Genomic DNA, 115,343 nt, shown 5'->3' with positions numbered 1-115,343 from the left:
ATAGGTTCCTTTATGCAATTAAAAGCAGACGATACGCAACAGCTTGAAGGTCTAGATGTGACTGAGCACGGTGAGCGGGGCTATGCTTATCAGGATATTATTTCCGGTGCGCCTGCCAGTTTTGGCGGTAGTGCTGTCCACACCACTCAAGTTAATCCCGTTCCTGCAATTAAGCATAATTAAAGTCGCAGTAAAGAGGATTTAAACAGTTTAAAACGAAAGAATCCAGAAAAGAAAGTGAGGGGAATAATGGTGGACAAAATTACTAAAATTGAAATCATTACTCGTCCTGAGCGATTAGAGGCACTTAAAGAAGCAATGAACGCCATCCGCATTACTGGTATGACGGTCAGCCAGGTTTATGGGTGCGGCTTGTCCCGCGGACATAAAGAGATATACCGGGGGACAGAAGTATCTATCAATCTGCTTCCTAAAGTGAAAGTTGAAATTGTTGTTTGCGAGGTACCTGTTGAATCAGTCGTTGAGGCAGCGAAGAAAGCTTGCTGGACTGGTGGTATCGGTGATGGTAAGATCTTTGTCACTACTATTGATAACGCTGTCCGTATCCGCACAGGCGAAGAAGGACCGGCAGCTATAATGGATCGTAAGGAAGATTTATCAATTGTTAATGAAACGGTAGCTAAAGTTAAGAAATAAAATGCAAAAAGAGGCTTGAACAACTTATATGTTCAGGCCTCTTTTGTAATTAAAAATCAATGCCGAAGTAGTTTTGAGCGTTAATAAAGCATATGTTTTGCACCATAGATCCCAGCAGTTTCAGGTCATTGGGTGCTTCTCCTGCCTCGACCCATTCGCCAATCAGGTTACATAGAATTCTCCGGAAGTAATCGTGCCGCGTATAAGACAAAAAGCTTCTTGAATCAGTGAGCATGCCCACAAATCTGCTTAACAGGCCGATGTTTGCCAGTACAATCATTTGTCTGGTCATGCCGTCCTTTTGATCGTTATACCACCAGCCCGAGCCAAGTTGTATTTTACCTGGAACAGTTCCATCCTGGAAGCAGCCGCCAATTGTGGCAAGTACCTCATAATCACGAGGATTTAGGCAGTACAGAATGGTCTTAGGCAATTCATCGGAATTATCTAGAGTGTCTAAGAATTTGGAAAGTGACTCAGCGAAAATATAATCAGCAGCAGCGTCAAAACCAGTATCAGGACCAAGGGTGCGCATCATTCTACTGCTATTGTTGCGAATCGTTCCAATGTGCAATTGCATTACCCAGCTTAAGCGAGCATACTGTTTTCCCAGGAAAACCATAATACAGGTCTTGTATTTTCTAATTTCAGAATCGGTAAGCGCAACTCCCTGAAGGGATTTTCTTAAGATAGAGTCTACTTCCTGTTCTGTTGCCGCTTCAAATACGATAGGGTCTAGAGCGTGGTCAGAAATTCTGCAGCCAGCTGCATGGAAAAAATCAATTCTCAGCTGCAGCGCATGTAAAAGCTCAGAAAGGCAAGAAATTTTTTGATTGGTCACGACCTCTAATTTCTTAATCCATTCAGCAAACCCTGCTTTCTCAATATTAAAACTCTTATCAGGCCGGAAAGCAGGCAATACTTTTACCGGAAAGCTGGCATCCTTTGCTAATGCAATATGGTATTCCAGTGAGTCGATAGGATCATCGGTTGTGCATAGTACCTTAACATTAGAGCGCTTGATGAGTCCCTGCGCTGTAAAGGCATCTTCTTGTAATAAAGCGTTTGTTGTTTCCCAGATTTCTTCAGCTGTCTCCGGTGAAAGTAATTTATCAATGCCAAAATAGGTTTTTAGTTCCTGGTGAGTCCAGTGATAGAGCGGGTTTCCAATGCACTGAGGCATTGTTTCCGCCCATTTCATAAACTTTTCTTTAGCAGAAGCAGTGCCGGTAATAAAGTGCTCGGAAACACCATTGGCCCGCATAGCTCGCCATTTATAGTGATCGCCGCCAAGCCAGACTTCTGTGATATTTTCATAGCGTTTATTCTCGGCAATTTCCCGGGGATTTAAATGACAATGAAAATCAAAGATAGGCATGTCTTTAGCAAAGCTATGATACAGCTTTTCTGCAGTACTGTTGGTTAATAAGAAGTTTTCATCCATAAAGTGTTTCATGATAATCCTCCCCCAGCTTAATTAAACTAATAATTTTAGGATAACCGAAATTTATACAAGGGCGTCATAGAAGTTTTATAGGAATTTTTGCAATATTTTTAGCAATTCATAGGCCGCTGCGATAAAATGCTGTACAGCGCTAAAAAGCAGGGATTTATAATAGAAAAGGGAATACATGCAAAAACAGAGGTGATAGCAGTGAAGTTGTGTGATATTCAGCAAGTGGTCAATAATTTTTTGGATGTAAATCCGCTAAATCGCGTTGCCGGTTGGGGAGAAGTACCGATTTACGATTATCCTCTTTTAGGTGTTGCAGCAGCTAAGGATGCGCTGTTTTCCTGTCTTAAAGAAGAAACGGCAGTCGGACCACAGCATTGTTCTCCTGCCGAGTGGCTTCCTGACGCCCAAGGGGTAATTTCTTATTTTTTGCCATTTAGCAAAAAGATTCGTGAAGCCAACCGGAGGCAGGGGATAGCTTCCGACGAGTGGATGATAGGCCGTATACAAGGAGAAGAATTCAATAATGCACTCAGAGATGAACTGGTAAACTACTTTGCTGCTGCAGGTTATAAGGCGATGTCACCGGCAAGAGACAGCCGCTTTACTGTTATTAATCGCCGAAGCTCCTGGTCAGAGCGGCATATTGCATATATTGCAGGGTTAGGTACATTTAGCCTGAGCCGTTCGTTGATTACAAGGTGCGGATCAGCAGGGCGGCTGGGGAGTGTTATCGTTAATTTTGCATTGACGCCAACTAATAGGAACTATACTAAACAGGATGAGTATTGTTCTAATTGTGGTGCCTGTATTTTGCGGTGCCCACCGCTGGCAATTACTGAAGAGGGAAAGGATAATGCAATATGTTCTGCTTATCTTGACCGGGTTTTAGCCCGTTATCGGCCCAAATACGGCTGTGGGAAGTGTCAAACCGGCGTTCCTTGTGAAGATAAGATTCCGCTTGCCCACGGATAAAGAAAGAGCACAGCAGATTTTTTCTGCCGTGCTCTTTTCATAGCTAATCACTTACTATCATTACGAAGAACGCGTTTTAGTATTTTCCCGGTCTGATTTTTCGGCAGAGCATCTACCTGGAGAAAGTCGCGGGGAATTTTATAAGCAGCCAAGTTGTTTTGCAGGTATTCACGAATGGATTTTTTATCCAGTATATGGCCTGCTTCGAGCACTAGGTAGGCTTGTACAGCCTGTCCGCGCAGTTTATCGGGGACACCAATGACGGCGGCATCGATAATTCCAGGATAAGCGTATAAAAGTTCTTCGATCTCCCGGGGATAAATATTTTCGCCATTGGCAATAATCATATCTTTTAAACGGTCAACAATATAAATATAGCCTTCTGTGTCCATATAAGCGAGGTCACCGGTATGAAGCCAGCCATTTTTGAGAGCTCGGGAGGACTCCTCAGGCAGATTGAAGTAGCCTGCCATGACATTTGGTCCACTGACCGCCAACTCTCCTACCGAGCCAGGCGGCAGATCGCTGCCCCTGGCGTCGAGGATACGGACCTCTATGCCCGGCAGTGCTTTGCCAATTGAGCAGTATTTCGGTTTTAGCGGAGGATTAACAGCTACAACAGGGGAAGCTTCCGATAACCCATATCCCTCTAAAATAGCAATTCCATACTTTTCAAAAAATTGTCTGGCCACTTTTTCGGGAAGTGACGCGCCGCCTGATACGAGATATTTCATGCCTGACATGTCTTCGAGTTCACCCATGCGGGATAGAACATTATAAATAGGTGGTACGCCATAAATGACGGTAACATGATAGTCTTTAATAGCTGAAATCGTTTCCTTAGGGGAGAACCCGTCCAATATAGTGATTGATGCACCACACAATAAAGCATTGAGTACGGCACACGTCCAAGCGAAAGCATGGTACATCGGCAAAACGCACAGTACGTTGTCACTTGGCAGAAGTGGCAGGATGCTGCGAAATGCTTCGGCATTGCTAACAAGGTTGTGATGGGTCAGGACTGCTCCTTTGGGAGTACCCGTTGTACCGGAAGTGTAAATGATGACGCAGGGGGAGTTTGGGGAATAGTTATCAGGTAAGGCAGGTGCCTGTTGGCATTTGCTGGAATATAAAGTTGTTTTAATATCTTCAATTATAAGCTGGCTTACCTCCAGCTCCATCTTTGCGGTTGTAATCAGATGCTTCATATTGGCATCCTGAACAATAAAAGCAATCTCTCTGATGGTTAGTTGAAAGTTGAGTGGAACGACAATTGCTCCAAGGCTTACAACAGCCATATAACTATAGACAAACTCTACCGAATTACGGGAGAATAAGCCAATTTTATCACCTGATTGAATGCCGGCATGGTGGAAAAAATTACGGTATTGTATTACTTCATTTTGTAATTGCTTATAGGTAATATTCTCATTGCCATGAAAGGCTATTGATTCGGCTGTACCCTGGTAGAGCAGCTGATGGACGAGCATGAAGCACCTCTTTTCTTTAGGGTGTGTTTTTATTCAACGCAAGAACGTTTATAGACATCACTGATCGCCATTGTATCGTGAAAAACAGGCCTTGTCCATAGTATTCCCTTGTATTTCCTATGGATATCCGAGTATGATAAGAGAATAGAAAAGGCAATAGTTTCCGATAGTTTTTACTTGTTTTCAGAAGGAGGAAAAATGGGACATATCGTCAACAGTGAACGGGAATACCGGTTATTGCAGCAACGTTTGGATTATAATTTGACAGGTGCGCCGGCATCACCGGTTTTTATTTCTATCCTAAAAATGCTTTTTAGCCGCCAGGAGGCACACATTGCCAGGCAAATTCCCTTAAGGCCAACGCGGCTTGCTGATCTCGCCCATAAGCTCGGTATACCGGCAGAAGAACTATATGCACGTATTACTGAAATGGCAGAACGGGGACTGGTCTTTGATCTGGAGCATAATGGTGAATGTTACATTGTACTTGCCCCGGTCGTAATTGGATTTTTTGAATTTGTTTTCATGCGAACTCGCGATGACCTTCCTATGCGGGAATTAGCTCAACTGTTTGAGGAATATATGTTTCAGGATGACCGCTTTGCCCGCAGCGTTTTCACTGCAAATACCCAGCTGGGGCGCTCACTGGTGCGGGAAGAGGCTCTTACGACTGAAGATCACGCAGAAGTGCTCGACTGGGAAAGGGCTTCAGCAATCATTGAATCAGCCTCGACAATTGGGGTGTCTCTATGTGCCTGCAGGCATAAGGCTGAGCATCTTGGTAAAAGCTGCACGGCTCCTCAACGAACCTGTCTTACTTTAAATGGCGGTGCAGAGCTGTTGATTAAAAGAGGGATGGCTGAAGCAATAACCAGCCGGGAGGCAATGGATATTTTACGAGAGTGCAAACAGGCCGGATTAGCTCAAATTGCGGATAATGTACAAAAAAGCGTCGGCTTTATTTGTAATTGCTGTGGCTGCTGCTGTGGGATGATCCAGGCAATGAAACGATTCGATATCCGTAATGCAGTAGTAACTTCAAATTGGTTAGCCACAGTGAACAATTCTGCCTGCGTTGGCTGTGGAGCGTGTGTAAGAGCATGTCCCGTTGGTGCATTTACAGCAGGGAGACCGGTGAGATGTGAGCATGAGGTCTGTTTAGGGTGCGGCGTTTGCTACTCGGCCTGTAGGTTTGGTGCTATACATATGGTGAAACGCGAACAACGCGTGCTTGTTCCAGAAACAACTTTTGATAAGTTTGTAGCAATGGCTATTGAGAGAGGAAAGTTGAGTCACTTTTTATTTGATGATCCATCGCGTTTCAACCACCGCACTTGGGGACGAATTGCTTCAGTGATCGAAAACTCCGCTCCTATGCAAGCGCTGTTAGCCGTTAAGCCCCTGCGCTCAGCCTTTCTTTCAGCAATAGCAAAAAGCGCAAAAAAACATACAGAGGGGTAAGCTATGATACAGTTTCGCTATCAAATTAATGAAGGCATGCCTATCAGGCAGCTTATTTTATTTGGACTACAGTGGTTTTTAGCAACTATTCCGATGGTAATCATTTTAGGAAAAGTAGGGGCCGCTTTTCATTACCCTCAATCGCCGGAGTTACAGCTTATTTATTTACAGAAGATATTTTTCATTACCGGTGTATCGATGTTTGTTCAACTTATTTGGGGGCACCGGCTGCCGATTATTACAGGACCGGCCTCAGTACTACTGATTGGCATTGTTGCTAATGCTCATGCAGTGGAAGAAACTGCAGTCTATAATTCCATTGCCGTTGGCGGGCTGCTGCTGGTATTGTTGGCTGTAACCGGCTTGCTTGCCCGCGTAGGCAGGCTGTTTACTCCAAGAATTATTGGCGTAGTTTTGTTGCTGATTGCTTTTACGTTATTACCGACAGTGGTGAATTTAGTAACGACGGGAAAGGATCAGCTTTTCGCTCAGCTGGTTTTTGCCGGATTGTTGTTCGCAAGTATGCTTACAGGACAACGCTATTTGCCAGAGACTTTGCGTTCCACCATCATTATCTGGGCCTTATTTTTCGGTAGTTTCATTTATCATTTCTGTTTTTTTACACCCGCTTTGCAAACACCTATTACGGTTACCACCGCAGAAGCGTGGCGCTTATTCCCTAAAGCCTTTACATTTGATCCGGTGGTTATGCTGTCCTTTGTCTTTTGTTTCTTAGCATTGTTAATCAATGAATTGGGCTCTATTCAAACAACCGTTAGCTTAGTTTCACAGGCAGATGGGCTCCAGCGCACGACAAGAGGTGTATTGGTAACGGGCTTAGGTAATTTATTTGCCGGACTAATCGGGGTAGTGGGGCCTGTTAGTTATTCGCTTAGTACCGGTGTGATTATAGCTTCAGGCTGCGCTTCGCGTTACCCACTCATACCTGCAGCAGCAGCACTAGCTGCTTTAGGTTTTTTGCCGTTTGTTATACAGGCGTTTTCATTTATACCTTCCGTTGTTGTCGGTACACTGTTATTCTATATGTTGTGTTCCCAAGTAGCTGGAGGCCTTGGAATTTTGGCTCCCGATATGGCTTCCTTTCGCTTTAATACCGGGCTGATTATCGGTGTGCCGGTCATGCTCGGAACGGTAGTCGCCTTTTTGCCTAGCCATGTGGCTGAAGCGATACCAGCTATGGTGAGGCCGCTGCTGATGAATGGATTTGTTGTAGGTGTAGCAGCAGCACTTACTATGGAGCATGTTTTGCTCAGGGAAAAAAGTTAACGTAAAAATATTCTGCGAATTTTGACAAATTTTGTTGACGTACCTAGTTGAGTGGATTAGAATGTGGGTAAGTTATCTTACTATTTTTAGGGAAATGGGTGAAAGTATGCGCGAATTTAGCGGTTCCGAATTAATTGACATGTTTTGTAATGTAGCTCCGTATCTCAATGATATTATTGCCGCTGATGTAGGGGTCACTATTGTCAAAGACGGTAAATATGTCTTGTACATACCTGCTTCCGACTTAGATCTAAAAACAAAAATTGGTGAACCTGTTCTGTCAGGGAGCACGAAACAAGCGCTGGATACGGGCAAGCAAGTAGTACGAGTAATGTCCAAAGATAAGTCGCCTTATGGCATTGCGTATCTTGCCTGTGCCTTACCTTTTAAGGATGGAGACCGCGTGGTGGGATGCGTTACTACTACGCAAAGTGTCACTGCTTTTGAGGATATTAATGAAGTGGCTACTGAACTGGCGGCGGCCTCACAAGAGCTAACTGCCGGCATGCAGGAGCTTGCTGCCCGGGCTACTAACTTGGAGTCCACCAGTAAAGAACTGGATAGTTTAGGGCGGGAGTTACTGCATACAACAAAACAGACGGATGAAGTAGTTGCCTTTATCCGTACGGTTGCCAGCCAGACAAACTTACTCGGACTCAACGCAGCGATAGAAGCTGCCCGTGTGGGAGAAGCGGGCAGAGGCTTTGCGGTAGTTGCTGAAGAAGTGAGAAAACTAGCTGTTTCCAGTGCGAATTCGGTTAAGGAAATTGCCCAGTCACTGAACATAATCCACAAAACCATGTCTGACCTATCTGAGAAGATCGGAAATATTGATCAAAATGTGGGCGGACAGACAAGTGCTATTCAAGAGATGGCCAAAGCCAGTCAAACCTTAGCAGCAATGGCCAGCAAGCTGTCAGAAGGGGCACAGCGTATTTTCCAAATTACAGATTGATACGAAGCTATAATAAAAAGGGACTTACCTTCGGTAAGTCCCTTTTGCTATACAATAAATAAAGCCCGTAATGTCGTCTCCTCCATATGTCCAAACCCGCTATCCGCAGGTGGGTATCCTAGACATGATTTTGCCATCCACTCAAGGTGGCCCGGCAGCCGCATATCATCGAATTCCCTATTTATAAAAGTAGGTTGGACATATTCAAGTTAACGTGCATCTCAGGCAATGTGTCGTGTGACCATAGTTATAATATCATAGATATAAAGTATTTACAAGCGTTCTAAGCAGGGTATAGATACATCCCTTAAACAGTTAATTGCCAGGAGATAGGTTATGCATCCTTATGCGCCATTATACGCCTAAAGGCAGAGAGTAAAATAAATTTTTTTGGAGATATGTACCTAGTATCGGTGTATATTGATCCCTATTAACTACTATAGTAGTATATAGAGAAGAGGGAAGGTGAAATGATTAACGTACTGAAAAAACTGGAAGCTTTGGGCTTTAGTGCCTATGAAGCAAAAGCATATTATGCGCTCTTGCGCAAACATCCGGCTAATGGGTATGAGATCAGTAAATTAGCCCAGATTCCACCGTCCAAAATTTATGAAACTTTAACAAAATTAAAAAACCGTGGTGCTGTTTTAGACAGTCAGAGTGACCCTATTCAGTATTATCCGGTTCAGCCTGAGATTTTATTCAGCCGGCTGCAGCAGGAAACTGAAAAAAATATTCAAGCTGTACTAACGGATCTTGCAGTAATACCACCCACAGACGCTTTTGAACTTACCTGGAATTTGCAGGGAACGGATGGGATTAACGAAAAAATAATAGAAATGATCGGGCAGGCAACAACAGAGGTCTTTGCGTCACTCTGGCCTGAACAGATTGAATACTTGCAGGACAGTCTGAAGGCAGCAATGGAACGCGATGTTTACGTAGTAGTTGCCATTTTTGGTGAAAGCACGGCAGTTGCCAGTGAAGTAATCAACCTGGAAGCTTGCAGTGGAAATATTCACAGGCGGGCCGGAGCAAAACTGTGTACAGTTATTATTGACAACGATCAGGTGGTTGTCGGTGAGTTGGCAGAAGCTAAAGGAAGATCAACAGGTGTATGGACAAGTACGCCTGCCTTGGTACTTGTGGCTAAGGAATATATCAAGCATGATATGATGGTGAATATTTTAGTAAATAATATGGAAGAAAAACAATATGAGGATATTTGCCGCCGCTATGCACTTATCAGACGTATGCAACAGCAGAAATAGGGGGTATGTATAATGAAAATTTCATTTATCGGCAGCGGTAAGGTTGGTGCTGCTGTAGCTTATACAGCTAGCTTAAAAGGCTTGGCACAGGAAATTGTGTTAACCGATGCTTTTAGTGATAAAGCTCGTGGGGAGGCTTTGGATATTCTTCAGGGACAGGCCTTTGCTCCACAGGCGCAAGTCAAATATGGTGATATAAAAGATACTGCTGGTTCGGATATTATTGTTATTACTGCTGGTATTCCCCGCAAAGCGGATGAACCGAGGGTATTGTTGTTATCCCGGAATGCCGGACTCATTGCCAGTTTAGTTAAAGAAGCTGTTTCATATAGCCCAAACTGCATTCTGTTTATGGTTACAAACCCGTTGGATGTTATGACGCAATTAGCCTATCAGGTTTCGGGCCTTCCAGCTAATCGCGTTATTGGTATGGGAACCGTTTTGGACACAGCCCGTTACCGCTCCTATTTGGCCGAGCAATTTGGTATAGACGCAAGAGATATTGATGCGTATGTTGTAGGCGAGCATGGTGAGACGATGGTTCCTCTTGTTTCCCAGATTACGATCAAGGGAATTCCCTTAACTGAGCTGCCGGGATATGAAACTGCGGCGGTAGAACGTGTCTGTGATGAGGTACGTATGGCATCAGGCCAGGTTATAGCGCTTAAAGGCGGTACAGTATTCGCCCCTGCTGCGTCGGCGTGTGCCGTTCTTGAGGCAATTGTGAAGGACAGCAATCAGATATTACCTGTATGCACCTATAACAGTGAATATGGAGTAGCAGTCAGCTTGCCTACACTAGTAGGCAGAAATGGGGCAGGACCTGTACTCAATCTTCCGATGACCGATGGAGAAAGAGCGGCCTTGGAGAAATCCGTTGCCAACATCAAGGCCTTTGTGGCTGAATTGCAGTAGAAGAGGGGCCGGCATAGCCGGTCCCTTTTTTCTATATAAGAAAGTATAAGTTTAAGAGGCGAGAGCGCAGCATCTGATTGAGATAATAAAAGATTTTAATTGTCTTTATTAAAACAATTGATTTTACGTATATAATTGCACATGCTATAGTTTAATTAATACATTCTTACATTGCAATATAAAGGAGAATCAAGTATGGAAACAGCCCGTAAGGTTACGATTACTGAATTTGGCAGCGCAGAAAAAATGAAGCTCGAAACAATTGAACTGCCGGCACCTGCGGCAGGGGAAGTTCAACTGCGTCAGACGGTTATTGGTTTTAATTTTATTGATGTATATCAGCGTAAAGGCGTTTATCCATTGCCGCTGCCAACCGGTCTTGGTCATGAAGCTGCCGGTATAGTCGAAGCAGTGGGGGCTGGTGTTGATCAATTTAAGCCAGGCGACCGTGTTGCGTATATGAATGCCGGTTTAGGAGCCTATGCCGACTACCGCAATGTTCCTGCAGACCGTTTAGTGAGCATTCCTGCCGAAGTATCTGATGAGCAAGCGGCAGCGCTGCTGTTTAAAGGCATAACTGCTCAGTATTTGCTGAAAAAAACGCATGCTGTCAAAGCAGGTGAAATTGTTCTTATCCATGCTGCTGCCGGCGGAGTAGGACAAATCCTCTGTCAGTGGGCGAAAGCGCTGGGGGCTTTTGTCATTGGTACGGCTAGCTCACCTGAGAAATGCGCGATTGCTAAAGCGGCTGGTGCCGATGTTACGATAAACTACTCAGAAGAAAACTGGCCGGCGGCTCTTCTAGAAGCTACTGGTGGTAAAAAAGCCAATGTAGTGTATGATTCAGTCGGCAAAGATACATTTTTAAAATCACTGGACTGCGCTGCGCCATTCGGACTTGTTGTGCTGTATGGAGCGGCATCCGGTCCTGCTCCTGCCATTGAGCCTGAACTGCTTAACAAGAAGGGCTGCCTTTTCCTTACACGGCCGTCCGTATTTCCTCATAATGCAGATCCGGCAGTATTCCGTGAAAATGCTGCCGACCTGTTTGCAGCAATTGCCGGGGGGCTTGTGAAGTCAAGCATCGGTGCAAAATACAAGCTTACTGAAATTGTTGCAGTTCATAAAGCGGCTGAATCAAGAGCAACACAGGGCGCAACCTTAATTATTCCATAATCTTAAAGCAAAGAAGCTCATCGTATTGTATACGGTGAGCTTCTTTACTTTAAGATGGGGAGTCTTTAAAAAGGGGACAGTCCCCTTTTTTTATTCCAGATTTGTGTCAGTGGAACCGTCCCCGTGACACGATATTTTGTTTTCTTATTTGCTTGTGCAGGATAGTCGTCTGTGATCATGGAACAATAGTGGTAATACCGTATAGGAGTCTAAATATGAAAAAAAATACTGTTAAATGGCTGTATGAGCAGCTGCCGGACTTAGTTAACAAAGGTGTTATCAGCTCGGATGCTGCTGACCGCATTCGCGACTATTATGGACCTGAGATACAGGAAGAGAAAAAGAATTATATGACAATCTTCGGTGTCATTGGCATTATACTGGTGGGACTGGGGATTATCCTGATAATGGCTCACAATTGGGAACAGCTGAATCGTTTCAGTCGCATGGGTATTGCGGTTGCAATGTTAATTGCAGCCCAAATTAGCGCAGTTGCCGTGTGGTGTTTCAAAAGGGATAAGCGATCCTGGAAAGAAGGCGCGGCAGTTTTTTGGATGCTGATGGTGGGAGCCTCGATGGCCCTTGTTTCTCAGACTTATCATTTGAGTGATGACACAGGCGCTTTTCTGCTTGCCTGGATGCTGCTGTCACTGCCGATTCTTTATTTGCTGCAATCGACGATCGTTGCTGCAAGTTACCTGATTGGTATTGGCGGATGGGTGGCAAACGGCAGTGTACCAATTATCGGTAAACACTTGATTTGGTTATTGTTCGGTGCAGTTCTTCCGTATTGCCGTCAGCTGCTGTTAGCAGAGCAAAGTGTGAATGCTGCAACGATTGTTACTTGGATTTTCACCTTAAGTTTTTATTTTTCTTTTGCAGATGCCTTTAATCACCAAATAGGTTATTTAGGCTTGCTTTTATTTGCAGCCCTTTTTGCGATAACCTACCTATTGGGCGCTTTAGCACAAGAAAAACGGGCACTTGGCTGGTATAGGGCATTGCTGACGATTGGCGCGGTCGGTACAGTAGGCATTAGTTTTATTCTTACATTTAGAGATGTTTGGTCTGGTTTTGGCGCTGGCGGCCTGCGAACAGGTGAAAGCTGGCTGGTGACCCTGCTGCTCTTGGCAGTTGCTTATCTGGGGTATTTGGTAGCGCGCAGAAAACCGTCTGGCTCAATTGCTTATATTGCCGCTCCGTTTGTGGCGGGAGTCGGGTATGTACTGCAGGTTTCCGATACAGGAGGGCTGATTTCTGCTGTTTTAATGAATTTGTTTTTACTCAGCTTCAGCATATACATGATAAGAAAAGGCGTGCGCAAAGGCGAGCTCAGTACCATGAATATGGGGATGCTGCTGTTAGGGGCGTTGATTATTGCACGGTTCTTAGATATTAACTTCAGTTTTGTCGTCCGTGGAATTGTTTTTCTTGCTTTGGGAATTAGTTTTCTGGCAGTCAACTGGATGGCTGCGAGGCGAAAGGCAGGCGCAAGTGATGCTGACAAATAAGCGGTTTATACTGTTATTTTCAATTGTCGCTATCCTGCAGCTATCAGTACCGTTATATATGGTATGGCATTGGGAAAATGTACTGAATACGGGACGTCCTTTTTATTGGGAGACTGCCCCGGTGGACCCTTATGATATGCTTAAGGGGCGCTATGTTGATCTTGGCTTTAAGGAACAAAAAGGGAAAATCCTGGATGATGCTCGCTTGGAATATGGTCAAAAGGCTTTCGCTTTGGTGACTGAGCAGGATGGGAAGACCGTTATTACCGGGATTAGTACCCGACAGCCTGAAGACGATGCTTTTGTCCGCGTTACAGTTCAGTATATTGAAAATGGCATTGCCCACGTCAGCTTGCCTTTTAAACGGTACTATCTGCCGGAGGAGATAGCCCCCGCTGCCGATAGGGCTTATCAGAAAAGTGCAGGAAAAGACGGCAGGGCTTTAATACGCATTAAAGATGGCTATGGCGTTGTCGAGCAATTGTATATTGGCAATAAGACGATATATGAGTACTTAGAGTCGCAATAAAATACGAAAGAATAGGCAGGCGAGCATGGTTTTTGCATACTTCGCCTGCCTATTCTTTTCAAGGATTTTGTCGATTTGTGTAGAATGTAGCAGTTCAAACCAAGAATACACTACAAAGAGGGGATATTGGATGAATAAAGTTTATGCGATTATCGGACCGCCTGCCTCAGGTAAGACCACACTTGTAAAAGCACTGAACAACTACCGTATTCCTGCGATTATTAGCCATACAACCCGGCTTCCCAAAAAAGAAGAGATCAATGGAGTCGATTACCACTTTGTCGATAAAGAAGTATTCTTAAAGCTGCCGATGATCGAAAAAGTAAACTATTCAGGGCACTTTTATGGACTCAGCAAAGATGAAGTGCTCAGTAAAGTAAAGGAGTCTTCTATTTCTGTAGTAGAGGTTGATTTGCGTGGCTTGGAGCAATTAAAAAAATTGCTGGGCGAAAGGCTTACGGCAATTTTCCTGTTCGCCGATAAAGAAACGATTTTAAACCGTTATGTGCTGCAAGGGGATAATGACCAGGAAATTAATCGCCGCATTGAATATGCTGAGGCGGCAGGTGAATTTGTAAACTGGCAAACAGCTGATTATGTTGTAAAAAATACGGGTCAATTGGACGTAACAGTGCGCCAGGTATTGGCTATTATGGACGTATCCTGGGTTAAGAGTGAATTTTAGTGTGGACAATAGCCGGATATTTATCGATAATTGTCCGCAACGCGGTGATTATGGCCTTCTTGGCGCTGCCTTGATACACCTGATTAATCTTTGCAATAAGATTTTCGGGCTTATCATTCAGGTTTTGACCTACTAAAAGACGGGTAACAAAGCGCTCTGCCAGCCTAGTTGACAGCGTACAATCTGCCTCTAAAATTCGACCGGTTTGTATGTCCACAATCAGAACAAGCGCCATAACTCCATAAAGCTCGCTTGATACTGTACCACTCGGAAGTCTCGCATAACCGGAAAACAAAACAGTTGTTTCATTTGCCATACAATCATCCTTACACAATATTATAGTTAAGGGCACTAACGTTCGTTAGTGCCCTTAAGTTTGTACGCTTACTTACCTTTAAAGAATTGGGTAGTTTTTTCTTCGTCCCAGCCAAGAACTTCTTTGAGAATTTCATGTGTGTGCTGTCCAAGAAGCGGAGCAGGAAAATCAACTGAGCCGGGGGTTGCCGATAATTTAACAGGAACTCCTGGCATTTTGAGCTTGCCTGCCACGGGATGCTCAACTTCGACAATCATATTTCTTGCAGCAATATGCGGGTCATTTACGATGCGGTCAACTGTGTTGATTGGTGCGCAGGGAAGACCGGCTTCTTCGAGTACTTCCAGCCACTCATTGATGGTTTTATTAATGAAGACGGCATTTAATATGGTCATCAGCTCATTAACATTGGCTGTACGCAGGGCATTTGTACTGAAGCGCTCGTCATTAATCAGGTCAGGGCGTTCCAAAATGGTGCAGAGGCGATCCCATAACCGTGCATTACCAGCGCCAACGATGATGTAGCCGTCTTTTGCGGTAAAGGATGAGAATGGGGTAATTGAAGGATGACGATTGCCTAATGGTCCGGGAACATTGCCGGAGGTAACGTAGCGGGCGATAGCATTTTCCAGTACGGCAACCTGGCAGTCCAGCATACCGACATCAATCTTTTGACCTTCGCCGGTACGTTCACGGTGATAAAGTGCAAGCATTACTCCATAAGCTGTAAACATACCAGCCATGACGTCGCCTACGGAAGCGCCTACACGGGTTGGATCACCATTTTCCGGACCAGTGATGCTCATGATGCCGCCCATCGCCTGAACGATGATATCATAGGCCGGTTTATCGCGATAAGGGCCGGTGTGACCGAAGCCCGAGCATGCAGCATAGATGATTTTAGGATTAATAGCTTTTAAGTCTTCATAGCCAAGACCGAATTTTTCCATGGTGCCGGGACGATAGTTTTCAACAACTACGTCAGCTTCCTTAACCATTTCTTTAAACAGGTCGCATTCTTCCTGGCGTTTGAAGTTTAATTCAATCGACCTTTTATTGCGGTTAAGGCTCATAAAGTAAGCACTTTCTTTACCGATAAAAGGACCAAAGGCGCGAGAGTCATCTCCCACTACCGGGGGCTCGATTTTAATGATATCGGCACCATAATCAGCTAACATCATCGTGCAATATGGTCCGGCAAGTACTCTGCTCAAGTCTAAGACGCGAAGTCCTCCAAGTAATTTCATACTTAATCTCTCCTCACATTTTTATTTTAGTAATATAAAAAGGGACAGGTTGAAATTAGTATTCCACTCTGTCCCTCTATCACTCATATATTCTCATGTTTTTTAAGTTATTCATCCTGCGAACCTAGATGCATGATTCCTAAGCCAGCTCTTTCGTGGTTGGTCAAAGGATGCAGTGCCGATTCGCCAAACAAAGCAACAGCTATCCAGGAGGCATCACGCACAATAGCTATTTTAACTGCTAAACTGCAACTGCTGGCAACATTAATTAATATGCCGCGCTTCGCTTCATCAGCAGCGTGTAATAATGCGTGGTAGTTAGTTGGTGATTTCGAAATAATGCCGCTATTTAAGGCAGCACCCAAAACAGCTTTTGTTGTTTTTTCCTGAAAATCACCTACTAGGGATTTTCCGCCAACTTCAGTAACTACAAACTTATAGCCTTGCTCTGCCAACATTTTTTTTGCAGTTGCCTCATCTTCCATTGTCCTGGTCAGCGCCAGAATCATGGCTGCTGTAGCAACACTGCGGATGCTTTGGGACATAAAAGCACAATTTTTTTCACTCATTTTATACCCTCTATCTCTCATAAATAATACTACTCTTTTTAGATAATTTAGTCAAGTCATGTCGAAGGGGATATGTGAAAAGGAGTAGATAGTATAAAAATAATATTTGCAAAAGAAGGAATTTGCTGAACATTCAAGAATAAGACTTATGAAAACGTTACCACAAACGTTTTCATAAGTCCGGTAAACTAAATTGGAGGGTCAATTTTGTCAGATATTAAGGAAGTTGCCAAAAAAGCTAATGTATCGCCAAGCACGGTATCCCGCGTCATTGGTGGAAAAATCCCCGTGGCTGAGGAAACTAAAAATAGAGTTTTGGCAGCGATTGCCGAATTGCGTTACCGCCCAAACGTCATTGCTCAGGGCTTAAAAGGAGTTTCTACTAAAACGATTGGCTTAGTTATACCAAATGTTCGCAGTTTGGTATTTCCTGCTGCAATACGCGGGATTGAGGATGTTGCCAAAAAGAATGGTTATGTAGTCGTTTTATGCAACACCGATGAGGACTTTGAGCAAGAAAAATTTTATATTGAAACCCTCAGGAGCCGCTTGGTTGATGGATTTATTTTTTCGACCGCCCGGCCAGGTGCGCAGAATATTATTGATTTAGAAACGGAAGGCTTTCCTGTTGTGCTGCTGCTGCGGCAGTTGGAGTGCAGAGTGAATGCTGTTGTTTTGGATAATTTCAACAGCTCCTATGAGGCTGTAAAGTATTTGATTTCCCGGGGACTTACGAGAATCGGACTGATCAATGGGCCGCTGGAACTTACATTGTATGAAGAACGGTTCGCCGGCTATAAAAAGGCACTGGAAGAAGCCGGACTGCCCTTACCTGAGCAGGCGATTGTTCACGGTGTAGAAGGCGGTGAAGACGCTTATCTTGCTACAAAGGGGATCTTAGATTCAGGTGCAAGGGTTGATGCATTTTTTGCTACTAATGATCCCAAGGCATTAGGTGCGATGCGGGCTGTGAAAGATTATGGACTGAGAGTACCCGGTGATATATCCATTATGGGATTTGATAATCTTGACTTTGCTCCCTTACTTGATCCACCCCTGACAACGGTAGCACAGCCATTTTATGAAATGGGGGCCAAGGCTTGTGAGCGGTTAATCAGCATGATTGAAGAAAAACGCACCGAAAAGCCAAGGATAGATGTGCTTGCTGCACAGGTAATGGTACGGGGATCGGTAATTTGACAATTCGATCGGAGACCGCGCATTAAAGAAGAATGGGAGGAGTACTTTTGGCTGAACATGTTCGCTTTCACTACAAGACATTAGAGGACTTGAAGCAGGATATAGTGAGATTAGGACTGGATATTCCCTGTTCCGACAACATGGAGGTTTTTAAACGAAGTGTTTCGCTGCCTGGTGCGGTTGTTCCTAACAGCCTGGCAATTCACCCAATGGAAGGCTGCGATGGAACACCGGACGGAACTCCCAGCGAATTAACAAAACGGCGCTATGACCGTTTTGCAAAGGGTGGGGCAGGTCTTTTATGGTTTGAGGCTACGGCGGTAGTAGGTGAAGGCAGGGCCAATCCCCGCCAATTACAAATTAATGAGCATACACAGGCAGAACTTGCCGGCATGCTTAACCAGTCTCTTCAAGCAGCCAGTGAGGCAGGTAATGCCAGACCGTTTACTGTCTTACAGCTAACTCACTCTGGGCGCAACAGCAGGCCGGGAGATGCTCCCATGCCGATCATTGCAACTCGTGCACCTCATCTTGAAGCTAAACTTCCCCCTGTTTTCCATACGATTACGGACGAAGAGTTAGCTGAGCTTGAGGAGCAGTATGTTAAGGCGGCGGTAATTGCTGCTGAGGCCGGTTTTGACGCCGTAGATATTAAATGCTGTCACGGCTACTTGCTGGGAGAATTGCTTGCCGGTCATAATCGGGAAGGCAATTATGGAGGAAGCTTTGAAAACCGTACCCGATTATTAATAAATATTATTGATAAAGTAAAAGTCAAGTTAGGCGATCAGCTTCAGATTGTTGTCCGCCTGGGAGTCTATGACGGCGTACCCAATGGCTGGGGAGTTGACAAGACGGATTATCATAAACCTGACTTTACTGAGCCCATTAAGCTTATTCAGCTGCTAGCTGGAAAAGGGATAAAGCTTTTTAATATTACATTGGGTAACCCTTATTATAATCCTCACGTAAACAGGCCTTATGATACAGGCAGTTATATTCCCCCCTTCCATCCCTTGCAGAATGTGGCAATTCTGCTTCAGGCAGCAAAAGTTATGCAGCAGGCAGTACCTGAAGCAGTCATTATGGGAACAGGATTTAGCTGGCTTAGGCAGTTCGCTCCCTACGTAGCGGCCGGATGTTTAGATCAAGGCTGGATGAAGTTAGTAGGTTTCGGACGGCAGGCATTTGCCTATCCTGATTTTGCTAAGGATTTATTGCGGCAGGGCAGCTTTGATTCACGTAAGATCTGTATATCCTGCAGTAAATGTACAACGATTATGCGCGATGGCGGCTGTACAGGCTGCGTCCCCCGAGATGCCGATACATATGCTCCCCTTTACCGGCAGGGCCGGGAGGGTAAACCGCCCTTTGAAACCGGTCAAGTTGCTGAACATGTTTAACATTAGAAAGGAATGGTTTTCTTGAAGACAACGGCTATGGTGCTGGAGAGCTTTAATGCTCCACTTGTAATGAGAGAATTTGAAATACCTGTGTTAGAAGAATCACAGGTTTTGGTAAAAATTGATGCGGCTGGAGTCTGCGGCTCTGATGTGCATATGTGGAAAGGTGAGGACGAGCGTACGCCGTTACCCATCATCCTTGGTCATGAGGGCGTAGGTACAGTAGTGGAGGTAAAGGGGAGTAAGAAATATGTAACCGGTGAGCAATTGAAGTCAGGAGACCGGATTCTTTGGGATCGGGGCGTAACCTGTAACGCCTGTTATGCCTGCGCCGTTCTTAACGAACCGTGGCTATGTGCAAACCGCAAAGTATATGGAATCAATCGTGCGCTTAATGAAGCACCGCATTTGAACGGATGCTATGCTGAACACATTGTGCTGTCTGCAACTACGAATCTTTTTAAAATAACAGAAGACATTGATCCTGCAGTATTAGTTTCTGCCTCATGTGCGGGCGCTACCGTTGCTCATGCCTTCGATCACCATGCTGTTCCTTTTGGCGGCAGTATTTTGGTGCAGGGGCCGGGGCCGTTAGGAGTATATGGAGTTGTATTTGCCAAACACCTTGGCGCCAGTCAGATTTTTGTAACCGGCGGATCAGAAAATCGTCTGGAGCTCTGTAAAGAGTTCGGAGCAACCGAAATCCTCAACCGCCGTACAACAAGTATCGAAGAAAGGAGGGAGTACATTCTCAGCCGGACCGGAGGACGGGGGGTTGATATGGTGTTGGAAGCTGCCGGCGATCCTGGTGCAGTGCACGAAGGACTAAAGCTGGTGCGTAAGGGCGGAGCATATGTGTCGGTCGGATTTTCCCAACCCCCAGGTGACTGTAAGGTAGATTTTTTTGAAGATGTTGTCAAAAAGAATCTCAAGATACAGGGAGTTTGGGTTAGCAGTACCCGCCACACTCATATGTCGCTTGAACTCATGCAGAAGAATAAGGAACTATTCAAGAAAATGATTACCCATCGCTTTAGTCTGGCTGAAGCAAATGACGCTCTTGCGGTCATGAATAGCCGTGAGGCATTAAAGGCAGTGCTTATTCCCTAGAATTAAGTTAGTCTGTTATCTAAAAACTTACAGGAGGATGGATATGAAGAAAGTTACTATCTTAGCCATAATGGGGTTATTTTTGATTAGCAGTCTGTTTGCCGGATGTGGCTCCTCATCAAGTTCCAGCTCAGGAGCAAAAGAAATCGTTATTGGAAATCTTCAGGACATGAGTGGTCCCACTTCGGTTTTGGGCAATGCAGTTACCCGCGGTGCGGAGCTGGCAGTAGAAAAAATCAATGCCCAAGGTGGTCTTAATGGCAGTAAAGTTAAACTGCTGACGATGGATACTAAAGGTGACGTACAAGAAGCCATTAAAGCTTACAATCGTTTGGTAGACCAGGAGAAGGCAGTTGCTGTTGTTGGACCTCCCATTAGTAATATCGGCATTGGACTTGCCCCTATTGCCGATAACAAAAAAGTAGCACTAGTAGGCAGCTTTGCTGATCCTCGTGCAACCGTTGCCGAAGATGGCAAAGTGCATCCTTCCATGTTTCTCGTTCAGCCCAGTGCTACCCAATATGGGGAAATCATGGCAAGCTTTGCCATTGAAAAACTGGGCTTGAAGAAAATTGCAATTTTCTACGATCAATCCAATGCCTATGCTGTTTCGCTAGTTGCACCTTTTAAAGCCTATGCTAAATCAGTTGGCGCTGAAATCGTAATTGAGCAGGTTTATGGCAAGGGCGACAAAGATTTTAAAACTCAGTTATCCAAAATAAAAGAGTCCGGTGCACAGGTTGTATATGCGCCGAACTATACACAGGACTTGGTTATTACTGCTAAACAACGTAAGCAGATCGGCCTGGACCTGCCATTTGTCGGTGGCCTGGACTTTGCTCCACCTTTTGCTGCGCTGGTAAATGACGCCGATGCTACTAATAACCTGTATTTTGCCAATAACTTCTCCGATACCGAGCCTCAATTGGCAGAAGTTAAAAATGCTTACAGAGCAAAATTCAATGAAGATCCCATCAATAAAGTATACCTGGGTTATGACAAATTACTCGTGATCGCCGAAGCAATCAAAAAAAGCGGCGGAGCTTCACCAGATAAAATTTTGCAAGGCCTGAATCAAATCAGCGGTTTACAAGGAACTACCGGTATCATTACCATTTCGCCGCAGACACATCAACCAGTGGGCTTGTCCATGGTCATGTATAAAATTGAGAATGGTCAGTATGTTGATCTTGGACGGTATATACCTGCTAAGCATATGAAGTAAGTTATTGTCGGCAGGGACACTTGCCAGTGTCCCTGCAATAAGCTAAACGGCAATAAGAAAGGAGAATAGCTCCAAGTGACAATACAACAGCTTATTAACGGAATTTCGCTGGGGTCTGTTTATGCATTGATAGCAGTAGGCTTTGCCTTGATCTTCAATATACTGAAGTTCTCCAACTTTTCTCATGGCGGCCTGATGAGTGTAACCGCGTATATTGGTTATATTGCTGCCATTGTATTAATGAATTATATAGACTCCCTGCCCTTGTTTATGGCAACCCTGGTTGCAGCGGCACTGGGGGGAGGATTGCTTGCGCTGGTTGTGGAGAGAGTGGCTTTCAGGCGTTTGCGTAGCAATAACAGCCCCGTTATCTATTATTTTATCTCTTCTATTACAATGGGGATTTTGCTCGAAAACGTTCTAACCATCTTTGCAAGCAGCAACTTTTATTCGTATCCGTCATTTTTGCCGGCAGCGGTGTTTAACTTTGGCAGTTTTACAATTGCGATACCTGACCTCTTAATGCTGTGCTTCTCGACAAGTTCATTGCTCATCTTGTTATTTGTACTGTACAAAACCAAGATTGGTCTGGCGATCCGCACGATGTCCTTTGATATTAACACGGCCAAGCTCATGGGAATGGACCCGAATGCCGTCGTTGCCGCAACATTTTTTGCATCAGGTGTACTGGGTGGAATCAGCGGTGTATTTTTAGGTATTAACTACACGCTCTATCCTCAATTGGGCCAAATGATTGTGAAGGGATTTATTGCTTCCGTTATCGGCGGATTAGGCAGCATCACCGGGGCATTAATAGGTGCCGTTCTATTAGGTATTGTTGAAATCTTCCTGATCGGTTCCGTGGGAGCCGGCTGGGCACCTGTATTCGTATTTATCATTATGTTAGTGTTCTTGCTACTGCGGCCGCGGGGTATTGCGGGTGTAGTTGTCCAAGAGAAAGCTTAAGGGGGAGCATGCCGTGGAGTATATTTTATCAACACTTACGTTTACGGGCATTAGTTTAATTGGCGTGCTCGGCGTGTATCTCGTTACGGGTCTTACCGGTTTGTTTTCTTTTGGACAGGCCGCTTTTCTTGCAATTGGCGCTTATGTTTCTGCCGTTTTGGTGAAAACGTTTGCTCTTTCTTTACCGTTAGCAGCTGTTGTGGCAATGCTGACAGGACTCTTGGCCGGACTGATGGTGGGGATTCCCACGGTACGTTTACGGCGCGATTATATTTCGCTGGTTACATTCGGATTTGGGGAAGCAATTATTGCGACCCTGAATAACTCGACCAATATCACCGGAGGTGCCACCGGACTTTCCGGGGTGCCACAGTATACAAATTTCTGGGCAGTTTTAATTACGGTTATTATTTGCTTAGCAATAGTAATCAGCTACAAGCATTCTAAGTATGGCAGGCAGTGTCTGGCGCTGCGCAGTGATGAACTGGCAGCTAAAGCAATGGGCATTCATGTAGAGCGTTTGAAATTAATTACCTTTTTAATTGCAAGTGTTATGACGAGTTTTGCCGGTGTGCTGTATGTGTTCTATACTTCTTATGTCGAGCCCGGTGCTTTTGGCTGGGTTGTTTCAGCAGAATGGACAATTATCGTTTTTGTTGGCGGAATTAACAGTCTCACCGGAGCGGTAGCTGCCTCGATTCTCCTGACAGGCTTACCGGAAATGCTGCGGTTTGCTTCAGAATGGCGAATCGTAATTTATTGCGTCATTGTTCTTTTGATTATCAACTTCCGCCCTACAGGGATATTTGGCGAAAATGAATTATCGCTGCGTAGAATCAAACAATTTATGAAAAAAGGAGCCAAAGCAGCATGAGTCAGTTGGAAGTCAAAAACATATCCAAAGCGTTCGGCGGTGTTAAAGCAATAGATGATTTTTCTTTTGCCGTAGGCCAGCATGATATCGTCGGCATTATTGGACCTAACGGAGCTGGCAAGACAACGGCTTTTAACTTATTGACAGGTGTATATCCACTTGATTCAGGCCAGGTTCTTTTAAATGGAACTGATATTTCCCAACTTCCTCAGCATGAAATTGCCAGGGCGGGAATGGCCCGTACATTTCAGAATATCCGGTTGTTCCGCGGACTGAGTGTACTGGAAAATGTCATGACCGCTGCCGATCCCGATGCTAACTATAATTTGCTTGATGTGTTGTTTTACACTGGTCGCAAGCGTCACAGTGAAGAAGCAGCGAGAAAGCAAGCCAGCGAATATTTAAAAATTGTTGGCCTTGCAGGCTTTGAAAATGAACGGCCTGAGAGTTTGCCTTATGGCTTGCAGCGCAAACTGGAGATAGCCAGGGCACTGGCAACCAAGCCCAAGGTCCTGCTGCTCGATGAACCGGCAGCCGGTCTCAATCCCAGTGAAGTCCGCGAGTTTATCGAGCTGGTAAAAAGACTGCATCAGCAATTCAATTTTTCTATTATCATTATTGAGCATCGACTAGAAGTTATCATGGAACTTTCCTCGCAAATCTTTGTCCTTAACTTCGGTAAGCTGCTGGCTAGCGGTACACCGTCGGAAGTGGTGGCAAATAAAGCCGTAACCGAAGCGTACCTCGGAGAGGAGGATGAATCGTGCTTAATATAGCCAATTTGCATGTTTCTTACGGACATATTCAAGCGCTTCATGGTGTTAGTTTATCTGTTCCCAAAGGGAAGATTGTCAGTATTATCGGCTCCAATGGTGCCGGTAAGACTACCATGCTTAATACCATTTGCGGCCTCGTAAAACAGAAGAGTGGTACAATCCAGTTTGAAGGGTCTGAACTGACCCGGACGACACAGCATATTATCAAACAAGGGCTGGTCCACGTTCCTGAAGGCAGAAAGGTTTTTTCCGGTCTGACTGTTGCCGAAAATCTTTTAGCTGGTGGATATATCCTCAAAGATAATCATCAAATTAAGCGTAATATGGAAAAAATGTTTGAACTCTATCCTATTCTCCGGGAGCGGAAAGATCAGCATGCAGGTACGCTCAGTGGTGGTGAACAGCAAATGCTGGCTATTTGCCGGGGTTTAATGTCTGAACCTAAAATGATTTTATTGGATGAGCCATCACTAGGGCTTGCGCCAATCATTGTTAACGGTGTTTTTCAACTGATCAGACAAATTAGTGAGCAAGGCCTGACGGTTATGCTCGTAGAGCAAAACGCCAAGAAAGCATTGGCTCTCAGTGATTATGCCTATGTCCTGGAAAACGGAAAAGTCGTTATGCAAGGGGAAGGCAAAAAACTCTTATGTGATGAAGGTGTAAAAAAAGCCTATCTGGGAGACCGGTAAAAGACGATTAGTTTAAGCGCTGAGACTATATGTTTTGGAGGGCTGACATGGCAGTTTTTCATGTAAATCAAATAAAGGGGACTGAATTCCCTGCCGGGCGGCTGACCAAAGTGATTGCCGGACCAGGCGCTCTTGCCGAACCAGATCATTTCGTAATGGGCCAGGTTACCATATATCCAGGCGGAGAGATCCCCGTCCATCATCATGCGCAGGAAGAAATTTACTATATTGCCAAGGGAACGGGTATTTGCGAACTTGATGGTCAGCAGCATTCAATTGTTCAGGGCAGCTATATTCATATTCCTTCCCAGAGCCATCATTATTTAAAGAATACCGGTGAGGATGAGATGATCATGTTGTTTTGCTATGCCCCCAAGGGGATTGTTGAGCATTGGCAACAGGAACTTAGCCCGGTGGGAGGAAACGAATGAATATAATAAAATATGATATTTTAATAGTCGGTGGCGGCGGTGGGGCCTTGCGGGCAGCTATTGCAGCCAAAGAAGCGAATCCACAGCTGCAGGTTGCGTTGGCAACTAAAGGAATGCTTGGTAAAAGCGGAGTCACTGCCACAGCTTGCTCGGACCGCATGGCTTTTCATGCTGCACTTGCACATACCGAACCTGTAGGATCAGATTCCTGGAAATACCACGCTGATGACATTTATCGCATTGGCGGTAAGGTTTCCGATCACAATCTTGCAGAAGTGCTTGCAAGGGGAGGTAAGGAAGCTTTTGAGTTTCTGGATGAGCTGGGTGTTCCTTTTGCGAGAAAAGGTGGGACAGTTGATCAGTTTGTAACAGATGGATCTGAATATGCTCGGGCTTGTTATACGGGGCCGAAAACAGCAGTACACATTGAAGAGGCACTGATGCGTAAAATCAGTCAAATGGAAATTGCTATTCATCATTTCACGGCAGTTCATCAACTGATTGTGAAGGATGGACGTGTAATCGGTGCGTTGGCAGTACGTACGCAGGAGCATAATCCACAGCAGGCAGTTATCATTTTTGCTGCTCCGGCTGTTATTCTTGCTACCGGCGGCGGTGGCCTCATTTATGAGCATAACGTCTTCCCCGGCGGAATGACCGGCGATGGCTATGCAATGGCCTATGAGGCGGGAGCCGAATTGGTTAATATGGAATTTATACAGCTTGGTATTGCTTCAACGAAAACGCGTTTTAACTGCTCCGGCAGTATGATGCGCGCATTGCCTCGTTTAATTAATGATGCAGGCGAAGAAATTCTTGCGAAATACTTCCCGCAAGGGACAGCTTCCGACGAGATTTTTGATACGTTGTTTAAAAAAGGTGCCAGCTGGCCCGTTAGCTATGAGCACAAAACCCATATTATAGACGTAGCCTTATATAAGGAATGGCAGGCCGGCAGAAAAGTATACCTGGATTACAGCAAAAACCCGGCAGGATTTGTGTTTGATCAGCTAACCGCAGATGTTCAGGAACGCTACCAATCTGAGATCCGCGTAGATTTGGGCATGGAAAGACGCCGCCAGTCGCCGCTGTACCGCTTAATGGAGATCAATCCGGCTTCTATCGAGTGGTTTTTAGAGCGCGGTATTGATATAGCGAAAGGAGAGGCTGTGGAAGTGGCCGCCTGTGCCCAGCATTTTCAAGGCGGTATAAAAATTAACGAACAAGCGCGCAGTACTGTTGCCGGTTTGTGGGCTGTCGGCGAAACGGCAGGGGGCCAGCACGGTGCTAACCGCCCAGGCGGGAATGCGTTGCTCGATTGCCAGGTGTTCGGCAAAATAGCCGGTGAAGATGCAGCAGCTAAGCCAGAAAGCCTGAGCAGTGATGATATGGCTTATATCGATAAAGCCGGTATGCAGTTTGCTAGCGCCATAACCGGACTAACGAAAGGTGATATGGCTGCTACTGCTATGCGTCAAACCTTGCAACGAATTATGAAACAAAGTGCCAGCATTATTCGTACACAAGCAGGGCTGTCTCAGGGAGAAAAAGAACTAACTGAGCTTGGCACACACGTCCCTTTGATTGATGAAAAAGGTCTTGCGTACTGCCTGGAGACTAAGGATATGCTGATAACCGCTGCAATGGTGCTGGCGGCTGCAGCCAAGCGGGATGAAAGCCGTGGACCTCATCTCAGGTTTGCCAGCTTTGAGGATAATACACCAATTGGCAGGCAAGATCCTGAATGGCAGCAATATATTGTTGTCAGGAAAAGTGCGCAGGGGTTAATTCTCGATGTGCGCAAGCCGATTGGATAAGGAGATGTGCATTTATTTGTTTAGCGGAATAGAGCATACGGCTATAGCTGCCCGCGATAGTCAGGCATTAGCCGACTGGTACCTAGGTTTGTTTGGTTTTCGCATTGTTTATAGCAGTGGCACTAACCCACCAGTATATATGTTGAAAGCACCTGATGGAACAATGCTGGAAATACTTCCTGCCGAAGGCGGGCAGGTGAGTGAATATAAGACTAAGCAGGCAGGAATACGCCATTTGGCTTTTACGGTAACTGATTTTGCTGCAGCTTATCACTATTTGGAAAAGCGCGGTATTGTTTTCTTTGAGATCCGGGAGGCGGCAACAATGAAACTGGCTTTTTTCCGTGATCCGGAGGGAAACATTTTGCATTTAATGTGGCGGCCGCAGGTTTTGAATTAATTGTAAAGAAGAGCAGGGCATCTCAGTAAACCTGGGATACCTTGCTCTTTTTAGTCTGTATCAGTAATTAAGTTTTAAGAAGCTGGGAGACAAAGATTTAGGACTCTGTACTTTTGTCTTGACACAAAAGTACCAAAAAGTCAAGACCTGTACAAAAATAGCCTTGGAAACAGACCAACCTTCGGGACGGCAATTTTTGTAAGGGTCGTAAGATACGAAAAACAAGGAACCTGCGTTTCCAGTTATCTCGCCCCTTCGGCCCTTACGTTAAGAAATCCGTTCTGTTTGAGCGTTAGCGGAGTTTAACGGATTTTAGTAAGGTGACTTTTTTCCAAGTCTTTTGGAAGACGGGCCTAGCATTTTTGGTACTTTTGTTGCAATGACAAAAGTACGAACGGGGGCTTTTTCTTCAGAGGAACTTCTCTCCTAGCTTACAGTAAGCCTGTAATGCTGTGAAACAGAATGATCAAAAATACCGTACTTGTTTTAATGATTGTCATTGCAAAAATATCTCCGTACGAGTCGCGATGTGTCATTCCGCAGACGGCAAGCAAGGTAATAACAGCGCCATTATGAGGCAGTGTATCCATACCGCCTGAAGCCATAGAGGCTACTCTGTGAAGAATTTGAGGGGACATGCCAATTGTGTTGGCCCAGGTCAGCCAGTCTTTAGCCAATAGATCAAGTGCAATTGACAACCCACCGGAGGCTGACCCGGTAACCCCCGCTAAAACATTGACAGTAACTGCTTCAGAGACTAGCGGTGATCCACCAATTTTAATTGACATTAAAGCACCTGAGATTGCTTTAAAGCCAGGCAACGAAGCAATAACATTACCGTAACCCACTTCGGAGGCGGTATTCATAATTGCCAGCAACGATCCAATTGCACCGGCATTCAGTGACTTAGCCAATCCGCCTCCAGGCAAACGGCTCCAGCCCAGTAATATGGTTAACAGAATGCCAACGACGAGAGCAATGATCAATGACCAGCTGCTGATTACATTTTTGACGGCAGGTGCCACTAACGGCAGATTCATTGCTTGGAAAGGCTGTAAGGTGGCCGGGTTCCAGGTAAACATATTATTAAGGAAGAAGTTTACTACTAATACGGCAAGAAGTGGTAATGCGCCAACATACCAAGGGGGCAAATCGACTGCCGATTGCTCAGCTTCGGGCTCATTCAAGGTATGTTTTCCATAGCCTTCGCCTGCAGCAGCGGCTGCTTTCCTGCGGTGCTCCATCCAGGTGACTCCCAGAATCAGTATGGTTAGGCCGCCTAATATACCAGAGATTGGTGCGGCATAAATCGTTGTGCCAAAGTAGTTTGTTGGAATAATGTTTTGAATCTGCGGTGTACCCGGGAAAGAATCCATTGTAAAGGTAAAAGCGCCTAAGGCTACAGAGCCGGGAACGAGGCGCTTGGGAATATCAGCTTCTCTAAATAAAGCTGCAGCAAAAGGATATACGGCAAAAACTACGACAAATAAACTGACGCCGCCATAGGTAAGAACGGCTCCGGCTAAGACAACAGACAGAATTGCCCGCTCTTTCCCCAGACTGCTAATAATCGCTCTGGAGATACTTTTTGCCAAACCGGTGTCTTCCATAATCTTGCCAAAAACGGCACCAAGTAAAAAGATCGGAAAATAAGACTTAATATACGTTACGCCCTTTGCCATAAAAAGTTCCGTATAGGCCGGCATCAACGGCAAACCGGAAAGTGAGGCAGCGAGCAACGCAAAAACCGGAGCAAATAAAATAACCGAAAATCCTCTGTAAGCGAAAAACATGAGCAGAAATAGGCTAAGAATAATGCCAATCTCTTGCATACTATTACCCTCCATTCAGTCGTAAACGTTATTTTAGACCTATAGGTCATTCAAATTACTGGTATTATAACCAAATTACGGTATTTTAAATCAAGAAAAAAATTAATTTAAATAATAAAAGACCTGATCCCAAGCAGTGGGCATCAGGTCTTCAAAAAGATTAACTGCTAACTAAGGGGCTGTTCTGATGGGGAAGCCAAAAATTCGACATTGGGATTTCGTTCTTTTGCCCAATTAAGCTGCCATTCATTACTGATCAGTACCAGAGGCCGTTCTTTAATATCTTCGACTAGCATCCCATTGTCAAGGCCTTTAAGGGTTTTAAGATCTAAGCTTTCACCTTCCAGCCAGCGGGCTACGCTGTAAGGCAGATGATGCATAAGCAGGTCGACGCCATATTCCTGTTTAAGGCGATACTCAAGGACATCAAATTGCAGACTGCCAACAGCGCCAACAATAAAGGACTCAATGACATAGGGCTGACGGAAAATTTGTACAGCCCCTTCCTGGGCCAACTGAGTCATGCCTTTGACAAACTGTTTGCGCTTCATGGTGTCTTTGGCTTGTACCCTGGCAAAATGTTCAGGGGGAAATACGGGAAAGTCCTGAAAGCGAAATTGTTTACCTGGCTGGCAAAGTGTGTCACCTACACCAAACGTACCAGGATCAAAAAGCCCGATAATGTCGCCAGGGAATGCTTCGTCTACAATGGTCCTTTCCTGGGCCAAAAACTGCTGCGGCTGGCTGAGTTTAATGATTTTGCCGGATTGGACATGGTGAACAGGCATACCCCGTTCGAATTTACCGGAGCAAATGCGCATAAAGACAATGCGATCGCGATGAGCAGGATTCATATTTGCCTGAATTTTAAAAATTAGGGCTGAAAAATCGCTGCTTGCAGGATTAATAGGACCTTCAGAGGAAAGACGGGGCATTGGAGGCGGAGCAAGCTGCAAAAATTCCTCCAGAAAAGGCTGAACACCAAAATTAGTCATGGCGCTGCCGAAGAACATCGGTGTTAATTCTCCATGGGCAACTTTTTCAAAGTCGAATTCATCTCCGGCCATATCTAATAAGGCAATGTCATCACAGAGCGCCTGGTGAACATCTTCACCCAATAACTGGCGGAAAGCGGGATCATCAACACTGCCCACCTTTGACGCCAGAGCACGCTGACCGTGAGAGCCATCCTTGTCAAAAAGCTCTACTTGTGCCAGCTTGCGGTTATAAACTCCTTTGTAGCTGCCGTCGATACCAACTGGCCAGTTCATCGGGAAGGCGCGGATACCAAGTACTTTTTCCAGCTCTTCCATCAGCTCAAAAGGGTTCTTGCCATACCTGTCAAGCTTATTGACAAAGGTGAAAATCGGTATACCACGTTGTTTACATACGCGGAAGAGCTTTTTTGTCTGCTCTTCGACGCCTTTTGCAACGTCAATGAGCATGACAGCACTATCGGCAGCCATTAATGTACGGTACGTATCTTCGCTGAAGTCCTGATGACCAGGCGTGTCAAGAATATTGACCCTAAAGCCCTGATAGTCAAATTGAAGTACACTGGAAGTAACAGAAATCCCTCTTTGTTTTTCGATTTCCATCCAGTCTGATACAGCATGCTTTTGTGTTTTGCGTGCTTTTACAGAACCGGCAAGGTGAATTGCGCCTCCGTAGAGCAGCAATTTTTCCGTCAAAGTAGTCTTACCGGCGTCAGGATGAGAAATAATTGCAAAGGTACGCCGTTTATTGAGTGCATTCGTGATGTCAGACATGTATTTCCTCCGGTTTATTGTCTATCGTAAGATAAGCAATTTCTTGATTTACCCAAAAATTATACCCTTTTTTTGTGCTTACAGCAAGGCTTTACGCGGTCTGGACAGCTTGTTTGGCAGGATTTTATTTACTAATATCGAATAAGTAAGATTCTGATGTTACATATCGTTCAAAACTAGAGAAAACGTAGTTGGAAAGTCAGAGAAAAATTATCTTTCTGCCAAGATTAAATAGGATTACTTGAGACCGTTTGGAGCCCTCGGGCTTGAGAGCGGTCTTGCTTAACTATGAGGTGCTATTGTGCGTTTATTCATTGCCGAAAAACCCAGTATGGCGGCAGAACTTAGTAAGTGCCTGCCAGGACCGCTAAGCCGAAAAGACGGTTATATCATCACGGGTGGCGGCGTAGTTACCTGGGCTTTCGGGCATATTTTGCGGCAGGCTGAGCCTGCTGAATACGATGAAAAGTATAAAAAATGGCGAATTGAAGATTTGCCCATTATTCCCGCAACATGGAATTTGCTTGTTGTCGACTCATGCCGCAAGCAGTTTGCCATTATAGAGAATTTAATCAATCAGGCAACAGAAATTGTTCATGCCGGTGACCCTGATAGAGAAGGTCAGCTGCTTATTGACGAGGTATTAGACTATCTTCACAATGAGAAGCCTGTTCATCGGATATTGCTTAATGCTCTTGATGAAAAGAGTATCAAAAAAGCAATTAGTACATTACGGGAAAATCAGGATTTTTACAATCTGAAGCAATCAGCCCTTGCCAGAGCGCGGGCTGACTGGCTGATTGGCATGAATCTTTCCCGTGCTTATACGCTGGCTGCACAGCGGGCCGGCCATCGGACAACGCTGCCGGTGGGACGTGTAAAAACACCGACACTGGCTTTGGTAGTGCGCCGGGAACGTGAATTAGCGGCCTTCAAGCCGGAAGAATATTTTACGGTTAAGGCTGATTTTAAACATGACAATGGAACATTTACTGCTTATTGGAAACCGGGGGAGGAGCAGCCGGGACGGGATAGTGAAGGCCGTCTAACAGACGGTACGGTTGCAAAGGCATTGCTGGCCAAAATAAAGAGTGTTTCATCTGGCCAAATCGTTTTGTGCGAAACGGCTGAGAAAAAAGATGCTCAGCGGCTGCCTTTATCGCTTTCTTCTTTGCAGGTGATAGCCGGCAGGAAATTCGGCTATGATCCACAGCTGGTGCTTGATACCGCTCAGACTTTATACGAGCGGAAGCTTACGACCTATCCACGCTCGGACTGTGACTTTCTGCCTGAATCGCAGCATGGTGACGGCGCGATTATCCTGGAAAATCTTAGTGACGGCAGTCATACTGAATTGGCCGGATGGGCGGCAGAGGCTGACCGGACAATAAAAAGCCGGGCCTGGAACGACAAGAAGATTACGGCTCATCATGCTATTATTCCAACGGTAGAAAAATGCAATCTTGCAGCGCTGAATGATGCGCAGAAGAATATCTACTTTCTTATTGCCCAAAGTTATATTGCCCAGTTTTTTCCTGTTCATGTGTATAATCAAACCCGGGTGGAGCTTGAGCACAATGGAGAAGTCTTCACGGCCAGCGGCCGTGTAGTCGTTGAATTAGGCTGGAAAAAAGTGTTTGCAGCTGATACCGATGAAAAAGACGATAAAAAAGAAGAAGACGGTGGCATGCTTCCGGCCATGGTTAAAGGCGACATTACTGAGCTGTTGAGTATTAAGGCAGATAAAAAATCAACAAAACCTCCTGTGCGCTTTACGGCAGCAACGCTTTTGGCAGCAATGAAAGAAATTCACAAATACGTTAAAAATCCTGACCTGAAGAAGCGGCTGAAAGATGTGTCAGGTATTGGTACAGAAGCTACCAGGGCGACAATAATCAAAGAATTGATTGACCGCCGCTTTCTCCAAGAAGAGAAGAAGAAAAAATATCTGATTCCTACCGATTCAGCGTATTTGCTAATTGATGCACTTCCTGATGAAATGACCTATCCTGATTCAACTGCTCTTTGGGAAAACATCCTTCATCGCATGGCTGAGGGCAGTGAGAATCTTGCAGTCTTTCTGGAGCAGCAGGCGAAGTTTACCAGTAACTTGTGCAATATTGCCAAGGAACAAAGTATTCCCTTAAAAGAGGGGCATGTTTGCCCCCGATGTGGTCAGGGAGTTTTACAGCCTCGCAATGGCCGGAATGGACCGTTCTGGGGATGCTCACGTTATCCCGAATGCAAAGGCGCTTACGATGATGATCAAGGTAAGCCCAAAAAACCGGAACATCCTTGTCCGCGCTGCAACCAAGGCAGCCTGCAGCTGCGCAAAGGAAAAAACGGCGACTTCTGGGGGTGTACCCGCTTCCCTGCCTGCCGGGCAAGCTGTGATGATGATCAGGGCAAGCCACGTCTTGTGGTACAAGCGTCTGCCCAGGCAATTACAGCTCCATAAAAAAGGACCGATACTCCCAATGGGAGTATCGGTCCTTTTGCTTTTAACGTTTAGCAGTACGGCGTTTTGCAGGTCCTTGTTTCTTGAATGCTGCTCCGACCGCAGCCTTTTCTTCTTTGGGCTTACGGCGGCTGCGTAAATTACTGCCACCGTGGTTGAGACGTTTCTTTTCATTCGGTTTTCCGGCTGCTGTTTTGGGGCGGGATTCACCTGCAGGAAGCGGCGATTCTTTTGGTGCATTTTTAATAACTTTTTTACCGCTGGCCGTATACTTTTCCAGCGTTGAACGGATACCCTGTTCAATCATTCTGAGATAAGTTCGTTCCTCCGGTACGACAAAGGTAATTGCCATACCTGTTTCCCCGGCCCGGCCTGTGCGTCCGATACGATGGATATAGCTTTCCACATCATGAGGAATATCATAATTGAAGACGTGAGTAATACCCTCAATATCTAGTCCTCTGGCAGCGATGTCGGTGGCAACTAGTACTTGCAGCTTGGCACTGCTGAAGCGGCGCATTACCTGGGTACGTTTCGCTTGTGACAAGTCACCGTGCAGCTCGTCGGCATTAACGCCGCGCTGCACAAGTGCTGCCGTAAGTTCACTGGCGCGTTGTTTAGTGTGACAAAATACAATAGCCAGGTAGGGCTGATATTCTTCAATCATGCGGCAGAGTTTGTCCAATTTACCTAGCTCGGGAGTTTCCACGATCGTTTGTTTGATTTCATCGAGCGTGACATTTTGTGTTTTTATGCGAATATCAGCAGGTTTTTCCATATAACGGGTGGAAAGGGATCGGATTTTAGGCGGCATAGTGGCTGAGAAAAGCATAGTCTGTCTTTTGCTTGATGTTTGGCGGATAATTTCTTCCACTTCATCAAGAAAGCCCATATGCAGCATTTGGTCGGCTTCATCCAGTACCAGCTTAGTTACCCGTGCTACATCCAAAGTCTTGCGGCGCATATGATCAAGAATACGGCCGGGAGTACCGATAACCAGCTGCGGATGGCCCTTCAATTTTTTCAGTTGAGGATCTAAAGCCTGTCCTCCATAAACGGATAAAACCTCAATGCCAATAATAGGCGCCAGTTTTTGCGCCTCAGAAGTAATTTGCGCTGCCAATTCTCTGGTAGGCGTGATAATCAGAGCCTGTGTATACGAACCGGCTGTTTTAATATTCTCTAAAATAGGCAGTAAAAAGGCAAGCGTCTTACCCGTTCCTGTCTGCGCCTGAGCCATTACATCTTTACCGGTCAACAGCACCGGAATTGCTTGTATTTGAATGGGAGTAGGCTCGACAATGCCGGTTTGCTTTAAGTATTCATTTAGTTCGGGCCTAATTCCAAGTGATGAAAAGTTTATTGTCATGAAAGCACCTTTCTTTTCCATTTAATCTACCCGTCATTATACCAGTTTGTGCAGGGAATGAATAGCCTATGCTGAAGTTATCTGTTTTCTAATTAGTATTTGAGCTGAGAAGGGATATTTCAACATATAAAGAAAGAAGAAATACCAGTATTTGTTAGGAGGGTTACATTATGCTGTTTACTCCGTTTACCGTGAGAGATTTGAAGTTGAAAAATCGCATCGTCATGCCGCCCATGTGCATGTATTCGGCCGGTAATGACGGACAGGCAACCGACTGGCATTATGCCCATTATGTAACACGGGCAGTTGGACAGGCAGGACTGATTATTGTAGAGGCAACGGGAATAGAAGAGGCGGGCAGAATATCAGCCAATGATCTGGGATTGTGGAATGACGGACAAATCGATAGTTTAAAACGAATCGTTGCTGCTGTCCAGCAAGCTGGCAGTAAAATTGCAGTTCAACTCAATCATGCCGGTCGTAAATGTGAAGTGCCCGAATTGGAAATTGTGGCACCTTCTGCTATTTCTTTCAGTAAAGACAGCCGTAAGCCTAAAGCGTTATCGGCTGACGAAATACACAGGATTGTGGAGAAATTCCGATTAGCTGCACAGCGGGCAGTAAAAGCCGGATTTGATGCCATCGAAATACATGGTGCCCATGGCTATTTGCTGAATCAATTTTTGTCTCCATTGGCAAATCAACGTATGGATCAATATGGTGGCTCGGCGGAAAACCGTGTAAGAATGCTCGGACAGGTGGTAGAGGCTGTCCGAAGTGTTATGCCTGATGGTATGCCCCTGTTTGTGCGGGTATCGGCTCACGATTATGAGACGGGCGGTAATACTCCGGAATCGGTTTCTGAGATGTTGAATTTAATAAAGAATAAAGGCATTGATGTGATTCATGTCAGCTCTGGAGCGGTAACACCGGCAGTTCCTAGAGTTTATCCGGGCTATCAGATTGGATTTGCAGTTGCAATTAAGGAATTAACCGGACTTCCCGTTATCGGCGGCGGACTAATTACGGAACCCTTGCAGGCCGAGCGCATTATCAAAGCAGACGTTGACATGGTATTCTTAGCACGTGAGTTGCTGCGCAACCCATATTGGCCTTTGCAGGCAGCGAGAGAGCTCGGTGTAAAAACGGACTGGCCGGTACCCTACGAACGGGCAAAGTAGCCATATATCAAAATAAAACCATTGCATAATTAGCTGAAACCTATCAGCCAAGTATTTGCAATGGTTTATCTTATTTTCTTTTCTCCTGAGGCTATTTGTTTTTGCCGAAATCCGTTGTGCCAAACCCTTTAGTTGGAAAGGCGCAATTTTCCGGAGCGATTTCAGTTCTATCAGTTCGAGCGAAACCCATGCCTGCAGTACTGCAATCTACAGCAGGTGTATCGACTTGCGTAACTTCTTCTTCCTCACCGAAATCAGTCGTGCCAAATCCTCTCGCTGGTAATCCACAACTCTCTGGAGCAGTCGGCGTATTTCCTGTACGGGCAAACCCCATACCGGCAGTGCTGCAATCTACCATAGTTTTCTCATCATTCTTGGTCATGTTAATAATCCTCCTTGATTAGTAAATCATTTTTACGGAGCCTGTTGAATGTTAGCATGTGGGATAGCAATCTTCTGAGGTTGAATGTGGAAGGCTCTGCTAGGGTGTCTGCATAGTTTAATATATCCTATTCGCTTAATGTAAAATTATTCTTTTATGGTATTTTGAACTTAAAAAAATTCACTACTTTAAAATGATGATTATTCCCTGAAGAGGGTTGGAAAATAACGGCTGGAAGTCCTTTTATGGATCTCCAGCCGTTTAACTTTTCTATATATTGTCGTGTTATAAGCTGCAGATTTTGTAAATGATCAGAAGCCTATTTCAGCATAGACAGCTAAGATAAGGATCTTTCCAGATCTTCCGCATCCAAATATAAGCCTGCTATTGTTCGTGATGTTTTCTGGGGAACCTCGCTGGTAATAGTATCTTCTACCGCAAAAGTGTCAGTTTGAATAGAGCCGTGAGTAAGTTCGTCCTCTTCAGGCATAACTGTTAACCCCCTAAACAATACTTCTATAAGTAGTGTACCCGCAAAAGTACCAAATAGATACCAGTAGCTATGATAAATAACCGAAAATCAGCAAAGAATATAGCCGGAATGAAATGCAGCGACCGAAATAAGGAGGCATACTAATGACAAAATACAACCCCGTAACAGACGCAATCAGGAAAGAACTGCAAAATATCGTAGGTACAAAATATGTACTAAGCGATGAAGAGCGGATGGAGCCTTATTCTCATGATGAAGTTACCGATCCGAAGTATGTAAAAATGCCGGAAGTGGTTGTTTTTCCGGAAAACGCCAAAGAAATAGCGGAAATTGTTAAACTCGCCAACAGGGAAATTGTTCCTATTATACCGCGTGGTGCCGGGACGGGACTAGCGAGCGGTGCTGTTCCTTTCAAGGGAGGCATTGTCTTGTCGTTGGAACGGATGAATAAGATTTTGGAAATTGACACGGAAACGATGTTCATGGTAGTGGAGCCTGGCGTAACAACCGCTGAAGTACAGAAAGCAGCCAATGAACGAGGATTTCTTTATGCAGGAGATCCGTGCAGCGGTGATAGTTCCTTTATTGGTGGTAATGTTGCTACCAATGCGGGCGGCAATAAAGCTATTCGCTACGGCACGACACGCCAGCAGGTAAACGGTGTGGAGCTTGTCACTCCCGAAGGCGAGATTGTCACCTTTGGCGGCAAGTGCAAAAAAGATGCCACCGGATATAGTTTGTTAAATCTGGTGATTGGCTCGGAAGGTACTTTGGGAGTGATTACAAAGGCTTATCTTAAACTGGTGGCACTGCCAAAGAATGCAATGGATTTGCTAGCCGTTTTCCCCGACTTAAAAACAGCCATTGACATAGTGCCCAAAATAACTGCAGCGGGAATTACTCCTACCACAATCGAGTTTATGGATAATGAGGCCATCAAAACCGTAGAGGTTTTTTTGAGTGAAAAGCTTCCTCATAGTGACAAGGGTTACTATATTATCGTCACTGTTGAGGGAGATAATGAAGAAACTCTTGAAGATCAATGTGGTTTTATTGACGAACTCTGTTCGCAAAACGGTGCGTTGGAAGTATTGGTTGCTGACCCCGTAAAAATATGGAAAGCAAGAAAGTCCTATGCTGAAGCGGACCGGGCGCGCAGTCTTATTTTCTCGATGGAAGATATTGTAGTGCCGGTCAATGAAATACCCAGAGCTATTGAGAAAATCGCAGAGCTGGGGAAGAAGTATGGTAATATTGCAATTCATTGTGCCGGTCATGCCGGTGACGGTAATATTCATGCCAATATCCTCAAAGATGAGTTAAGTGACGACGAGTGGCACAAGAAGCTTCCTGCCCTTCAGGGAGAGATTTATCAGATGGTGTATGCTCTTGGCGGCAAACTTTCAGGAGAACACGGCATTGGTTATAAAAGGGTAAAGTTGCTAGAGGAATATGCTAACCCCACAGAAATCAAGCTGATGCGCAATATAAAGAAGTCATTTGACCCGAATCTGATCATGAATCCCGGTAAGGTGATAGAGGTATAGCGTAGGGGGAAGTTTTTATGAGTATATATACATCGGCTGTTATTGCCTTCCTCCCGTTATTGTGGCTGCTTGCCAGCTTAGGTGTGTTGAAGATGCCTGCGCACAAAGCAACCGTTATGGGGCTGGCAGCTAGCGCGATCATTGCAGTTCTGATCTGGAGCATGCCTGTTAATTTAATGTTTAAAGCTGCTTTAGAAGGAATTGTGATGGCATTATGGCCAATTTTGTGGGTTATACTGGCGGCAATCTTTACCTACAACGTTTCGGTTGAAACAGGGGCAATGGACAAAATGCGCGACCAGATTGCCTCACTGTCTGACGATAGGAGAATTCAAGCCCTGCTTATTGCATGGGGATTTGGAGCTTTTCTTGAGGCTGCCGCCGGATTTGGTACAGCAGTAGCTATTCCGGCGGCGATTCTGATCGGGCTGGGATTTGAGCCATTGGCTGCGGCCGTTCTTTGTCTAATTGCTAATACAGTTCCGGTTGCCTTTGGCGCGGTAGGAATTCCTGTAACAACATTGGCCCAGGTTGCTGATTTGCCTGTTATGGAGCTGACCTATGCGATTGCACTCCAGTTAACGCCCTTCGTTATTGTCATTCCTGCCGGACTGATTCTACTGATGACGCGAAATGTTGCCGGATTAAAAGGCGTCATGGGTGCAGCACTTGTTGCGGGTGTATCGTTTGCTATCCCACAGCTTTTAATTGCGAAATATGTTGGGCCCCAGCTAACCGCAATCGGTGCTTCAATTGTATCAATGGCAGCAACTGCCTTGTGGGCGAAGTACTTTCCACCGGACAAAATCTGGCATTTCCCCTTTGAAGCAGCCAAAGATATAACAGGAAGTAAAGCCGGTGTTCGTGCAGCTGATAATCAAACTTTTTTTGATCAGGCAGCTGCATGGGCTCCCTATCTGCTAATCCTGTTGTTTATCCTGCTAACAAGCCCGCTTGTACCGGCAGTAAATTCAGCATTTTCTCATATAAAGTCGTATATTTTAATCTATAACGGACCAGGCGGTAAGCCGCTGGCGATTGACTGGCTGCTAACGCCAGGCACACTTATTGTAATCGCTGCTATTATTGGAGGATTTATTCAGGGAGCATCAGCAGCAGGCTTGGTGAGAATTTTTTATAAAACGCTCATTAATCTAAAAAAGACTTCCGTTACTATCATATCAATTGTCGCCTTAGCCAAAATTATGTCCTATAGCGGAATGGTTGCTGCCATTGCCGTGGCTTTGGCCAAAGTAACCGGATCAGCTTATCCGATACTCGCTCCGGCACTGGGCGCTCTCGGAACTTTTGTGACAGGCAGTGACACCAGTGCCAATGTACTTTTCGGACCGTTGCAAAAGCAAACAGCATTGCAAATTGGTGTGGACCCCACCTGGATTGCAGCTTCTAATACAACTGGAGCTACTGCAGGGAAAATGATTTCGCCGCAAAGCATTGCTATTGCAACAACGGCGACTGGACAGAGTGGTAAAGAAGGGCAAATACTGGCAATCACGTTTAAGTATTGTCTTGGGTACGTCATTGTTGCCGGGCTGCTTGTCTATTTCTTCGCATAAGTCAAACACTGGATCATCGCAGACAAACTGAGAGTTTTGATCTCTCAGTTTGTTTTATTTTACATTGAAAAGGGTGATTGGTTCAAATTCTTCAGAAGACATACAATCAGTTTTTTTAGTGATATTATGGTTAAGTAAATTTTTTTTAAAAATAAGTAGGATTTTAAATATTTTTGTAGAAAATATCTTGCCGGAGCGTTATAATATGCTATGGAAAAGTCGGTATCGATTGTATGAACTGAACTGGTGAACTAGAAAAACATTAAAATACGACTTATATCCTTTCGGGGAATAAGAGCGGAGGGGAAGAAAAATGGCAAGTAAAGATTCAACACGGCAACTATTTCGTACAAGGCAGCTAACAGTGGTAGGTATGCTGTCATCAGTAAGTATTATTCTTGGTCTTACCGGTTATGGCTTTATTCCCTTGCCAATGGCTAAGGCAACAGTCATGCATATTCCGGTGGTTATTGGTGCTATCTTGGAGGGGCCTGCAGTTGGTGTAATGGTTGGCCTGTTATTCGGGTTATTCAGTATGTTTCAAAATATGGTGGCTCCTAATATCTTGTCCTTTGCCTTCTTAAATCCGCTTGTTTCGGTTTTACCACGAGTATTAATCGGATTAGTGGCTTATTATTGTTATAAAATGATGCCTGTGAAAAATGAAGCGATTAAAATAGGTACCGGGGCAGCTATCGCTTCGCTGGTAAATACGCTAGGTGTTCTTGGTATGATTTATCTTTTGTATGCGGCAGATTTTGCTGCGGCTCGTGGGATCAACCCAGATACTGTTCTTGCGGTGGTTGGGGGAATTGCAATGACTAACGGCATCCCTGAGGCTGTTATTTCAGCGATTATTACGATTCCCGTTATTCTAATGGTGAAGAAAGCTCGTCGCATGAATTAAAATTAGATAGTTTTTAAAAGGTCTGAATCCGGAATGGATTCAGACCTTTTTTTAATAACAACAATTTTTGACAAGGAAAGACGTTTATTTTATAGAATTCTTCTTTTAAAGACAACAATGATCAAATAATGAATAAATTGTAAATATATGACAGAGAACTGTCCCGAAATGTGAGGTAGCTGATGAGGAACGATACTAGGTCATCCAGGTTTCGCTTTCTTCTGCCTTTAGCCGAGCGGCTGCCGCTGCGGTTGGTGTTTTCACTGCCTTTTTTGCTGCAATTTTTTATGGCAATGTTGTTTACTGGGTTGCTGTTGTTTCAAAGCGGGCAGGATTCGGTACAAGCTGTTTTAAAAGAATTACGGCAGGAAGTTCTGGAACGGGTACAGGAGCAAGTAAGCCGGCAAATGCGGGAGCCCCTTAGACTAAATAGCTTGAATGCTGACGCTTGGCATTCGGAAATCTTAAGCTTTACTGACCCTATTGCACGTGATCGTTATTTTGTTAATCATATCCGGGCTTTTCCTGATGCAGCTATGACCTTCATCGGTCTTGCTGACGGATCTTTTTATGGTGCCCGGCGCAAATTGAACGGTGAAATTCAGGTGGTGCATAATAATCATACAACTGGCGGCGCTTCCTGGTATTTTCAAGTTTCCGATGTTGGCGATGCACTTGAAAAGCAAGAGGCTTTCCCCAATTTTGATCCTCGTACGAGACCGTGGTTTGAGGCGGCGAAGCTGGCAGGGAAGCCTGTTTTTAGTGCAGTATACCGGCATTTTGTGTTTTTAGAACCAACAGTTACGGCAACGCATCCTATTTTTGATACAGAGGGTAATTTGGTCGGCGTGTTCGGAGTCGATTATTTGCTATCCTGGCTGGGAAGGGCATTAAGCGATTTGCCGCTTGGTGCATCAGGGCAGGTATTCGTTACGGATAGTGAGGGGCTGCTTGTTGCTTCATCTGTCAGTAAAAGTCCTTTTGAAGAGCGCAATGGACGTATGGAAAGAATCAAGGCGGCTGACAGCAATAATGATATCTTGAGAATGGCCGCAAATACAGTTGCAAGGACAGTACCTGCTATCAGTCAAGCAGGAGCTTATGAGTTTAAGTTTCAGGATCAATCGTATTTTGTGGATGTACGAAATTTTCAGGAAAGCGGCATTAACTGGAATATCTATGTTGTATTGGCAGCTGATGATTTCCTCGGAGGACTGCGGAGTGTAGCTAACCGTACTGCCAGCTTGTCGATGCTATGCATGGTGCTGGTCTTTTTGCTGGCCATATGGACGGCGGGCTGGGTAACAAAACCGATTCAGCGGTTAAATACTGCGGCTCGAGAATTGGCAGAGGGCCGTCTTAAGCTGTTGCCAGATACCGAGAGGCGTGACGAATTAGGGGAGCTTAGCCGTTCTTTTAATACAATGGCTTGCCAGGTAACTGATTTGGTTACGAATTTAGAGGCCCGGGTTGCTGAGCGAACGCAGGATTTGACTGTCAAAACGGAACAAGAGGAGCGCTTACGGAAAACATTTTATGCAGAACTGGCTAAGGCTGGTAAGGTACAGCGAACCATGATACCTCCCGATTTCGCAAATAATTATTTACAGCTGCAGATTCTGTATGAGCCATGTCTATTAGTTAGTGGCGATACCTGCGGATACCGCTGGTTAAAAGATGATGTCCTTTTTGGCTATTTGATTGACGTCAATGGACATGGCGCGGCGACTGCTTTGCAGACTGCGGCCATGAATGTTATGATGCAGGAAACACTTCATTCTTTCAGTTCATTGTCTGAATGTATGGTCGAGTTGAATAATCGGGTTGCCGGTTATTTTGGTGATGATATTATTATTGCGGCTTTTTGTTTTGAAATGGACTTTACTCAGCGTGAGCTTCGCTATGTAGCGGCAGGAATTACGGAGTTTTTTGCAGATACTAGTACCGTTAAGGGAAGGGTTAAGACTCCTGGCCTGTTTTTAGGAGTAAGCAATCTGGCTCAGTTTGAAGTTCAGTCAATACCTTTGACAGAGGGAGACCGGCTTTGCTTTTATAGTGACGGCATTTCTGATGAGTTAGACAGGGGGCTGAAAATAGCGCCGGGAGGTAGTTTCACTCAATTGGTAGACTGTATTCGCATGGTCGCTGCTGAGGGAGTTACCCGCGATGATGTTACAGCGATGTGTATCGAATTAGGGGATGAGCGCGTGTGGAGAGTATAAGCTGCTTAGTAGTAAAAAACTTAAAAAGGGTACGCTGCAACTATTGTTTCAGCGTACCCCTTTTGACGTAGACTGTGAGAAGTCTATTCTGCAGTTTCCCGGCTGGTTTGAATTGCAGCCAGCTTTTCCTCAGTAGATAAGTTAGATGACCAATTATCTTTAAAAATCTGGGAGCTCTTAAACGTGGCACTCCATTCGTAAGAGCCTTCCGGCGAGTAACGGGCAAGGACTACTGCCTGCTTCAAAGTAGTGGGGATAGCTCCATCTTCGTCAGTAATAAGCACATAGCTGCCATCTGTATCAGTTTCCAGAAAAAGCGATGTCAAGCCGTCATCAACTTCAGCTTCTTCAAATCCTAGCAGTTCATAGAAATCTAAAACGGTATCGTTACTCATTCAATCATCTCCTAATTTTTCTATGCATGTTGTTTATTGTACCCTACTTTTGTCCGGTAAACAACAATATGTGTATGTCGTAAATAATAGCGTTTACAGGTAGGATTTTGTGGCAATTCAGCGAAGATAGGTAGGAAAATAGTAAAATTAAGGAAGACTTGCTAATGAAAATCGTAGTAGATGCTGATGCCTGTCCTAAAAATGCATTGCTCCTATGCCAAAAATTAGGCAATATTTATCATGTTCCTGTGTGGACTGTAGCGAGTTTTAATCATTCAATTGTTTCCGATTATCATATTGTTGTCGGCAGTGCATCGCAGGAAGCTGATATTAAAGTTGTAAATGTGACCGAGCCTGGTGATATTGTTATTACTCAGGACTGGGGGCTGGCAGCGATGGTGCTTGGTAAGCAGGCCCGTGCTTTAAGCCCTGCAGGTCGTGAGTTCAGTCCTGATAAAATTGATTTCTTACTGGAAGAGCGGGAAGCCAAGGCGAAGCTCCGCCGCGGCGGCGGCAGAACGAAAGGCCCCAGGAAGAGAACTATGGAAGATGACCGTAGTTTCGAAGTGAGTCTTCAAAGACTGCTTACGATAAATAAAGGAGGAGAAACGATGTCATTAGCATTGCGTGTCTATTTTGATTTTTGCTGCCCCTATTGTTATCTAGCGTGGGGATTCATGAAAAAATTCAAGGAGACAACTGCTATTCAGGATGAATGGATCACCTGGGAAATTCATCCTGAAATTGGACCTGCGGGTGATTACATCCAAAATGTTGTAGCTAATGTTAACCTTGAGGAAAGAAAAATAAATCTGAACAGGCTTGGAGAGCCTGTTCAGATTACACCGGGCGATCATTCGTTTGTACCTAATACGCGGCTGGCACTGGAAGCTGTCCAGTTCGCCACAGAGGCCGGAAAGATGCATGAATGGATTGATGCTGTTTATACGGCAAACTTTGTGGAAGGTAAGAATATTGGTGATCAGGAGGTACTTATCGCAATCGCCGTAAAGATTGGTCTTAATTCAGACGGTCTGTCGCAAGCTCTGAATACTGGGCACTATACCCAGGTGCTGCTGGCTCATGACCGCGAATGCATGGAGAAAAAGCTGGAATGGGTTCCAACAATCTATGCAGGTGAAACAAAGGTTCTGGAAGGTGCCCTTACCTACGCTGTCTTTAGCGACAAACTTCGATCATTAAAAAGGGAAATGTAAGGCGATTTATTCCAGCATACATCCTGATCCACGGATACTTTTAATTCGGCTGCCGGTACTGCCCAGCTTTTGTCTTAACCTGTAGATCAACAAATTAATTTCTTCTGCGCCGACGGAGGGTATTTGCCCTGGCGAATTTTGACGCTCCGGCCAGACGGTACTTTTGATTTCAGAAAGTGAGACTATTTTGCTATGGCGGTTGTGAAGCAGGGATAATAGGCTCCACTCTTTGGGAGATAGTGCAATGGCTTGTGTGCCTAACAGACACTGACGTTTATGAGGATCTAATCTTATAGGCGTAATCGGTGCTGCTGGAAATGCTGCAGTACCAATCTCCAACGTTTCGTCAGCAATACTGTTGAGCATGCATAAACGCAGTATTGCTGCGCCATGGGCCAGAGATATGCAGTCTTGAGGCTTTAATGTAACTGGCAAAGAGGGTTCAAGGGGGGAGTTATTGACTTCAGTTCCATGTTTACTTGCTAAGTCCGTTATTTCCACAGCCGCCTCACTCACCGCTACCGAGCAATGACTGCGGGAAATAAAGGGATTATCAAAACTGATATCCGGCTGGTGAGCATTTGCAGATCTTCCCAAGAGAATAACTGCTTTGTTCAAGGGAATTTTAAAGCCCGTTGGATAGGGAGACCCTTTTTCAAGCAATAAATAACGAACCATAGATACTCCTTCATACATGATAAGTCGCCTGCTGAAGCAGGCGACTTCGCTGTTTATAAAATTGCTAACTCCGTTAGAATTTGTTGACTGATTTCTTTTGCCCGCGCGCCAAAGGCTTCGTCGCTGCCGGTAATATTAGTCGCGAAAAAATAGCGGTGCCCATCTTTTTCTACGCAGCCAACAAACCAGCCTAAAACAAGTTTGCTATCCTCCATCGCTGAGCCGGTTTTACCTGAGAATATGACATTCTTTTCAGTGGAAAGAATAATGAGTTTCCGTACCAGTGCCATGTTATCCTGGGAGAAAGGCAAATCATTCTGGTACAATTTTTTGATGAAAGCAACTTGCTCCTTGGCGGATATTGTCAAAGTGGACTGCAGCCAGAAGCGATCAATTCCTCCGCTCATATCCTGATTGCCGTATTGGAGAGATTGCAGGAAATAGCCCATTCGCTCTGGACCTATTTTACGGGCTACTTCCTGATAATACCAGACGACTGAATTTGCCATAGCCGTTGCAAGCGTGTGGTCCTGGTTCCAGGCGCTTATGGAATACTGCTTTCCGCTCCATTTTAACAGAGTACGCTCATTTTCTTTTTCCAAGATACCAGACTCCAGTCCTATAAGCGAATTAGGTATTTTAAAAGTGGAACAAGGACTAAAGCGTATGGAACTTTGCTCTTCGTTGTAAATCGTGTACTGATCGGCAGCTTCGTCATAAAGAACAAAGGTTCCTTGGTAATTTTGAAAATACTTGCCAAGATCATCACGGATATTCTGAGAAGTAGCTTCTGCGCTTACCAGTGACCCTAACTGGAGAAAAAGTGTTAAAAGAACTAATAAGGCATACCTATACATTCCGGATCAACCCCCTTTACTTATTACTATCATCATACCAGTAAATATAGGACAGTTGAATAGATATACAATTATAGAATCATTACAAAAACATTGGCTTTTTCCTGAAAAGGGGTATAATGATAGCAGGCAAAAATTGCTGCGTAAAGGTACAAGCAGGCAGCGCGACAGGAGAAAAACATGAACTCTTTTTCAAATTTGGAATTAAGTGCACCGCTGACAGCGGCTCTTCATAAGGAGGGACTGACGGTACCGACTGCTATTCAGTCCGAGGTATTGCCTCTGGTGTTGGCAGGACGGGATGTAGTAGCCCAATCAGCAACCGGGACAGGAAAAACACTCGCTTATTTGTTGCCGTTATTCACTAAGATTGATGCAGCAAAGCGGGAGAATCAGGCGATTATTTTAGCACCTACCCACGAACTGGCAATTCAGATTCAGCGTCAAATTGAACTTTTGGCCAAAAATGCAGAGCTGCCGATCACATCGGCGCCGCTGATTGGTAATGCTAATATTACCAGGCAGATTGATAAATTAAAGGAACGGCCTCATATTGTCGTTGGATCCAGCGGCAGAATTTTGGAATTAATTCAAAAAAAGAAAATTACTTCGCAGACTGTGAAAACAATTATTCTCGATGAAGCTGACCGGTTAATGGATGATCATAATCACGAGTCAGTAAAAGCTGTTATTAAAACGACGTTGAAGGATCGGCAAATTCTGCTGTTTTCAGCGACCATTACGCCACAAACCAGGGAACGGGCAGCTGCCTTTCTTGTCGATGCTGCTATTGTTACGGTTAAAGAGCAGGCAACAGCCGTAGCCAGCGCTATTAGCCATTTGTATTTTATCTGTGAGCAGCGGGATAAGGTAGAAATGTTACGTAAGTTAGTCCATAGTACGAAGCTAAAGCAAGCTCTGGTTTTTGTAAATCGCAGTGAAGATCTTGAGCTTACTGCAGCGAAGCTTAATTTTAACGGCTTAAAGGCAGCTGCTTTGCATGGTACCTTCGTACAAGCTGACCGTAAAAAATCTCTTGAGGATTTTCGCAGCGGCAGAGTACAGCTGCTAGTGGCTTCTGACATTGCAGCCCGTGGGTTGGACATTCCCGGCATGGAATATATTTTTAATCTGGACCTTCCCGAAGATCCTCAGGTGTATTTGCACCGTGTAGGTAGAACAGGCAGAGCAGGTAAGACAGGTACCGCTATTTCGATTGTTTCCCAACGGGAAATTGATTTGATCAAGTATTATGAAAAAACATTAAAGATTGCTATTAAAGCCAAACAGATTGCGTACGGTAAAATTACAGACCTGCGTAAAGCATAGGAGCGTTTGCAGAGAAATGAATGTATTATCAATCGAGAATCTGTCAAAAAGCTATGGAGAGCGAGTTTTATTTGCTGATGTCACCTTCGGTATTGATGAGGGGGACAAAATAGGCCTGATTGGTGTAAATGGTACTGGAAAATCAACTTTTCTGAAAGTGATTGCTGGAATCGATCCGGCAGATACCGGCAAAGTTACAAAAGGTAATAGTATGCGAGTCCAGTATTTACCGCAAAATCCCGAATTTGATGAGGCCGCTACTGTACTTGAGCAAGTTTTTAATGGTTATTCGCCGGTTATGAAGGTGCTGCGTGATTACGAACTGGCGCTTGCTGCGGCGCAGAACGACCCGCAAAGTAAAACGGCTGAGCAGCAGTTGATTCGTATGAGCCAACAGATGGACAGTCATGATGCCTGGCAGCTGGAGAGTGACGCCAAAGCTATTCTGATGCAGTTAGGGATTGTTGAATTTAGTGTGCCTGTAGGTACTCTTTCAGGGGGGCAGCGTAAGCGGGTAGCACTGGCCAGCGCATTGATTAATCCTTGTGAGTTGCTGATCTTAGACGAGCCGACTAACCATATTGACAATGATACGGTAGCATGGCTGGAACAGTATTTGGCAAATCGCAAAGGTGCCCTATTGATGATTACGCATGATCGTTATTTCCTCGACAGGGTAACCAATCGGATTATTGAAATTGACAAGGGAAAACTGTATACCTACAGCGGCAACTACAGTAAGTTCCTTGAGGCTAAAGCGGATCGTGAGGAACAGCAGGAAGCGAGTGAGCGCAAACGGCAGAACTTGCTTAGAAATGAATTAGCCTGGATGAGACGTGGTGCCAGAGCACGCAGTACGAAGCAAAAAGCGCGGATTGAAAGGTTCGAACAGCTTAGTTCGCAAAGCAACGACACAAATGATACAAAACTGGAGATATCCGTTGCCTCCAGCCGGCTAGGACGCAAAATCATAGAAATTGAAAATATTAGCCATCATTTTGCAGATAAAAAGGTGATTGCTGATTTTAACTACATTGTCTTAAAAGATGACCGTGTGGGAATTATTGGACTAAACGGCAGCGGGAAGACTACGCTGCTTAATATTATTGCAGGTAATTTATTGCCGGAATGCGGCGTTGTCAATACGGGGCAGACTGTAAAAATTGGCTATTTTTCACAAGAAAGTGCCGATATGGATCACACAATGCGCGTAATTGATTACATTCGCGAAGAAGCTAATAGTATTGCCACAGCTGAAGGAGAATTGATCAGTGCTTCTCAAATGCTGGAGCGTTTTCTGTTTCCTCCTCAGCTGCAATGGATGCCCATTGCTAAATTATCAGGGGGAGAAAAACGTCGGCTGTATCTATTGCGCATTTTAATGAGTGCACCAAATGTATTGCTTCTCGATGAACCTACTAATGATCTGGATATTCAGACTCTGACAATTTTGGAAGATTATTTAGATTATTTTTCAGGGGCAGTTATAACCGTTTCTCATGACCGGTATTTTCTGGATCGGGTTGTTGATAAGCTATTTATTTTTACGGGTAATGGCTGTATAACACAATCAGTCGGCGGATACTCAGATTATCTGGCAACTAAAAAGCAGGAAACCGTGCCGGTTATTTTGGAGAAAAAAACTGTTGTCCATGAGAAGCCGAAAGAGAAAGTGCGCAAGTTTACTTTTAAAGAACAACGGGAATATGAACAAATTGATGAGACAATTGCAGGCGTGGAGCAAGTTTTACAACAGGTAGCTGCAAGTATTAACAGTGCAGGCAGCGACTTTGAACGGCTGGAGCAGCTTGTCAGCCGGCAGCAGGAACTAGAACGCAGCCTGGAAGAATTACTGGAGCGATGGACTTATTTAAATGAGCTTGCCGAAGAAATAAAAAATAACTAGTACCTTCAAGGTACTAGTAGAGAAAATAAAAAATCCCCTGCCGTTTGGCAGGGGATTGTGACATTCTAGTAACGTCTGCTGTTGTTTTGGCTGTAGCAATCTCTGCAATATACAGGACGATCGCCACTTGGACGGAAAGGAACTTGGGTTGATACGCCGCAAGATGCACAGGTTGCATCATGCATTTCGCGTTGTTGGTAGCTGCTGCCACCACGGTTGAAGCCACCGCCGTTTTGTTGTTTACGGGCAGCGCGGCAATCAGGGCAACGGCCTGGCTCGTTAGTGAAACCTTTTTGAGCGAAGAAATCCTGCTCTGAAGCAGTGAAAACGAATTGTGCGCCACAATCGCGGCAAGTAAGAGTTTTGTCTTGGGACATAATATAGCCTCCTCAAATCTATTACCCAAATAGCGAATGGAGAATACTCATCGGGACTTCCCTTACCAACTACCTAATAGTTTGAGAAGGACAATGACAAATTCACTGGTACTATTTTTTCTGGGTAGTTACATTGTACCCTTTTATTTAACAAATGTAAAGCGAATTGCCTTAACAGGATAAAAAAACTTGCAATTATTTTCTAATTATTATGCTAATTCGTCTAGTAAAGAGGCTGTTGGAGCTATTGACAGCAGTATTTGGGGTTGAGATACTTAAGAAAACTACTCCGTTAGTGTAGGAGGCCAATTGTGGAAATACATCAGTTACAGTATGTAGTTGAAGTGGCTAAACAGCGCAACTTTACCAGAGCAGCTGACGAAGTTTGTGTAACCCAGTCAACTTTGTCTCACCAGATTGCCAAACTGGAAGATGAACTGGGCATTAAATTGTTTGACCGTAACTCTCGTATCGTTTTTCCAACTGAGGCGGGAGAAGAATTTATTAATCATGCCAAAGCCGTATTGGCGAATCTCGAAGTTGCCAGGCAAAGTGTTCTAGCATACAGAAAACTTCTTAAGGGAACGCTGCGAATTGGCGTAATTGCATCTTTGGGAAAAATTGACTATGCAAATATGCTCGCTCGATTTCATACGGAACATCCAGGGCTGAATTTCGAAATCGTGCAGGATGGTACGTACAGCTTATTGGAGAAAATACGAGCCCGTGAACTGGATATCGCTTTTGCTGCTGTAGCTGCCCAGGAAAGTGATGAAGATATTTCCTTTCATCATCTTGCCTATGATGATTATGTACTGGCAGTTGGGCCAAGTCATCGGTTGGCTGACAGGGAATATATTGAACTGGCTGAGGCGGCAGAAGAAAGATTTATATTTCATCCGGCCTCTGACCGTATGCATTACACTTGTATGGAAGCTTGTGCAAAAGCCGGCTTTAAACCGCAAATTGTTTGTCAGAGCAATCATTCTCCCACTTGCTTGGCACTCATTAGTGCTGGTATGGGAATTGGCTTTTTTCCGAATGAAAAAATAAGCGGACAAAAGCTTGATATTGCTGTTGTTAAATTAAAGCAGCCAGTTCAAAAGAATATTGTATTGGCTATTGCCAAGCATTATGCGCTTTCACCCGCTGTGGTAACCTTTAATCAGTTTGTGATCGACTGGGTTCAGGCTCTTAAGCTTGAAGCGAAGTGAGAATAACACCATTGAAGCTTTCTGAAATTGCCGAGAGGCGATTTTAGAAAGCTTTTTTGTTAAATACGAAAGACCGGAAAACCAGGAATTATGGATTGCACTTTTGTCCTGACACAAAAGTACGTACCCGGGCTTTTTCCAGGAAAAGATTAAGCTACAGCTCCGGAACTATTGATAAAAGCGATTGCTGGTATGCAGAAGAGGATTTGCGATAAATAGGTTAATGGCATAAAATTCAGACAAAGGGACCATCAGCTTTGCTGGCTGCTTAGACTGGATCAGAGGAACCAATAGATGAGATAATTTGGAGGGGAAAACAAATGGCTGAAACAAAGGTAAGAGTAATTACAGAAGAGCAAAAGGCGGAACTTGCTACTGCAATTGAGAAAGCAAAAGCCGCATTGGCAATTATTGAGACTTACGATCAGAAACGAGTTGATCGTTTATGCCAGGCGGTAGCCTGGGCTGTTGCCAATAAGCAAACTTTTCAGAGACTGGTCGATATGGGTATTGCGGAAAGCGGCCTGGGTGACCCGGTAAGCCGCATGGGTAAAAGGTTAAAGATTCGCGGCGTCCTTAGAGATGCCCTTAGACAAAAGAGCGTAGGTATTATTGAGGAAATACCGGAAAAAGGTATCGTCAAATATGCCAAGCCAGTTGGCATTATAGCCGGTATCGTCCCCACAACCAATCCTGATCTGACGCCGGCAGGCATCGGTGTTTATGCTATAAAGGCCCGCGATGTAGCAATTTTCTCTGCTCATCCACGTGCTAAAAATACTACAATGGAAACGGTACGCATTATGAGGGAGGCCCTGGAAAAAGAAGGAGCTCCTGCTGATATTTTTCAGTGTCTGGCTACTGCCAGCATACCGATGGCTAGTGCTCTCATGTCAGCTGCTGATTTGGTTATTGCTACCGGCGGCAAGGACATGGTCCGATCGGCATACAGCTCCGGCACACCGGCTTATGGAGTGGGAGCCGGAAATGCAACTATGGTGATAGACGAAACAGCTAATATTGAAGAAGCAGCCCGCAATACTATGCTGAGTAAGACATCCGATTATGGTTCCGGCTGTTCTGCAGATGGAAATATTATTTTATCTGATAAAATCTATGATCAATTTATTATTCAACTGGTAAAGGAAGGCGGCTACCTGACCAGTGAGGAAGAAAAAGCGAAATTGCGCAACGTTATGTGGGATGAAGAAGGTCACCGGTTATCCGATACGGTAGCCATCAAACCGCAAAAACTGGCCGAAATTGCCGGATTTAGCATACCTGCAGACCGTAAGTTTATTATTGTGATTGGTGACGGTATTGGTAAACAGCACTTGTTCTCCGGAGAAAAGCTGACAACACTGTTGGCAATTCATAAATATACCGGTGATTTTGACAATGCCTTGAAAGCAGTAAAAGCAATATATGAGGTCGGCGGCAAAGGACATTCTGTAGGCATTTATTCCTTTAATGAGGAGCATATTCATAAACTGGCATTAATGGCTCCAGTTAGCCGTATTATGGTGCGCCAGCCGCAGTCCAAGGCCAATGCAGGATCTTTTACCAATGGTATGCCCATGACTTCCAGTCTTGGCTGCGGTACGTGGGGCGGCAACATTGTCTCTGAAAATGTTCATTTAAAGCATTATCTTAATACTACCTGGGTTTCCAGCCCCATTCCGGAAGATAAACCAAGTGATGCTGAGTTATTCGGCGAGTTTTATGATCCGGCGCTTGAGGCCTAGAGGCAGTGATGAGAATGAATAAAACCTATCCGGACTGGCCGCAGCGAATCAGGATCTGTGAAGTTGGCTTGCGAGATGGTTTGCAGAATGAAAAACGATTATTCAGTGTTGAAGAAAAGCTGCGTTTGCTTAACGCATTGGTGGCTTCAGGGATAAAAGTTATTGAAATTGGTGCCTTTGTTCATCCTAAAGCGGTACCGGCAATGGCAGAGACCGATCAATTATGCCGGCAAATGCGTAAGCTTTCAGGCGTAGAGTACCGTGCTCTGGTTGCAAATCTTAAAGGGGTGGAGCGTGCACATCAGGCTGATATCACTAAAGTTAAATTAACGGTGTCGGCTAGTGAAGCTCATTGCCGCAGCAATTTAAACAAGACACCGACAGAGATTATGGAGGGATTTACCAACTGCGTAGAGTATGCCGGACAGAATAACATGACTGTATCCGGAGCGATATCCACTGCTTTTGGCTGTCCCTTCGAGGGCAGAGTGAAAGTAGAGCAGGTGGAAAAAATAGTCCATAATTTTTTACAGCTAGGGATAACCGAACTTTCACTCTCAGATACTACCGGCATGGCTAATCCCAAACAGGCATATGAACTTGGCAGCCATATGATTAACAACTTTCCATCAGTCCGGTGGGTAATGCATTTTCACAATACCCGCGGCATGGCTTTGGCAAATATCGTTGCTGGTATTCAGGCGGGAATCACAACATTCGACGGTGCTTTTGCGGGACTGGGCGGATGCCCTTTTGCACCGGGAGCTTCCGGAAATGTGGCGACCGAAGATGTCATTCATATGCTGCATGAAATGGGGATTGCTACCGGGATTGATTTGGCAGCAGCTATGTCTACTGCCCGTATGGCACAGGAAATGGTAGGGCATCAAACAGAAAGCTTTGTTCTAAAAGCAGGCAGATGTGAGGATTTAGTGAAATATAACGATAAATAACGTAAGTAGAAGTAGTAAGAGATCTCCGGCAAGGATTGCAGGAGATCTCTTGCTTTAATTCCCAAGGCTATTTGTGTTACTATAGTAGTACATACTTTTAGTGGTAATAATAAGCTCAGTTATTTGATTTTCTGAGGAGGCCCTGCTGTGTTTAAACAAAGCGATACGCCATTACTGACGGCAATGCAGACTTATGTGAAAGACGATGTTATTCCTTTCCATACACCTGGGCATAAGCAAGGGAAAGGCATCCATCCGAGTCTGGGAAGTATTCTGGATAGACAAGCGCTTGCTCTCGATTTAGCACTTATGTCTGAACTGGATGACTTACATGAACCGCATGGCTGCATAAAGGACGCCCAGGACCTTGCAGCTGAACTATATGGAGCAGACCATAGCTTTTTTGTTGTTAATGGAACAACCGGCGGCATATATGCGATGATTCTTGCTATTGCCGGTCCTGGAGATAAAATAATTGTACCTCGCAATGCCCATAGGTCCATCATTGGTGGCATTATTTTGGGTGGAGCAGTACCTGTTTTTATGCAGCCCGAAATTGACATGGATTTGGGATTGGCAATGGGAGTAACACCGGAAACGGTAGAAGAAACAGTACGTCGTCATCCCGATGCTAAAGGTGTATTAATCATAAATCCAACCTATTACGGTGTAGCTACTGATTTGAAAAAAATAGTTGATATTGTTCACCGGAATAATATGTGCGTAATTGTTGATGAGGCACACGGACCTCATTTGAAATTTAATGACTGCCTGCCTATTCAGGCATTGGATGCAGGGGCGGATATAGTGGCTCAAAGCACGCATAAAATAATTGGTGCGATGACCCAATGCTCGATGGTTCATTGCCGGGAAGGCCGTATTAATGTTCCACGCTTGAAGGCGATGCTGCAGCTGGTGCAGTCGACAAGTCCGAATTATATTCTGCTGGCCTCGCTGGATGTGGCCCGGATGCAAATGGCTACAGAAGGTGGTCGATTGGTAGCAAAGTCTATTGAACTAGCCCGGTGGACACGGGACGAGATTAATAAAATTCCCGGACTGTATTCATTTGGCGAAGACAGAATTGGAAATCCCGGTATATATAGCCTTGATCCTACTAAAATCACGGTAACGGTTAAGGGACTGGGAATGAAAGGTTCTGATGCTGAACGCATTCTGCGTTTTCAGTATAAAATACAGGCTGAACTCTCTGATATGTATAACTTGCTTTTTCTTATTACTTTGGGTGATAATGAACAAGATGTACAAAACTTGGTGAAGGCACTTAGCGATATGGCTAGTAATCATATGAAAGATGGCTATATTCCGGAAGTAGAAGACATCTATGCAACACATGGCTATCCGGCGCAGCCCGAACAGGTGATATCGCCGCGCGAGGCCTTGTTTGGCAGGACAAAGCAAGTCGCCTTTGAACAGGCAAGTGGTAAGATTTGTGCCGAGATCGTAACCTTCTATCCTCCTGGCATACCGATTTTGTGTCCCGGAGAGCGGATCTCGGAAGAGAACATTGAATATTGTCGTCGTTTGCAGGCGGCCTCGCTGCACATATCCGGTCCGGAAGATTATACGCTGACTACGATAAAAGTTGTTGAATAAGACCGGAATGGAATAGTGTTTTTTTGACGATTAGGAGTAAGGTGGTACCAATGAATTCAGTTGATTTTAAAGCTGTTGTTGTATGTAATGAACTTAATTTAGGTAATATTGCTCAGCATTTTGGCATCTATCGCAAGTTTCGCTGGGAAGATTCCTTGAGACTTACCGAAAATGAATTAAAAGGTATTATAAAGGAACCGGAAAAGAAAGTTGTTTATATTTTTCATTTTGGCAGTCTTGTTTTTATCAATTGCGAGCATCATGACAGTATGGATATTCTGGAGTATTTGAAGCGGCTTGAGAAGAACGTTACAACGGCTAATCTCCGTGATTACTCAGATGATTATAAGATTGAAATCAATGCACAAGAGAGTCCGGCGCTTAATAATGACTTCATGGTTGTAGCTAAGCTAAACGATCATCATATGGAGATCGTTTCAACAGTATTAGCCAAATCAGTTGCACTGGAAAAAACAGAGAAGGCCATTGATTTACTGCTTGATGAAATAGAGGATGTTGTTTCGTACCTAAATCAGGGTCAATTAACGACTTCCGATTCTCAATTAGCGAAGCTCTCGGCCAGGGTTCTGGGCTTTAAATTAAATACACTCTCGTATATCATGCTGCTTGATAAGCCCGATATAACCTGGGTCAATGAAGATGCCGAGTACATGTTTACGGAACTGAGTTCTATTTTTGAGCTGGAAGACAGATACGGAAAGATTCGCCAGAAATCTGATACCCTTCTAGATATTACGCAAGTGTTTTCAACGCTTGCTCATGCTAAGCGCGGTAATCGTCTGGAGTGGGCTGTTATTATTTTAATTGCTATTGAGATTGTGTTATCGCTATATGAAATGTTTGTAATGAAGTAGAGAAAGGGAGCAGGACAATGGCGGGAGAAGGAAAATTAATCATTATTGAAGCCGGTGACGGCTGTGGAAAAGCAACGCAGACGGCGAGGCTTTATGAACGGCTGACTGCAGAAGGTTATCCTGTAAAGAAGGTAGAGTTCCCTGATTATGCCAGTCCCTCGTCTGCTTTAATTAAAATGTATCTGGGTGGAGAGTTCGGTACACAGCCCGATGCAGTAAATGCCTATGCGGCATCTGCTTTTTTTGCGGTTGACCGCTTTGCGTCCTATAAAACCTCCTGGGGAGAGTGGTATAGGCAGGGCGGAATTATATTGGCAGACCGGTATACTACCTCCAACATGGTTCATCAGGCAGTAAAAATTGCCGATGAAAGTGCGAAGGACAGCTTTTTAGACTGGCTGTGGGATTTGGAATTTGTGAAATTCGGACTACCTGTCCCTAATCAGGTGCTGTTTCTGGATGTGCCGCCTGATTTAAGCAGCAGGCTGCTTGCAGAACGGTCGGTGAAGGCTGGAGACGAACCAGATATCCATGAACGGGATATGGATTATCTTGCGCGCTGTTATCATAGCTATCGTCTGCTTGCTGCGCGTTACGGCTGGCAATCTATTGATTGTGTTGGTTCTGATGGTTTAAAAAGTGTTGACCAAATCCATCAGGCTATTTATCATTCTGTAAAGACGATTTTGTAATCAAAACAAGGGGGCTTCCCCTTGTTTTATTTTTATCTTATCGAGGATTGTGCCTGAGATTCAGTTTCTCTATTTTCTTATTAAGTACTAATGTCCACCGTACGGAAATAAAAATGTAAAACAGGGAGGGAATTGGTGATGGCAGGAGAAGTAAAAAAAGAGGGAAATTCAAATCATGACAAATCTCAGGAGGGACTTATGGAACAGCAGATTCATCAATTAGCGGCTGAGCACCATCAATATGTTATTGGTCTTCGCCGATATTTTCGCATGCATCCTGAATTGGGTGGAGAAGAGTTCGAGACACAGAAGAAAATTGTTGCCGAGCTCAAAGCAATGGGCTTGCAGCCACGTGCTGCTGCCGGTACCGGTGTTATCGTTGAAGTCCAGGGAGCGCGGCCGGGAAAGACCGTTGCTATTAGGGCCGACATAGATGCCTTACCCGTGCAGGATGAGGTTGATCAGCCCTATCGTTCGCAAAAAAATGGGTTATGTCATGCCTGCGGGCATGATGGTCATACAGCCATGCTGCTTGGTTTGGTTAAAATGTTTACAGGATTATCGGCAGGGATCAATGGTAAAGTACGCTTCTTGTTTCAACCCAGCGAGGAAAAATTTCCCGGTGGTGCGGAGGCCATGATTGCTGACGGAGCAATGGAAGGAGTTGCTGCTGTAATTGGTGCTCATTTGTGGCAGCCTCTGAATGTGGGGACAATTGGCATTACTTATGGACCTATGATGGCTTCACCTGATGAATTTAGTATTACTATTCAGGGAAAAGGCGGACATGGTTCGATGCCTCATCAGACGATTGATCCTATAAGCGTAGGCGCTCAAATTGTTGTCGCTTTAAAAGCAATAACCGGTAATGATATTAAAACAAATGAGCTGGCAGTTTTGTCGCTAGGCGTCTTTAAAGCAGGCAGTGTATTTAACATTATTCCCGACACGGCGTTGTTGCAGGGGACGGTACGCAGCTTTTCCCAGGAAGTACGGGAAAAAGTGTTTGCCCGGATCGAGCAAATTTGTAACGGCATTTGTATTGCTCATGGGGCTTCATTTAATTTTGAGGCAGTATATGGTTATCCGCCGGTCATTAATAACCCTCATGTTTCTACACTGGTAGCAGCGGCTGGTAAGGAAATACTCGGCAAAGCTGGGGTTATTGAACTGCAGCCAGCGATGGTAGGCGAAGATTTTTCCTTTTATCAGCAGCAGGCACCGGGTTCGTTTATCTTTGTTGGTATCGGTAATGAGGATAAAGGACTGGTTTATCCTCATCATCATCCGAAGTTTGATATGGATGAAGACGGTTTGAAAATCGGCATGGAAGTTATGGCCCAAACGGTTGTTAAATTATTAAAATAGGGGAGCGGATGACATGTATGCTGTAAGGATACTGCTGACACTTATTCCTTTTATCTGGACAATCGGCTTGCTGCCTTTTGCCAACAGGGTTAAGCCTTTGGTTTTAGGCCTGCCGTTTCTTGCATTTTGGCTGGTGGCCGGTATTATTATTGCATTTTTGTGTATTAAAGCTCTCTATTCGCTTGACTCAAAGAAGAACGAAGAACGTGACGCTTAGACTGGGGCAGTCGAAAGGGGATAATCATAATGTCTAATGAAAGTATGTCGTTAGCAGTTATTTTTATTTTTGTTATAGGCGTTACTATTGTGGGAATCTTGCCGGGAATGAAGCGGAAAATGAATTTGGAAGAATGGGCGGTAGGTGGCCGGAATTTTGGCCGTTGGCTGAATTGGTTTGTTATGGCCGGAGAGATTTATACGGCTTTTGCTTTTTTAGGCGCCAGCGGCTGGGCTTACGCCCGTGGAGGTCCTACTTTTTATATTTTGGGCTATGGTGCATTAGCTTATTTGGTAGGCTATTATATTTTGCCTGTTATGTCTTCTATTGGCCGGAAATATAATCTGATGACCCAGTCCGACCTGGTAGAGCATATGTATGGCAGCCGTACATTAGGAATTTTAACAGCATGTATCGGGGTGGCATTTTTGCTGCCCTATCTGCAACTGCAGTTAACCGGACTGGGGTTGATTATTGAGACTTGTTCGTACGGACAAATTACCCGTATTCCGGCTATGCTGATTGCTTTTACGATGGTGGCGGCTTTTGTATATTTAAGCGGCTTAAAAGGAGTCGCATCTACCGCAGTAATTAAAGATGTGGTTATGATGGTAGCCGTGATTTTCTTTGGACTCTACCTGCCTATTCATTATTTCGGTAGTCTGGGAGGTATGTTTGAGGCGCTGGAAACAGCGAAACCAGGTTTTCTTGCATTACCGGGCGGCACGAAGAATTTGGATGTGAGCTGGGCGATGTCCACACTAGTGGTAACAAGTCTAGGTTTTTATATGTGGCCTCACTTTGCCGCTAACAGCTTTAGTGCAAAAAATCCAGACGTATTGCGTCATAACGCTGTATATCTGCCTTTGTATCAATTTTGTCTTATTTTCCCAATGTTTATTGGTTTTACAGCATTATTAGTACTTGTGCCAGCTTTAAAGACTCCGGATATGGCTTTCATGGCTATAGTACAGCATTTGTTTCCCGGATGGGCACTTGGTCTGGTAGGTGGTGCAGGAGCGCTAGCCTGCATGATCCCGGCCGCAGACCTGCTGCTTTCTACTTCAATGCTATTTTCACGCAATATTTATGGCCGCACGATAGGCCGGAATTCCGCCCCTGAGAGGGTGGGGCGTATTGCCCGTCTTGTAGTACTGGTGTTAACCGCCCTTGCATTGGCACTCGCCATTTTCCTTCCCAATATGTTGGTAAATCTGCTTTTAACCGGATATTCGGGCGTAACACAGTTCTTTCCCATGGTAGCAGTAGGATTGTTCTGGCGGAAGGCCACCCGCTTAGGCGCTTATGCCGGACTTATTGTGGGTGAGTTTTTAGTATTTGCGCTTATATTAGGCAAACTTGATCCACTGCCTTTTGCCGGATTGAACTTAAATGCCGGGTTCGTAGCGCTGGCTGCCAATCTTACTGTTTTTGTTACCGTTAGTCTGGTTACATATAGTACAAATGCAGGAGCGAACAGCAATGTAGTGATAAACAAATAATTGATAAGCCTCACCTGTCCGTTTACGTGAACCCCTTTGGATATGCAGGGCAGTTGAGGCTTTATCAGTGTCATCTATTTGCTTATTTTTTGTAAAGGAATTATAATGAATAGTAATCTGTAATATTATAATGGACTAACATCCAGCAGGAGGTCGGCAGTGAAGATTAATAAGATGGGCACATCGAATCCCCCTCTGCCTGTCGAGCGTGATACCAGCGCCAAGACGGAAAAAAGCGGTGATCCTTTTGCTCTTAATCTGGCAAAATCCCAGGATAGTCAGATTAAGGAACGGCTTACTGAGCTTCTAGATGCCATAACCGAACAGGGGAAAAGACTATCGACTGCACCAACCTTTGTTGAACTGAAGAGTTACCGCGAATTAGTTCGGGAATTTCTCGGTGAGGCAGTAGGCCGCATGTACACTCTGCAAACGAATGCCGGCTGGGATCGCCAAGGGCGAAAGAAAATGTTTTCTACTATCAAGCAAATCGATGATACGCTTGCCGGGTTAACCGAAGATGTACGTATCGGACAGGAGCGGCAACTGAAAATAATGAATAAGCTTGATGCAATACGAGGGATGTTAGTCGATCTATATATGTAGCAAGCCTGGAAACCAATTTGTATTGAGGATACTATGTGGGAGACAATTATTGGTCATGATCCGAATATAAAAATGCTGCAAAAAATGCTGGCAAGTGGACGGTTGCCTCATGCGCTGTTATTTGTTGGTCCAGCGGGAATTGGTAAGTTCCTTGTTGCCAGGGAATTAGCTGCCAGTTTGCTTTGCGGCGGGACAAGTCCTTGCGGCCGTTGTTCGTCATGCCTGGCACTAGCTCAGCAAAATCATGCTAATTTGCTAGTGATCACTCCTGACGGGTCAAGCATTAAGATTGATCAAATACGGTCGATACAGCATGAGGTCGCTATGCGTTCTTCTTCAGGAGGAGCGAGAGTCTGTATTATAGAAGATGCCGGTAAAATGACAAAAGAGGCGGCCAACAGTTTGCTTAAAATGCTGGAAGAGCCACCGGAGAATTTCTATTTTGTCCTAACGGTGACTTCTACTCATTCCGTGCTAAATACCATTTTGTCACGCTGTCTGGTGATGAAGTTTTTGCCTCTGGTTCCCGAACAAATGATAGCAGCACTTAAGCTCAGGGGCTTTTCCCAGGAAACGGCTGCTGTTGCTGCGCGATTAAGCGGCGGGCGCTTAGGGAAAGCACTGGGATTGTTGTCACCAGAAGGACTAAAATTGCGGGATGAGGCACTACGCCTGGCATCAACGATTACCGAACAAACAGGAGTCTGGTTTTTTAGTGCTATTGGTGCATTGGATAAACGGGAAAATGCCGAACTAGGACATTTATTGGGGTTTCTATCCGGTGTTTTTCGTGATTTAACTATTTTGAGGACTACTGGTAATACCGAATTAGTTTTTAACATCGATAAAATAAATCAACTGCAGGAATTGGTGGTAAGCTGGCATGATCAAGCATTGGTTGCAGCTGTAAAGCGTATTTATTCAGCTGAGCGAGCTATTGCTGCCAATGGCAATATGCGCCTGACCTGGGAAGCATTGTTGATTGAATTAGCCGACTTGGTAAAGGAGGGAGGAGAATAGTGATGCATACCGTTGTAGGTATTCGGTTTAAACGTGCTGGCAAAATATATTACTTTGATCCCGGTGAGTTAGAGATTAATAAAAGCGACTTTGCGATTGTTGAAACAGCGCGTGGACTTGAATTCGGCGAAGTTGTTATTGGACCAAGACAAGTTGCAGAAGAAGAGCTGGTTTCCCCTCTAAAACCGGTGCTGCGTAAAGCAACGCAGCAGGACCAGGACAAAGTAAATGATAATAAAGAAAAAGAAAAAGAAGCTTTCCGTGTTTGTGAACAAAAAATTACCCTTCACTCTCTGCCAATGAATTTAGTGGATGTAGAATATACCTTTGATGTAAACAAGATCATTTTTTATTTTACTGCAGAGGGACGTATTGATTTCCGCGACTTAGTGAAAGACCTGGCGGCTGTTTTCCGTACACGTATTGAATTGCGCCAGATCGGGGTTCGTGATGAAGCCAAAATGATGAATGGCATTGGCTGCTGCGGGCGGCCGCTATGTTGTGCGACATTTTTGGGCGACTTTGAGCCCGTGTCTATACGAATGGCAAAAGATCAGCACTTATCCCTTAATCCAACGAAGATTTCCGGTATTTGCGGGCGTTTGATGTGCTGCCTTAAATATGAAAATGATTCATATAGTAATCTGCCTGAACCTGTGAAAAAAATATCGATTGCTCCAGCAATTGGCCGTGAAGTAATAACCATAGAGGGTGAAGGCCGCGTATTAACTGTTAATCATCGTAATAAAACGGCGAAAATTCAGTTGGCTGAAGGCAAGAATATTGATATATCATGGGATGAAGTGGTGGAAAAGTAAGACATGACAGATGTGGTGCTTGAACCAGGTGATCGCCTTGATGATCTCATCATCAACGATTTAAAAATTATCCAGCGAGATGACCAATTCCGGTTTTCTCTTGATGCGATTTTGTTAGCTCATTTTGCGACTGTGCGGACGCATACGGTTGCTGTCGATTTGGGAACAGGCACAGGTGTCATTGCATTGCTGCTTGCTGTGAGGGGCGCCACGCAGGTGACCGGTGTGGAAATTAGCCCGGTTATGGCCGAACTGGCTGCACGAAGCGTGAAAATGAATCAATTGGCTGGCCGTATTTCCATTCAGAATGCTGATTTGCGTAATCTGAGGGGACAATTACCGGCCGGCGTTTTTGATTTAGTTGTGTCGAACCCTCCCTATCGTTCTATGGGAAAAGGCTTTTTAAATCCAAATGATAAAGTTGCTATGGCCCGGCATGAAGTAACTGCGACATTAGATGAGGTAGTGGCTGCTGCCCGTTATCTAATTAAATACCGGGGGCGTTTCGCTATGGTCCACTTGCCGGAACGAATTCCCGAAATCTTAGAAGCTCTGCGTCGTTCTGATATTGAACCCAAACGGCTTAGACTCGTTCATTCATCAATTAATAAAAAGCCTAACATGGTGTTGGTTGAAGGGGTGAGAGGTGCTAAGTCCGGCTTAGAGGTACTACCGCCACTGATTGTTTATGATAGCAAGGGCAATTACTGTCCTGAAATTTTAGCATGGTATCAGGGGGAAACGCCATTATGAATGCCCCACAAGGAATACTCTACTTATGTGCGACACCGATTGGAAATCTGGAAGATATTACGTTCAGGGCTATCCGGGTATTAAAGGAGGCTGATTTAATTGCAGCTGAAGATACCCGTCACACTCGCAAGCTGCTCAATCATTTTGAAATACATACGTCATCCGTTTCTTATCATGAGCATAATAAACTGGAACGGGGACCGGAGCTGGTCAGTCGACTGCTTGAAGGACAAACAATTGCACTAGTCAGTGATGCCGGCATGCCGGGTATTTCCGATCCGGGGACGCATTTGGTGCAGCTGGCAATAGAAGCCGGTGTGGCCGTTGTTCCTATTCCTGGTGCTAATGCTGCATTATCCGCATTGGTAGCGTCAGGATTGGACACAACTAATTTTACTTTTGTCGGTTTTTTACCAAAAACAAAAAAGAAACGCCGTGATTTGTTGGAGCAGTTAGTCAATCAACCGTATACAATGTTATTTTATGAGTCGCCTCATCGTATTAAGGAAACGCTCAAAGAAATGTCGGCTGCTTTTGGTAACCGTCCTGCGGTCGCCGGTCGCGAGCTCACCAAAAAATTTGAGGAATTTATTCGCTCTACGCTTTCCGGTCTCCAAGTTCATTTTTCCACGGTGGAGCCAAGAGGTGAATTTACTCTAGTAATACAAGGGGCAGGGGAACAGCTGAACACACCAGAGTCTTTAATTGAAACTGAAATGCCTTTGGTCGAAGCTGTCCAGCTGCTTGTTGCAAAGGGAATAACAAAAAAAGATGCCCTTCGCAAAGTGGCATCGGAACGTGGTTTATCAAGACGGGATGTGTATCAGGCGGTGCTGGAAGCAGACAAATAAAAAACAGAGGCAATAACCTCTGTTAGCGGCAATCTTAGATTGCTTTACCTACCATTGAAGACAGGCATTCTTTACACACGTTTTTATTCTTAAAGTTAGTTACTCCGTCTGCATTACCGCAGAATACACAAGCTGGCTCATACTTGCGAAGGACGATCCGGTCACTATCAACATAAATTTCAAGAGCATCTTTTTCTTCGATATCTAGAGTGCGACGCAGTTCGATAGGTATTACTACGCGGCCCAGTTCATCAACTTTACGAACGATTCCTGTAGATTTCATAGTTGTAAACCCCTCTCAAATTACAATATTCGACAAAACTTGTCTAACTAAATAGTACCAAATCTTACAAAGGTTGTCAACCTAATTTTTTCCAAATAAGGTGTATTTTTTCAAAATAGTAGACATATTACAGATAAATATACTTGTTTGTGTCGAACACATGTGAAAAATGTCGAAACGAAGAAGATTTTTGGTTTGCCAATATAAGTTACTTACAAGGGGTTAGGAACCCCTTGTCGAAATAAAGGAGGAACTCTTACTATGGATAAAAAAACATTCTATATTACCACCCCGATTTACTATCCCAGTGATCGGTTGCACATCGGTCACGCTTATTGTACGACAGTTGCCGATTCTATTGCCCGGTACAAGCGGCTGGCTGATTATGAAGTCCTCTTTTTGACAGGCTCTGATGAACATGGTCAGAAAATTGAGCGCAAGGCCAAAGAAAACGGGGTAACTCCTATCCAATATGTCGACAAAATTGTTGACGGTTTTAAAAACCTCTGGGAAAAACTGAATATTTCTCATGATGATTTTATCCGTACAACAGAAACACGCCATCGTGAAGTCGTACAAAGTATCTTCCAAAAGATTTTTGATCAAGGTGATATCTATAAAGCTGCTTATGAAGGTTGGTACTGCACTCCTTGTGAGACTTTCTGGCTCGAGGCAAAGCTTGAAAATGGTAATTGTCCTGATTGCGGCCGTCCGGTAGAATTGCTCAAAGAAGAAAGCTATTTCTTTAAGCTGTCTAAATATCAGGACCGCCTGTTGCAATATATTGAACAAAATCCTGACTTTATTCAGCCTACTTCACGTCGCAATGAAATGATTAATTTTATTAAAGGCGGCTTGGAGGATCTTTGTGTATCCAGAACAACCTTTGATTGGGGTATTCCTGTTCCTTTTGATACAAAACATGTTGTGTATGTCTGGTTTGACGCTTTGACTAATTATATTACTGCAGCCGGTTACTTACATGACCGTGATAAATTTGCTAAATTCTGGCCTGCTGATATTCATTTAGTAGGTAAAGAAATTGTCCGTTTCCACTCTATTATCTGGCCAATCATTCTGATGGCGCTTGGCGCAGAATTGCCTAAAATGGTTTATGGTCATGGATGGCTGGTAGTTGAAGGCGATAAAATGTCCAAGTCCAAAGGGAATGTTATTGATCCGGTAGCGCTGATTGACGAATTTGGTGCAGATGCTATCCGGTATTTTCTGTTGAAGGAAATTACGCTGGGCCATGATGGAAATTTCTCCCGCGATGCTTTAATCAACCGCATTAATGCGGACTTAGCGAATGATTTGGGTAATTTGCTTCATCGTACCTTAAGCATGATTGGCCGCTTTAACGGCGGCATAATTCAGGCTGCAGGCGAAAAAGAGGCATTAGATGCCGAATTGGCTCAATTGGCTCATAATACAGCAGCTAATTATGAAAAATATATGGAGAACATGGAAATAAATGCTGCACTAAAAGAAATTTGGGCGCTTGTCAGCCGCAGCAATAAATACATTGACGAAACTGCGCCGTGGGCACTGGCAAAAGATCCGGCGAAACGGGCCCGGCTGGATACTGTCATGTATAATCTGGCAGAAGTACTGCGAATTGTTACCATTCTTGTTTCGCCCTTTATGCCTACTACCGCTCCAAAAATTTGGGCGCAATTAGGTATTGAAACGGCTTTTGCTGATGTACGGCTGCACGATGCCCAAAGCTGGGGCCTGCTGCCTGCAGGGACAAAGGTTGCAAAGCCTGAGCCTATTTTCCCCCGTATTGAAGATAAGCCAGAACCTCAGGAGCAGCCTGCCGTTTCTCCCGCTGTAAAAGCACAGCAAAATCCTGCAGCTAAAGCTGAAGGGAGTACTGAGGAAATTACAATCGATGAGTTTGGTAAAATGGATTTACGGGTTGCTAAAGTACTGACCTGCGAAAAAGTAAAAGGTGCTGACAAACTGCTGCAGTTTACTGTTGATCTGGGAAGTGAGGTCCGTACGGTCGTATCCGGTATTGCGAAACATTATCAGCCTGAAGAGTTAGTTGGCCGCAATGTTGTAATGGTGGCTAATTTAAAACCTGCCAAGATACGCGGTATTGAATCACGTGGCATGTTGTTGTCAGCCTCAAGTGAGGACAAGCTGATTTTAGTTGATGCTCCCGATATGCCAGCTGGCAGCCGGGTAAAATAAACTCGACAAAGCCTGATGGAGGAATGTTCATGCTATTTGACTCACACGCACATATTGACGATAGCCGGTTTGATTCCGACCGGCTTGAGACTATAGAGCGGGCAAGAGAAAATGGTGTCACCGGCATTATCAATATTGGGGCCGATATGGCCTCTTCCGCCCGGTCGATTGCTCTTGCTCAATCTCATAAGGGAATCTATGCGGCAGTAGGGATACATCCCCATGATGCTAAAGCTGCTGTAGATGCCGATTACGACCAAATGGCGCAGTGGGTTGGCAGTGAACCAAAAGTCGTTGCAATTGGCGAAATTGGATTGGATTACTACTACGATTTGTCTCCTCGTGATGTCCAGCAGGATGTTTTTATCCGGCATATTGATTTGGCGCGGCAGCTGGGCAAGCCGATTATTATTCATGATCGTGATGCTCATGGCGATGTGATGAATATTATAAAAAAAGAGGCAAAAGGGATTATTGGGGTTTTTCATTGCTATTCAGGGAGTCTGGAAATGGCTAAAGAAGTGCTTAAGCTTGGCTTCTATGTATCCTTCGCCGGCCCTGTTACTTTTGCGAAATCGACTAAGTTAAAAGAAATCGCCGCAGCTGTACCCTTAGATCGGCTGCTGGTGGAGACTGATTCTCCCTACCTTACACCGCACCCTCACCGTGGGCGCCGTAATGAGCCTGCTCATGTGCGGCTTGTCGCTGAAGAAATAGCCCGCTTGCGGGGGCTTTCGTTTGAAGCTGTTGCCGAAGCGACTACTACTAATGTTAAACAGCTTTTTCATATTTCGTAGATTGCAAAGACTCTCTCCGGTTGTTGCCGGAGAGAGTCTTTATTTCCTTATCAGAACTTATAAATTGTAAGAGGCGTGAAAGCAAAGAGATTGAAGGGCTTGTAGTTCTGTACTTTTGTCTTGATACAAAAGTACCAAAAAATCAAGACCTATACAAAAATAGCCTTGGAAACAGGCCTCCCTTGCTAAAATTCCGAAACTCGCTGCGCTCAAACAGTCGGAATTTCTTTACGCAAGAGAGGCCTGTTTCCACCCTGCGGGACGGCAATTTTTATAAGGGTCGTAAGCTACGAAAACAAGGAACCTTCGTTTCCCGTTCTTCGTTCTTTTTGGCCTTTCTGGAAAAAGACGGTCCGGAGGATGGAAAAAAGTCAGCTTACGTTAAGAAATCCGTTCTGTTTGAGCGAAGTGAGTTTAACGGATTTTAGTAAGGTGACTTTTTTCCAAGTCTTTTGGAAGACTGGGCCTAGACTTTTTGATCCTTTTGTGGCGATGGACAAAAGGATGAACTCGGGATTTTTTCACATGGAGCCTATTAAGCATATTTGAGAAATTGGGAAAGACAGGGGGGATAGCTAATTAAAGGACTGTGAAAGCAGTTTTTCTTATCTATAGCAACATTTATAAGCTGTAAGAAGAGAAGAAAGCGACGAAAACAAGGAATAGAAGAAGCCGCCGATTGTATGAACAACTGGCGGCTTACATATAGGGATTAATTAATGGCTAAATCCATCGAGAATTCTTTTTTAAACCATTTACGGTGCTTTTCTATAGCTTTGCGTTCAATGTTCGCTTCATCTTCTGTGATGAGCATCAGGCGGGCCTTTTTATCCTGAACAGATGCTTCTACATTCGAGATAAGCTGCATTTGAGTGCTATCAAGACACTCGGCCAGACCGAGAATTAGGGCCAGCTTACGGGCCATATCCCAGTCATTTGCATCTAAAAACTCTGTGTACAAACGGTTGCGAGTAAACTTTGCAGATGGACCATTATGCCAGCCAGCAATGATTGCACACAGCATCTGTTCCCGGTGGGTGAGACCGAAGAGCCGCGCATTTTCTACTAAATAGGAACTATGGCGAGCATGATCATAATAGTTAATGGTAATTCCAATATCATGTAAAAGTGCTGCTACCTGAAGGAGTGTTTTCTCCCGTTCACCGTAATTATGCAGTTGCTCCCAGCCCGTATATAGGGCAACTGCCAATTTGGTTACATGCTCGGCATGATTAACATCGCCTTTATAAAACATCAGCATATTGCGGGCACTGTGCAGCAATATATCAGGAATGATTTCTTCCTGGTGGTGTGATTGGCGATAATATTTAAAGAAGAGGCCTTCTCGCAGCCCGCAGCCGCTTGCAATCAGCTGAGTTCCTTTCGTAACGGAGAGAAGGCATTTTATAATTGTTGAACCAGCGATAATAATGTCAGCCCTCTCGCTGGAAAGGCCGGGGATTTTACGTCGCTGCTCAGCTGTTTTTTCTACCAGTATGCGCCACAACTCAGAAAAGGATAAGGGGCCCACTTTGTAATTATGTACCTTAGAGAAGGGGTAATTGCGTACTCGCTGATCCATTTTTGCGATGTTACGCATGGTTCCGCCAATGCCGATGAGCGGGATATTAAGCCTGTCCAGCCACGGAACCTGCTCAAGTTGGCGCATGATATAGTTATATAAATCGGTCAGTTGAGCTTCACTGACTTTGTTCTGTGTACCAAAGCGCTCGGTCATAGTAACCGCGCCAAAGGGCATACTAATTAGCTGTTCAATTTTTCGGTTACGGACAAGTGTTAATTCGGTACTTGCGCCGCCTAAATCAAAAATAAGTGCATCAGGGACGTCTAATGTATTGAGTACTCCGATATACCCTAAACGGGCTTCTTCTTCACCACTGATTACCTGCAAGGGAATGCGGGTGTTGCGGTGAACCATTCGTAAAAAATCTGTTCCATTCTCTGAAGTGCGAACGGCAGCAGTTGTAACGGCAAGAATTTTATTCACTTCAAAAAGCTCACACATGTGAGTGAACATACGAAGTGTTGTAATTGCACGATTCATAGCAGCTTGCTCCAGGCGATTTGAATCGCTCATTCCCTCGCTTAAACGAATGGCCTCTTTTTGATGATAAACTAAATTATAAGAACCATTGTGGTAAATATGCATAACAATTAAGCGAGCTGAGTTAGAGCCTAAATCAATAATCGCGACTCGTTCTGTCATTAGATGCACCTCTGTTCATGAACTTATGAAATATTATATTTCGCTATCTTTTTTAAAATCCTTTTAAATCACATCTTACATTTTTTACACAAACTTAACAAAACATATCAACAAGAAACAGGGAATTTTCTGTTTTTATGTCGAATAGAATATAGACTACTAGTGGGCCGGAGGTATTTTCATGGGCAAAACTGATAATCCCGAAATATTTGGCGCCATCCATTTAGGATCAGAACAGGCAGGTATTCAAATTGTACAGTATAAAACACTGGCTGACGTCAAAGTGATCGATAAAGCCTTCCGGGAAGTCACTCTAGGGGAAGAAATTTTTAAAACCGGTAAAATTAGTTTTGGCACGCTTAATGAAATTTGTGAACTATTAAAGGGGTATCGGCGGATGCTTGCCGAGTATGGTGTGCGAGACTATCGATTATTTGCCACCACTGCTGTCCGGGAGGCGCGCAATCAGCGCTATATTGTTGATCAGATTCGCGTTAAAACCGGCTTTGAAGTAGAAGTTGTTGATATGCCGCGAGAAATATTTTATAAATATATTGCTCTGTTTAAGACATTACAGGAACAGCAGCTGATAGGGAAAAAGGATGCTGTTCTTTTTGTAGATATTTCTTCCGGCGGCTTAGGGTTTACGCTGTATAAAAGCGGCTGTATTCAGTATCAGCAGAACATCCATATTGGCGCATTGCGCATTAAAGAAAGCTTTGACAAAAACCAACGTGAATCTGTGCAATTTCCCCAGGCCTTGGCGGAATATATTTTTAGTACAATCGAGCCGGTAAAAGTAGAGCTTGGCCGCCATAAAATTAAATATCTTGTACTGGCTGGCAATGAAACGAAACTGGTACTAAAGATATTGGGCCGCAGCGGCAATGATAGTCTGACAGTTATTGATCCTGAGGAGTTTACTGCCTGCGCTGAAAAACACCGGTTCTCTAATATTGCCCATTTGATGAGTGCCTATGATTTTACTGAGCACCGGGCTGAAATCGTGTTACCTACGATTATTCTATATCAGCAGATTTTGGCAGTGACTGAAGCAGGAAAAATTATCGTACCCAATACAGCATTTATCGATGGAGTTACCCTCCATCATGTAGCCGAACAGACGCAAGATAGCTTCGTTGACGTAGTTGAACAGCAGATCATTAGCCTGGCTCATATGTTAGGTAGAAAATATGCTTTTGATGCCGATCATGCGGCGATGGTAAGCGATGTGGCATTGAAAATATTCGATAGTATGACAAAGGCTCACGGCTTAGGAAAACGGGAGAGATTTTTACTTAAGATTGCCGGGATATTGCATGATATTGGGAAATATGTCAGCTTGCGGCGCCATTATTTTTATTCCTATCGGCTTCTTGTTTCTTCCGATATATTCGGCTTTTCCGATGAAGAGAAGCATATTATGGCTAATGTGGTTTACTATCATTCTAAAGGAACTCCTAATGATGCAGAGCCCAACTTTCAAGTCCTGCCGGAGCAGCATAAAACAGTCGTCTCTAAGCTGGTTGCGATGATGCGGCTGGCAGATGCGATTGATCGCAGCTATCGCCAGAAAATTACCAATTGCACTGTCAGCTTAAAAGGAGATGAATTAATTATCTCTTATAACAGTTTGGAAGATACATCGCTTGAGGAATGGACATTCGCCGACAAGGCTGATTTTTTTGAGGAAGTCTTTGGATTTCGTGCCCTATTGAAACGACAGGGGTAGGTGATAGCAATGTTTGATCAACACGAATTTTTTTTAAACCGTGAACTTAGCTGGCTGAAATTTAATAACCGAGTCTTACAAGAGGCGGACGATCAGAATAAACCGCTGCTGGACCGGCTGCGTTTTATTGCTATTGTCAGCTCTAATCTGGATGAGTTTTTCATGATCCGTGTTGCAGGCCTGAAGCATCAGAAAGAAAGCGGTATTAATAAAATGGATAATTCGGGCCTGACGGTCCTGGAGCAGTTAGAGCGGATTTCTGGATTCAGCCATCAACAAGTGAAAGTGCAATACCGGTATCTCCAGAAGATACTAGCCTTACTGGAAGAACAGGATATTCAATTTTGTGATATACAGGATTTGACTGATAAGAATCGTGAATGGCTGTATGATTATTTTTTGAACACCATTTATCCTGTTACTACTCCTATGGCGGTAGATGCCAGCCATCCCTTTCCTTTTTTAGCCAGTCGCGGACTCAATCTTGCTGTCTTGCTCGAAAAGGATAAAGGGGAAATAAAAACAGCTGTTATACCGGTACCGACTGTGTTACCTCGTATAGTAGAGATTCCCGGGCATGGTACAAAAAAACGTTTCGTATTTTTAGAGACTATTATGCAGGAATATTGCCATCATTTATTTCATGGCTACCGGATAAAAGAGGTGGCTCCTTTTCGCATTACTCGCAATGCAGACTTATCTATTGCCGAGGAAGAAGCAGTGGATTTGCTAGCTGAAGTTGAAAAATCACTGCAGCAGCGGCGTAAGGGACAGCCGGTACGCTTGGAAATCGGGAAAAGAACTAATAAAGCGATAAAAGATTTTGTGGTAGGAGCACTAAAACTAGAGGAACAGGATATATACGAAATAAGCGGTCCTCTTGATAATTCGGTATTTGCAAAATTTGCTGATCTACCAGGGTACGATCATTTGCGTTATCAGCCAATTACTCCGCAGCTTCCGGTAAATTTGCAAAACAGTGAGGAACTATTTGCATCCATCAGGGAGAAGGATATTCTTGTTCACCATCCCTATGAATCGTTCGAGCCGGTGGTTAACTTCGTTTTGCAAAGCGCGACTGATCCCAAAGTATTGGCAATTAAGCAGACCCTATACCGTGTGGGAGGGGATTCGGCAATTGTAAGAGCGTTGGCTGAAGCGGCCCAAAATGGCAAGCAGGTTACCGTCTTGGTGGAGCTGAAAGCCCGCTTTGATGAAGAAAACAATATACTTTGGGCACGACGGCTGGAAGAGGCTGGTTGTCATGTTATTTATGGGTTGGTAGGCCTTAAAACCCATGCAAAATGTACGCTGGTGGTGAGGCGTGAAAGCTATGGCATCAAGCGATATGTACATGTTGGTACCGGTAACTATAACGATTCCACGGCAAAGACATATACGGATATTGGCTTGTTTACAGCTAATGATCAAATTGGTGCTGATGCCTCTGCCTTTTTTAACCTGCTCTCCGGTTATTCTGATCCGCCTATCTGGAATAAATTTATTGTCGCCCCTCTTGGTCTCAGAGAAAAGCTTATCCAACTGATCGACCAGGAGATTCAGGGCGTGGAGAATGGACGCCAGGGCCGCATCATTGCAAAAATGAACTCACTGTTAGATCGGGAGATTATTATCAAACTCTATGAAGCCTCGATTAAAGGGGTAAAAATTGATTTAATTATTCGCGGTATTTGTGTGCTGAGGCCGGGAATGCCTGGAGTAAGTGATAATATTACTGTTCGCAGTATTGTAGGACGTTTTCTGGAACACAGCCGTATATTTTACTTTGCCAATGGCGGCGATAGCAGTATATTTCTATCTAGTGCTGATTGGATGCCCCGTAATTTAAATGAGCGGGTAGAACTAATGGTTCCCATACGTGATGATGAGCACAAAGAACGGATTAAAGATATTTTGGAATTGATTCTAAAAGATAACCAAAAGGCTCATATTATGAAAAGCGACGGTTCATACCGTAAAGTTGAGCGGCGCTCCAAAATGATTAACAGTCAGGAAAAACTGTATGACAAGGCTGTAGCAACGAGCCAGGTGCAAGAGCTAACGATTGCGCAGCGGCTAAGGCCCAGTTACCGGCATTAATGCTGCTAGCCTATTGTCTTGACCGGCAAGACAATAGCTGGTGGAAAATAACAAAAGGTTATAATTTGAAAAACGGCGAATATCCTGCTTGTATGGGGTATTTGCCGTTTTGTATAATCAGCATACTTTCTGGACATACTAGCTTTTACTAGGGAGAACTTACCAAATTTGACAATGTACTGCCATATATGGTATAATCCTAAAGCTTGAAAGGGGGAACCACATGAGTGATGACAAATCCAGGCGGCGAGGTCGCTTAAGCGTCGTTATTGCCGTACTAATTGTCGTGTCTCTGGTGGCATCCGGCTTTGTTTGGGCCCACAAAAAAGTAAACATTATCGCAGATGGACGCAATTTAGACATACGAACTCTACATAGTAAACCTGAAGACGTGTTGGCTCAAGCGGGAATTCAAATGGAATCCCGCGATGAATACCGGTTGTCGACTGCTAAACTTCAAAGCGGTACTACCATTTCTGTTCACCGGGCAGTTCCGGTAACAGTGATGTACCAGGGCAAGACAGAAACAGTAACAACAGCTAAGCTTACTGCTGGCGAACTGGCAGCAGCTATGGGAATTGCCAACCCGAACGTGAAACTCATTCCTAGCGAAGATACTCCGGTAACCGCTAATATGCACATTAAGGTGATTACCATTACTGAGTCTTTTACGGAAAAAGAACTGCCTGTTCTCTATCCCGTAATGCGTCAGCCAGATCCTACTTTGGAAAAAGGTGATGAACGGATAGTTGAAGATGGGCAGGACGGTCAGAAACGGGCAAAAATTAAGCTGGTTTTTGAAGATGGTGTGCAGACTGCAGAACAAATTGTAGAAGAACACATCATTGTGGAGCCTAAGGCTAAAGTCATACAAGTTGGGACACGCGACATGGTGGAAACCTCCCGTGGAGACTTGCGGTTCCGTCGTATTGAACAAATGGAAGCTACTGCTTATTTACCTACGGATGGCGGCGGACATGGCATTACGGCCTCTGGTGTTCCGGCTCGAAACGGTGTAGTAGCTGTAGATCCACGTGTCATTCCACTAGGAAGCCGGTTATTTATACCGGGATATGGTCTGGCGCTGGCAGCTGATACAGGCGGTGATATTATCGGTCACCGAATTGATCTCTGCATGGAAGACGAAAGCGCTGCTTGGCGATTTGGCCGCAGACCAGTTAAAGTTTATGTGCTAGACTAATGTTAGAGGTTGTTGAAGGCTTGTCTTCAACAACCTTTAACTTATATTGTAAAAGCATACGTGCAGACGAGGGGAAAGCATGATTCAAGAAGTGATTATTGTAGAAGGAAAACAAGATATTGCCCGGGTTAAACAAGCGGTAGACGCGGAAATAATTGCTACTGGCGGATTTACTCTGGCTCCGTATACGGTGAGGCAAATTGAACAAGCCTATAATAAAAGGGGAATTATTATCCTCACTGATCCTGATAATGCTGGAGAACGCATTCGTAAGTATTTAACTCAGCGTTTTCCCTTAGCAAAGCATGCATTTGTTCCCCGTGAGCAGGCCTATGCCAATGACGACATTGGTATTGAGCAGGCATCACCGGAAGCAATCAGGGAAGCTTTAAATAAGGTGCGGTGCCATCATTTTACGCCAGCGGTCGAATTTGCGCTTGCTGATATTCTCCGGGGTAACTTAAGCGGTGCTGCCGATGCGGCAGAACGGCGTGCTTTGGTAGGTGCTGCTCTGGGGATTGGTTATGCTAATGCCAAGCAATTTTTATATCGTCTTAATCATTATGGCGTAACGCGCGATGAATTTGAGAGGGCGCTAAGCGCGCTGGAGGAGCATTCATGATTCAGCCTACTATTGCCAATAAAGATGTAACCTTACATATCGTAAAAACGTTTGGTATTCATATGACCAAAAAGCTAGGGCAAAACTTTCTAATCAGAAAAGAAGTTGTTGATGGTATTGTTGAAGCAGGTGCTGTGAAGGCAGGCGATACAGTGCTTGAAATTGGTCCCGGTATTGGTACCTTGACACAGGGGCTGGCCGAAACTGGTGCTAATGTGGTAGCTGTTGAGGTAGACCGGCAGCTTATTGGTGTATTGGCCAAAACGCTGCAGGGGTATCAAAATGTACGAGTCGTTCACGGTGATATTTTGAAACTCGACATTTCCCGGGAAATATTGTCAGAAAAGTATAAGGTTGTTGCTAATTTACCGTATTATATTACAACTCCCATCATAATGATGCTGCTTGAACAGAGACTTCCTGTCGATGTATTGGTAGCAATGGTCCAAAAAGAAGTTGCTGAGCGAATGGTGGCCAAACCGGGCGGCAAAGAATACGGATCTTTGTCGGTAGCTGTCCAATATTATACGGAAGCGGATATCATGTTTACAGTTCCGCCGGCTTCTTTTTATCCTTCGCCTTCAGTTGAGTCAGCGGTTATCCGTTGCAAAGTCCGGGATAAACCGCCGGTTGATGTTTTAGAAGAAAAAGCGTTTTTTCGCATTGTAAAAGCTGCTTTTTCACAACGCCGCAAAATTTTCAGCAATACGTTAAAAGCTGCCGGAATTCCTTCAGAATTAGTTGTTAAGATGTTGGACAAGGCTGGTATAGATGGCGGTCGCCGGGGTGAAACATTGTCTTTGACTGAATTCGCCGCTGTTGCTAACGCATGGGTCGAACTTCGATAAGTTGATAGGAAAACCTATACATAAAAAACCCTGCTCGTATTTGAGCAGGGTTTTGTATTTAGCTTTCTTGCTTGTTTTCCAGAAATGTGTCCAGTAGATCAAAACGACGATCACTGTGATAGCCTAAATGAGTTTTGTTTTGATGTTGGCGTGTTCGGGGCTGAGATTGGAAAACGGATATGGCTTCCAGACAGTCTCCAACAATGGTATCAATTATTCGGTTGGTATGAATTTGATTCTTAATTGATGAACCTAAGCGATAATGAGGAATGGTCGTTGCTACATCTATTTTTAATTTGTGCATTCGCGCCAGTGCAAGAGGTACTGGCGGAATAGCTAGTTCACGGACGGGGATTGTTTCTAACAACCGGCGGGAAACGGCATGAGGCCCATGGGCGGGGGTGGCGAGGCCGATTTTTTTATCAAGCCCTAATTCTTTGTTTAAATTATGACGCCATTGAAAGGTAGGATTGTAGCGTTCGATATGACGAGGCGGTGACGGATAGCAATTAGTCAGCGCAATATCCAGGTGCTTTAACAGCACACCGTCAACCAGTTCCATTAAATTCTCATTGAAAGTACCTACCATATCGCCATCAACAAAAGCGATAACATCGCTGCCCAGAGCCATAGCCACTTTAGCGCCAATTGCCCGTGGAACGTCGATTCCGAGACAGTCGTGAAAGTAAATGATTTGAAGTTTTGGCAGCCGCATTTGCAGAACTTCCTGCATAGTAGTATCTTTGGACCCGTTGGCTACAAGAATGATGTGATCGACAGGCAGTGTGCCGAGATTTTGCAGTACAGTAGGAACGCGGCCGGCCTCGTTTCTTGCTGGAACGACGACGGAGATCATTTCCATCACCTCAATAGCAATAGAGTACGGCGCTAACTATGACCTCAAGGTGGCCCTACTAGCTCAGTATAGGATATGGAGCGTCCAGGCTGTTGGTCACAAAAGAATTCAGGAAAATATAAAATCACTTCACATATAGGCATCGTATCGCCTAGCAGATATTTAGTATAAGTTGGTCCACCCGTAATTGCGAGTGAAACGATGCAATTCCCCTCCGTTTTTAGCCGCAAGGCCAAGACCGTTCAAATGGCATCAGATGCTAGGCGCGTCGAGGACGTGAACGAAGTAGTACTGGAAGTACATCGAAGTGAACGCCCGAAGATGCAAATGCGAAGTTCTTGGCACTTTAGTGCCTTAGTACTTCGGCTTACCCTTTACGGGTACAACGCAGATGATGTCATTTCAACGGTCTCTGTCATAGTATGTTGTAGTGGTTATTCGGGTGTTGAGGGAGGGTGCAATTCATGTCTGACATATCTGTAGGGGATCTGGTCATTCGCAGGTCTCACGGCGGTGACATTATTTTTAAAGTAACTGATATATTTCGCAATGAGTTATCACAAAAGGAACATTGTTATTTAAAGGGACTGCATATGCGTTTAGTAGCAGATGCTCCAATTGACGATGTAGAGAAAATAAATGCAGAAGATCTTCGCAATGAGATTGTACGTATGGAAAGTATGCACAATGATAGTTTGAAACGTGTGATGATGCGCCGCAGTATGGACCGTGAGCGAGTGGAGTTAAACCGCAGTGAGCAGAGTAAAAAATACAGTTTTTTTGATATTCCCGGCCGGGTATTACATTTGGATGGAGATGAAGAATACTTAAGAATGTGCCTAAAAACATATGGTCAGTTAAATATTGAAGCAATTGGCAGGCATATTGATGAGTCGAAACAGCCTGAAGCAGTACCGGACCTGTTAAAAGAATATCGGCCGGATATACTCGTGGTGACCGGGCACGATGCACTTAGCGGCGGCAATAAAGATATGAAGGATATTAATAACTATCGTAATTCTAAATATTACATTCAGTCGGTTATTAATGCCCGCTTATTTGAACCATCCCGCGATGATCTCGTTATTTTTGCTGGTGCCTGTCAGTCTTATTTTGAGGCAATACTAGCAGCTGGCGCGAATTTTGCAAGCTCTCCGACCCGGATTTTTATTCATGCTTACGATCCGGTTTTTATTGCTGAAAAAGTAGCGTTTACACCTATTAATAAGATTGTCGATATTAATGATGCTATCACCGCATCGGTTACTGGTATTGAAGGTGTAGGCGGTGTTGAGACGAGAGGAAAATTCCGTTTGGGAATGCCAAAAACCAGCAACCGGTAAGCAACTGGTTAGAGCTGCCTTAAATGGCAGCTTTATTTTCTTGACAAACGATAATTAATAATATTAATATATAAAGGAATCTTGACTATATCTCATGTTTAATTTAGAAAAAGTCAAGAAAACATTACCAAACGCTAAAAAAAAGGGTTTTTGCATTAAAAAGAGAATATTATCAGAGTGTACCAGAAGTGTATTTTACTTTCACAATCTAGGAAGAGGAAAACTATATGCAATGCACGAAAATCAGTAAATTGGTACTTTCCGGTCTTTTAAGTTTCGCAGTATTAACCACATCATTTGGAGGTGCTTTTGCTACGGCTGCTCATGCTGCCGAAGCTACTGAAGCACAAAAGGAAATACAACAGGATGTTAAAGCGGAAGACTCCGGAAAACGTAACAGTTTGCTTGTTGGATTAGCAGCAGTTGCTGCTATTGCAATGCTGAGTAATAATCATGGCTCTTCAACAAATGAAGCTTATAAAGCTACTACAAATTCCACATCTGGTACTGTTTCGTCATCTACATTGGCGGCGGAAGAAAAAAAAGCTCTCAGTCTTATGAATGCTGATCGTAAGGCCAATGGTTTGTCGGAGCTTAAATCTAACTCTAAACTGAATGGCGTAGCTCAAACTTATGCGCAGGATATGATTAACCGTGGCTTCTTCTCTCACTATAACCCAGAGGGAAAATCACCGTTTGACCGTATGCAGGCAGCGGGTATCAGCTATAAGACCGCTGGTGAAAACTTAGCCAAAAATACAGATGTGACTGCAGCGGAAAAAGCCTTTATGGCTAGCTCAGGGCATCGTGCCAATATCCTTAATAATACCTATACGGATGTAGGGATTGGCGTGCGCCATGCTTCAGATGGTTCTGTATATGTAGTCCAAGAATTTATTGGACAATAAATAAAAGTAAAAACAAGTCTTGCAGGCTTTTAAAGTCTGCAAGACTTGTTTTTTTATCTGCTATATTGTTTTGCCAGCAATAATGGCCTGCCTGAAGGATAGCGGCAGGCCATTAAACGTGAAAAAGGAGTTGTTTATGAAAAGCGTTTATTAAATGGGGCGTAATTTTTTAATATTGACGGCACTTTGGACACATCGGATGACGTCCATGGTCATATTCGTGGTTGCAGCGAGGGCAAACCTTGACTACTTTATACATGCAAAGCTTATAGAGTTTATAGCTGCAGGTAAAAGTTTTGATGCATTTTTTTTCAGTCTTGCATTTCATCTTAGGCATACAGCAATCCATATCATAGGCCGGATAATCGTAGTCATCGCATTTGTCATGACACTTGTGGCCATAGTCTTTGTCACAGCACTTGTTGCCGTAATCTTTGTAATCGTATTCATCATCACAGTCGTCATCACATTTACCGCACTTATAGTCCCACTTGGGATAATACATTTTTTGATAAGCCATTTGCGCAATTCCTCCTTATAATAAGAGACCTTTCGGCATAAGCTCAATAGGCCTTTTGTTATATACTATGAAGTTGCGCAGTAAAGTGTTATGTTGACGAAAAAATATTTTAAAAAAGCAGCCCTAATTTAGGGCTGCCTAACTCCTGGCAGCGTAAAGCCTCTGCCCATAACCTCTGCAGCATCGCTTACAATCATAAATGCCTGTGGATCAATATCCTGAACAACCATTTTAATCTGTGAAATCTGTGTAAGGCTGACAACGACAAAAATGACCCGTTTATCCTGGCGGGTAAAGGCTCCTTCACCATGTAGGATGGTAGCGCCGCGGCCAACTTCTTTTAAAATGGAAGCAGCAATTTCATCCCATTTATAAGAGACGATAAAAATAGTTTTCTTGTGGTTAAAGCCTGCAACAACTTTATCAGTTAGATTAGCACTGACGAACATTGAGATCAGTGTAAGAATCGCCAGTTTTAGACCAAACAGCATGGCGGAAAGAAGCATAATCAGGCAATTTACAGCAAACCCAACAACACCAAGATTGAAGGAATAGTATTTTTTGATGATGCCGGCAACTATATCCAAACCGCCGGCGCTGCCGTTTACTCTAAAGATCAATCCTGCGCCTATGCCGGAAACAATGCCCCCAGTAATGGCTGACAGCATCGGGTCATCAATAGGCGCCATGGAGGAAAGAAACTTTAAAGCATCAACTGTAAAGGAAAAGACTAATGTACCATAAATGGTTATGATAGTATACTCCTTGCCCAACAACCGGTAGGCAGCATACAGGAGAGGGATATTCATTGCAAATATCTGCATGCCAATAGGTAGTTTGAAGAGGTAGTAAAAGATAATTGCCAGACCACTTACGCCGCCACTGAGCAAATGGTGCGGAACGAGAAACAGATTGATTGCTGCACTGCTGAGCACACAACCTAAGGCTACAATAGCATATTGGAATATTTTTCTTCTCATTAATGTCCTCCTAAAATAAGGCTTCATCCAAAACTTATATTTTTCTTATCAGAAAGTATGACTTTCTGATTGGTGAAATAAGAACGACATAGTCTTTCGCCTGCCTGCTTAGTGCAAGCAATGTCTTTTCTTATCAATATCGCAGTAAACTCTGACTAATATTAACCATTATTTACTTCCATTCCTGCCCGGAAATAGCGGGTTTTCAAATTTTGTCGTAAAAAGTTAGCTACATTTTTTTAGATCTACTATATTTTTTGCACATCAGACAGGACTGGCGCATATATATGAGTTAGAACATCACAAAGGGGGGAATTTGTGTGGATGATAAAGATATGCGCCCGATTAAAACTCTTCCTAATTGTACGCTAGGAGCTTCAACAGGTCCACAAACGATAGTTGTTCGCCAGGTTGTGGCGGAAAAGGAAAAACAAAAATCACTGGATATTCATGTGGTTGTTCCAGACAGCAAACCTGCAATTGAGCAAATCGTTGACGTTTTCATCAAAGATGTAGAAATTAACAGCGTAGATGTTATCACAGACAAAGTTATTGTTCGTGGTGAGTTTGAAATCAAAGCAATCTATGTAGCTTGCCTGCCTGACCGTCCCGTTCATGCTATGGAAGTAAAACACTATAAATGGACGGTGGATATTGATATGCCAGGCGCACGCCGGGGCATGGATGCTGAGGCAACCGTTGATATTGAATATGTTGATTATGATTTTGATGAGCATCACCATCACCACCACCATCACCGTGCTAAGAAGTATACCAACTATGAAAATAGTGATAACTTCTGCGATGATGATGATGATTGCGGGCACCACCATCACCATGACCATGACTGCGATGACAATTGCGACGACGATGATAATGATGATGATCGCAACCGCTGCAGAGAATTTGATGTTTCTGTCGTATTGCGGGTTAATGCAAAAGTAATGGCTGACCGCGAAGTTTTACTCAATAGCGGCACTCTTCCTACCAAACCAAAAGGGTAAGGACGAGGCTCAGGGAAGAGGAGGGGAGAAAATGGGTACAATTAGGTACAAGGGCGTTGCCCGGACGATTGCCAGTACGCCGGCCAAGGCGCCACGAGCTGAAATCATTGCTGAAGAGTGCGCGTGTTTTGAACCGGGGATGGAAAAAATTCAGGTTGAGGAAGTGCTGGGAGCGGAAAGTGCCCAGCGCGTAATTGAGATTGACCTTACGATACCCGACAATAAACCGCCAATTGGTCAAGTAATTGATGTGTATATCAAAGAATTATGCATTAAGGATATTGATGTCATACCCAATAAGGTTATTGTTCGCGGTGAATTTGAAGTAAAAGTTATGTATGTTGCCGATCTACCCAATGAACCGGTGCATGCATATGAAAAACATCACATCCGCTGGACTCGTGACATCGAAGTCATGGGTGTCGACAAGGATATGCCTGCTACTGCCGATGTGGTAGTTGAATTTGTCGATTATGATGACTGCGGGTATCATCATCATCATCATAATCATGACCGCCGTCAGATTCATGTGACGGTTGTGCTGAAGGTATGGACTCGAGTTACTAGTACAACAGAGATGGATGCTTATGTCCTTTCTCCGGTTGAAGATACTATGACTTTGAATGCCAGCACCACTAACAGTGCGGTTTCCGCTTCTGAAGGCATTACGGATAATGTATCGGCTTCGCAACTGGGCGGTGGTGACATCTATGGTTATGGAGAATACAATACTTTTATCACCGGTCCTGTTGAAACGATTGCCGGAACACCCACGATTACTACAGTAGCCGCTACGGTTAATGCAAATAACGTGAACGTTCGTTCCGGTCCTGGCACGACATTCCCGTCCATTCAAAAAGTGAGCAAAGGGACGGCAGTTACGATTAAAGAACAGGCATTTGGCTGGTATAACGTAGTGCTTCCCGACGGGTCGACAACCGGTTGGATTGCCAGCTGGCTAGTTGATACTACCGGTACTTTCTAGAGTTAGACGAAAAACGCCGGGATATTCGATCTAAAACACCGCGTAGTACCATTCGGTCTGCGGTGTTTCTTTATTGACTGCTAAGAAAGTAAGTAGGAGCGATCACAGTGATGAAAGAACTTACTGCAGTCGCATACTTTGGCTCCATGAAAATCGGTGTAACTTCACCTCAACTTTTTCGTGGCAGTGATCAACAGTTGTATGTGGTTAAGTTACTTGGCAATAAAGTTGGTCCCAAGGCTCTTGCTAATGAATTTTTGGCAGCAGAGCTTGGTGCGCAGCTAAAGTTATGCTTTCCTGTTAGTGGCATTATTTCCATTGATGAGGTATTACTTAAGAGAAGCCGTCGGTTAAGAAAGGCAGGTATTGTGGCAGGGCCGCATTTTGCCTGCAAATTTATCAGCAATGCTTTTTATGCCGATCGTGTGTCACTCAGCCGGGTTGTCAACAAGTCTGAAATGGCCGGAGTTATGCTCTTTGACCATTTGGTACATAATGTTGATCGTACGGTGAATCGTAAGAACATTATTATCAAGCGTGAAGCAACTGGATATCACATGTATGCAATTGATCATTCCCATCTTTTCAAACGCGGGCGCTGGACGGTAGCTCAGCTTAGCGATCTTGCGCATGATTTATCCGTTAATACGCGTCGTACTTATGGTTTGCTGCTTAAACATTTTTTAAAACCGGAGGATTTCACTCCCTATGCCAGAGCGATCCGTGAATGGTCGGATGAGTATTTGGCACAAACGGTAGCCGCTATACCTGAACAGTGGCTTGCCGAACAGACTGAAAGGCAGGCTCTGCTCCAGCATCTGATTTATCGCCGTGATTTAATTGATCAAATTACGGCAAGACTGGTTGGCCTTATACCCGCAGCTCATCATAAAAAAGCACCCTCGGCTGAACAGGTGCTGATAGAGCCTCATGAGCCTGAGCAGTCGGTACCCGCAATAACGATGCCGCAGGAAGAAATGGCGGCAGTTGTTGAAAGCGAAAGTCAGGAGAGAAGGCGATATCACCCCTTTAGACAGATAAATGGCTTAAAGCTTTATCGGCAGAGGGGAGCGCACCGAGGAAGTGCAATTGAATAGATGAACTGTTAAAAAACCTGTGGATTTTTCCACAGGTTTTTTTGTATCAGAATTTGAGTTTAAGACGTCGGGTGCTGTACGTTTGTTTGCAAAATAATGTATCACTGGTATCGTCCCCATGACATGCGAAGCCAAGGGGCGGAAGGAATTCGCAGGTCTTTTTCGTTTCCCTGTTTCCCGTTGTTTTTGGCCCTTCTGGAAAAAGACGGTCCGCAGGATGGAAAAAAGTCAGCTTACGTTAAGAAATCCGTTCTGTTTGAGCGCAGCGAGTTTCACGGATTTTAGTAAGGTGACTTTTTTCCAAGTCTTTTGGAAGATAGGCCTAGCACTTTTGGTACTTTTGTTGCGATGACAAAAGTACGTTCCCGGGCTGTTTTATTGTGCAAATAAGGAAAATCAGGAGTTGTACAGCTGCAAAAAGGTGTTAGTAGTTTTTCTTAAGTCTTATATTGGGCATGCTAATTGTAATGCCATTAGCAGCGATGCAGAGACAGTACGGGAATTAGTCCCGTATGTAAATAGGTGTACCGATACTGACCAAGCTGAAGAGTTCCTCTGCATTGGCATTATGCATACGAATACAGCCATTGGAAACCATTTGGCCAATCAGCCAAGGCTTATTTGTTCCATGAATGCCGTAGGCGTCATAATTAAGCCCCATCCAGCGGGTTCCCAGAACGCCACCGGGGTTGGGGATTTTGGTGGCAACGGCATAGTTGCCTAGTGGAGTGGGCGTAGAGGGCTTGCCGATAGCAACGGGATATTGCCGTGCAGGTGTATTGCCGTCAAAGAGGGTAAGCTGGCGGCGTGATTTTGTAATTAGGATATTGGCCCGTGCCAAACCGGTAGCCGCGCGTATTTTTGCTTTTACTGGCTCTATGGTGTGAAGGGCAGCTTCAGATAAACGGCAATAGGTCTTCGGGTCAAGAATACCGGTTACAGATAGTTTTTCAGCATGTTGAAAACAAGCCACGGCTTCTTGCGTCTCTACATCAAATATTGTGCCGGCAGGTCCTGTGTAAAAACCCCGTTCTGTAAGCAAATTCTGTACGATAGGTACCAGGGGGCTGGATTGGCCTTCATAAACATGAGCCAAACGGTATGGTGGGTAGAAGAAACGAATGTTCATGGTATTGGCCTCCTTGGGGAATTGATTGTGTTGAATCATTATATGCAGTGGCAATGTATTTGGTCAGTAAAACGTGTGTATAAAACAATGGCAAAACTGGCTAGAATAGACAGGGAAGCACCAAGACAGACTGGGACTTTTTTTGCCAAAGCGAAAGCCGCATAAAAAGCGGGACGGAGGATCAATGACAACAGAAAAAACAGGAAGTCTGGTCATTATTGGTGGTAATGAAGATAAAACCAATGAATGTACCATATTGCGCAAATTCATTGAAATGGCAGGCGGACGTCAGGCACGTATTGCTATATTAACTACTGCTACGGAATTACCACGTGAAGTAGGCGATGAGTATCGATCCTTATTTACCGAATTAGGGGCTGCGTCAGCCGGTATCTTGTATATTGCTAACCGGGAAGCGGCAAATGATTTTCATCAAGTGAGTGAAATTGAACAAGCTACCGGTATTTTTTTCACCGGTGGTGATCAACTCAGGCTAACGAGTATACTTGGCGGCTCAAGGGTAGATAAGGCCATTCGCAGAGCATATGGAAAAGGTGCCATTATTGCCGGTACAAGTGCCGGTGCTTCTGTGATGAGTGATACGATGATTGTGGGCGGCGATTCCAGTGATACGCCCAAAAAGTCAACTATCAGTATGGCTCATGGCATGGATTTGCTGGCGGATGTTGTCATTGATCAACACTTTGCCCAACGGGGAAGAATTAATCGGCTATTAGGTGCAGTAGCACAAAATCCGTATATATTAGGTGTTGGCATTGATGAAGATACAGCTGTAATTGTTGCGCCTGACGGAAGGTTTGAGGTAATTGGTTCACAGACGGTGACAGTCGTCGATGGTAAAAATATTATTCACTCCAATATTTCCGAATCCAAGCCCAATGAGTCGCTAGCTATTACGAATGTTATCCTCCATATTCTTCCGGTTGGATTTGGTTTTGATATACGCCGTCGCATTCCATATGCGCTAGAGTAAAATAGACTGCCAATACAGGTAAAAAGTTGAAATAGATTTTTCAAAAAGGTAGAATCGTTTGTTGGCAAGGAGGGTTTTAAAAATGAATATTTTGTCAACCCGGATTATTGAAGGACCGAATGTGCACAGTTACCATCCAATTGTCCGCGTAAAGCTGGACATCGGCAAATATGAAGATATCCCTAGTTCTGAAATTGCCGGATTTACTGAGCGTTTAACGGGCCTATTACCGGGTTTAGCGGATCACCAATGCTCGCGAGGGTATCCAGGCGGTTTTTTGGAACGGCTAATTGAAGGAACGTATTTGGCTCATATTTTCGAGCACGTTGCATTAGAATTGCAATGCATGGCCGGATATGAAGTTAGTTTTGGGAAAGCGAGGGGCAGTGGCAGCCCTGGTGTATATGATGTGGTAATCAGTTACCGGAATAAAGGCGCTGCCATGCAGGCCGTTTATGAAGCAGATCAGGTACTGAAGGCAGTACTTGAAGAGCGCCCGGTGAATATTAAGAAAGCAGTAACGTCAATTCAGCAAGCCGGTGAGCATAACGAGCTTGGGCCAAGTACAGCAGCCATCTACCGGGCCGCCCTGGAAAAGGGCATCCCGGTTATGCGTGTTGCCGATGAAAATTTGCTGGTACTAGGCTACGGGTACAAACAAAAACGTATCTGGGCTACAACTACAAGTCTTACTGGTGCGCTGGCTACTGATTTAGCCTGTGATAAAGGTCTTACTAACAAAATTTTGACAGATGGCTGTATTCCTGTTCCCTACGGCATTGTAGTTGATTCAGTCGAACAGGCAATAGAAGCGTTGAAGGAAATTGGCAAGCCTGTTGCAGTGAAGCCGCTGACAGGCAACCAGGGCAAGGGAGTAACCCTGGAAATCTCTTCTATTGCTCAAGTAGAGCGGGCTTTTCAGGTAGCCCGTGAGTATGATGAAAAAGTTATTGTTGAGCAATTTGTAACCGGACGTCAATACCGGTTTTGTGTGATAAATGGCAAGGTTGAGGCAGTTGCAGAGCGAATCCCTGCTTATGTGGTAGGAGATGGACGGCGAACTGTTACAGAATTGGTAGATATCGTTAATTCCGATCCTAATAGAGGGATAGGCCATGAAAAACCATTAACCCGCATTGCAATTGATGCTGTGGCCATTACCGTATTGGCCAAACAAAATTATAGTCCTCAATCCATTCCTGAGGCAGGTAAGATCGTTTATATCCGTGAAAACGCAAACCTCAGTACAGGCGGTACGGCGGTGGATGTAACCGATGTTGTCCATCCTGTCAACAAGCGGCTGATGGAAAGGGCGACCAGGCTTATTGGTCTGGATGTAGCTGGTGTTGATGTCGTTGCTGAAGATATTACGCAGCCTATTCGAGAGGGAACAGGGGCTGTAATTGAGATTAATGCCGCTCCCGGTATTCGTATGCATCATTACCCTTCAGCCGGTAAGCCCCGCAATGTGGCTGGTGCAATTATTGACTCCCTTTTTCCTGATGAAAGTAAGGGGCGCATTCCCCTTGTTGCTATTACCGGAACGAATGGAAAAACAACTGTTACCAGAATGATTAGTCATATTTGGCAAACTGCGGGACGTAAAGTTGGTATGACCACAACAGAAGGTATTTATATTGATGGCTGTTGTGTATGTGAAGGTGATACTACAGGTCCTGCTAGCGCACGTACTGTTTTAACCGATCCCGTAGTGGAAGTTGCCGTGCTCGAAACCGCACGCGGCGGCATTGTACGGGCTGGTTTAGCCTTTGATAAATGTGATGTGGGTATTATAACGAATATCACAGAAGATCACCTCGGGCAGGATGGTATTGAGGATTTGGATGGCTTAGCCCGTGTAAAGTCGCTTATTATTGAGACCGTCCGCCCCAATGGTTTTTCCATACTAAATGCCGATGATCGCTATGTTACCGCTTTAGCCCCCAGGGCGCGCGGTGAGATTATCTATTTCAGCATCGAACCTGATAATATTATCATTCGCCGTCATCTTGGCATAGGCGGCAGGGCTTTTTTTGTGAGGGATAATATTATTTATACGGCAAAAGGGAAAGAGGCTCAGGCTATTGCGTCGGTTGAAGATATACCGATAACTTTTGGCGGTATTGCTCAGCACAATTTGCAAAATGCAATTATTGCTACAGCTGCCTGTTACTGCATGAGAGTACCTGTGGCTTTCATTCACCGGGGGCTGTCCACCTTTGCTGAGAACCCTGGGCGGCTGACCGTATTGCCTGTGAGAGATTTCAGAGTATGTATCGATTATGGACATAACCCAGCTGGCTATCAGGCACTGGTTAATACTGTCAAGCGAATGGGTGCATCTCGTCTGGTAGGTGTAATTGCCGCTCCCGGGGATCGACGTGATGATGTTGTCATCAATGTGGGGCGTATTGCCGGACGAGGTTTTGACCATATTTACGTAAAAGAAGACGATGACTTGCGAGGCCGAAAGCCTGGTGAAGTATCGAAACTGCTATATAAGGGAGTTCTGGAAGCCGGTCTTGCCTCTGAGCGCATTCAGATGGTATTGCCTGAAAAAGAAGCTGTCTACGCTGCTCTTGCTAATGCTCATGCAGGCGATCTAATTGTTGTTTTCTACGAAAAATACGGCGATGTTTTCCAGACTATTCAGCAGTTCTGTCAGCAGTGCCAGGAACAAAATGTTGAAATGATACCGGCAGCGGTGGCAGGATCAGGAGAATTGCTTATCGGTGGTATAAATGCTGTTTAAGGCTATTTTTTCGATTAAATAAGCCTTAATCTAAGAAAATGTTCGGAGGGGATTGCAGGTATATCCTATTGCGCGTACAATAACTATATGGAATTACCAATGTTTATTTGTGGAGGTGCAATATGGAAGCTGTTCAATCCACTCAAGAACTTCAACTGGTTGTCTTTCGACTAGCTAAAGAAGAATATGGTCTGCCGATAACCAAAGTCCAGGAAATTAATCGTCTAGTTCCTATCACCAAGCTCCCCCAAACGCCTTCTTTTATGGAAGGAATTATTAACTTACGGGGCAGGATTATCCCTGTAATTGATTTGCGCAAACGCTTTTCGCTTGCCATATCTGAACACAACGATGATACCCGTATTATTATCGTTGAAGTCAGTGGTCAGACTGTAGGGATCATTGTTGATGCAGTCACTGAAGTTGTTAGGCTGCCTGCAGCTAGTGTTGAGCCACCGCCGCCGACCTTTATTCTTGATGCACAGTATATTTATGGTGTGGGAAAAATCGATGGCCGTCTGCTTATTTTACTTGAAATCGATAACGTCCTTACCACTCAGGAAGAAATTGCCCTGATGCAAGTGAATGGATAAAGGGAAAGCTGCCACGTTAACAGTGGAAGCTCACGCTAAAATCAATTTAGCCCTTGATGTGCTTGGCAAGCGTTCTGACGGCTACCATCAAGTGGAAATGATTATGCAGACTGTTAGTTTATCGGATACGGTGACACTGACAGAAATCCCCGGGGAAATCAAAGTAACAGCAAGCGATGTCCGTTTGCCCTGTAACAGTGATAATCTGGCATATCGCGCGGCAGCGCTGCTGCGCGATACTTTGCATATTGACAACGGTGTTGCTATTCATTTGAAAAAACGCATTCCGATCGCAGCAGGATTGGCTGGCGGCAGTAGCAATGCGGCAGCAGTTTTAAAGGGGCTTAATCAACTTTGGCAGCTTAGTTTATCAACAGAACAACTCATGGAACTGGGAGCTAAACTAGGATCTGATGTACCTTTTTGCATTAGCGGCGGGACCATGCGCGCCTATGGCCGGGGGGAGCTGTTGGAGGCTCTGCCTGTTATGCCTAAGGCTTTTGTTGTATTGGCCAAACCGTTTGTTGGTGTATCTACGGCATGGGTCTATCGTAACTACCGGACGGAATTGGTTAAGCAGCATCCTGATATACCGGCGATGATTACCTGTCTGGGGCAAGGTGATTATGATGGCATAGCCTCCAGGCTATGCAATGTATTAGAGAGCGTTACCATACCGGCCTATCCGGCAGTGGCACAAATAAAAAGACTGATGACTGGCTACGGCGCGGCATCTCTGATGTCTGGCAGCGGTCCTACTGTTTTTGGTCTTGTTTCTAGTCGGAAACAAGCTGAACAAATAGCGACTATGCTGAGAAATGAGGTTAAAGCGCAAGTATTCGTAGCAGAAACAGTGACTAAGGTGGGGGAAGAAAATGGAGAGGCGCTTATTGCCGATAAAACTAGATAGTTATAAACCCTTGCGTGAAGTGGTGAGTGAAACATTGAGGGATGCCATTGCTGCAGGAGTTCTGCAGCCAGGTGAACGCCTGATGGAAATACAACTCGCTGAGGAACTGGGGGTTAGCCGTACACCGGTGCGCGAAGCTATTCGTAAGTTAGAACTGGAAGGCTTTGTGGTTATGGTGCCGCGACGGGGTACATATGTAGCCGATCTATCGTTAAAAGACATTAATGAAGTATTTGAAATTCGTACGGCACTTGACGTTCTGGCAGCAGGGCTGGCAGCAGAGCGGATTACTGATGAAGAATTAGAACTATTAGAGCGACTGTTGGTGCATATCGGTGAGTATATTGACAATGGCGATATGGAAAAAATTGTTGATGCTGACAGTCAGTTTCATGACATATTATATAAAGCCAGTCGAAATGATCGTTTGGTCGGCATCATTAATAATCTGAGGGAACAGTTTACGCGGTTCCGGACGATCTCCATTGCCTATCCGGGGCGGCTTAAGGATACTTGGGAAGAGCACCGGCGCCAGGTAGAAGCAATTGCTCAGCGCAATGTTGATGTTGCTATGCAACTTGCCAGAGAGCATATGGAAAATGCAGAACAAACGTTGCTGCTCGATATGAATGAGCGGAGAGGTTATACGGCTGGCAAAGAATAATAAATGCAAGGGTAACCTACAGTTCGGGGGAGATTACAGCATGTATGATGCCATAATTTTGGCAGGCGGGGAAACTACCAAACATCTTAGCACATTATCTGTTCAGCCTTACGAGGCTCTTATTGAAATTGCCGGTAAACCCATGGTAACTTTTGTAGCTGATGCACTAGCCAAAAGTGGCCAGGTTAACCGTATCTTGGTAGTGGGACCTGCCCAGGCACTACGCTCTTGTCACTTTCCCCAAAACACGGTTATTCTTGAAGGCGGCCGTACTATTATGGAGACAATTAGTTTGGGTGTTGCAGCACTAGGACACCACAATAAGACGTTGGTAGCTACTGCAGATATACCCTTATTGACACCGGAATCGGTCAATCATTTTCTGGCGCAATGCAGTCAAAAGGAAGCGGACTTATATTATCCAATTGTTACGGAAGAAATAAATGAGCGCGCTTATCCCGGCACTAAGCGCACATATGTAAGGTTCAGAGAAGGTACGTTTACGGGCGGTAATCTGTTCTTAGTTAATCCGGCGATTGTCCCTCAATGTATGGTTGTAGCCGAGCGTATAGTAAGCAACCGGAAAAATCCGTTAAAATTATGCCATATATTAGGCTGGTCATTTGTACTGCGTTTTGTAGTAGGAATGTTGAGTCTGCCACAGGTTGAAAACCGGGTAGCGCAACTGCTCAATATCCAAGGAGCGGTTATTCAATCGCCTTATGCTGAATTAGGTATCGATGTGGATAAACCTAGTGATTACCAGCTGGTACAATCCGCATTTTCGGCAAAGATGTGAGTGCATTGATTAGTAAGGAAATGAGATTGCCGCTTGTTCTACGCGAATTTCGTTGTAGAATATTGCGTGTGGTGATCTCATTTTTTCATAGATTAGCGTTTATTTAAGCAGGATTTGCCTTATTTACAGAGAATCTGAATAAAAATGTTTTTTTGAGGGAAAATGTTCGGGATTCCCATTTGTGCGGGAGGATTAATATGGAAAAAATTCGTCGTGTTGAGCGGGTGGTAGCGCTTACTAAATTGTTGGTGGACAGGCCGTACCATTTATTCCCTTTAGGGCATTTCAGCGATTTATTTGGTATTGCCAAATCAACACTAAGTGAAGATCTTTTATCAGTGAAGAATGCGTTAAAGCAGTTTGGTCTGGGAGCGCTGGAAACGGTAGCCGGAGCAGCAGGTGGAGTGCGTTTTATTCCTTTCCGGGAAGGACTGCAGGCAAATGGTATATTGAAAGAAATTTCGACTCGCCTGGCCACACCTGACCGGATTATTGCGGGCGGCTTTTTATATATGTCGGATATCTTATTTGATTGGCATCAGGTAGTTCAGCTAGGGGAAATCTTTATGACCCGCTTTGCCCAGGCTGAACCGGATTATATTATGACAGTTGAAACAAAAGGCATACCACTGGCAATGATGGTGGCCAGGGCATTTAATAAGCCTCTCGTTATTGTTCGCCGGGGAAGCAAGGTAACGGAGGGGTCGGCAGTGAGCATCAATTATGTCACAGGGTCATCGAAACGCATTCAAACAATGTCTCTGCCGAAAAGAGCAATTCATCCCGGCTCGAAGGTGCTTGTAATTGACGATTTTATGAAAGCAGGCGGCACTGCCCGCGGCATGATTGATCTTGCAAATGAAGTAGGCGGTATCGTGGTCGGAACAGGCGTACTCGTAGCCACAGCCGAGCCGCAGCCGAAACTGGTAGAGGATTATACGACATTGCTAATCTTAGATGAGGTGGATGAGCATACTAAGAAAGTCACAATCCGACCTGTACTTGACGGCCTCCGATAAGGCCCCATTTGCGTTGTTGTCGCTGCGGGCGTTCGCTTGCCGTACCGCCGCTGTACTGTCTGCGCTCACGTCCTCGCTCCGCCTAGCAACTGGAGCCTTCTCGAAGGCCTAGGCTTTGCGGCAGGAGGACGGAAGACGGGGAGAGGGCTTGAGGCCATTTGGCGTGAATAGCTCCCCTGCGGGGGTGCACAGTTAGGCGGGAGTATGGTGCTTGGCACCTCTGTCATTGCGAGGAGAGCAGCGACGTGGCAATCTCATTTTTAGCCTCTTGGTAGGAAGCAAGGGAATGGAGCTTGCTTCTTTTCTGTATACTAGGATTGATCGCTTTAGGATAATCATATAGACGCTTTGGAGGGCATTTTAGTGAAAACTACTGTTACGCTGGCAGACGTTAAAGATGCGCGGGAAGCACTTAGTAAAATTGTACATAATACCCCGTTAGACCGCAGTCATACCTTTAGTGCGATGACTGGTAAAGAAGTATATCTCAAACTGGAGAATCTTCAGAAGACAGGGTCCTTCAAAATTCGCGGGGCATATAATAAAATCCGGTTGTTGACAGATGAGGAGCGGGCGAAGGGTGTGATAGCTGCATCAGCGGGGAATCATGCTCAGGGAGTGGCTTATGCGGCAACTGCTGCCGGTATTAAAGCCACTATTGTTATGCCTGAGGCAGCACCACTGGCCAAGATAATGGCTACTCGCGGCTATGGGGCGGAAGTTGCCCTGGCGGGCAACGTCTATGATGAAGCCTATCAAAGGGCGGTTGAGATTCAAAAAGAGTCGAAGCAGACCTTCATTCATGCATTTAATGATTATGATGTAATTGCCGGTCAAGGAACCATTGGTCTGGAAATACTGGAGGATCTTCCCGATGTGGCGGCAGTTGTGGTGCCGATTGGCGGCGGCGGGCTGATTGCAGGCCTTGCAGCAGCCATTAAAGAGGCTGCTCCTCATGTCAAAGTATATGGAGTCCAGGCTGCAGGCGCACCGGCTATGTATATGTCTAAACAAGCCCATGCTGTTAAAACAACTCCTGATGCGGTAACGATGGCAGATGGAATTGCGGTAAAAGTGCCGGGAGATTTGACGTTTCCCATTATTGATAAATATGTTGATGATATTGTCGTTGTAGACGACGAGGTTACAGCCAGTACGATCCTCATGCTGCTGGAGCGAGCAAAGCTGATGGTTGAAGGGGCTGGGGCAGTGAGCCTGGCTGCTGTACTGCAAAGCCTTGTACCTGTCAGAGGTAAAGTGGTAAGTGTTATTTCCGGCGGTAATATTGATGTTAATTTTATATCACGAATTATTGAACGTGGGCTTGTTAAAGCGGGCCGGAGAATTAAAATCAGCACTCATGTTTTAGACCGCCCCGGCTCGCTGCAGCGTCTACTAGCGGTGATTGCCAAGCTCAATGCTAATGTTATAAATATTTATCATGATCGTATAGAACGCAACGTACCCTTGGGGCAGTCGGTAGTGGAAATCAGCCTGGAAACACGGGATGCAATGCATACGGATGAAATTATAATGGGGTTGAGGCGGGACGGATACCACGTCGAAATGATATAGAGGGACGGCCGCCGATAAGGCACCATCTGCGTTGTTGCCGGTGAATCCGCGATCCTCACCGTACGCCCATGTACGCCTCCGGTCGCGAATCCCCCGGCGCCTAGCAGCTGGAGCCTTCTCGACGGCCTAAGCTTTGTGGCAGGGGAGACGAGGGAAACGGGCTTACTGCCATTAGTGGTGCATGGCTCCCCTGCGGGGTGCACGCAGGACATAGTAGGCAAGAGCAAGACTCTTCAGCCCCCTCTGTCATTGCGAGGAGTGCAGCGACGTGGCAATCTCATCTTTAGCTTCTTGCTTACTGCGTTAGTTATGAATGGCTCCCCTGCGGGGTGCACGCAGGACATAGTAGGCAAGAGCAAGACTCTTCAGCCCCCTCTGTCATTGCGAGGAGTGCAGCGACGTGGCAATCTCATCTTTAGCTTCCTGGCTTACTACGTTAGTTATGAATGGCTCCCCTTTCGGGGTGCACAGCGAAATACGTCTGGGAAATGTTGTGCATTTTTACTTGAGATATGGTGTATTTCTGGCTCTTTCGACAGGATGGAAAAATTTGTACCTGATTATTTTTAAAAAAACAAAGGAAAACAATAGATTATGTCGAAACAAATTGTTTTGTGTATACAAGCTTTGTTAGACAGGAGGTACAGTCATGGCAGATGTCGTTTCGCTTGTTTTGGCGGCAGGTAAAGGCACTCGCATGAAATCGGCGTTGCCCAAGGTGCTTCACCGTGTTGGTGGAAAACCTATGGTGCAGCATGTGCTGGATGCAGCTAAATTTGCCGGAGCAACAAGAAATATTGTGGTAATAGGGTTTGGTGCTGATAGTGTTCGTGATGAAGTAGGCAGTCAGGCCGATTTTGTCGTTCAGACTGAACAGCTTGGTACCGGACATGCCGTAATGCAGGCTAAAGAACTTTTGGCCGGTTACAACGGTACAGTATTGGTGTTGTGTGGTGACACGCCATTACTGGAAGGCCCTATGCTGGGCAAGTTGATTGATGCTCATCGAGAAAAGCAGGCGGTAGCCACTGTGCTTACGGCACATATGCCTGATCCTGCCGGATATGGGAGGGTTATTCGCGACGCTCAGGGGCAAGTCGTGAAAATCGTAGAGCAAAAAGATGCATCGGCTGAAGAATTACTGGTAGCTGAAGTGAATACCGGTATTTATTGCTTTGAAAGTCAGGCGCTGTTTGCTGCACTGTCAGGTATTACTTGTACCAATGCGCAGGGTGAGTATTATTTGACCGACGTAATTGGTCTCTTGGTTAATGAAGGTGCCCGGGTATGGGCTACTGCCGCTGCTGATCATCTTCAAACATTGGGGATTAATTCGCGGGTACAATTGGCGGAAGCAGAAAAAATTCTGCGGCACCGTAAACTAGTCGAGCTAATGGATAACGGCGTTACAATTATGGATACCGCCAGTACTTTTGTAGACAGCGATGTTGTAATTGGTGCAGATACTGTGATTTATCCATTTACCTGGTTAGAAGGGGCGACCACTATTGGACGCAATTGTTCTGTCGGTCCCAATACACGGATTACCGATACAACCATTGGCGACAATGTATACCTCCACTTTACTTATGCTCATGAATGTACGGTCGGTGATGACGTCACGGTGGGACCCTATGTCCACTTGCGCCCCAAAACAGTACTGTCTAAAGGCGTAAAGGTTGGCAACTTTGTTGAAGTTAAAAACACCATCGTCGGCGAAAAAAGTAAAATTCCTCATTTAAGCTATATTGGTGATACCGATATGGGGGCAGGAGTCAACATCGGCTCTGGTACGATCACAGTGAATTATGACGGTAAGAAAAAATTCCGTACAACCATTGAGGATAATGCCTTTATAGGCTGTAACACCAATTTAGTAGCACCGGTAACGGTAGGCAAGGGTGCCTATGTTGCTGCCGGTTCAACGATCACCAAGCATGTGCCGCCCGAATCACTGGGCGTCGCCCGGGCCCGCCAGTCCAATCTTGAAGGCTGGGTCAAACGACAAAAGAAGGAATAGGGAGGCATAATATAATGACATTTGAAGATGGTAAGAAATTAAGAATATTTACCGGCAACGCTCATCCGGCGCTCGCCGAAGAAATAGCAGCTTATTTGGGGCTTAAAGTAGGTAATGCCTTTGTTGGCCGTTTTAATAATGGCGAAGCTCAGGTCATGATTGACGAAAGTGTTCGCGGTAAAGATGTTTTTGTTATCCAACCGACCAGTAATCCTGTAAATGATAACATTATGGAATTGCTTATTATGGTAGATGCTCTTAAACGCGCTTCTGCCCGTCATATAACTGCAGTTATTCCTTATTACGGTTATGCCCGCCAGGATCGCAAGACGCGTGGCCGTGAACCAATCTCGGCAAAACTGGTAGCAGACTTATTAAGTACAGCCGGTGTAACCCGCGTGGTAACGATGGACCTTCATGCCGGACAGATTCAGGGCTTTTTCGATGTTCCCGTAGATCATCTTTTTGGAGTTCCTATCTTGGCTGAATATATTGTTTCGAAGAAAATAGAAGATATTATTGTTGTTTCACCAGACTTAGGCGGGGTAACCCGGGCTAGACAATTAGCCGACAGACTGGAAGCACCAATTGCTATTATTGAGAAGCGCCGTCCGCAGCCTGGTGTGGCGGAAGTTATGAATTTGATTGGCAGCGTGGAAGGCAAAACCGCTATTTTAATAGATGATATTGTTGATACTGCCGGTTCACTGGTAGAAGGTGCCAAGGCTCTTGAACGTTTTGGCGCTAAGCAAGTATTTGCCTGCTGTACGCATGCCGTGCTCAGCAATCCCGCTATTGAGCGCATTGAAAAATCCAATATTACTGAACTTATTATAACGAATACCATTCCTGTACCGCCTGAAAAGCGTACTCCAAAAATTAAGCTGCTTTCTGTAGCTCCGCTGTTTGGTGAGGCTATTATCAGGATTTATACGGATGTCTCCGTAAGCAAACTCTTCGACGATTAAGAGAGACGGCCGCCGATAAGGCCCCATCTGCGTTGTTGTCGCTGCGGGCGTTCGCTTGCCGTACCGCCGCTGTACTGTCTTCGCTCACGTCCTCGCTCCGCCTAGCAGCTGGAGCCTTCTCGACGGCCTGAGCTTGGCGGCAGGGGGAGACGGGGACGGAGAACGAAACCTCTGGCGTCTGGTGTGATAGGCTCCCCTGCCGGGGTGCACGGGTTACACTTCGACAGGCTCGACTGTCATTGCGAGGAGTGCAGCGACGTGGCAATCTCCTCTTTTGCTTCTTATTTTATGCCCTTTGCGGCTGCTGCTTAGTCCGGTAGGGCTTAGCAGCAGCTTTTTTGCATATGCTAGTGTATACTATACTCATGGATATGCTCTTTTATGGAGGGTAGTCTGATGCATGTTACCCGTACAGTTGAAGCTAATATTAAAGCAATTGCCGCATTGTTTACGGTGTGTTTTTATGACAGCGTTATTCATCATTGTGGCAAGCTGCCCAAGCCTCAAGCGATGGAAGATGTTTTTACACTTGTGTTCCGGGCCGAACCCGCGGCAGCGCTGGTAGCGAAAGATGAGAAAGGCACGATAATCGGATACTGTTTTGCACCGACAAAGCTTTCAACGTTGTGGCGGCTGGCAATTACCGGCGGTCATGTGTTTAAATGGACCTGGCGCTGGCTTAGCGGGCAATATGGGTTCGGCTTTCACCCGGTTACTGTTATCATGCTCAACAAAGTGGCTTTTTTACGATCCAGCCTGACACCTGCTAAAGCGGCGGATGCCCGTATTTTATCGATTGCCGTTCACCCTGACGCACGCGGCCAGGGAGTGGCACAGGCTTTATTGGCTGAAGCTCTTAGCTATTTTCAGTCCAGCCAGGTAAAACGGGTGCGTTTGGAAGTGCGTCCTGATAACCTGGCGGCTGTTCGGGTCTATGAAAAGTGCGGATTTTATCATGAAGGTAAAACGACTGATTCACAAGGAGACTGGCTTATCATGTATAGAGAAATGGAGCAACGCTAATGGGAGATCTTAGCCTGCGGCTTATTACTATGTTAGGTTTGCTTACTGCTTTGGTCATTACGGGCTTAGTACTTGATTATCTGCATATTTTGCGGCGTCCTATGCGGATCGGTTTTTGGGGCGCGATTATTGGCATTGTGCTTGGCTCTATTTTGACTTACAATGCCCTGCTGCCGGACAATCATTTCTATGGCAAGGTTTTTACGGGCATAAAAACAGACCAAAAAATAGTGGCTCTTACTTTTGATGATGGACCTTATCCACCTTATACGAATCAGATTCTGGATATTTTACGGGAATACCAAGTGCCGGCAACTTTTTTTGTCATTGGACAAAACGCCGAAAACCATCCGGAGCTTGTGCAGCAAATAGCTGCTGACGGTCATCAATTAGGCAATCATACCTATCAGCATGTTGATTTGTTGACGGTAGGACGGAAAAAAAGCGAAGAGGAAATAGATCGCACCAATCGCATTGTAGAGGATTTAACCGGCATTAAAATGACGGTTATCCGTCCGCCTCATGGATTTCGCGATCCCTTAGTCATGGAGGTCATGGCTGAGAAGAAGCTGGAAGTGGTCGAATGGTCGGTTATGGCCCGCGATTGGACAAATCCCGGAGTGGATACGATTGTGAACCGTGTGGTTAGTAAAGTACAAAACGGCTCCATTATTTTGTTGCATGACGGGGATGGCATTGCATCAAAAGCTTCAAGGGCTCAGACGGTGGAGGCAACCCGGAATATTATTATTGCATTGGCTGCTAAGGGATATAAGTTTGTTACTGTGAATGACATCGTCAATAAACAGGAGGATTAAATGAAGATTATTGTCGGCCTGGGGAATCCGGGCAGAGAATATAGTGCTACTAGGCATAATGCCGGATTTCTGGTTGTGGATGAACTGGCGCGGCGCTGGAATTGTCAGAACTGGAAGAATAAAAGTAATGCTCAGGTAGCTGAATTTCGTGGCGCTGAGCAGGTATTGCTTGTCAAGCCACAGACCTATATGAATTTAAGCGGTACTTCAGTTGGTGAATTGGCGCGGTGGTATAAAGTTGATAGCGAAGATATCGTTGTTATTTTTGACGATCTTGATTTACCGGTGGGCCGCTTGCGGCTTCGGATGAAAGGTGGATCAGGCGGACATCGCGGGATCGAATCCTTGCTCACTCATTTAAGTAAAGATACGTTTGCCCGCGTACGCTTAGGTATCGGCCGCCCGCCCGAGGGCTGGGAAGTTGCCGATTATGTGCTTAGCCGCTTTACTACGGAGGAAGAACCGCTGGTGGAGCAAGCGATTGCCAAAGCAGCTGATGCAGTAGAGAGTATTATAAAAGTGGGCCTTACTAAAACAATGAATCTATTTAACAAGTAAGGCTGTTCCTAAGGATGTGAATAAATGTTAACAGCTCTATATGCCGACTTACAAGGCGAAATATATGATGCTCCGGGATACCGGGCCGTAGGTAAAATAGGCGAAACTATTGTAAATTTGAATCCCGAGGATATGATACCGCTGCCTGAAGGGGCCGAACTAATGTATTTGCCGGGCAGGACCGCACTTATGGAGAAAAAAGGAAAGACCGAGCCGTTGGCCTCTTCACTGTTGGCGGTGGCCGCTATGCTGCCTGTAGGCTATACCCGTACTCATCTTCCCGCTTTCGAGAAACATATGGACGCACCGCTGCTGCCGCTTTTTGGCTACACCGCTGCTGCACTTTATAAAGACCAGATCGTGGTGGCTGCTGTACCGACTAGTGATAATGCAAAATGGCATCCTAATAAGTATAATACACCGGCCTTAGCCAAAAAAATTGATCAGGTAAAACGTGATTTAGGTTCAAACCGTCTTGTTGAGCATTTGGCGAACTGTTCGCTTACCTGGCATTGCTGTACGGCTCAGAATCTGTTTTATCGTCGATGGGAGTGCGGCATTCCAACCTCGCCTGCTTGTAATGCCAACTGTCTGGGCTGTATATCTCTTCAGCCGGCAGAATGCTGTCCTTCTCCGCAGAGCCGTATTGTTTTTACGCCAACGGCGGAAGAAATTGCAGAGCTTGGAATATACCATTTGGATCATGCTCCTGAACCGATTATCAGCTTCGGGCAAGGCTGTGAAGGAGAGCCTTCACTGGCAGCTCCGGCCATTGCGTCTGGAATAAAACAAATCAGAGCTGTGACTAACAAGGGAATTATCAATATAAATACGAATGCTGGTTATACTGAGGGAATCAGGCAAATTGTTGATGCCGGGCTGAACAGCATGCGCGTGAGTATTATCAGTGCCATCCCTGAAACCTATCAGGCTTATTACCGTACCGGTTACAGCCTGGATGATGTGCGCAGCTCTATTCTCTACGCTAAGGAGAATGGTGTATATGTATCGCTGAATATGCTGCTATTTCCCGGACTCAACGACCGCCCCGAAGAAATTGCCGCGTGGACCGAGTTTATTGACAGCACAGGTATTGATATGATTCAGCTCCGTAATTTAAATTTGGATCCTGACTGGTTATTGTCCGTTATGCCTGCTGCCCGGGAGGCTCCACTGGGAGTGCGCCCTTTCCTTGAGCATCTGGCAAAAACATTTCCCAAGGTAGACCTTGGCAGTTTTACTGTATATCAAAATAGGGAAGGAAAATAATGCGTTGCTGTTGCAAAAGCCTGTCCCTATATGGTATAATTACCTGGCAAAAGTTAAGTGGCAAAAAGTGAGGTGCAAGATACATGAAAGAAAAGATTCATCCTAATTACGGTGAAGCCAAAGTAACCTGCGGCTGTGGTAATAGCTTCATGACGGGTTCTGTTAAAAAAGAACTGCGCATTGATGTTTGCTCCAAATGTCATCCGTTCTTTACTGGTCAACAACGTGCTGCTAAAGCCCGCGGCCGGATTGAACAATTCAATAAGCGCTACGGCCAAGAAGGCTAATTGGGCAGCAGAGCAGAGATGCTCTGCTGTATTTGTATACAGCTTCAGATTATGTTGATATAAGGGGGAGAGAAGCCGTGGAGCCAAAAAAGAAAGTATTTGTTGGCGGCCAAGCCGTTATTGAAGGCGTCATGATGCGTGGACCCGGCTATATCGCCACCGCCGTCCGCGAACCCTCAGGGAATATTACAGTAAAAAAAGAAGAGCTAAAGTCTATCTCTGATACCTACCCGATATTGAAAAAACCGATGATACGCGGTGTCATTGCACTTGCCGAGTCTCTAATTTACGGAATGAAAGCCTTATCTTTTTCGGCCCAGGCGGCTGGTGAAGAAGGGGAAGAGTTGTCAAATAAGGAAATTGCAATGACCATGCTGTTTTCACTGGTTATGGCTATTGGCTTGTTTGTGATTATTCCTACCTATGCAGCTAAGTTTTTGCACAGTACGACCGACGATGCCCGTATTTTAAATACGCTTGAAGGTATTTTGCGGTTAGTCATATTCCTAGCATATATTGCTGCTATTTCCATGATGAAGGATATTCAACGTGTTTTTCAATATCATGGTGCCGAACATAAAACAATTCATGCCTATGAAGCCGGCCTGCCTTTGACTGTGGAAAATATACGAGCTATGTCCACACTTCATCCCCGGTGCGGTACTAACTTTATGTTAATAGTTATGTTAGTCAGCATAGTTGTCTTTGCTTTTTTAGGATGGCCTGACCTGTGGCTGAGAATTGTATCCCGTATTGTCTTATTGCCGTTAATTGCCGGTGTTTCCTATGAAATTATCCGCTTTGCCGGACGGAGTGAGCTGCGCTGGGTAGCCTGTGCTATTACACCAGGCTTGTGGCTGCAGAAAATGACTACTCGTGAACCTAGTGATGATCAGATTGAAGTTGCCATTATGGCATTGGAAGCTGTTAAACCTGAAAATATATAAGCATTGGCTGACGGGAATCCCGCTTTGCGTAGACGCTGTGAGGGTTCCCGGCTGCCCGCATGAGGTGACTGTACGTGCTTGACAAACTGCAAGCTTTAGAAGACAAGTATTTAGAACTTGAACAATTAATTAGTGATCCCGATATTATTGCCAATCAGAATGAATGGCAAAAACTTACGCGGGCTCACTCTAAACTAACTGGTATTGTCGCTGCCTATCGAGAATATAAGGAAGTACGCCAGGGCATTGAGGATGCGCTGGAAATGTTAAAAGACAAGCTTGATGATGATTTCCATGATATGGTGCAGCTTGAACTCAATGAGTTAAAAACAAAAGCAGTACAGCTGGAAGCGGATCTGCATATTCTTCTATTGCCGAAAGACCCGAATGATGACAAGAATGTCATTGTGGAAATTCGCGGCGGAGCAGGCGGAGATGAGGCGGCATTATTTGCCGGTGACTTGTTTCGCATGTATACCCGGTATGCCGAAAATCAAGGCTGGAGAACAGAATTGCTTGATGCAAATGCTCCTGATTTGGGCGGCTTTAAAGAAGTTGTTTTTTCCATTCAAGGTGATGGCGCCTATTCGAAACTGAAATTTGAAAGCGGCGTTCATCGTGTGCAGCGCGTTCCTGCAACTGAAGCGAGCGGGCGTATTCATACTTCTACTGTAACCGTAGCTGTTTTGCCGGAAGCCGAGGATGTCGATATTGAAGTCAACAATAATGACCTAAGAATTGATACCTATTGTGCAAGCGGCGCCGGCGGTCAGCATGTTAACAAAACCGAATCGGCAGTGCGTATTACCCATCTGCCCAGCGGTATTGTAGTACAATGCCAGGATGAAAAATCACAGCTCAAAAATCGTGATAAGGCGATGCGTGTACTACGAGCCAAACTACTGGAAGCTGCAGAGCAAAAGCAGCATGCAGAAACGGCACAGAATCGAAAAAGTCAGGTTGGAACAGGCGATCGAAGCGAACGTATTCGAACTTATAACTTTCCCCAAGGGCGGGTTACCGACCATCGCATCGGTCTTACGCTGCACAAACTGGATTTCGTTTTAAATGGCGATCTTGATGAACTGATTAATGGTCTTATTACTGCCGCGCAAAGTGAGCGTCTGAAAGAAGCTGAGTCTGAATAATCATGAGTGAAAAAAAAGAACAGTGGACAGTTGGCAGTATTTTAAAATGGACGGGGCAGTATTTCTGTGAAAAAGGCGTGGAAAGTCCCCGCCTTGACGCGGAAGTGCTGCTTTCCCATATACTGGGGAAAGACCGGCTTTATTTGTACGTCCATTTTGACCGACCCCTTGATGAGCAGGAGCTGACGGAATACCGGAAGCTGGTCAAACTCAGGGCACAGCGTACTCCGGTAGCTTATATTATCGGCTACAAGGAATTTATGGGTCTAAGCTTTGCTGTTACGCCTGACGTACTCATCCCTCGTCCTGATACGGAAGTCCTTGTAGAAGCGGTGCTGGAGCGGCTGAGGGAAAAGGATGAACCCAATATTTTGGATATAGGTACAGGCAGTGGCGCGATTATCATCAGCTTGTTAGCTCATTTGCCGCAAGCCAGCGGGGTGGGGATCGATGTGTCGTCTCCGGCACTGGCTGTAACCGGGCAAAATGCGGTTACTCACCAGGTAAGTGATCGGCTGCAACTGCTGGCAGGAGATGTTTTTCGGCCATTATCCGGCCAACGCTTTGATGCGATTGTTTCCAATCCTCCTTATATCCCGGATAAGGATATCGCAGGGCTCGCGCCGGAGGTTCATCGTGAACCTTATGGAGCACTTGCGGGAGGTCAAGATGGTCTGAATTTTTATCGCCGCATGATAAGTGAGGCCCCAGGGTATGTTAATTCAGGCGGTTTTGTAGCATTCGAGGTAGGGATAGAGCAGGCGGAAGCTGTGGCTGCGCTCGCCAGGGACGGCGGCGTATTTACAGTTGAAGCCATCATCAAAGACTATGGCGGCATTGAGCGTGTACTAGTACTCAGGGCGCCTTGAAGCTTATTTCAGGAGGCACTATGTCGATAGAAACACAGTATTTTCAAGTAGACAGGCACAAGCCGGATAAGGAAATATTGACGCAGGCTGCCCGCATTCTGGTCAGCGGCGGTTTAGTAGCGTTTCCTACGGAAACCGTTTATGGGCTTGGCGCTAATGGTCTGGAGCCTCAAGCGGTAGCGGGTATTTTCCGGGCTAAAGGACGACCGTCCGATAATCCGCTTATTTTACATATTGCTGAGGCAAGCGAAGTTTTGCAGTTGGTAAGGACAATACCAGCCAATGCAAGGGCATTGATGGAACGATACTGGCCAGGTCCGCTTACCCTGGTACTGGAAAGAAAGCCGATTGTACCGGACCAGGTGACAGGCGGCTTGGATACAGTTGCTGTTCGCCTGCCTGATTCCGTTATTGCCCGCGAACTAATCCGCTTGACAGGATTGCCGATTGCTGCTCCCAGTGCTAATCTTTCCGGTCGGCCAAGTCCTACCACCGCCGAGGCTGTGGCAGCGGATTTATCAGGCCGAATTGAGGCAATCGTTGACGGAGGCCCGTGCGATGTTGGTGTGGAATCGACGATTATCGACTGTACAACACCTGTTCCCACGCTGCTTCGACCTGGCGGGATAACGCTGGAAATGTTGATGGATACGCTCGGAGAAGTCGAAATTGATCCTGCCCTTAGCCGGGATGATTTAATTCCGAAAGCCCCAGGCATGAAATACAGACATTATGCCCCATCAGCTCCAATGGTCCTGTTGGAGGGCGAAGAGGTTAATGTTGCTGCCGCCTTGATCGAAAAAGTACGACAGGCTGTCTTGGAGGGCAAGCGGGTTGGTGCGGTGGTTTCCGCAGAGACCGCTGCGCTTTTGCCTACTGAAATTCAATTTGCCGTATATGGGCATCGTCGTAATGCAGGTGAAATTGCTAATCATTTATATAATGTATTGCTTTCTTTTGACCACAATCCGGTTGATGTTATTTATGCAGAAGGGATCAGTGAAAGTGGCTTAGGCTTAGCGGTAATGAATCGGTTGCGCAAAGCAGCCGGATATAAAATTCTGCAGGTTTAAGTTTCTCTTTCGATTATTAATAATTTCATACTACCACCCCTCTCTTTTTCATATACATTATCGAAACGGAGGTGGCGGATATTGAGTACCCTTGAGCTATTCGTGCTTAGTGCAGCCTTAGGAACCGATTTATTCTCAGTGGCGGTGCCGATTGGCATGAATCCCGTCAGGCTGCGGGTGATTCTGCGCTCAGCAATTGTTTTTGCCTTGTTTCACATTATTATGATTCTCGCAGGCTATCATGCCGGACATTGGCTGGGACATATGGTGGAACATGTTGGCACTTATCATATTGACTGGCAGGTAGCTGCAGTACAAGACTGGGCGAGTGCCTTAGGAGCGTTGGTTTTAGCCGGACTCGGTGTGCATATGATAAAGGAAAACTTAACCTGTAATGAAGCAGATGGTGCGTGCGGGCACCCATTAAAAGGATTTACCTTCGTTATGCTGGCAGCCAGCGTGAGCATAGATGCTTTAGCAGCCGGTTTTAGCCTGGGGATGCTGGATGTAGACTTACTGAAGCTAAGTTTTATTCTGGGCTCTGTTATTTTTGTTATTGCAATTGCCGGATTAATTGTCGGACGGCGCGTCAGCCATTGTTTTGGCTCACGGGCAGAACTGATAGGCGGTTTTGTGTTGATGGGGCTAGGTGCCCATTTGCTCTGGACAGCGCTATTTTAAGGATTTTAGAGTTCGGGCTTTATTATTAAAGAGGGCGAACCTATCGTATAGTTAAGTTCGCTGACGTGCTTATTGGTACTGACTGAGCTTATTTCTGCTTAACAGTACATATTTTTGTTAAAATAATTAGGACATACTAAAGAGAGGTTGATAAAATGCTGCACATCCTTGTAGTCTGCACGGGTAATACATGCCGCAGTCCGATGGCCGAAGCCTTGCTTACCGCAAAAGTGAAAAAGGCCGGTAAAGCTGATCAAATTAAAATATTGTCGGCAGGGCTAGCCGGCGATGGGGCATTTCCTGCCTCATATGGTGCGATGATGGCGATGTCCACGAGAAATATTGATATCTCAGCTCATTGCTCCCGCCAGTTACTGCCTGATTATATTGAGATGGCAGACCTTGTTTTGACGATGACCGGTTCGCATAAACGAGCTATTCTTAAGCTGGTGCCTGCATCGGCAGGAAGAGTTTATACATTAGCTGAGTTTGCCGGATATGCGGGAGATGTGGACGACCCTTTTGGTGGAGATACGGAAGTTTATCGTCAATGTGCTGAACAGCTTGAAAAATTGATTGATACAGCGTGGGAAAAAATCCTCCTATTAGCAGGAGATAGCTGATAAAAGTCGAAACCAATGTCGAATATGCAAAGGGAGGGTTCTTTGTGGCAATTGCTATCGGAAGTGATCATGGCGGCTTTCGCCTTAAGGAAGAGATCATTGCTTTTTTTACAGAACAAGGCATAGCTTATCATGATTTTGGCACCTACTCTACTGATTCCGTAGACTATCCTTGTATTTCGCAAGGTGTAGCCACTGCTGTGGCCGCCGGGGAATACGAGCGGGGAATTATTATATGTGGGACAGGTATTGGCGTGAGTATTGCAGCCAATAAGGTAAAGGGAATCCGGGCAGCTTTATGCCATGATGTTTTTTCTGCTCAAATGTCGCGCGAGCATAATGATGCCAATATCTTGACCCTAGGTGAACGGGTAATTGGTCCTGGCCTGGCGCTGGCTATTGTGCAAAAGTGGCTCTCCAGTGAATTTGCCGGTGGAAGGCATGCCAACCGGGTCAAGCTTATCAGTGAAATGGAATAAGGCAATCTAGATTGCCTAAGTAGGTGATGGTATGGATACCCTTGATTTAATCCAAATTAGCAGCCAGACACGGGCGGCAGTATCGGAATTAATTACTGCTGCTGCTTTACAGCCAGGCCAGCTTTTGGTTGTAGGCTGCAGTACCAGCGAAGTGAAGGGCGCAAAAATTGGTTCCGGTGGCTCGGAAGCAGTGGCTGAGGTGTTATTTGATGTTTTAACAGAGGTATGTGCCGCTCATCAACTTCGGCTTGCCATACAATGCTGCGAGCATTTAAATCGTGCATTGGTAGTTGAGCGCCAAACAAGCATTGAGTACCGTTTAGAGCCGGTGACCGTTATTCCTGTTCCAAAGGCCGGAGGGGCATTGGCTGCCAGAGCTATGCAGCAGTTTACTGATGCTGTGGTTGTTGAGGAAATTGCAGCTCATGCCGGACTGGATATAGGTAATACGTTGATAGGAATGCATTTGAAAAAAGTTGCTGTCCCTGTGCGCTTGACACAGAATTATATTGGTCAAGCTTGTTTGACTGCCGCCCGTACCCGTCCGAAATTAATCGGCGGTAATCGTGCAGTATACGAATGATGTAGGTCTTACATAAGGAAGGAGAGAAAAAAGTGAGCATAATAGCCGCATTTGATCCGGAAGTGGCACAGGCCATTGCCTTAGAAAAAGGTCGCCAGCAAAATAAGCTTGAATTGATTGCCTCAGAGAATTTTGTCAGTAAAGCTGTTATGGAAGCTCAGGGGTCGGTATTAACTAATAAATATGCCGAAGGATATCCTGGAAACCGCTATTATGGCGGCTGCGAGTATGTTGATATAGTGGAACGCCTGGCAATTGAAAGAGCGAAGACGATCTTCGGTACCGATCATGCAAATGTTCAGCCTCACTCAGGTGCACAGGCAAACACTGCTGTTTATTTCGCCTTGCTTCAGCCTGGTGATACTATTATGGGCATGAATTTGTCCCATGGTGGTCATTTGACTCATGGCAGCCCTGTAAATATTTCAGGTAAATATTTCAATATTATTGCTTACGGCGTAGATGAAAAAAACCAGCGGATTGACTATGATGAAGTACGGGCAATTGCACTGGACAAGCGGCCTAAGATGCTTGTTGCCGGCGCCAGTGCTTATCCACGGATCATAGACTTTGAAAAAATGGCGGCCATTGCTCATGAAGCAGGGGCACTATTTATGGTAGATATGGCCCATATTGCTGGTTTGGTTGCTGCTGGACTTCATCCCAGCCCGGTTCCTTATGCTGACGTCGTTACTACTACTACTCATAAAACGCTGCGCGGACCCAGAGGCGGTCTTATTTTGTGCAAGGATGAATATGCTAAAGCAATTGATAAGGCGATTTTTCCTGGAATTCAGGGAGGCCCGCTGATGCATATTATTGCGGCTAAGGCAGTAGCGCTTAAAGAAGCTATGAGTGAAGAATTCAAGCTTTACCAAGAGCAGATTATCAAGAATGCCAAAACGCTTGCCGGTAAATTATTAGGTGAAGAATTTACGCTCGTGTCAGGCGGTACGGATAATCATCTTCTGCTGATTGATGTGCGGGGACAACACTTGACAGGTAAAGAAGCTGAGAAGATCTTAGACGAAGTTGGCGTTACTGTTAATAAGAACACCATTCCTTTTGATACTGCCAGCCCTTTTGTTACAAGCGGTGTTCGCATCGGTACTCCGGCTGTTACCTCTCGTGGTATGAAAGAAGCGGAAATGCTTATCATTGGTGAAATTATATCGCTCGTTCTTAAGAATCCGCATGATGCTGAGGCTAAAGCCAGAGCAGTTTCGCTTGTTGAAGAATTAAGTCAGCGGTTTCCTCTATACGCGGACTAGTACCTTGTCAGGTCTAAAACGGTAGGATAATGGCGAGGCTATTTCCTGCAAACAGACCGTCAGTATTCACTGGATTAGATCTGACGAGGTACTAGTGTCTTGGCAAAGTTGTGAATTAGAATTAGACAGTGTAGAATTTATTGCAATGCAAGGCGGAGGAGTCCGCGCAAATCGGGAATATGTAAGGCGACGACAACGCAACAGTGCGAAAAAAGATACGCTGGCTAAGCTAAGATTTAACTTGGTCAAGACACTAGGGTACTTATTTAATAAAATATGGGAGTGGAATAGCATGCAAGTAAAAGTAATTAATCATCCTCTGATCCAACATAAATTGACTTTGATTCGGGATAAAAACACTGGTCCGAAAGAATTCCGCGAACTGCTTGAAGAAGTAGCAATGCTGATGGGCTATGAGTTAACTCGTGACCTGCCGTTAGAAGAAATTGAAATCGAAACTCCTGTAACGAAATGCACCTGCAAAACGTTGTCAGGTAAAAAAATTGGTATTGTGCCAATTTTGCGGGCCGGGCTGGGAATGGTGAGCGGTTTTCTGCGTCTTATTCCTGCCGCTAAAGTTGGTCATGTAGGCGTTTACCGTGATCCCCAGACCTTAAAACCGGTTGAATACTATTGCAAGCTTCCGACTGACGTGGCAGAACGGGATTTTGTTGTTATCGATCCAATGCTTGCTACTGGCGGATCTTCTGTAGCAGCAATTTCGCTGCTCAAACAAAAAGGCGCCAAAAATATAAAACTTATGTGCCTCGTAGCCGCACCGGAGGGCATTCATCTTGTTAATGAACAGCATCCGGATGTCGAGGTTTATACCGCTTCCGTTGATGAGCGTTTGAACGACCATGGCTATATTGTGCCGGGGTTGGGGGATGCGGGCGACCGTATCTTCGGAACGAAGTAAGGACGGCCGCCGATAAGGCCCCATCTGCGTTGCTGCGGCCTGCGGAGCTCGCTTGCCGTACCCCGCTGTCTGTCTTCGCTCGCTTCCTCGGCCGCGCCTAGCAGCTGGAGCATTCTCGACGGCCTAAGCTTGTCGGCAAGGGAAGACGAGGGACCGGACCTCTGGCGTTGGAGTGTGATAAGCTCCCCCTTCGGGGTGCACAATAGGTTCAGCCCAATTGTCATTGCTAGGAGCATAGCGACGTGGCAATCTCATCTTTAGCTTCTTAGCTTGTGGGCAGGGGTGACGGGGCCACTGGTGTTTGTTGGGTGTGATAAGCTCCCTTATAGGGTGCACAATAGGAATAGCAAAAAGCCTGTCGCTTTTATGGCGACAGGCTTTTTTTCGTTTACTTGAGGTAAGAATTTGGCTGCGATGGCCTGTTGACTCAAGGGGACGGTTCTTGTGAGTCGAAGAATGGGGGACGGTGGTATTGTCTTTCAGAAAAGCTAAAGGACAACGGGGCTGTCGCAAACGTTAGTGCGTGCGACAGCCCCGTGTTTTATGGTTACTTTAGCAGGAATTTGGCGGCGATGGCTTGGTAGCCTATTGCTGCTCCGATTAGCTGCTCAACTTCGATGTTTTCATCTACTACATGGGCACCGTCTTCGCGGCCGGGGCCGAAGCCGATGGTGGGGATATGATGTACACCGGCGGAGGTGCTGCCATTTGTGCAGAAACTGTATTTGGTAAGAGCCGGATCAAGTCCGGTTTGACGCAATGCCGCTAATGAACCGTCGACTAACGGGTGCGTTTCTTCCAGTACCCAGGCAGGGAAGAAGCGGCTGCCGCTGAGGACTGCGCCGGTATAGCATTCCTGACTGGCTGATACAATTTCCGCCTCAGCTGCGAAGGAGGGGTCCCCGGCTGTTAACTCAGCAATCGCCTGACGGATAGGAGCAAGCACAGTATCTTCTGCTTCACCTACCAGCGTACGGCGGTCAAAGGTAATGCGGCAGCGGTGAGGTACGACCGAAGCACCAGGGTAAGGAGTAGAAATAATATCAGTTAATTCAAGAATACCGTCGCCTAAGAAGCTGTCATGGGAGACTGGCAGATTGCGGATTTTTTCTATCAGCTGCATCATCATGTAAACGGCGTTCTTTCCTACAGCTGGATTAGAAGAGTGAGCTGCTTTTCCAAGCGTTGTTACCGCTATTTCAGCTCTTCCGCGCTGCCCTCTTTTTAAGCTTAGGCCGGAAGCTTCGCCGATGACAACACAATCAGGCTGTACTGCCTCGATAACCTTGCCTAAAGCAATTCCTTCAAATGTTTCTTCGCAAACGGTGCCGGAAATAAATATAGAGCCTGCCAAGGTGTTTTTTGCGGCAATTAAGGGTGCAAGACCCTGGACCATAGCGCCGATAGCGCACTTCATGTCTGTGGCACCCCGCCCGTAAAGGTGACCGTCCCGCAGTTCACCGGCAAAGGGGGCTACGGACCATTTATCCTCATCACTTACTTCTACGGTATCAATATGTCCATCGAACAAAATACGGGGGCCAGGCAGCGCTCCCTTAATTTCGCCGATTACATTGCCAACAGCGTCAATCCATACCCGGTCAAAACCTAAACCAAGCATGGTATCTTTTAGCAGACTTGCAACACCTTTTTCCTGCCCCGTATAACTAGGGGTTTGAATCAGCTGTTGACAAAGGAGGACAAGAGCTTGTTCATCAATCGATGTTACAGGTGCCTTAAGACGGTTTGTACTCATTCGTTGTAGTCCCTCTCTTTACTCATATTATGGACTAATCTGTTACTGACCTTTGCGGAGTACCTGACCAGATAAAGCACCGGTTTCCAGGCCGTTAGCCACAGCGGCTGTGCCATTAACCCATACATAGGAAAATCCGGTGGGGTGCTGGCAGGAGTCGGTATAAGTTGCTACATCTCTGACGGTTTCTGCATTAAATAAAACAAGATCCGCTTTCATTCCCGGGCGGATGATACCCCGGTCATAAATGCCTAATTGAGCAGCAGGTCTTGATGTCATGCGGGCGACAGCCTGTTCAAGGCTGATTGCTCCATCTTCCCGCACATATTTCTGCAGAATTCTTGCGGTTGATCCGTAAGCACGGGGATGCGGTTTTCCACCTAGCAATCCGTCTGTACCCAGCATACCCAGGGGATGCTGAAGAATGGTAACAACATCATCTTCATGAAGACTGAAATTCACCATAGAGACTTGTAGTTCCTCTTCCAACAGCAAATCAAAAATGACTTCTTGTGGTGAAATATCCTTGTGGCAGGCAATATCAAAGATAGTTTTCCCTTCCCATTTCTTATTAGGACCGTCATTGACACCGGTAATTAGAATACGGTCCCAGCCAGCTGCAGTGTTAATGTTTTCCCAGCCTGGCAGACCGGTCACCATTTCTTTGGCAAGGAGGGTGCGCATTTCTTTGTCTTTTAAACGTTCCAGAAAGCTTTCGGGGCCTCCGGCATGGGCGTGAGCAGGTACAAGGATACTGAGCATTGTGCTGCCTGCCGGGTAGGGATATTGATCAAAGCCTACATCCAAACCATTGTTTCTGGCTTCATCGAATAGGGCAAGGACCTCGGCTGCTGTACCCCAGTTTTCTTTACCAATGACTTTAAGATGGGAAATATGTGGCTTTACGCCAGTCTTATAACCAATATCAAAAATTTCCTGAATCGACTCCTTGATTAATCCCCGTTCATTACGGACATGGACAACAAAGAGTCCGCCAGCTGCGGCTGTAGCTTCACCCAGAATGTGAAGCTCATCATCAGAGGCAAAAACACAGGGGGGGTAAATCAAGCCTGTCGATAAGCCGAAGGCACCTTCGGTAAAAGACTGCCTTGCGAGTTCTGCCATTTGGATTAGCTCCTGTTCGGTGGCGGCCCGCTCCTCCAGACCGACAGTCACAACCCTTAAAGGGCCATGACTCAGCAGAGAAGCAACATTAGTAGCTGTTCCAATTGCTTCTATGCGCGCTAAGTAATCGGCAAAGGATCGCCAGGTCCAATCAATCGCCGGATCGCCCTGGAGGCCGGAAAGATACTTGCGGTATTCATCGATATGTTCCGGTACCATAGGTGCTACACCTAAGCCATCCTGACTAATCAGCTCAGTTGTAATCCCCTGTCTGATTTTAGCCGATGCCTCGGGATTGACTAGCTGGGACAAATCAGAATGAGAGTGCATATCAAAAAAACCGGGTGCTAAAGTAAGTCCTTCAGCATCGATGATTTCATCATAATCAGTATCACTGTTTATTCGGCCAATCTCACTGATGGTATCGTCCTTTACGGCAACGTCGGCAATATACCAGGGATTGCCCGTTCCATCGACAATACGGGCATTACGGATGAGAAAACTAGCCATGATAACCCTCCTGGGATTGACTGAGAGCAGGCATACGTAAAGCATTGAAGCGGCAGCGGCTGACACACAGGCTGCAGCCAAAGCATTTGTCGCCATCTATCTGCAATTGACCGCTTCTGGAGATAGCACCGTATACGCAGCTTGCTTCGCAGGCACCGCACATCTTGCATTTCTTTTGCTCAACTTCAGGAACTGCGGGAGTAAAATTGGCTTCCCATTCTTTCATCTTGCGAATAGTGAGCCCTTTAATATCCTCAATAGAAGCATAACCCTGCGAATCAAGAAATTGGTTAAGCTCACTAACAATTTTGCCGTATACATTTGGTCCTCGCAAAATACCCTCTGTGCAGACCTGGACGGCAGAGGCACCGGCCATCAACATCTCGGCTGCATCGCGGCCGTTTGTTACGCCGCCAACGCCTAAAATAGGGATCTTTACGACACTGGCAGCATCATAAATACAGCGAATGGCTAATGGTTTGATTGCAGCACCGGACAGCCAGCCGTAACCGCTCTTACTGCCCATTAAAGGCAATCCGCTGTCAAGATCAATACTCATGCAGGGGCCGAAAGAGTTAATCATAACAAGTCCGTCGGCACCGGCTGCTTCCATGGCTAGTGCAATTTCCTGAATGTTAGGATGTGGGCTCATTTTCATAAAGACCGGCACATCAACCGCTTTTTTGGCGGCAGTTAGTGCATTAATGATGGGAGAAAGGTCTTTGCCTATATAATGGGTGGATAATTCAAGGGCATCGGCGTAGGGTTTAACCAGCGGTGCCAGTTCGGCAATTTGTTCGGCTGTATATCCTAAGCCAATAATAAGAGGCAGTCCTGTATCCTTGGCCAGTTTGTATTCGGTTTCCAGCCATTGTTCTTTTGATAGTTCCGACCACAGCTCAGTATTTAAAAAGCCGCCTTTTACTTCAGCCATACATGGTCTGGGTACAGCAGCCGGTTCTACAGAGATGGTTTTCGTAACGATTGCGCCTGCTCCACCCGCTGCTGCTGCCTGACACATAGCTCCGTCTTTTGAGGTAGGGCCGGCGGCAGGCATAATCGGGTTGGAAAAGGGAATGCCACAAATGGTAGTGCTTACATTTGCCATAATAAAAATTCTCCTATTCATGCTAATAAAATACGCTCTAAAGTGAACAACCGTTCACTTTAGAGCGCCTTTGCTCAAACGTTATAGCACCATCAAGGTGAAATAAACAATAGTCAAATTATAGCCGATTTGAGGGTAATTGTCTAGATATTATCAAATTATGTCGAATGACAGAGTACCGGTTTAGTCTATTTCCAGTACCCTTCATGGACAGCAACAATTTCGTCTTCCAGCTCAGGGAAAGGGCCAACGACTGTGATTTGCTTCTGCCCTTTGCGGAATACTTCCCGGCAGGGAAGATTAAAGGTGGGGTTTTGCTCATTATCGCCGGTTAAAGTCAGCAGCCTTTCTTCACTAATCCCATATACAACCTTTCCCACGTTGCCCCAGTAAATAGCACCGGAACACATGGCACAAGGCTCGGCGGTCGTATACAGTGTACAATTCCAGAGAAAAGATTTGCTATAGCGCTGAGAGGCTGCTTCCATTAAAGTGGTTTCGGCATGGCCAGTGCAGTTGGACTGAGTGATTTCGATATTCTCTTGCTCTAATATAACCGTACCTTCTGAATCAACCAAGATAGCGCCAAAAGGCGTATTGCCATGCTCCCGTGATTTTTTTGATACAGAAATGGCTTGTCGTAAGTAATCAATAGCAGATTGATGTGGCATGATTCTATCTCCCTTCGGTAATAACAAAATTCATACTTTTTAGGAGCATTCTAACAAGCTGTGGCGAATTCCTGCGTGTTATTTTTCAGACATTTGTCTAAGCGTTACAAAAAACATCTTTACCCCCTAGACAAATGTTTTGTAATGAAATACAATGAAATTACAAAATTATAAAATGAGCAATGGCGCTCTGCATTCACTTGGTGAAGCAGGGCGTTTTTATCTTTTTTAGAAAGTTACACTTTCTAAATTGCGAAATAAGAATGACATACGCTTCTGCCTGCGTCTTAAAACTTGGCACAAGCTAAGTCTTTTCTAATTTTTCCCGGAAGATGAAAACGAATAAGCTCTGTTAAAGGAGAATGGACATGAACTTAGAATC

Annotated in this window: 106 protein-coding genes, 1 other RNA gene and 1 pseudogene (1 of these 108 only partly in view); 83 read left to right on the top strand and 25 right to left on the bottom strand. The window is 45.1% G+C overall.

Features of this window, described 5'->3' with window-relative positions; all coding sequences use genetic code 11:
* Both RTR76_RS09890 and RTR76_RS09885 read left to right on the top strand, forming a co-directional pair.
* A protein-coding gene (locus RTR76_RS09890) for an ammonium transporter (RefSeq protein WP_312519959.1) crosses the window boundary here: on the top strand, positions 1-183 show its 3' portion. It extends 1,248 nt beyond the left edge of the window; the window shows 183 of its 1,431 coding nt (coding positions 1,249-1,431); its start codon lies off the left edge, out of view; the stop codon is at positions 181-183.
* Between the two features lie 69 nt (positions 184-252).
* A complete protein-coding gene (locus RTR76_RS09885; protein WP_312519978.1) occupies positions 253-657 on the top strand; it encodes a P-II family nitrogen regulator in 405 nt (134 codons plus the stop codon).
* Positions 658-706: 49 nt separating this feature from the next.
* Here the strand turns inward: RTR76_RS09885 and uxaC are convergent, their stop codons facing one another.
* The gene (gene uxaC, locus RTR76_RS09880; protein ID WP_312519956.1) at positions 707-2,113 is read right to left on the bottom strand and encodes a glucuronate isomerase; all 1,407 of its coding nucleotides are present in this window, start codon (positions 2,111-2,113) and stop codon (positions 707-709) included.
* Between the two features lie 198 nt (positions 2,114-2,311).
* Between uxaC and RTR76_RS09875 the strand changes: the two genes are divergently transcribed.
* Entirely contained in the window at positions 2,312-3,085 is a 774-nt protein-coding gene (locus RTR76_RS09875) for an epoxyqueuosine reductase (RefSeq protein WP_312519953.1), read from the top strand.
* A 47-nt stretch (positions 3,086-3,132) separates the two neighbouring features.
* Here the strand turns inward: RTR76_RS09875 and RTR76_RS09870 are convergent, their stop codons facing one another.
* Entirely contained in the window at positions 3,133-4,575 is a 1,443-nt protein-coding gene (locus RTR76_RS09870) for a long-chain-fatty-acid--CoA ligase (RefSeq protein ID WP_312519950.1), read from the bottom strand.
* Positions 4,576-4,773: 198 nt separating this feature from the next.
* On the opposite strand from RTR76_RS09870, the gene RTR76_RS09865 reads away from it, so the two are divergent.
* The 3 genes and pseudogenes from RTR76_RS09865 to RTR76_RS20890 form a co-directional block, all read left to right on the top strand.
* Complete coding sequence (locus RTR76_RS09865; protein WP_312519948.1) at positions 4,774-6,036, top strand: 4Fe-4S binding protein; 1,263 nt, start codon at positions 4,774-4,776, stop codon at positions 6,034-6,036.
* A 3-nt stretch (positions 6,037-6,039) separates the two neighbouring features.
* Positions 6,040-7,323 carry a solute carrier family 23 protein gene (locus RTR76_RS09860; protein WP_312519945.1) on the top strand — a complete coding sequence of 428 codons (1,284 nt, stop codon included), beginning with the start codon at positions 6,040-6,042 and terminating at the stop codon, positions 7,321-7,323.
* A 628-nt stretch (positions 7,324-7,951) separates the two neighbouring features.
* Positions 7,952-8,278: pseudogene (locus RTR76_RS20890) on the top strand (methyl-accepting chemotaxis protein); the annotation flags it as partial.
* A gap of 58 nt (positions 8,279-8,336) precedes the next feature.
* Here the strand turns inward: RTR76_RS20890 and ssrS are convergent.
* Positions 8,337-8,509, bottom strand: a non-coding RNA gene (gene ssrS / locus RTR76_RS09850) — 6S RNA.
* A 239-nt stretch (positions 8,510-8,748) separates the two neighbouring features.
* On the opposite strand from ssrS, the gene RTR76_RS09845 reads away from it, so the two are divergent.
* From RTR76_RS09845 to RTR76_RS09820, 6 genes are all read left to right on the top strand, one after another.
* Entirely contained in the window at positions 8,749-9,549 is an 801-nt protein-coding gene (locus tag RTR76_RS09845) for a helix-turn-helix domain-containing protein (RefSeq protein ID WP_312519940.1), read from the top strand.
* A 12-nt stretch (positions 9,550-9,561) separates the two neighbouring features.
* A complete protein-coding gene (locus RTR76_RS09840) occupies positions 9,562-10,464 on the top strand; it encodes a malate dehydrogenase (RefSeq protein WP_312519938.1) in 903 nt (300 codons plus the stop codon).
* A gap of 195 nt (positions 10,465-10,659) precedes the next feature.
* Complete coding sequence (locus RTR76_RS09835) at positions 10,660-11,640, top strand: quinone oxidoreductase (RefSeq protein WP_312519936.1); 981 nt, start codon at positions 10,660-10,662, stop codon at positions 11,638-11,640.
* A gap of 215 nt (positions 11,641-11,855) precedes the next feature.
* Positions 11,856-13,151, top strand: a complete 1,296-nt coding sequence (locus RTR76_RS09830) for a DUF2157 domain-containing protein (protein WP_312519933.1) — start codon at positions 11,856-11,858, stop codon at positions 13,149-13,151.
* Positions 13,138-13,680 (top strand): GDYXXLXY domain-containing protein, encoded by a 543-nt coding sequence (locus tag RTR76_RS09825; RefSeq protein WP_312519976.1) that lies wholly within the window; start codon positions 13,138-13,140, stop codon positions 13,678-13,680. Before RTR76_RS09830 ends, RTR76_RS09825 begins: the two co-directional genes overlap by 14 nt.
* Positions 13,681-13,810: 130 nt before the next feature.
* Complete coding sequence (locus RTR76_RS09820) at positions 13,811-14,365, top strand: guanylate kinase (RefSeq protein WP_312519930.1); 555 nt, start codon at positions 13,811-13,813, stop codon at positions 14,363-14,365.
* On the opposite strand, the gene RTR76_RS09815 is transcribed toward RTR76_RS09820, so the two are convergent.
* From RTR76_RS09815 to RTR76_RS09805, 3 genes are all read right to left on the bottom strand, one after another.
* Complete coding sequence (locus tag RTR76_RS09815) at positions 14,349-14,681, bottom strand: DUF3870 domain-containing protein (RefSeq protein ID WP_312519927.1); 333 nt, start codon at positions 14,679-14,681, stop codon at positions 14,349-14,351. The two genes, RTR76_RS09820 and RTR76_RS09815, sit on opposite strands and share 17 nt — an antisense overlap.
* Positions 14,682-14,749: 68 nt before the next feature.
* Entirely contained in the window at positions 14,750-15,928 is a 1,179-nt protein-coding gene (locus RTR76_RS09810; protein ID WP_312519924.1) for a CoA transferase, read from the bottom strand.
* A gap of 107 nt (positions 15,929-16,035) precedes the next feature.
* Positions 16,036-16,497 (bottom strand): HutP family protein, encoded by a 462-nt coding sequence (locus RTR76_RS09805; protein ID WP_312519921.1) that lies wholly within the window; start codon positions 16,495-16,497, stop codon positions 16,036-16,038.
* Between the two features lie 207 nt (positions 16,498-16,704).
* On the opposite strand from RTR76_RS09805, the gene RTR76_RS09800 reads away from it, so the two are divergent.
* The 11 genes from RTR76_RS09800 (at position 16,705) to RTR76_RS09750 (ending at position 27,391) form a co-directional block, all read left to right on the top strand.
* Complete coding sequence (locus tag RTR76_RS09800; protein WP_312519918.1) at positions 16,705-17,697, top strand: LacI family DNA-binding transcriptional regulator; 993 nt, start codon at positions 16,705-16,707, stop codon at positions 17,695-17,697.
* A 47-nt stretch (positions 17,698-17,744) separates the two neighbouring features.
* Entirely contained in the window at positions 17,745-19,100 is a 1,356-nt protein-coding gene (locus RTR76_RS09795) for a hypothetical protein (RefSeq protein WP_312519915.1), read from the top strand.
* Between the two features lie 21 nt (positions 19,101-19,121).
* On the top strand, positions 19,122-20,210 hold the full coding sequence (locus RTR76_RS09790; protein ID WP_312519912.1) for a zinc-binding dehydrogenase: 1,089 nt from the start codon (positions 19,122-19,124) through the stop codon (positions 20,208-20,210).
* A 43-nt stretch (positions 20,211-20,253) separates the two neighbouring features.
* Positions 20,254-21,435 carry an ABC transporter substrate-binding protein gene (locus RTR76_RS09785; RefSeq protein ID WP_312519909.1) on the top strand — a complete coding sequence of 394 codons (1,182 nt, stop codon included), beginning with the start codon at positions 20,254-20,256 and terminating at the stop codon, positions 21,433-21,435.
* A 75-nt stretch (positions 21,436-21,510) separates the two neighbouring features.
* Positions 21,511-22,401 carry a branched-chain amino acid ABC transporter permease gene (locus tag RTR76_RS09780; protein WP_312519906.1) on the top strand — a complete coding sequence of 297 codons (891 nt, stop codon included), beginning with the start codon at positions 21,511-21,513 and terminating at the stop codon, positions 22,399-22,401.
* A 13-nt stretch (positions 22,402-22,414) separates the two neighbouring features.
* Complete coding sequence (locus RTR76_RS09775; protein ID WP_312519901.1) at positions 22,415-23,275, top strand: branched-chain amino acid ABC transporter permease; 861 nt, start codon at positions 22,415-22,417, stop codon at positions 23,273-23,275.
* Entirely contained in the window at positions 23,272-24,051 is a 780-nt protein-coding gene (locus RTR76_RS09770; protein ID WP_312519898.1) for an ABC transporter ATP-binding protein, read from the top strand. Before RTR76_RS09775 ends, RTR76_RS09770 begins: the two co-directional genes overlap by 4 nt.
* On the top strand, positions 24,039-24,743 hold the full coding sequence (locus RTR76_RS09765) for an ABC transporter ATP-binding protein (RefSeq protein WP_312519895.1): 705 nt from the start codon (positions 24,039-24,041) through the stop codon (positions 24,741-24,743). The genes RTR76_RS09770 and RTR76_RS09765 overlap by 13 nt, the downstream gene beginning before the upstream one ends.
* Positions 24,744-24,790: 47 nt before the next feature.
* Positions 24,791-25,174, top strand: coding sequence for a dimethylsulfonioproprionate lyase family protein (locus RTR76_RS09760; protein WP_312519893.1), 384 nt, complete (start codon positions 24,791-24,793; stop codon positions 25,172-25,174).
* Positions 25,171-26,991: an FAD-binding protein gene (locus tag RTR76_RS09755; protein WP_312519890.1), complete on the top strand. Its 1,821-nt coding sequence runs from the start codon at positions 25,171-25,173 to the stop codon at positions 26,989-26,991. The genes RTR76_RS09760 and RTR76_RS09755 overlap by 4 nt, the downstream gene beginning before the upstream one ends.
* Before the next feature lie 16 nt (positions 26,992-27,007).
* The gene (locus RTR76_RS09750; protein WP_312519887.1) at positions 27,008-27,391 is read left to right on the top strand and encodes a VOC family protein; all 384 of its coding nucleotides are present in this window, start codon (positions 27,008-27,010) and stop codon (positions 27,389-27,391) included.
* A gap of 431 nt (positions 27,392-27,822) precedes the next feature.
* On the opposite strand, the gene RTR76_RS09745 is transcribed toward RTR76_RS09750, so the two are convergent.
* Both RTR76_RS09745 and RTR76_RS09740 read right to left on the bottom strand, forming a co-directional pair.
* Positions 27,823-29,223, bottom strand: coding sequence for a GntP family permease (locus RTR76_RS09745; RefSeq protein WP_312519884.1), 1,401 nt, complete (start codon positions 29,221-29,223; stop codon positions 27,823-27,825).
* 167 nt (positions 29,224-29,390) lie between these two features.
* On the bottom strand, positions 29,391-30,992 hold the full coding sequence (locus tag RTR76_RS09740; RefSeq protein WP_312519881.1) for a peptide chain release factor 3: 1,602 nt from the start codon (positions 30,990-30,992) through the stop codon (positions 29,391-29,393).
* Between the two features lie 301 nt (positions 30,993-31,293).
* Here RTR76_RS09740 and RTR76_RS09735 point away from each other — a divergent pair, with 301 nt between their 5' ends.
* Positions 31,294-33,450: a DNA topoisomerase 3 gene (locus RTR76_RS09735; protein ID WP_312519878.1), complete on the top strand. Its 2,157-nt coding sequence runs from the start codon at positions 31,294-31,296 to the stop codon at positions 33,448-33,450.
* Positions 33,451-33,493: 43 nt separating this feature from the next.
* Here the strand turns inward: RTR76_RS09735 and RTR76_RS09730 are convergent, their stop codons facing one another.
* The gene (locus RTR76_RS09730) at positions 33,494-34,840 is read right to left on the bottom strand and encodes a DEAD/DEAH box helicase (RefSeq protein ID WP_312519875.1); all 1,347 of its coding nucleotides are present in this window, start codon (positions 34,838-34,840) and stop codon (positions 33,494-33,496) included.
* Positions 34,841-34,989: 149 nt separating this feature from the next.
* Here RTR76_RS09730 and namA point away from each other — a divergent pair, with 149 nt between their 5' ends.
* The gene (gene namA, locus RTR76_RS09725; RefSeq protein WP_312519872.1) at positions 34,990-36,000 is read left to right on the top strand and encodes an NADPH dehydrogenase NamA; all 1,011 of its coding nucleotides are present in this window, start codon (positions 34,990-34,992) and stop codon (positions 35,998-36,000) included.
* A gap of 91 nt (positions 36,001-36,091) precedes the next feature.
* Here namA and RTR76_RS09720 read toward each other — a convergent pair whose 3' ends face one another.
* Both RTR76_RS09720 and RTR76_RS09715 read right to left on the bottom strand, forming a co-directional pair.
* Entirely contained in the window at positions 36,092-36,382 is a 291-nt protein-coding gene (locus tag RTR76_RS09720; protein ID WP_312519870.1) for a hypothetical protein, read from the bottom strand.
* A 337-nt stretch (positions 36,383-36,719) separates the two neighbouring features.
* Entirely contained in the window at positions 36,720-36,872 is a 153-nt protein-coding gene (locus RTR76_RS09715; protein WP_312519868.1) for a hypothetical protein, read from the bottom strand.
* 146 nt (positions 36,873-37,018) lie between these two features.
* Here RTR76_RS09715 and RTR76_RS09710 point away from each other — a divergent pair, with 146 nt between their 5' ends.
* The 4 genes from RTR76_RS09710 to RTR76_RS09695 all read left to right on the top strand — a co-directional run bounded on the left by RTR76_RS09710 (position 37,019) and on the right by RTR76_RS09695 (position 43,128).
* A complete protein-coding gene (locus tag RTR76_RS09710) occupies positions 37,019-38,422 on the top strand; it encodes an FAD-binding oxidoreductase (protein ID WP_312519865.1) in 1,404 nt (467 codons plus the stop codon).
* 17 nt (positions 38,423-38,439) lie between these two features.
* Complete coding sequence (locus RTR76_RS09705) at positions 38,440-39,999, top strand: L-lactate permease (RefSeq protein WP_312519862.1); 1,560 nt, start codon at positions 38,440-38,442, stop codon at positions 39,997-39,999.
* Between the two features lie 313 nt (positions 40,000-40,312).
* Positions 40,313-40,906, top strand: a complete 594-nt coding sequence (locus RTR76_RS09700; RefSeq protein ID WP_312519859.1) for an ECF transporter S component — start codon at positions 40,313-40,315, stop codon at positions 40,904-40,906.
* A gap of 182 nt (positions 40,907-41,088) precedes the next feature.
* Positions 41,089-43,128, top strand: coding sequence for a SpoIIE family protein phosphatase (locus tag RTR76_RS09695; protein WP_312519856.1), 2,040 nt, complete (start codon positions 41,089-41,091; stop codon positions 43,126-43,128).
* Between the two features lie 83 nt (positions 43,129-43,211).
* Here the strand turns inward: RTR76_RS09695 and RTR76_RS09690 are convergent, their stop codons facing one another.
* Positions 43,212-43,523 carry a hypothetical protein gene (locus RTR76_RS09690; RefSeq protein ID WP_312519853.1) on the bottom strand — a complete coding sequence of 104 codons (312 nt, stop codon included), beginning with the start codon at positions 43,521-43,523 and terminating at the stop codon, positions 43,212-43,214.
* Positions 43,524-43,687: 164 nt separating this feature from the next.
* Between RTR76_RS09690 and RTR76_RS09685 the strand changes: the two genes are divergently transcribed.
* Positions 43,688-44,740: a DUF188 domain-containing protein gene (locus RTR76_RS09685; protein ID WP_312519848.1), complete on the top strand. Its 1,053-nt coding sequence runs from the start codon at positions 43,688-43,690 to the stop codon at positions 44,738-44,740.
* A 6-nt stretch (positions 44,741-44,746) separates the two neighbouring features.
* Here RTR76_RS09685 and RTR76_RS09680 read toward each other — a convergent pair whose 3' ends face one another.
* Both RTR76_RS09680 and blaOXA read right to left on the bottom strand, forming a co-directional pair.
* Complete coding sequence (locus RTR76_RS09680; protein ID WP_312519845.1) at positions 44,747-45,436, bottom strand: FHA domain-containing protein; 690 nt, start codon at positions 45,434-45,436, stop codon at positions 44,747-44,749.
* A 35-nt stretch (positions 45,437-45,471) separates the two neighbouring features.
* Positions 45,472-46,275 (bottom strand): class D beta-lactamase, encoded by an 804-nt coding sequence (gene blaOXA / locus RTR76_RS09675; RefSeq protein WP_312519842.1) that lies wholly within the window; start codon positions 46,273-46,275, stop codon positions 45,472-45,474.
* A 180-nt stretch (positions 46,276-46,455) separates the two neighbouring features.
* On the opposite strand from blaOXA, the gene RTR76_RS09670 reads away from it, so the two are divergent.
* Positions 46,456-47,604, top strand: a complete 1,149-nt coding sequence (locus tag RTR76_RS09670) for a DEAD/DEAH box helicase (protein ID WP_312519839.1) — start codon at positions 46,456-46,458, stop codon at positions 47,602-47,604.
* Positions 47,605-47,620: 16 nt separating this feature from the next.
* Positions 47,621-49,510, top strand: a complete 1,890-nt coding sequence (locus RTR76_RS09665; protein ID WP_312519836.1) for an ABC-F family ATP-binding cassette domain-containing protein — start codon at positions 47,621-47,623, stop codon at positions 49,508-49,510.
* A gap of 65 nt (positions 49,511-49,575) precedes the next feature.
* Here the strand turns inward: RTR76_RS09665 and RTR76_RS09660 are convergent, their stop codons facing one another.
* Entirely contained in the window at positions 49,576-49,887 is a 312-nt protein-coding gene (locus RTR76_RS09660; protein WP_312519833.1) for a zinc-ribbon domain containing protein, read from the bottom strand.
* A gap of 311 nt (positions 49,888-50,198) precedes the next feature.
* Here RTR76_RS09660 and RTR76_RS09655 point away from each other — a divergent pair, with 311 nt between their 5' ends.
* The 14 genes from RTR76_RS09655 (at position 50,199) to rsmI (ending at position 64,118) form a co-directional block, all read left to right on the top strand.
* Positions 50,199-51,101: a LysR family transcriptional regulator gene (locus RTR76_RS09655; RefSeq protein WP_312519828.1), complete on the top strand. Its 903-nt coding sequence runs from the start codon at positions 50,199-50,201 to the stop codon at positions 51,099-51,101.
* Positions 51,102-51,421: 320 nt separating this feature from the next.
* Positions 51,422-52,846 carry an aldehyde dehydrogenase family protein gene (locus RTR76_RS09650; RefSeq protein ID WP_312519826.1) on the top strand — a complete coding sequence of 475 codons (1,425 nt, stop codon included), beginning with the start codon at positions 51,422-51,424 and terminating at the stop codon, positions 52,844-52,846.
* Between the two features lie 14 nt (positions 52,847-52,860).
* Positions 52,861-53,799, top strand: a complete 939-nt coding sequence (locus tag RTR76_RS09645) for a hydroxymethylglutaryl-CoA lyase (protein WP_312519823.1) — start codon at positions 52,861-52,863, stop codon at positions 53,797-53,799.
* A 183-nt stretch (positions 53,800-53,982) separates the two neighbouring features.
* Complete coding sequence (locus RTR76_RS09640) at positions 53,983-55,416, top strand: aminotransferase class I/II-fold pyridoxal phosphate-dependent enzyme (protein ID WP_396144708.1); 1,434 nt, start codon at positions 53,983-53,985, stop codon at positions 55,414-55,416.
* Positions 55,417-55,466: 50 nt separating this feature from the next.
* Complete coding sequence (locus tag RTR76_RS09635) at positions 55,467-56,291, top strand: RMD1 family protein (RefSeq protein ID WP_312519814.1); 825 nt, start codon at positions 55,467-55,469, stop codon at positions 56,289-56,291.
* A gap of 17 nt (positions 56,292-56,308) precedes the next feature.
* Positions 56,309-56,983: a thymidylate kinase gene (locus tag RTR76_RS09630; protein ID WP_312519811.1), complete on the top strand. Its 675-nt coding sequence runs from the start codon at positions 56,309-56,311 to the stop codon at positions 56,981-56,983.
* A gap of 198 nt (positions 56,984-57,181) precedes the next feature.
* On the top strand, positions 57,182-58,351 hold the full coding sequence (locus tag RTR76_RS09625; protein WP_312519808.1) for an amidohydrolase: 1,170 nt from the start codon (positions 57,182-57,184) through the stop codon (positions 58,349-58,351).
* A gap of 13 nt (positions 58,352-58,364) precedes the next feature.
* Complete coding sequence (locus tag RTR76_RS09620) at positions 58,365-58,568, top strand: DUF3311 domain-containing protein (RefSeq protein ID WP_312519804.1); 204 nt, start codon at positions 58,365-58,367, stop codon at positions 58,566-58,568.
* Between the two features lie 29 nt (positions 58,569-58,597).
* Entirely contained in the window at positions 58,598-60,070 is a 1,473-nt protein-coding gene (locus RTR76_RS09615; RefSeq protein ID WP_312519801.1) for a sodium:solute symporter family protein, read from the top strand.
* 159 nt (positions 60,071-60,229) lie between these two features.
* A complete protein-coding gene (locus tag RTR76_RS09610; RefSeq protein ID WP_312519798.1) occupies positions 60,230-60,676 on the top strand; it encodes a YaaR family protein in 447 nt (148 codons plus the stop codon).
* 33 nt (positions 60,677-60,709) lie between these two features.
* Positions 60,710-61,696: a DNA polymerase III subunit delta' gene (holB, locus tag RTR76_RS09605; RefSeq protein WP_312519795.1), complete on the top strand. Its 987-nt coding sequence runs from the start codon at positions 60,710-60,712 to the stop codon at positions 61,694-61,696.
* A gap of 2 nt (positions 61,697-61,698) precedes the next feature.
* A complete protein-coding gene (locus tag RTR76_RS09600; RefSeq protein WP_312519974.1) occupies positions 61,699-62,514 on the top strand; it encodes a stage 0 sporulation family protein in 816 nt (271 codons plus the stop codon).
* Between the two features lie 3 nt (positions 62,515-62,517).
* Complete coding sequence (locus RTR76_RS09595) at positions 62,518-63,267, top strand: tRNA1(Val) (adenine(37)-N6)-methyltransferase (protein WP_312519792.1); 750 nt, start codon at positions 62,518-62,520, stop codon at positions 63,265-63,267.
* Entirely contained in the window at positions 63,264-64,118 is an 855-nt protein-coding gene (gene rsmI / locus RTR76_RS09590) for a 16S rRNA (cytidine(1402)-2'-O)-methyltransferase (protein WP_312519789.1), read from the top strand. The genes RTR76_RS09595 and rsmI overlap by 4 nt, the downstream gene beginning before the upstream one ends.
* Before the next feature lie 34 nt (positions 64,119-64,152).
* Here the strand turns inward: rsmI and RTR76_RS09585 are convergent, their stop codons facing one another.
* Positions 64,153-64,401: an AbrB/MazE/SpoVT family DNA-binding domain-containing protein gene (locus RTR76_RS09585; protein WP_312519786.1), complete on the bottom strand. Its 249-nt coding sequence runs from the start codon at positions 64,399-64,401 to the stop codon at positions 64,153-64,155.
* A gap of 261 nt (positions 64,402-64,662) precedes the next feature.
* Here RTR76_RS09585 and metG point away from each other — a divergent pair, with 261 nt between their 5' ends.
* On the top strand, positions 64,663-66,600 hold the full coding sequence (gene metG, locus RTR76_RS09580; RefSeq protein WP_312519783.1) for a methionine--tRNA ligase: 1,938 nt from the start codon (positions 64,663-64,665) through the stop codon (positions 66,598-66,600).
* A 29-nt stretch (positions 66,601-66,629) separates the two neighbouring features.
* Entirely contained in the window at positions 66,630-67,397 is a 768-nt protein-coding gene (locus RTR76_RS09575; RefSeq protein WP_312519780.1) for a TatD family hydrolase, read from the top strand.
* A 712-nt stretch (positions 67,398-68,109) separates the two neighbouring features.
* On the opposite strand, the gene RTR76_RS09570 is transcribed toward RTR76_RS09575, so the two are convergent.
* The gene (locus RTR76_RS09570) at positions 68,110-69,624 is read right to left on the bottom strand and encodes a Ppx/GppA phosphatase family protein (protein WP_312519777.1); all 1,515 of its coding nucleotides are present in this window, start codon (positions 69,622-69,624) and stop codon (positions 68,110-68,112) included.
* 181 nt (positions 69,625-69,805) lie between these two features.
* On the opposite strand from RTR76_RS09570, the gene RTR76_RS09565 reads away from it, so the two are divergent.
* From RTR76_RS09565 to rsmA, 5 genes are all read left to right on the top strand, one after another.
* Positions 69,806-71,356, top strand: coding sequence for an HD domain-containing protein (locus RTR76_RS09565; protein WP_312519774.1), 1,551 nt, complete (start codon positions 69,806-69,808; stop codon positions 71,354-71,356).
* Between the two features lie 9 nt (positions 71,357-71,365).
* Complete coding sequence (locus tag RTR76_RS09560; RefSeq protein ID WP_312519770.1) at positions 71,366-73,456, top strand: RNA degradosome polyphosphate kinase; 2,091 nt, start codon at positions 71,366-71,368, stop codon at positions 73,454-73,456.
* 223 nt (positions 73,457-73,679) lie between these two features.
* Entirely contained in the window at positions 73,680-74,657 is a 978-nt protein-coding gene (locus tag RTR76_RS09555) for a 3D domain-containing protein (protein WP_312519767.1), read from the top strand.
* Between the two features lie 79 nt (positions 74,658-74,736).
* Positions 74,737-75,279, top strand: a complete 543-nt coding sequence (gene rnmV / locus RTR76_RS09550) for a ribonuclease M5 (RefSeq protein ID WP_312519764.1) — start codon at positions 74,737-74,739, stop codon at positions 75,277-75,279.
* Positions 75,276-76,127: a 16S rRNA (adenine(1518)-N(6)/adenine(1519)-N(6))-dimethyltransferase RsmA gene (rsmA, locus tag RTR76_RS09545; protein ID WP_312519761.1), complete on the top strand. Its 852-nt coding sequence runs from the start codon at positions 75,276-75,278 to the stop codon at positions 76,125-76,127. The genes rnmV and rsmA overlap by 4 nt, the downstream gene beginning before the upstream one ends.
* A gap of 58 nt (positions 76,128-76,185) precedes the next feature.
* Here the strand turns inward: rsmA and RTR76_RS09540 are convergent, their stop codons facing one another.
* The gene (locus RTR76_RS09540) at positions 76,186-76,983 is read right to left on the bottom strand and encodes a glycosyltransferase (protein WP_312519758.1); all 798 of its coding nucleotides are present in this window, start codon (positions 76,981-76,983) and stop codon (positions 76,186-76,188) included.
* 464 nt (positions 76,984-77,447) lie between these two features.
* On the opposite strand from RTR76_RS09540, the gene yabG reads away from it, so the two are divergent.
* Positions 77,448-78,326: a sporulation peptidase YabG gene (yabG, locus tag RTR76_RS09535; protein WP_312519756.1), complete on the top strand. Its 879-nt coding sequence runs from the start codon at positions 77,448-77,450 to the stop codon at positions 78,324-78,326.
* A gap of 227 nt (positions 78,327-78,553) precedes the next feature.
* Positions 78,554-79,234, top strand: coding sequence for a CAP domain-containing protein (locus RTR76_RS09530; RefSeq protein WP_312519753.1), 681 nt, complete (start codon positions 78,554-78,556; stop codon positions 79,232-79,234).
* 169 nt (positions 79,235-79,403) lie between these two features.
* Here the strand turns inward: RTR76_RS09530 and RTR76_RS09525 are convergent, their stop codons facing one another.
* Positions 79,404-79,754, bottom strand: coding sequence for a hypothetical protein (locus RTR76_RS09525; protein ID WP_312519750.1), 351 nt, complete (start codon positions 79,752-79,754; stop codon positions 79,404-79,406).
* Between the two features lie 128 nt (positions 79,755-79,882).
* Entirely contained in the window at positions 79,883-80,734 is an 852-nt protein-coding gene (locus RTR76_RS09520; RefSeq protein ID WP_312519747.1) for a YitT family protein, read from the bottom strand.
* Between the two features lie 320 nt (positions 80,735-81,054).
* Here RTR76_RS09520 and RTR76_RS09515 point away from each other — a divergent pair, with 320 nt between their 5' ends.
* From RTR76_RS09515 to RTR76_RS09505, 3 genes are all read left to right on the top strand, one after another.
* On the top strand, positions 81,055-81,738 hold the full coding sequence (locus tag RTR76_RS09515; RefSeq protein WP_312519745.1) for a DUF3794 domain-containing protein: 684 nt from the start codon (positions 81,055-81,057) through the stop codon (positions 81,736-81,738).
* 31 nt (positions 81,739-81,769) lie between these two features.
* Complete coding sequence (locus tag RTR76_RS09510; RefSeq protein ID WP_312519742.1) at positions 81,770-82,723, top strand: SH3 domain-containing protein; 954 nt, start codon at positions 81,770-81,772, stop codon at positions 82,721-82,723.
* A gap of 110 nt (positions 82,724-82,833) precedes the next feature.
* Entirely contained in the window at positions 82,834-83,820 is a 987-nt protein-coding gene (locus RTR76_RS09505; RefSeq protein WP_312519972.1) for a HipA family kinase, read from the top strand.
* 502 nt (positions 83,821-84,322) lie between these two features.
* Here the strand turns inward: RTR76_RS09505 and RTR76_RS09500 are convergent.
* Complete coding sequence (locus tag RTR76_RS09500) at positions 84,323-84,949, bottom strand: L,D-transpeptidase family protein (RefSeq protein WP_312519739.1); 627 nt, start codon at positions 84,947-84,949, stop codon at positions 84,323-84,325.
* Between the two features lie 184 nt (positions 84,950-85,133).
* Here RTR76_RS09500 and RTR76_RS09495 point away from each other — a divergent pair, with 184 nt between their 5' ends.
* The 25 genes from RTR76_RS09495 to upp all read left to right on the top strand — a co-directional run bounded on the left by RTR76_RS09495 (position 85,134) and on the right by upp (position 109,791).
* Positions 85,134-85,943 (top strand): cyanophycinase, encoded by an 810-nt coding sequence (locus RTR76_RS09495; RefSeq protein WP_312519736.1) that lies wholly within the window; start codon positions 85,134-85,136, stop codon positions 85,941-85,943.
* Positions 85,944-86,025: 82 nt separating this feature from the next.
* Positions 86,026-88,695: a cyanophycin synthetase gene (gene cphA, locus RTR76_RS09490; protein WP_312519734.1), complete on the top strand. Its 2,670-nt coding sequence runs from the start codon at positions 86,026-86,028 to the stop codon at positions 88,693-88,695.
* Between the two features lie 122 nt (positions 88,696-88,817).
* Positions 88,818-89,288 carry a chemotaxis protein CheW gene (locus tag RTR76_RS09485; RefSeq protein ID WP_312519732.1) on the top strand — a complete coding sequence of 157 codons (471 nt, stop codon included), beginning with the start codon at positions 88,818-88,820 and terminating at the stop codon, positions 89,286-89,288.
* Complete coding sequence (gene ispE, locus RTR76_RS09480; RefSeq protein ID WP_312519730.1) at positions 89,281-90,198, top strand: 4-(cytidine 5'-diphospho)-2-C-methyl-D-erythritol kinase; 918 nt, start codon at positions 89,281-89,283, stop codon at positions 90,196-90,198. The genes RTR76_RS09485 and ispE overlap by 8 nt, the downstream gene beginning before the upstream one ends.
* Positions 90,164-90,862 (top strand): GntR family transcriptional regulator, encoded by a 699-nt coding sequence (locus RTR76_RS09475; protein WP_312519728.1) that lies wholly within the window; start codon positions 90,164-90,166, stop codon positions 90,860-90,862. The genes ispE and RTR76_RS09475 overlap by 35 nt, the downstream gene beginning before the upstream one ends.
* Positions 90,863-90,902: 40 nt before the next feature.
* Positions 90,903-91,661 (top strand): nucleotidyltransferase family protein, encoded by a 759-nt coding sequence (locus RTR76_RS09470; protein WP_312519726.1) that lies wholly within the window; start codon positions 90,903-90,905, stop codon positions 91,659-91,661.
* A gap of 197 nt (positions 91,662-91,858) precedes the next feature.
* Positions 91,859-92,680, top strand: coding sequence for a pur operon repressor (gene purR / locus RTR76_RS09465; protein WP_312519724.1), 822 nt, complete (start codon positions 91,859-91,861; stop codon positions 92,678-92,680).
* 363 nt (positions 92,681-93,043) lie between these two features.
* On the top strand, positions 93,044-94,255 hold the full coding sequence (gene ilvA / locus RTR76_RS09460; protein WP_312519721.1) for a threonine ammonia-lyase: 1,212 nt from the start codon (positions 93,044-93,046) through the stop codon (positions 94,253-94,255).
* A gap of 649 nt (positions 94,256-94,904) precedes the next feature.
* Positions 94,905-96,275, top strand: a complete 1,371-nt coding sequence (gene glmU, locus RTR76_RS09455; RefSeq protein ID WP_312519718.1) for a bifunctional UDP-N-acetylglucosamine diphosphorylase/glucosamine-1-phosphate N-acetyltransferase GlmU — start codon at positions 94,905-94,907, stop codon at positions 96,273-96,275.
* 14 nt (positions 96,276-96,289) lie between these two features.
* Positions 96,290-97,243, top strand: coding sequence for a ribose-phosphate pyrophosphokinase (locus RTR76_RS09450; protein WP_312519714.1), 954 nt, complete (start codon positions 96,290-96,292; stop codon positions 97,241-97,243).
* 396 nt (positions 97,244-97,639) lie between these two features.
* Entirely contained in the window at positions 97,640-98,266 is a 627-nt protein-coding gene (locus tag RTR76_RS09445; protein ID WP_312519711.1) for a GNAT family N-acetyltransferase, read from the top strand.
* Positions 98,266-99,084: a polysaccharide deacetylase family protein gene (locus RTR76_RS09440; protein WP_312519708.1), complete on the top strand. Its 819-nt coding sequence runs from the start codon at positions 98,266-98,268 to the stop codon at positions 99,082-99,084. The genes RTR76_RS09445 and RTR76_RS09440 overlap by 1 nt, the downstream gene beginning before the upstream one ends.
* Entirely contained in the window at positions 99,085-99,642 is a 558-nt protein-coding gene (gene pth / locus RTR76_RS09435) for an aminoacyl-tRNA hydrolase (RefSeq protein ID WP_312519704.1), read from the top strand.
* 24 nt (positions 99,643-99,666) lie between these two features.
* Complete coding sequence (locus RTR76_RS09430; RefSeq protein WP_312519702.1) at positions 99,667-100,911, top strand: radical SAM protein; 1,245 nt, start codon at positions 99,667-99,669, stop codon at positions 100,909-100,911.
* Positions 100,912-100,994: 83 nt separating this feature from the next.
* Positions 100,995-101,198, top strand: coding sequence for a 50S ribosomal protein L31 (rpmE, locus tag RTR76_RS09425; RefSeq protein ID WP_132083159.1), 204 nt, complete (start codon positions 100,995-100,997; stop codon positions 101,196-101,198).
* A gap of 131 nt (positions 101,199-101,329) precedes the next feature.
* A complete protein-coding gene (locus tag RTR76_RS09420) occupies positions 101,330-102,145 on the top strand; it encodes a DUF1385 domain-containing protein (RefSeq protein WP_312519970.1) in 816 nt (271 codons plus the stop codon).
* A 74-nt stretch (positions 102,146-102,219) separates the two neighbouring features.
* Entirely contained in the window at positions 102,220-103,293 is a 1,074-nt protein-coding gene (prfA, locus tag RTR76_RS09415) for a peptide chain release factor 1 (RefSeq protein WP_312519699.1), read from the top strand.
* 2 nt (positions 103,294-103,295) lie between these two features.
* Complete coding sequence (prmC, locus tag RTR76_RS09410; protein WP_312519697.1) at positions 103,296-104,162, top strand: peptide chain release factor N(5)-glutamine methyltransferase; 867 nt, start codon at positions 103,296-103,298, stop codon at positions 104,160-104,162.
* A gap of 26 nt (positions 104,163-104,188) precedes the next feature.
* The gene (locus RTR76_RS09405) at positions 104,189-105,235 is read left to right on the top strand and encodes an L-threonylcarbamoyladenylate synthase (RefSeq protein WP_312519968.1); all 1,047 of its coding nucleotides are present in this window, start codon (positions 104,189-104,191) and stop codon (positions 105,233-105,235) included.
* 81 nt (positions 105,236-105,316) lie between these two features.
* Positions 105,317-105,916 carry a manganese efflux pump MntP family protein gene (locus RTR76_RS09400; protein ID WP_312519695.1) on the top strand — a complete coding sequence of 200 codons (600 nt, stop codon included), beginning with the start codon at positions 105,317-105,319 and terminating at the stop codon, positions 105,914-105,916.
* Between the two features lie 155 nt (positions 105,917-106,071).
* Positions 106,072-106,539: a low molecular weight protein arginine phosphatase gene (locus RTR76_RS09395; protein ID WP_312519692.1), complete on the top strand. Its 468-nt coding sequence runs from the start codon at positions 106,072-106,074 to the stop codon at positions 106,537-106,539.
* A 44-nt stretch (positions 106,540-106,583) separates the two neighbouring features.
* Positions 106,584-107,018 carry a ribose 5-phosphate isomerase B gene (gene rpiB, locus RTR76_RS09390; RefSeq protein ID WP_312519689.1) on the top strand — a complete coding sequence of 145 codons (435 nt, stop codon included), beginning with the start codon at positions 106,584-106,586 and terminating at the stop codon, positions 107,016-107,018.
* Positions 107,019-107,049: 31 nt separating this feature from the next.
* The gene (locus tag RTR76_RS09385; protein WP_312519686.1) at positions 107,050-107,601 is read left to right on the top strand and encodes a TIGR01440 family protein; all 552 of its coding nucleotides are present in this window, start codon (positions 107,050-107,052) and stop codon (positions 107,599-107,601) included.
* Between the two features lie 32 nt (positions 107,602-107,633).
* Positions 107,634-108,872 (top strand): serine hydroxymethyltransferase, encoded by a 1,239-nt coding sequence (gene glyA, locus RTR76_RS09380; protein WP_312519683.1) that lies wholly within the window; start codon positions 107,634-107,636, stop codon positions 108,870-108,872.
* A gap of 292 nt (positions 108,873-109,164) precedes the next feature.
* On the top strand, positions 109,165-109,791 hold the full coding sequence (gene upp / locus RTR76_RS09375; protein WP_132083167.1) for a uracil phosphoribosyltransferase: 627 nt from the start codon (positions 109,165-109,167) through the stop codon (positions 109,789-109,791).
* 547 nt (positions 109,792-110,338) lie between these two features.
* On the opposite strand, the gene RTR76_RS09370 is transcribed toward upp, so the two are convergent.
* The 4 genes from RTR76_RS09370 to RTR76_RS09355 all read right to left on the bottom strand — a co-directional run bounded on the left by RTR76_RS09370 (position 110,339) and on the right by RTR76_RS09355 (position 114,961).
* Positions 110,339-111,547, bottom strand: coding sequence for a YgeY family selenium metabolism-linked hydrolase (locus tag RTR76_RS09370; protein WP_312519681.1), 1,209 nt, complete (start codon positions 111,545-111,547; stop codon positions 110,339-110,341).
* Positions 111,548-111,589: 42 nt separating this feature from the next.
* The gene (locus tag RTR76_RS09365; RefSeq protein WP_312519678.1) at positions 111,590-113,182 is read right to left on the bottom strand and encodes a D-aminoacylase; all 1,593 of its coding nucleotides are present in this window, start codon (positions 113,180-113,182) and stop codon (positions 111,590-111,592) included.
* The gene (locus RTR76_RS09360) at positions 113,175-114,290 is read right to left on the bottom strand and encodes a 4Fe-4S binding protein (RefSeq protein ID WP_312519675.1); all 1,116 of its coding nucleotides are present in this window, start codon (positions 114,288-114,290) and stop codon (positions 113,175-113,177) included. The genes RTR76_RS09365 and RTR76_RS09360 overlap by 8 nt, the downstream gene beginning before the upstream one ends.
* A 188-nt stretch (positions 114,291-114,478) precedes the next feature.
* Positions 114,479-114,961, bottom strand: a complete 483-nt coding sequence (locus RTR76_RS09355) for a nucleoside deaminase (RefSeq protein ID WP_312519672.1) — start codon at positions 114,959-114,961, stop codon at positions 114,479-114,481.
* Positions 114,962-115,343 lie beyond the last annotated feature (382 nt).

The organism is Anaerospora sp. (assembly GCF_032013335.1).
Taxonomy (GTDB): domain Bacteria; phylum Bacillota; class Negativicutes; order Sporomusales; family DSM-15969; genus Anaerospora.
Note: the sequence above shows the minus strand (reverse complement) of the source record. Positions and strands in the feature narration are given on the sequence as shown.

What these genes read in the sequence shown, in the direction of transcription:
- uxaC (WP_312519956.1), bottom strand. Translation starts at nt 2,113, where the DNA reads ATGAAACACTTTATGGATGAAAACTTCTTATTAACCAACAGTACTGCA.
- RTR76_RS09870 (WP_312519950.1), bottom strand. Translation starts at nt 4,575, where the DNA reads ATGCTCGTCCATCAGCTGCTCTACCAGGGTACAGCCGAATCAATAGCC.
- RTR76_RS09865 (WP_312519948.1), top strand. Translation starts at nt 4,774, where the DNA reads ATGGGACATATCGTCAACAGTGAACGGGAATACCGGTTATTGCAGCAA.
- RTR76_RS09860 (WP_312519945.1), top strand. Translation starts at nt 6,040, where the DNA reads ATGATACAGTTTCGCTATCAAATTAATGAAGGCATGCCTATCAGGCAG.
- RTR76_RS09845 (WP_312519940.1), top strand. Translation starts at nt 8,749, where the DNA reads ATGATTAACGTACTGAAAAAACTGGAAGCTTTGGGCTTTAGTGCCTAT.
- RTR76_RS09840 (WP_312519938.1), top strand. Translation starts at nt 9,562, where the DNA reads ATGAAAATTTCATTTATCGGCAGCGGTAAGGTTGGTGCTGCTGTAGCT.
- RTR76_RS09835 (WP_312519936.1), top strand. Translation starts at nt 10,660, where the DNA reads ATGGAAACAGCCCGTAAGGTTACGATTACTGAATTTGGCAGCGCAGAA.
- RTR76_RS09830 (WP_312519933.1), top strand. Translation starts at nt 11,856, where the DNA reads ATGAAAAAAAATACTGTTAAATGGCTGTATGAGCAGCTGCCGGACTTA.
- RTR76_RS09825 (WP_312519976.1), top strand. Translation starts at nt 13,138, where the DNA reads ATGCTGACAAATAAGCGGTTTATACTGTTATTTTCAATTGTCGCTATC.
- RTR76_RS09820 (WP_312519930.1), top strand. Translation starts at nt 13,811, where the DNA reads ATGAATAAAGTTTATGCGATTATCGGACCGCCTGCCTCAGGTAAGACC.
- RTR76_RS09815 (WP_312519927.1), bottom strand. Translation starts at nt 14,681, where the DNA reads ATGGCAAATGAAACAACTGTTTTGTTTTCCGGTTATGCGAGACTTCCG.
- RTR76_RS09810 (WP_312519924.1), bottom strand. Translation starts at nt 15,928, where the DNA reads ATGAAATTACTTGGAGGACTTCGCGTCTTAGACTTGAGCAGAGTACTT.
- RTR76_RS09805 (WP_312519921.1), bottom strand. Translation starts at nt 16,497, where the DNA reads ATGAGTGAAAAAAATTGTGCTTTTATGTCCCAAAGCATCCGCAGTGTT.
- RTR76_RS09785 (WP_312519909.1), top strand. Translation starts at nt 20,254, where the DNA reads ATGAAGAAAGTTACTATCTTAGCCATAATGGGGTTATTTTTGATTAGC.
- RTR76_RS09770 (WP_312519898.1), top strand. Translation starts at nt 23,272, where the DNA reads ATGAGTCAGTTGGAAGTCAAAAACATATCCAAAGCGTTCGGCGGTGTT.
- RTR76_RS09760 (WP_312519893.1), top strand. Translation starts at nt 24,791, where the DNA reads ATGGCAGTTTTTCATGTAAATCAAATAAAGGGGACTGAATTCCCTGCC.
- RTR76_RS09755 (WP_312519890.1), top strand. Translation starts at nt 25,171, where the DNA reads ATGAATATAATAAAATATGATATTTTAATAGTCGGTGGCGGCGGTGGG.
- RTR76_RS09745 (WP_312519884.1), bottom strand. Translation starts at nt 29,223, where the DNA reads ATGCAAGAGATTGGCATTATTCTTAGCCTATTTCTGCTCATGTTTTTC.
- RTR76_RS09740 (WP_312519881.1), bottom strand. Translation starts at nt 30,992, where the DNA reads ATGTCTGACATCACGAATGCACTCAATAAACGGCGTACCTTTGCAATT.
- RTR76_RS09730 (WP_312519875.1), bottom strand. Translation starts at nt 34,840, where the DNA reads ATGGAAAAGAAAGGTGCTTTCATGACAATAAACTTTTCATCACTTGGA.
- namA (WP_312519872.1), top strand. Translation starts at nt 34,990, where the DNA reads ATGCTGTTTACTCCGTTTACCGTGAGAGATTTGAAGTTGAAAAATCGC.
- RTR76_RS09720 (WP_312519870.1), bottom strand. Translation starts at nt 36,382, where the DNA reads ATGACCAAGAATGATGAGAAAACTATGGTAGATTGCAGCACTGCCGGT.
- RTR76_RS09715 (WP_312519868.1), bottom strand. Translation starts at nt 36,872, where the DNA reads ATGCCTGAAGAGGACGAACTTACTCACGGCTCTATTCAAACTGACACT.
- RTR76_RS09710 (WP_312519865.1), top strand. Translation starts at nt 37,019, where the DNA reads ATGACAAAATACAACCCCGTAACAGACGCAATCAGGAAAGAACTGCAA.
- RTR76_RS09705 (WP_312519862.1), top strand. Translation starts at nt 38,440, where the DNA reads ATGAGTATATATACATCGGCTGTTATTGCCTTCCTCCCGTTATTGTGG.
- RTR76_RS09700 (WP_312519859.1), top strand. Translation starts at nt 40,313, where the DNA reads ATGGCAAGTAAAGATTCAACACGGCAACTATTTCGTACAAGGCAGCTA.
- RTR76_RS09695 (WP_312519856.1), top strand. Translation starts at nt 41,089, where the DNA reads ATGAGGAACGATACTAGGTCATCCAGGTTTCGCTTTCTTCTGCCTTTA.
- RTR76_RS09690 (WP_312519853.1), bottom strand. Translation starts at nt 43,523, where the DNA reads ATGAGTAACGATACCGTTTTAGATTTCTATGAACTGCTAGGATTTGAA.
- RTR76_RS09685 (WP_312519848.1), top strand. Translation starts at nt 43,688, where the DNA reads ATGAAAATCGTAGTAGATGCTGATGCCTGTCCTAAAAATGCATTGCTC.
- RTR76_RS09680 (WP_312519845.1), bottom strand. Translation starts at nt 45,436, where the DNA reads ATGTATGAAGGAGTATCTATGGTTCGTTATTTATTGCTTGAAAAAGGG.
- blaOXA (WP_312519842.1), bottom strand. Translation starts at nt 46,275, where the DNA reads ATGTATAGGTATGCCTTATTAGTTCTTTTAACACTTTTTCTCCAGTTA.
- RTR76_RS09670 (WP_312519839.1), top strand. Translation starts at nt 46,456, where the DNA reads ATGAACTCTTTTTCAAATTTGGAATTAAGTGCACCGCTGACAGCGGCT.
- RTR76_RS09665 (WP_312519836.1), top strand. Translation starts at nt 47,621, where the DNA reads ATGAATGTATTATCAATCGAGAATCTGTCAAAAAGCTATGGAGAGCGA.
- RTR76_RS09660 (WP_312519833.1), bottom strand. Translation starts at nt 49,887, where the DNA reads ATGTCCCAAGACAAAACTCTTACTTGCCGCGATTGTGGCGCACAATTC.
- RTR76_RS09650 (WP_312519826.1), top strand. Translation starts at nt 51,422, where the DNA reads ATGGCTGAAACAAAGGTAAGAGTAATTACAGAAGAGCAAAAGGCGGAA.
- RTR76_RS09645 (WP_312519823.1), top strand. Translation starts at nt 52,861, where the DNA reads ATGAATAAAACCTATCCGGACTGGCCGCAGCGAATCAGGATCTGTGAA.
- RTR76_RS09640 (WP_396144708.1), top strand. Translation starts at nt 53,983, where the DNA reads ATGCAGACTTATGTGAAAGACGATGTTATTCCTTTCCATACACCTGGG.
- RTR76_RS09635 (WP_312519814.1), top strand. Translation starts at nt 55,467, where the DNA reads ATGAATTCAGTTGATTTTAAAGCTGTTGTTGTATGTAATGAACTTAAT.
- RTR76_RS09630 (WP_312519811.1), top strand. Translation starts at nt 56,309, where the DNA reads ATGGCGGGAGAAGGAAAATTAATCATTATTGAAGCCGGTGACGGCTGT.
- RTR76_RS09625 (WP_312519808.1), top strand. Translation starts at nt 57,182, where the DNA reads ATGGAACAGCAGATTCATCAATTAGCGGCTGAGCACCATCAATATGTT.
- RTR76_RS09620 (WP_312519804.1), top strand. Translation starts at nt 58,365, where the DNA reads ATGTATGCTGTAAGGATACTGCTGACACTTATTCCTTTTATCTGGACA.
- RTR76_RS09615 (WP_312519801.1), top strand. Translation starts at nt 58,598, where the DNA reads ATGTCTAATGAAAGTATGTCGTTAGCAGTTATTTTTATTTTTGTTATA.
- holB (WP_312519795.1), top strand. Translation starts at nt 60,710, where the DNA reads ATGTGGGAGACAATTATTGGTCATGATCCGAATATAAAAATGCTGCAA.
- RTR76_RS09600 (WP_312519974.1), top strand. Translation starts at nt 61,699, where the DNA reads ATGCATACCGTTGTAGGTATTCGGTTTAAACGTGCTGGCAAAATATAT.
- RTR76_RS09595 (WP_312519792.1), top strand. Translation starts at nt 62,518, where the DNA reads ATGACAGATGTGGTGCTTGAACCAGGTGATCGCCTTGATGATCTCATC.
- rsmI (WP_312519789.1), top strand. Translation starts at nt 63,264, where the DNA reads ATGAATGCCCCACAAGGAATACTCTACTTATGTGCGACACCGATTGGA.
- RTR76_RS09585 (WP_312519786.1), bottom strand. Translation starts at nt 64,401, where the DNA reads ATGAAATCTACAGGAATCGTTCGTAAAGTTGATGAACTGGGCCGCGTA.
- metG (WP_312519783.1), top strand. Translation starts at nt 64,663, where the DNA reads ATGGATAAAAAAACATTCTATATTACCACCCCGATTTACTATCCCAGT.
- RTR76_RS09575 (WP_312519780.1), top strand. Translation starts at nt 66,630, where the DNA reads ATGCTATTTGACTCACACGCACATATTGACGATAGCCGGTTTGATTCC.
- RTR76_RS09570 (WP_312519777.1), bottom strand. Translation starts at nt 69,624, where the DNA reads ATGACAGAACGAGTCGCGATTATTGATTTAGGCTCTAACTCAGCTCGC.
- RTR76_RS09565 (WP_312519774.1), top strand. Translation starts at nt 69,806, where the DNA reads ATGGGCAAAACTGATAATCCCGAAATATTTGGCGCCATCCATTTAGGA.
- RTR76_RS09560 (WP_312519770.1), top strand. Translation starts at nt 71,366, where the DNA reads ATGTTTGATCAACACGAATTTTTTTTAAACCGTGAACTTAGCTGGCTG.
- RTR76_RS09555 (WP_312519767.1), top strand. Translation starts at nt 73,680, where the DNA reads ATGAGTGATGACAAATCCAGGCGGCGAGGTCGCTTAAGCGTCGTTATT.
- rnmV (WP_312519764.1), top strand. Translation starts at nt 74,737, where the DNA reads ATGATTCAAGAAGTGATTATTGTAGAAGGAAAACAAGATATTGCCCGG.
- rsmA (WP_312519761.1), top strand. Translation starts at nt 75,276, where the DNA reads ATGATTCAGCCTACTATTGCCAATAAAGATGTAACCTTACATATCGTA.
- RTR76_RS09540 (WP_312519758.1), bottom strand. Translation starts at nt 76,983, where the DNA reads ATGATCTCCGTCGTCGTTCCAGCAAGAAACGAGGCCGGCCGCGTTCCT.
- yabG (WP_312519756.1), top strand. Translation starts at nt 77,448, where the DNA reads ATGTCTGACATATCTGTAGGGGATCTGGTCATTCGCAGGTCTCACGGC.
- RTR76_RS09530 (WP_312519753.1), top strand. Translation starts at nt 78,554, where the DNA reads ATGCAATGCACGAAAATCAGTAAATTGGTACTTTCCGGTCTTTTAAGT.
- RTR76_RS09525 (WP_312519750.1), bottom strand. Translation starts at nt 79,754, where the DNA reads ATGGCTTATCAAAAAATGTATTATCCCAAGTGGGACTATAAGTGCGGT.
- RTR76_RS09520 (WP_312519747.1), bottom strand. Translation starts at nt 80,734, where the DNA reads ATGAGAAGAAAAATATTCCAATATGCTATTGTAGCCTTAGGTTGTGTG.
- RTR76_RS09510 (WP_312519742.1), top strand. Translation starts at nt 81,770, where the DNA reads ATGGGTACAATTAGGTACAAGGGCGTTGCCCGGACGATTGCCAGTACG.
- RTR76_RS09505 (WP_312519972.1), top strand. Translation starts at nt 82,834, where the DNA reads ATGAAAGAACTTACTGCAGTCGCATACTTTGGCTCCATGAAAATCGGT.
- RTR76_RS09500 (WP_312519739.1), bottom strand. Translation starts at nt 84,949, where the DNA reads ATGAACATTCGTTTCTTCTACCCACCATACCGTTTGGCTCATGTTTAT.
- RTR76_RS09495 (WP_312519736.1), top strand. Translation starts at nt 85,134, where the DNA reads ATGACAACAGAAAAAACAGGAAGTCTGGTCATTATTGGTGGTAATGAA.
- cphA (WP_312519734.1), top strand. Translation starts at nt 86,026, where the DNA reads ATGAATATTTTGTCAACCCGGATTATTGAAGGACCGAATGTGCACAGT.
- RTR76_RS09485 (WP_312519732.1), top strand. Translation starts at nt 88,818, where the DNA reads ATGGAAGCTGTTCAATCCACTCAAGAACTTCAACTGGTTGTCTTTCGA.
- ispE (WP_312519730.1), top strand. Translation starts at nt 89,281, where the DNA reads ATGGATAAAGGGAAAGCTGCCACGTTAACAGTGGAAGCTCACGCTAAA.
- RTR76_RS09475 (WP_312519728.1), top strand. Translation starts at nt 90,164, where the DNA reads ATGGAGAGGCGCTTATTGCCGATAAAACTAGATAGTTATAAACCCTTG.
- RTR76_RS09470 (WP_312519726.1), top strand. Translation starts at nt 90,903, where the DNA reads ATGTATGATGCCATAATTTTGGCAGGCGGGGAAACTACCAAACATCTT.
- purR (WP_312519724.1), top strand. Translation starts at nt 91,859, where the DNA reads ATGGAAAAAATTCGTCGTGTTGAGCGGGTGGTAGCGCTTACTAAATTG.
- glmU (WP_312519718.1), top strand. Translation starts at nt 94,905, where the DNA reads ATGGCAGATGTCGTTTCGCTTGTTTTGGCGGCAGGTAAAGGCACTCGC.
- RTR76_RS09450 (WP_312519714.1), top strand. Translation starts at nt 96,290, where the DNA reads ATGACATTTGAAGATGGTAAGAAATTAAGAATATTTACCGGCAACGCT.
- RTR76_RS09445 (WP_312519711.1), top strand. Translation starts at nt 97,640, where the DNA reads ATGCATGTTACCCGTACAGTTGAAGCTAATATTAAAGCAATTGCCGCA.
- RTR76_RS09440 (WP_312519708.1), top strand. Translation starts at nt 98,266, where the DNA reads ATGGGAGATCTTAGCCTGCGGCTTATTACTATGTTAGGTTTGCTTACT.
- pth (WP_312519704.1), top strand. Translation starts at nt 99,085, where the DNA reads ATGAAGATTATTGTCGGCCTGGGGAATCCGGGCAGAGAATATAGTGCT.
- RTR76_RS09430 (WP_312519702.1), top strand. Translation starts at nt 99,667, where the DNA reads ATGTTAACAGCTCTATATGCCGACTTACAAGGCGAAATATATGATGCT.
- rpmE (WP_132083159.1), top strand. Translation starts at nt 100,995, where the DNA reads ATGAAAGAAAAGATTCATCCTAATTACGGTGAAGCCAAAGTAACCTGC.
- RTR76_RS09420 (WP_312519970.1), top strand. Translation starts at nt 101,330, where the DNA reads ATGATGCGTGGACCCGGCTATATCGCCACCGCCGTCCGCGAACCCTCA.
- prmC (WP_312519697.1), top strand. Translation starts at nt 103,296, where the DNA reads ATGAGTGAAAAAAAAGAACAGTGGACAGTTGGCAGTATTTTAAAATGG.
- RTR76_RS09395 (WP_312519692.1), top strand. Translation starts at nt 106,072, where the DNA reads ATGCTGCACATCCTTGTAGTCTGCACGGGTAATACATGCCGCAGTCCG.
- RTR76_RS09385 (WP_312519686.1), top strand. Translation starts at nt 107,050, where the DNA reads ATGGATACCCTTGATTTAATCCAAATTAGCAGCCAGACACGGGCGGCA.
- upp (WP_132083167.1), top strand. Translation starts at nt 109,165, where the DNA reads ATGCAAGTAAAAGTAATTAATCATCCTCTGATCCAACATAAATTGACT.
- RTR76_RS09370 (WP_312519681.1), bottom strand. Translation starts at nt 111,547, where the DNA reads ATGAGTACAAACCGTCTTAAGGCACCTGTAACATCGATTGATGAACAA.
- RTR76_RS09365 (WP_312519678.1), bottom strand. Translation starts at nt 113,182, where the DNA reads ATGGCTAGTTTTCTCATCCGTAATGCCCGTATTGTCGATGGAACGGGC.
- RTR76_RS09360 (WP_312519675.1), bottom strand. Translation starts at nt 114,290, where the DNA reads ATGGCAAATGTAAGCACTACCATTTGTGGCATTCCCTTTTCCAACCCG.
- RTR76_RS09355 (WP_312519672.1), bottom strand. Translation starts at nt 114,961, where the DNA reads ATGCCACATCAATCTGCTATTGATTACTTACGACAAGCCATTTCTGTA.